General features: G+C 72.9%; 103 protein-coding genes, 6 tRNA genes and 1 pseudogene (2 of these 110 running past the window's edge). 53 read left to right on the forward strand and 57 right to left on the reverse strand.

The features are described 5' to 3' along the window. Both ABZ452_RS13855 and ABZ452_RS13860 read right to left on the reverse strand, forming a co-directional pair. Positions 1 to 1,021, reverse strand: the 5' portion of a protein-coding gene (locus tag ABZ452_RS13855; RefSeq protein WP_357942355.1) for an acyl-CoA dehydrogenase family protein. The gene continues 191 nt to the left of window position 1, outside the view; the window shows 1,021 of its 1,212 coding nt (coding positions 1-1,021); the start codon lies at positions 1,019 to 1,021; its stop codon lies off the left edge, out of view. Further along, positions 1,021 to 2,130, reverse strand: coding sequence for a phosphotransferase family protein (locus ABZ452_RS13860; protein ID WP_357942357.1), 1,110 nt, complete (start codon positions 2,128 to 2,130; stop codon positions 1,021 to 1,023). The genes ABZ452_RS13855 and ABZ452_RS13860 overlap by 1 nt, the downstream gene beginning before the upstream one ends. Before the next feature lie 150 nt (positions 2,131 to 2,280). On the opposite strand from ABZ452_RS13860, the gene ABZ452_RS13865 reads away from it, so the two are divergent. Together ABZ452_RS13865 and ABZ452_RS13870 are read left to right on the forward strand one after the other, a co-directional pair. Further along, the gene (locus ABZ452_RS13865; protein ID WP_357942360.1) at positions 2,281 to 2,985 is read left to right on the forward strand and encodes an amino acid-binding protein; all 705 of its coding nucleotides are present in this window, start codon (positions 2,281 to 2,283) and stop codon (positions 2,983 to 2,985) included. A gap of 80 nt (positions 2,986 to 3,065) precedes the next feature. After that, positions 3,066 to 4,151 carry a GNAT family N-acetyltransferase gene (locus ABZ452_RS13870; protein ID WP_357942362.1) on the forward strand — a complete coding sequence of 362 codons (1,086 nt, stop codon included), beginning with the start codon at positions 3,066 to 3,068 and terminating at the stop codon, positions 4,149 to 4,151. A gap of 183 nt (positions 4,152 to 4,334) precedes the next feature. On the opposite strand, the gene ABZ452_RS13875 is transcribed toward ABZ452_RS13870, so the two are convergent. The 3 genes from ABZ452_RS13875 to ABZ452_RS13885 form a co-directional block, all read right to left on the reverse strand. After that, the gene (locus tag ABZ452_RS13875) at positions 4,335 to 5,900 is read right to left on the reverse strand and encodes an aldehyde dehydrogenase family protein (RefSeq protein ID WP_357942364.1); all 1,566 of its coding nucleotides are present in this window, start codon (positions 5,898 to 5,900) and stop codon (positions 4,335 to 4,337) included. A gap of 267 nt (positions 5,901 to 6,167) precedes the next feature. Then, complete coding sequence (locus ABZ452_RS13880; RefSeq protein WP_357942366.1) at positions 6,168 to 6,692, reverse strand: isochorismatase family protein; 525 nt, start codon at positions 6,690 to 6,692, stop codon at positions 6,168 to 6,170. A 101-nt stretch (positions 6,693 to 6,793) separates the two neighbouring features. Beyond that, entirely contained in the window at positions 6,794 to 7,564 is a 771-nt protein-coding gene (locus tag ABZ452_RS13885) for an LPXTG cell wall anchor domain-containing protein (RefSeq protein ID WP_357942368.1), read from the reverse strand. Between the two features lie 350 nt (positions 7,565 to 7,914). On the opposite strand from ABZ452_RS13885, the gene ABZ452_RS13890 reads away from it, so the two are divergent. Next, on the forward strand, positions 7,915 to 10,842 hold the full coding sequence (locus ABZ452_RS13890; RefSeq protein WP_357942370.1) for a glycoside hydrolase family 9 protein: 2,928 nt from the start codon (positions 7,915 to 7,917) through the stop codon (positions 10,840 to 10,842). Between the two features lie 59 nt (positions 10,843 to 10,901). On the opposite strand, the gene ABZ452_RS13895 is transcribed toward ABZ452_RS13890, so the two are convergent. Further along, positions 10,902 to 11,858 carry a hypothetical protein gene (locus tag ABZ452_RS13895; RefSeq protein WP_357942372.1) on the reverse strand — a complete coding sequence of 319 codons (957 nt, stop codon included), beginning with the start codon at positions 11,856 to 11,858 and terminating at the stop codon, positions 10,902 to 10,904. 111 nt (positions 11,859 to 11,969) lie between these two features. Here ABZ452_RS13895 and ABZ452_RS13900 point away from each other — a divergent pair, with 111 nt between their 5' ends. Further along, a complete protein-coding gene (locus ABZ452_RS13900) occupies positions 11,970 to 12,491 on the forward strand; it encodes a DUF488 domain-containing protein (protein WP_357942374.1) in 522 nt (173 codons plus the stop codon). Between the two features lie 85 nt (positions 12,492 to 12,576). Here the strand turns inward: ABZ452_RS13900 and ABZ452_RS13905 are convergent, their stop codons facing one another. The 3 genes from ABZ452_RS13905 to bioB are packed head-to-tail and all read right to left on the reverse strand — an operon-like array spanning position 12,577 to position 14,374. Next, entirely contained in the window at positions 12,577 to 13,083 is a 507-nt protein-coding gene (locus ABZ452_RS13905; protein ID WP_357942376.1) for a GNAT family protein, read from the reverse strand. Between the two features lie 3 nt (positions 13,084 to 13,086). Continuing rightward, positions 13,087 to 13,371 carry a hypothetical protein gene (locus ABZ452_RS13910; protein WP_357942848.1) on the reverse strand — a complete coding sequence of 95 codons (285 nt, stop codon included), beginning with the start codon at positions 13,369 to 13,371 and terminating at the stop codon, positions 13,087 to 13,089. A gap of 7 nt (positions 13,372 to 13,378) precedes the next feature. Continuing rightward, positions 13,379 to 14,374, reverse strand: coding sequence for a biotin synthase BioB (gene bioB / locus ABZ452_RS13915; RefSeq protein WP_357942378.1), 996 nt, complete (start codon positions 14,372 to 14,374; stop codon positions 13,379 to 13,381). A 165-nt stretch (positions 14,375 to 14,539) separates the two neighbouring features. Here bioB and ABZ452_RS13920 point away from each other — a divergent pair, with 165 nt between their 5' ends. From ABZ452_RS13920 to ABZ452_RS13935, 4 genes are read left to right on the forward strand one after another with little or no spacing between them, the layout of a single operon-like run. Beyond that, positions 14,540 to 15,676 (forward strand): 8-amino-7-oxononanoate synthase, encoded by a 1,137-nt coding sequence (locus ABZ452_RS13920; protein ID WP_357942380.1) that lies wholly within the window; start codon positions 14,540 to 14,542, stop codon positions 15,674 to 15,676. Positions 15,677 to 15,731: 55 nt separating this feature from the next. Continuing rightward, positions 15,732 to 16,466: a dethiobiotin synthase gene (gene bioD, locus ABZ452_RS13925; protein WP_357942383.1), complete on the forward strand. Its 735-nt coding sequence runs from the start codon at positions 15,732 to 15,734 to the stop codon at positions 16,464 to 16,466. A 53-nt stretch (positions 16,467 to 16,519) separates the two neighbouring features. After that, complete coding sequence (locus ABZ452_RS13930) at positions 16,520 to 18,295, forward strand: histidine kinase (RefSeq protein WP_357942385.1); 1,776 nt, start codon at positions 16,520 to 16,522, stop codon at positions 18,293 to 18,295. After that, positions 18,292 to 18,969 (forward strand): response regulator transcription factor, encoded by a 678-nt coding sequence (locus ABZ452_RS13935; protein WP_357942387.1) that lies wholly within the window; start codon positions 18,292 to 18,294, stop codon positions 18,967 to 18,969. The genes ABZ452_RS13930 and ABZ452_RS13935 overlap by 4 nt, the downstream gene beginning before the upstream one ends. Positions 18,970 to 18,984: 15 nt before the next feature. On the opposite strand, the gene ABZ452_RS13940 is transcribed toward ABZ452_RS13935, so the two are convergent. The 4 genes from ABZ452_RS13940 to ABZ452_RS13955 form a co-directional block, all read right to left on the reverse strand. Next, positions 18,985 to 19,806 carry an ABC transporter permease gene (locus ABZ452_RS13940; RefSeq protein WP_357942389.1) on the reverse strand — a complete coding sequence of 274 codons (822 nt, stop codon included), beginning with the start codon at positions 19,804 to 19,806 and terminating at the stop codon, positions 18,985 to 18,987. After that, entirely contained in the window at positions 19,803 to 20,735 is a 933-nt protein-coding gene (locus ABZ452_RS13945; protein ID WP_357942391.1) for an ATP-binding cassette domain-containing protein, read from the reverse strand. The genes ABZ452_RS13940 and ABZ452_RS13945 overlap by 4 nt, the downstream gene beginning before the upstream one ends. 69 nt (positions 20,736 to 20,804) lie before the next feature. Continuing rightward, positions 20,805 to 21,911 (reverse strand): cytochrome P450, encoded by a 1,107-nt coding sequence (locus ABZ452_RS13950; RefSeq protein WP_357942819.1) that lies wholly within the window; start codon positions 21,909 to 21,911, stop codon positions 20,805 to 20,807. Positions 21,912 to 21,977: 66 nt separating this feature from the next. Continuing rightward, positions 21,978 to 22,646, reverse strand: coding sequence for a 50S ribosomal protein L11 methyltransferase (locus ABZ452_RS13955; RefSeq protein WP_357942393.1), 669 nt, complete (start codon positions 22,644 to 22,646; stop codon positions 21,978 to 21,980). Between the two features lie 196 nt (positions 22,647 to 22,842). On the opposite strand from ABZ452_RS13955, the gene ABZ452_RS13960 reads away from it, so the two are divergent. Together ABZ452_RS13960 and ABZ452_RS13965 are read left to right on the forward strand one after the other, a co-directional pair. Beyond that, the gene (locus ABZ452_RS13960) at positions 22,843 to 23,664 is read left to right on the forward strand and encodes a hypothetical protein (RefSeq protein WP_357942395.1); all 822 of its coding nucleotides are present in this window, start codon (positions 22,843 to 22,845) and stop codon (positions 23,662 to 23,664) included. 85 nt (positions 23,665 to 23,749) lie between these two features. Beyond that, positions 23,750 to 24,988, forward strand: coding sequence for an alkane 1-monooxygenase (locus tag ABZ452_RS13965; protein ID WP_357942397.1), 1,239 nt, complete (start codon positions 23,750 to 23,752; stop codon positions 24,986 to 24,988). Here the strand turns inward: ABZ452_RS13965 and ABZ452_RS13970 are convergent. After that, a complete protein-coding gene (locus ABZ452_RS13970; protein ID WP_357942399.1) occupies positions 24,909 to 25,511 on the reverse strand; it encodes a TetR/AcrR family transcriptional regulator in 603 nt (200 codons plus the stop codon). The genes ABZ452_RS13965 and ABZ452_RS13970 overlap by 80 nt on opposite strands. Positions 25,512 to 25,784: 273 nt before the next feature. Here ABZ452_RS13970 and ABZ452_RS13975 point away from each other — a divergent pair. From ABZ452_RS13975 to ABZ452_RS13985, 3 genes are all read left to right on the forward strand, one after another. After that, a tRNA-Gly gene (locus tag ABZ452_RS13975) sits at positions 25,785 to 25,857 on the forward strand. Between the two features lie 34 nt (positions 25,858 to 25,891). After that, positions 25,892 to 25,962: transfer RNA gene (locus tag ABZ452_RS13980), tRNA-Cys, on the forward strand. A 13-nt stretch (positions 25,963 to 25,975) separates the two neighbouring features. Next, positions 25,976 to 26,050: transfer RNA gene (locus tag ABZ452_RS13985), tRNA-Val, on the forward strand. A gap of 52 nt (positions 26,051 to 26,102) precedes the next feature. Here ABZ452_RS13985 and ABZ452_RS13990 read toward each other — a convergent pair. After that, positions 26,103 to 27,074 carry a DUF5937 family protein gene (locus ABZ452_RS13990; RefSeq protein WP_357942401.1) on the reverse strand — a complete coding sequence of 324 codons (972 nt, stop codon included), beginning with the start codon at positions 27,072 to 27,074 and terminating at the stop codon, positions 26,103 to 26,105. A gap of 70 nt (positions 27,075 to 27,144) precedes the next feature. On the opposite strand from ABZ452_RS13990, the gene ABZ452_RS13995 reads away from it, so the two are divergent. Then, positions 27,145 to 27,960 (forward strand): isocitrate lyase/phosphoenolpyruvate mutase family protein, encoded by an 816-nt coding sequence (locus tag ABZ452_RS13995; RefSeq protein ID WP_357942403.1) that lies wholly within the window; start codon positions 27,145 to 27,147, stop codon positions 27,958 to 27,960. An 87-nt stretch (positions 27,961 to 28,047) separates the two neighbouring features. Here ABZ452_RS13995 and ABZ452_RS14000 read toward each other — a convergent pair whose 3' ends face one another. Then, positions 28,048 to 28,290: a DUF6458 family protein gene (locus ABZ452_RS14000; RefSeq protein WP_357942405.1), complete on the reverse strand. Its 243-nt coding sequence runs from the start codon at positions 28,288 to 28,290 to the stop codon at positions 28,048 to 28,050. Positions 28,291 to 28,472: 182 nt separating this feature from the next. On the opposite strand from ABZ452_RS14000, the gene ABZ452_RS14005 reads away from it, so the two are divergent. The 3 genes from ABZ452_RS14005 (at position 28,473) to ABZ452_RS14015 (ending at position 30,613) form a co-directional block, all read left to right on the forward strand. Further along, positions 28,473 to 28,545: transfer RNA gene (locus ABZ452_RS14005), tRNA-Gly, on the forward strand. Between the two features lie 52 nt (positions 28,546 to 28,597). Next, positions 28,598 to 28,672, forward strand: a tRNA-Val gene (locus ABZ452_RS14010). Positions 28,673 to 28,966: 294 nt separating this feature from the next. Further along, on the forward strand, positions 28,967 to 30,613 hold the full coding sequence (locus tag ABZ452_RS14015) for a PKD domain-containing protein (RefSeq protein ID WP_357942407.1): 1,647 nt from the start codon (positions 28,967 to 28,969) through the stop codon (positions 30,611 to 30,613). A gap of 60 nt (positions 30,614 to 30,673) precedes the next feature. On the opposite strand, the gene ABZ452_RS14020 is transcribed toward ABZ452_RS14015, so the two are convergent. Beyond that, on the reverse strand, positions 30,674 to 31,222 hold the full coding sequence (locus tag ABZ452_RS14020; RefSeq protein WP_357942409.1) for a hypothetical protein: 549 nt from the start codon (positions 31,220 to 31,222) through the stop codon (positions 30,674 to 30,676). A gap of 929 nt (positions 31,223 to 32,151) precedes the next feature. Here ABZ452_RS14020 and ABZ452_RS14025 point away from each other — a divergent pair. Continuing rightward, complete coding sequence (locus ABZ452_RS14025) at positions 32,152 to 33,153, forward strand: NAD-dependent epimerase/dehydratase family protein (RefSeq protein ID WP_357942411.1); 1,002 nt, start codon at positions 32,152 to 32,154, stop codon at positions 33,151 to 33,153. Between the two features lie 68 nt (positions 33,154 to 33,221). On the opposite strand, the gene ABZ452_RS14030 is transcribed toward ABZ452_RS14025, so the two are convergent. Then, on the reverse strand, positions 33,222 to 34,193 hold the full coding sequence (locus tag ABZ452_RS14030; protein WP_357942413.1) for a nitroreductase: 972 nt from the start codon (positions 34,191 to 34,193) through the stop codon (positions 33,222 to 33,224). Between the two features lie 183 nt (positions 34,194 to 34,376). On the opposite strand from ABZ452_RS14030, the gene ABZ452_RS14035 reads away from it, so the two are divergent. Beyond that, the gene (locus ABZ452_RS14035; RefSeq protein WP_357942415.1) at positions 34,377 to 35,015 is read left to right on the forward strand and encodes a response regulator transcription factor; all 639 of its coding nucleotides are present in this window, start codon (positions 34,377 to 34,379) and stop codon (positions 35,013 to 35,015) included. Between the two features lie 19 nt (positions 35,016 to 35,034). Here ABZ452_RS14035 and ABZ452_RS14040 read toward each other — a convergent pair whose 3' ends face one another. Then, a complete protein-coding gene (locus ABZ452_RS14040; RefSeq protein WP_357942821.1) occupies positions 35,035 to 36,708 on the reverse strand; it encodes a GAF domain-containing sensor histidine kinase in 1,674 nt (557 codons plus the stop codon). Between the two features lie 92 nt (positions 36,709 to 36,800). After that, positions 36,801 to 37,883 carry a nitroreductase gene (locus ABZ452_RS14045; RefSeq protein WP_357942417.1) on the reverse strand — a complete coding sequence of 361 codons (1,083 nt, stop codon included), beginning with the start codon at positions 37,881 to 37,883 and terminating at the stop codon, positions 36,801 to 36,803. Between the two features lie 111 nt (positions 37,884 to 37,994). Between ABZ452_RS14045 and ABZ452_RS14050 the strand changes: the two genes are divergently transcribed. After that, complete coding sequence (locus tag ABZ452_RS14050) at positions 37,995 to 40,340, forward strand: heavy metal translocating P-type ATPase (RefSeq protein ID WP_357942419.1); 2,346 nt, start codon at positions 37,995 to 37,997, stop codon at positions 40,338 to 40,340. On the opposite strand, the gene ABZ452_RS14055 is transcribed toward ABZ452_RS14050, so the two are convergent. The 5 genes from ABZ452_RS14055 to ABZ452_RS14075 form a co-directional block, all read right to left on the reverse strand. Continuing rightward, positions 40,295 to 40,957 (reverse strand): DUF402 domain-containing protein, encoded by a 663-nt coding sequence (locus tag ABZ452_RS14055; protein WP_357942421.1) that lies wholly within the window; start codon positions 40,955 to 40,957, stop codon positions 40,295 to 40,297. The two genes, ABZ452_RS14050 and ABZ452_RS14055, sit on opposite strands and share 46 nt — an antisense overlap. Positions 40,958 to 41,166: 209 nt before the next feature. Beyond that, positions 41,167 to 42,033 carry a universal stress protein gene (locus ABZ452_RS14060; protein ID WP_357942423.1) on the reverse strand — a complete coding sequence of 289 codons (867 nt, stop codon included), beginning with the start codon at positions 42,031 to 42,033 and terminating at the stop codon, positions 41,167 to 41,169. A 108-nt stretch (positions 42,034 to 42,141) separates the two neighbouring features. Continuing rightward, complete coding sequence (locus tag ABZ452_RS14065) at positions 42,142 to 44,544, reverse strand: phosphoketolase family protein (protein ID WP_357942425.1); 2,403 nt, start codon at positions 44,542 to 44,544, stop codon at positions 42,142 to 42,144. Positions 44,545 to 44,672: 128 nt separating this feature from the next. Next, positions 44,673 to 45,506: a universal stress protein gene (locus tag ABZ452_RS14070; protein ID WP_357942427.1), complete on the reverse strand. Its 834-nt coding sequence runs from the start codon at positions 45,504 to 45,506 to the stop codon at positions 44,673 to 44,675. A 95-nt stretch (positions 45,507 to 45,601) separates the two neighbouring features. Continuing rightward, entirely contained in the window at positions 45,602 to 46,402 is an 801-nt protein-coding gene (locus ABZ452_RS14075; protein ID WP_357942429.1) for a PP2C family serine/threonine-protein phosphatase, read from the reverse strand. Between the two features lie 170 nt (positions 46,403 to 46,572). Between ABZ452_RS14075 and ABZ452_RS14080 the strand changes: the two genes are divergently transcribed. The 4 genes from ABZ452_RS14080 (at position 46,573) to ABZ452_RS14095 (ending at position 50,957) form a co-directional block, all read left to right on the forward strand. Continuing rightward, on the forward strand, positions 46,573 to 47,580 hold the full coding sequence (locus tag ABZ452_RS14080) for a diacylglycerol kinase family protein (protein WP_357942431.1): 1,008 nt from the start codon (positions 46,573 to 46,575) through the stop codon (positions 47,578 to 47,580). After that, positions 47,573 to 48,574: a YihY/virulence factor BrkB family protein gene (locus tag ABZ452_RS14085; protein ID WP_357942433.1), complete on the forward strand. Its 1,002-nt coding sequence runs from the start codon at positions 47,573 to 47,575 to the stop codon at positions 48,572 to 48,574. The genes ABZ452_RS14080 and ABZ452_RS14085 overlap by 8 nt, the downstream gene beginning before the upstream one ends. Positions 48,575 to 48,652: 78 nt before the next feature. Further along, complete coding sequence (locus ABZ452_RS14090; RefSeq protein WP_357942435.1) at positions 48,653 to 50,143, forward strand: phosphatase PAP2 family protein; 1,491 nt, start codon at positions 48,653 to 48,655, stop codon at positions 50,141 to 50,143. A gap of 10 nt (positions 50,144 to 50,153) precedes the next feature. Continuing rightward, the gene (locus tag ABZ452_RS14095; RefSeq protein ID WP_357942437.1) at positions 50,154 to 50,957 is read left to right on the forward strand and encodes an endonuclease/exonuclease/phosphatase family protein; all 804 of its coding nucleotides are present in this window, start codon (positions 50,154 to 50,156) and stop codon (positions 50,955 to 50,957) included. A 154-nt stretch (positions 50,958 to 51,111) separates the two neighbouring features. Here ABZ452_RS14095 and ABZ452_RS14100 read toward each other — a convergent pair whose 3' ends face one another. Together ABZ452_RS14100 and ABZ452_RS14105 are read right to left on the reverse strand one after the other, a co-directional pair. Next, positions 51,112 to 51,957 (reverse strand): alpha/beta hydrolase, encoded by an 846-nt coding sequence (locus tag ABZ452_RS14100; protein WP_357942439.1) that lies wholly within the window; start codon positions 51,955 to 51,957, stop codon positions 51,112 to 51,114. Beyond that, complete coding sequence (locus ABZ452_RS14105; protein WP_357942441.1) at positions 51,954 to 52,916, reverse strand: TIGR03557 family F420-dependent LLM class oxidoreductase; 963 nt, start codon at positions 52,914 to 52,916, stop codon at positions 51,954 to 51,956. The genes ABZ452_RS14100 and ABZ452_RS14105 overlap by 4 nt, the downstream gene beginning before the upstream one ends. A 383-nt stretch (positions 52,917 to 53,299) precedes the next feature. On the opposite strand from ABZ452_RS14105, the gene ABZ452_RS14110 reads away from it, so the two are divergent. Both ABZ452_RS14110 and ABZ452_RS14115 read left to right on the forward strand, forming a co-directional pair. Then, positions 53,300 to 54,667 carry a cellulase family glycosylhydrolase gene (locus tag ABZ452_RS14110; RefSeq protein ID WP_357942443.1) on the forward strand — a complete coding sequence of 456 codons (1,368 nt, stop codon included), beginning with the start codon at positions 53,300 to 53,302 and terminating at the stop codon, positions 54,665 to 54,667. A gap of 611 nt (positions 54,668 to 55,278) precedes the next feature. Beyond that, positions 55,279 to 55,578 carry a MerR family transcriptional regulator gene (locus ABZ452_RS14115; RefSeq protein WP_357942445.1) on the forward strand — a complete coding sequence of 100 codons (300 nt, stop codon included), beginning with the start codon at positions 55,279 to 55,281 and terminating at the stop codon, positions 55,576 to 55,578. Positions 55,579 to 55,608: 30 nt separating this feature from the next. Here ABZ452_RS14115 and ABZ452_RS14120 read toward each other — a convergent pair whose 3' ends face one another. The 3 genes from ABZ452_RS14120 to ABZ452_RS14130 form a co-directional block, all read right to left on the reverse strand. Next, positions 55,609 to 56,958 carry a DUF6596 domain-containing protein gene (locus tag ABZ452_RS14120; RefSeq protein ID WP_357942823.1) on the reverse strand — a complete coding sequence of 450 codons (1,350 nt, stop codon included), beginning with the start codon at positions 56,956 to 56,958 and terminating at the stop codon, positions 55,609 to 55,611. Positions 56,959 to 56,961: 3 nt separating this feature from the next. Further along, a complete protein-coding gene (locus ABZ452_RS14125; RefSeq protein WP_225853704.1) occupies positions 56,962 to 57,354 on the reverse strand; it encodes a YciI family protein in 393 nt (130 codons plus the stop codon). Positions 57,355 to 57,465: 111 nt separating this feature from the next. Beyond that, complete coding sequence (locus ABZ452_RS14130) at positions 57,466 to 58,458, reverse strand: polysaccharide deacetylase family protein (protein ID WP_357942447.1); 993 nt, start codon at positions 58,456 to 58,458, stop codon at positions 57,466 to 57,468. A 349-nt stretch (positions 58,459 to 58,807) separates the two neighbouring features. Here ABZ452_RS14130 and ABZ452_RS14135 point away from each other — a divergent pair, with 349 nt between their 5' ends. Together ABZ452_RS14135 and ABZ452_RS14140 are read left to right on the forward strand one after the other, a co-directional pair. Beyond that, positions 58,808 to 59,449: an RNA polymerase sigma factor gene (locus tag ABZ452_RS14135; protein WP_357942449.1), complete on the forward strand. Its 642-nt coding sequence runs from the start codon at positions 58,808 to 58,810 to the stop codon at positions 59,447 to 59,449. Next, positions 59,446 to 60,393 carry a CU044_5270 family protein gene (locus ABZ452_RS14140; RefSeq protein ID WP_357942451.1) on the forward strand — a complete coding sequence of 316 codons (948 nt, stop codon included), beginning with the start codon at positions 59,446 to 59,448 and terminating at the stop codon, positions 60,391 to 60,393. The genes ABZ452_RS14135 and ABZ452_RS14140 overlap by 4 nt, the downstream gene beginning before the upstream one ends. Positions 60,394 to 60,448: 55 nt before the next feature. Here the strand turns inward: ABZ452_RS14140 and ABZ452_RS14145 are convergent, their stop codons facing one another. Genes ABZ452_RS14145 through ABZ452_RS14160 form a run of 4 tightly spaced genes read right to left on the reverse strand, consistent with a single transcriptional unit; the run spans position 60,449 to position 65,874 of the window. Further along, positions 60,449 to 62,662 (reverse strand): alpha-galactosidase, encoded by a 2,214-nt coding sequence (locus ABZ452_RS14145; RefSeq protein ID WP_357942453.1) that lies wholly within the window; start codon positions 62,660 to 62,662, stop codon positions 60,449 to 60,451. After that, a complete protein-coding gene (locus tag ABZ452_RS14150) occupies positions 62,659 to 63,570 on the reverse strand; it encodes a carbohydrate ABC transporter permease (protein ID WP_357942455.1) in 912 nt (303 codons plus the stop codon). Before ABZ452_RS14150 ends, ABZ452_RS14145 begins: the two co-directional genes overlap by 4 nt. Beyond that, a complete protein-coding gene (locus tag ABZ452_RS14155) occupies positions 63,567 to 64,523 on the reverse strand; it encodes a sugar ABC transporter permease (protein WP_357942457.1) in 957 nt (318 codons plus the stop codon). Before ABZ452_RS14155 ends, ABZ452_RS14150 begins: the two co-directional genes overlap by 4 nt. Positions 64,524 to 64,545: 22 nt before the next feature. Next, positions 64,546 to 65,874 carry an ABC transporter substrate-binding protein gene (locus tag ABZ452_RS14160; RefSeq protein ID WP_357942459.1) on the reverse strand — a complete coding sequence of 443 codons (1,329 nt, stop codon included), beginning with the start codon at positions 65,872 to 65,874 and terminating at the stop codon, positions 64,546 to 64,548. 279 nt (positions 65,875 to 66,153) lie between these two features. On the opposite strand from ABZ452_RS14160, the gene ABZ452_RS14165 reads away from it, so the two are divergent. The 3 genes from ABZ452_RS14165 to ABZ452_RS14175 all read left to right on the forward strand — a co-directional run bounded on the left by ABZ452_RS14165 (position 66,154) and on the right by ABZ452_RS14175 (position 70,024). Next, positions 66,154 to 68,163: a beta-galactosidase gene (locus tag ABZ452_RS14165; RefSeq protein WP_357942461.1), complete on the forward strand. Its 2,010-nt coding sequence runs from the start codon at positions 66,154 to 66,156 to the stop codon at positions 68,161 to 68,163. Positions 68,164 to 68,197: 34 nt separating this feature from the next. Continuing rightward, on the forward strand, positions 68,198 to 68,974 hold the full coding sequence (locus ABZ452_RS14170) for a DeoR/GlpR family DNA-binding transcription regulator (protein ID WP_357942463.1): 777 nt from the start codon (positions 68,198 to 68,200) through the stop codon (positions 68,972 to 68,974). Between the two features lie 102 nt (positions 68,975 to 69,076). After that, a complete protein-coding gene (locus ABZ452_RS14175) occupies positions 69,077 to 70,024 on the forward strand; it encodes a sporulation protein (protein ID WP_357942465.1) in 948 nt (315 codons plus the stop codon). 64 nt (positions 70,025 to 70,088) lie between these two features. On the opposite strand, the gene ABZ452_RS14180 is transcribed toward ABZ452_RS14175, so the two are convergent. After that, positions 70,089 to 70,466, reverse strand: a complete 378-nt coding sequence (locus tag ABZ452_RS14180) for a hypothetical protein (protein WP_357942467.1) — start codon at positions 70,464 to 70,466, stop codon at positions 70,089 to 70,091. A 289-nt stretch (positions 70,467 to 70,755) separates the two neighbouring features. Here ABZ452_RS14180 and ABZ452_RS14185 point away from each other — a divergent pair, with 289 nt between their 5' ends. After that, complete coding sequence (locus tag ABZ452_RS14185) at positions 70,756 to 71,178, forward strand: hypothetical protein (protein ID WP_357942469.1); 423 nt, start codon at positions 70,756 to 70,758, stop codon at positions 71,176 to 71,178. A gap of 48 nt (positions 71,179 to 71,226) precedes the next feature. Here the strand turns inward: ABZ452_RS14185 and ABZ452_RS14190 are convergent, their stop codons facing one another. Together ABZ452_RS14190 and ABZ452_RS14195 are read right to left on the reverse strand one after the other, a co-directional pair. After that, positions 71,227 to 73,446, reverse strand: coding sequence for an AAA family ATPase (locus tag ABZ452_RS14190; RefSeq protein WP_357942826.1), 2,220 nt, complete (start codon positions 73,444 to 73,446; stop codon positions 71,227 to 71,229). A 283-nt stretch (positions 73,447 to 73,729) separates the two neighbouring features. Next, complete coding sequence (locus ABZ452_RS14195; RefSeq protein ID WP_357942472.1) at positions 73,730 to 74,851, reverse strand: sigma-E factor regulatory protein RseB domain-containing protein; 1,122 nt, start codon at positions 74,849 to 74,851, stop codon at positions 73,730 to 73,732. A gap of 97 nt (positions 74,852 to 74,948) precedes the next feature. Between ABZ452_RS14195 and ABZ452_RS14200 the strand changes: the two genes are divergently transcribed. Both ABZ452_RS14200 and ABZ452_RS14205 read left to right on the forward strand, forming a co-directional pair. Beyond that, positions 74,949 to 75,605, forward strand: a complete 657-nt coding sequence (locus ABZ452_RS14200; protein WP_357942474.1) for a response regulator transcription factor — start codon at positions 74,949 to 74,951, stop codon at positions 75,603 to 75,605. Continuing rightward, positions 75,602 to 77,053, forward strand: coding sequence for a HAMP domain-containing sensor histidine kinase (locus tag ABZ452_RS14205; RefSeq protein WP_357942476.1), 1,452 nt, complete (start codon positions 75,602 to 75,604; stop codon positions 77,051 to 77,053). Before ABZ452_RS14200 ends, ABZ452_RS14205 begins: the two co-directional genes overlap by 4 nt. A gap of 7 nt (positions 77,054 to 77,060) precedes the next feature. Here the strand turns inward: ABZ452_RS14205 and ABZ452_RS14210 are convergent, their stop codons facing one another. The 3 genes from ABZ452_RS14210 to ABZ452_RS14220 form a co-directional block, all read right to left on the reverse strand. Continuing rightward, the gene (locus ABZ452_RS14210; RefSeq protein WP_357942478.1) at positions 77,061 to 79,235 is read right to left on the reverse strand and encodes a hypothetical protein; all 2,175 of its coding nucleotides are present in this window, start codon (positions 79,233 to 79,235) and stop codon (positions 77,061 to 77,063) included. 114 nt (positions 79,236 to 79,349) lie between these two features. Further along, on the reverse strand, positions 79,350 to 80,951 hold the full coding sequence (locus ABZ452_RS14215) for a tetratricopeptide repeat protein (RefSeq protein WP_357942480.1): 1,602 nt from the start codon (positions 80,949 to 80,951) through the stop codon (positions 79,350 to 79,352). 48 nt (positions 80,952 to 80,999) lie between these two features. Beyond that, on the reverse strand, positions 81,000 to 81,470 hold the full coding sequence (locus tag ABZ452_RS14220; protein ID WP_151462027.1) for a MarR family transcriptional regulator: 471 nt from the start codon (positions 81,468 to 81,470) through the stop codon (positions 81,000 to 81,002). 50 nt (positions 81,471 to 81,520) lie between these two features. Between ABZ452_RS14220 and ABZ452_RS14225 the strand changes: the two genes are divergently transcribed. Continuing rightward, positions 81,521 to 82,042 (forward strand): VOC family protein, encoded by a 522-nt coding sequence (locus ABZ452_RS14225; protein WP_357942482.1) that lies wholly within the window; start codon positions 81,521 to 81,523, stop codon positions 82,040 to 82,042. Between the two features lie 24 nt (positions 82,043 to 82,066). Next, positions 82,067 to 82,975: a hypothetical protein gene (locus ABZ452_RS14230; RefSeq protein ID WP_357942484.1), complete on the forward strand. Its 909-nt coding sequence runs from the start codon at positions 82,067 to 82,069 to the stop codon at positions 82,973 to 82,975. Here ABZ452_RS14230 and ABZ452_RS14235 read toward each other — a convergent pair. Both ABZ452_RS14235 and ABZ452_RS14240 read right to left on the reverse strand, forming a co-directional pair. Next, entirely contained in the window at positions 82,935 to 83,459 is a 525-nt protein-coding gene (locus ABZ452_RS14235; RefSeq protein WP_357942486.1) for a potassium channel family protein, read from the reverse strand. The genes ABZ452_RS14230 and ABZ452_RS14235 overlap by 41 nt on opposite strands. Positions 83,460 to 83,568: 109 nt before the next feature. Then, positions 83,569 to 83,748, reverse strand: coding sequence for a DUF4236 domain-containing protein (locus ABZ452_RS14240; protein WP_091311295.1), 180 nt, complete (start codon positions 83,746 to 83,748; stop codon positions 83,569 to 83,571). A 241-nt stretch (positions 83,749 to 83,989) separates the two neighbouring features. Between ABZ452_RS14240 and ABZ452_RS14245 the strand changes: the two genes are divergently transcribed. From ABZ452_RS14245 to ABZ452_RS14275, 7 genes are all read left to right on the forward strand, one after another. Further along, positions 83,990 to 84,067, forward strand: coding sequence for a putative leader peptide (locus ABZ452_RS14245; protein WP_349881247.1), 78 nt, complete (start codon positions 83,990 to 83,992; stop codon positions 84,065 to 84,067). Between the two features lie 141 nt (positions 84,068 to 84,208). After that, positions 84,209 to 85,243, forward strand: coding sequence for an ABC transporter substrate-binding protein (locus ABZ452_RS14250; RefSeq protein WP_357942488.1), 1,035 nt, complete (start codon positions 84,209 to 84,211; stop codon positions 85,241 to 85,243). Beyond that, positions 85,240 to 86,058, forward strand: coding sequence for an ABC transporter ATP-binding protein (locus ABZ452_RS14255; RefSeq protein WP_357942490.1), 819 nt, complete (start codon positions 85,240 to 85,242; stop codon positions 86,056 to 86,058). Before ABZ452_RS14250 ends, ABZ452_RS14255 begins: the two co-directional genes overlap by 4 nt. Beyond that, complete coding sequence (locus ABZ452_RS14260; RefSeq protein ID WP_357942492.1) at positions 86,051 to 86,914, forward strand: ABC transporter permease; 864 nt, start codon at positions 86,051 to 86,053, stop codon at positions 86,912 to 86,914. Before ABZ452_RS14255 ends, ABZ452_RS14260 begins: the two co-directional genes overlap by 8 nt. A gap of 11 nt (positions 86,915 to 86,925) precedes the next feature. Next, a complete protein-coding gene (locus ABZ452_RS14265) occupies positions 86,926 to 88,260 on the forward strand; it encodes an LLM class flavin-dependent oxidoreductase (protein ID WP_357942495.1) in 1,335 nt (444 codons plus the stop codon). Continuing rightward, on the forward strand, positions 88,257 to 88,820 hold the full coding sequence (locus ABZ452_RS14270; protein ID WP_357942497.1) for a flavin reductase family protein: 564 nt from the start codon (positions 88,257 to 88,259) through the stop codon (positions 88,818 to 88,820). Before ABZ452_RS14265 ends, ABZ452_RS14270 begins: the two co-directional genes overlap by 4 nt. Further along, positions 88,817 to 89,428 carry a malonic semialdehyde reductase gene (locus ABZ452_RS14275; RefSeq protein ID WP_357942499.1) on the forward strand — a complete coding sequence of 204 codons (612 nt, stop codon included), beginning with the start codon at positions 88,817 to 88,819 and terminating at the stop codon, positions 89,426 to 89,428. The genes ABZ452_RS14270 and ABZ452_RS14275 overlap by 4 nt, the downstream gene beginning before the upstream one ends. 4 nt (positions 89,429 to 89,432) lie before the next feature. Here the strand turns inward: ABZ452_RS14275 and ABZ452_RS14280 are convergent, their stop codons facing one another. Together ABZ452_RS14280 and ABZ452_RS14285 are read right to left on the reverse strand one after the other, a co-directional pair. After that, positions 89,433 to 89,888 carry an Rrf2 family transcriptional regulator gene (locus ABZ452_RS14280; protein ID WP_357942501.1) on the reverse strand — a complete coding sequence of 152 codons (456 nt, stop codon included), beginning with the start codon at positions 89,886 to 89,888 and terminating at the stop codon, positions 89,433 to 89,435. 7 nt (positions 89,889 to 89,895) lie between these two features. Continuing rightward, positions 89,896 to 90,681 (reverse strand): AraC family transcriptional regulator, encoded by a 786-nt coding sequence (locus ABZ452_RS14285; RefSeq protein WP_357942828.1) that lies wholly within the window; start codon positions 90,679 to 90,681, stop codon positions 89,896 to 89,898. A gap of 280 nt (positions 90,682 to 90,961) precedes the next feature. Between ABZ452_RS14285 and ABZ452_RS14290 the strand changes: the two genes are divergently transcribed. Next, complete coding sequence (locus ABZ452_RS14290) at positions 90,962 to 91,738, forward strand: SDR family oxidoreductase (RefSeq protein ID WP_357942503.1); 777 nt, start codon at positions 90,962 to 90,964, stop codon at positions 91,736 to 91,738. Between the two features lie 81 nt (positions 91,739 to 91,819). Here the strand turns inward: ABZ452_RS14290 and ABZ452_RS14295 are convergent, their stop codons facing one another. Next, complete coding sequence (locus tag ABZ452_RS14295) at positions 91,820 to 92,251, reverse strand: SsgA family sporulation/cell division regulator (RefSeq protein WP_007457244.1); 432 nt, start codon at positions 92,249 to 92,251, stop codon at positions 91,820 to 91,822. A gap of 273 nt (positions 92,252 to 92,524) precedes the next feature. Here ABZ452_RS14295 and ABZ452_RS14300 point away from each other — a divergent pair, with 273 nt between their 5' ends. Further along, positions 92,525 to 93,058 (forward strand): TIGR02611 family protein, encoded by a 534-nt coding sequence (locus ABZ452_RS14300; protein WP_357942505.1) that lies wholly within the window; start codon positions 92,525 to 92,527, stop codon positions 93,056 to 93,058. Positions 93,059 to 93,107: 49 nt separating this feature from the next. Continuing rightward, positions 93,108 to 93,179 (forward strand) — tRNA-Val (locus tag ABZ452_RS14305). A gap of 77 nt (positions 93,180 to 93,256) precedes the next feature. On the opposite strand, the pseudogene ABZ452_RS14310 reads toward ABZ452_RS14305, so the two are convergent. Next, a pseudogene (locus tag ABZ452_RS14310) lies at positions 93,257 to 93,457 on the reverse strand (tyrosine-type recombinase/integrase); the annotation flags it as partial. 60 nt (positions 93,458 to 93,517) lie between these two features. Here ABZ452_RS14310 and ABZ452_RS14315 point away from each other — a divergent pair. From ABZ452_RS14315 to ABZ452_RS14325, 3 genes are all read left to right on the forward strand, one after another. Continuing rightward, a complete protein-coding gene (locus ABZ452_RS14315; RefSeq protein ID WP_357942830.1) occupies positions 93,518 to 93,883 on the forward strand; it encodes a cyclic-phosphate processing receiver domain-containing protein in 366 nt (121 codons plus the stop codon). A gap of 263 nt (positions 93,884 to 94,146) precedes the next feature. After that, complete coding sequence (locus ABZ452_RS14320; protein WP_357942507.1) at positions 94,147 to 94,953, forward strand: hypothetical protein; 807 nt, start codon at positions 94,147 to 94,149, stop codon at positions 94,951 to 94,953. 228 nt (positions 94,954 to 95,181) lie between these two features. Next, the gene (locus ABZ452_RS14325; protein WP_357942509.1) at positions 95,182 to 95,760 is read left to right on the forward strand and encodes a hypothetical protein; all 579 of its coding nucleotides are present in this window, start codon (positions 95,182 to 95,184) and stop codon (positions 95,758 to 95,760) included. Between the two features lie 658 nt (positions 95,761 to 96,418). Here the strand turns inward: ABZ452_RS14325 and ABZ452_RS14330 are convergent. Next, positions 96,419 to 99,490: an N-6 DNA methylase gene (locus ABZ452_RS14330; protein WP_357942512.1), complete on the reverse strand. Its 3,072-nt coding sequence runs from the start codon at positions 99,488 to 99,490 to the stop codon at positions 96,419 to 96,421. 749 nt (positions 99,491 to 100,239) lie between these two features. After that, on the reverse strand, positions 100,240 to 100,461 hold the full coding sequence (locus tag ABZ452_RS14335; RefSeq protein WP_357942514.1) for a hypothetical protein: 222 nt from the start codon (positions 100,459 to 100,461) through the stop codon (positions 100,240 to 100,242). 110 nt (positions 100,462 to 100,571) lie between these two features. On the opposite strand from ABZ452_RS14335, the gene ABZ452_RS14340 reads away from it, so the two are divergent. Beyond that, positions 100,572 to 101,234: a hypothetical protein gene (locus ABZ452_RS14340; protein WP_357942516.1), complete on the forward strand. Its 663-nt coding sequence runs from the start codon at positions 100,572 to 100,574 to the stop codon at positions 101,232 to 101,234. Positions 101,235 to 101,247: 13 nt separating this feature from the next. On the opposite strand, the gene ABZ452_RS14345 is transcribed toward ABZ452_RS14340, so the two are convergent. Together ABZ452_RS14345 and ABZ452_RS14350 are read right to left on the reverse strand one after the other, a co-directional pair. Then, a complete protein-coding gene (locus tag ABZ452_RS14345; protein ID WP_357942518.1) occupies positions 101,248 to 101,829 on the reverse strand; it encodes a hypothetical protein in 582 nt (193 codons plus the stop codon). A gap of 409 nt (positions 101,830 to 102,238) precedes the next feature. After that, on the reverse strand, positions 102,239 to 102,724 hold the full coding sequence (locus tag ABZ452_RS14350) for a hypothetical protein (protein WP_357942520.1): 486 nt from the start codon (positions 102,722 to 102,724) through the stop codon (positions 102,239 to 102,241). Between the two features lie 543 nt (positions 102,725 to 103,267). Between ABZ452_RS14350 and ABZ452_RS14355 the strand changes: the two genes are divergently transcribed. Then, on the forward strand, positions 103,268 to 104,431 hold the full coding sequence (locus ABZ452_RS14355) for a helix-turn-helix transcriptional regulator (RefSeq protein ID WP_357942522.1): 1,164 nt from the start codon (positions 103,268 to 103,270) through the stop codon (positions 104,429 to 104,431). Between the two features lie 579 nt (positions 104,432 to 105,010). After that, positions 105,011 to 105,184, forward strand: a complete 174-nt coding sequence (locus ABZ452_RS14360; RefSeq protein WP_313722246.1) for a hypothetical protein — start codon at positions 105,011 to 105,013, stop codon at positions 105,182 to 105,184. Positions 105,185 to 105,400: 216 nt separating this feature from the next. Here ABZ452_RS14360 and ABZ452_RS14365 read toward each other — a convergent pair whose 3' ends face one another. The 7 genes from ABZ452_RS14365 to ABZ452_RS14395 all read right to left on the reverse strand — a co-directional run bounded on the left by ABZ452_RS14365 (position 105,401) and on the right by ABZ452_RS14395 (position 111,265). Beyond that, positions 105,401 to 105,769, reverse strand: coding sequence for a tyrosine-type recombinase/integrase (locus ABZ452_RS14365; RefSeq protein ID WP_357942524.1), 369 nt, complete (start codon positions 105,767 to 105,769; stop codon positions 105,401 to 105,403). A gap of 20 nt (positions 105,770 to 105,789) precedes the next feature. After that, complete coding sequence (locus ABZ452_RS14370; protein ID WP_357942526.1) at positions 105,790 to 106,083, reverse strand: DUF1330 domain-containing protein; 294 nt, start codon at positions 106,081 to 106,083, stop codon at positions 105,790 to 105,792. A 19-nt stretch (positions 106,084 to 106,102) separates the two neighbouring features. Beyond that, positions 106,103 to 106,960 carry a carboxylating nicotinate-nucleotide diphosphorylase gene (nadC, locus tag ABZ452_RS14375; RefSeq protein ID WP_357942528.1) on the reverse strand — a complete coding sequence of 286 codons (858 nt, stop codon included), beginning with the start codon at positions 106,958 to 106,960 and terminating at the stop codon, positions 106,103 to 106,105. Between the two features lie 26 nt (positions 106,961 to 106,986). Continuing rightward, the gene (locus ABZ452_RS14380; protein ID WP_357942530.1) at positions 106,987 to 108,453 is read right to left on the reverse strand and encodes an MFS transporter; all 1,467 of its coding nucleotides are present in this window, start codon (positions 108,451 to 108,453) and stop codon (positions 106,987 to 106,989) included. A gap of 21 nt (positions 108,454 to 108,474) precedes the next feature. Continuing rightward, positions 108,475 to 108,837: a MarR family transcriptional regulator gene (locus tag ABZ452_RS14385; RefSeq protein ID WP_357942532.1), complete on the reverse strand. Its 363-nt coding sequence runs from the start codon at positions 108,835 to 108,837 to the stop codon at positions 108,475 to 108,477. Positions 108,838 to 109,010: 173 nt separating this feature from the next. Then, entirely contained in the window at positions 109,011 to 110,516 is a 1,506-nt protein-coding gene (locus ABZ452_RS14390; protein WP_357942534.1) for a hypothetical protein, read from the reverse strand. Beyond that, the gene (locus ABZ452_RS14395) at positions 110,501 to 111,265 is read right to left on the reverse strand and encodes an ABC transporter ATP-binding protein (protein WP_357942537.1); all 765 of its coding nucleotides are present in this window, start codon (positions 111,263 to 111,265) and stop codon (positions 110,501 to 110,503) included. Before ABZ452_RS14395 ends, ABZ452_RS14390 begins: the two co-directional genes overlap by 16 nt. A gap of 133 nt (positions 111,266 to 111,398) precedes the next feature. On the opposite strand from ABZ452_RS14395, the gene ABZ452_RS14400 reads away from it, so the two are divergent. Then, positions 111,399 to 112,175, forward strand: the 5' portion of a protein-coding gene (locus ABZ452_RS14400) for a sensor domain-containing protein (protein WP_357942539.1). Its footprint extends 1,125 nt past the window's final position; 777 of the gene's 1,902 nt are visible here — the first part of the coding sequence; it begins with the start codon at positions 111,399 to 111,401; its stop codon lies off the right edge, out of view.

The raw sequence follows: 112,175 nt of genomic DNA on the forward strand, positions 1-112,175 counted from the left end.
TGATGGCCTGGATCTCGGTGTGCGCGCCCCGGTTGCCCACGGTGTCCATGAGCCAGGCGGTCTTGAGCACCAGCAGCCGGGCCTGCTCGATGCGCACCCGGGACTCGGCGATCCACTCCCGGACCACGCCCTGCTCGGCGAGGGGGCGGCCGAACGCCACCCGGGTCAGGGCCCGCCGGCAGAGCAGCTCCAGGGCCCGCTCGGCCATGCCGATCAACCGCATGCAATGGTGGATCCGTCCCGGGCCGAGCCGGGCCTGGGCGATGGCGAAGCCGGCGCCCTCGGCGCCGACCAGGTTCTCGACCGGCACCCGTACGTCGGTGAAGTCGATCTCGGCGTGCCCGCCGTGCGGGGCGTCGCTGTAGCCGAAGACGGTCATGCCCCGGCGTACCGTCACGCCCGGGGTGTCGCGGGGAACCAGGATCATGCTCTGCTGGCGGTGCCGGTCGGCGTCCGGGTCGGTCTTGCCCATCACGATGAAGATCTCGCAGCGCGGGTCCATGGCCCCGGACGACCACCACTTGCGGCCGTTCACCACGTACGCGTCGCCGTCCCGCACGATCCGGGTGGCGACGTTGGTGGCGTCGGAGGAGGCCACCTCCGGCTCGGTCATGCAGAACGCCGACCGGATCTCCCCGGCCAGCAGCGGCGCGAGCCAGCGGTCCCGCTGCGCGTCGGAGCCGAACTCGGCCAGCAGTTCCATGTTGCCGGTGTCCGGTGCGGCGCAGTTCAGCGCCTCCGGGGCCAGGTGCGGGCTGCGACCGGTCAGCTCGGCGAGCGGGGCGTACTGGAGGTTGGTCAGCCCGGCGCCGTAGCGCGCGTCGGGCAGGAAGAGGTTCCACAGGCCGCGCGCCCGGGCCTCGGCCTTCAGTTCCTCCAGCACGGGCGGGCGGGCCCACGGGTCGCCGGCCGCGAGCACCTGCTCGTGGTGCACCGGCTCGGCCGGGAGGACGCACTCGGTGAGGAACGCCTCGAGCCTCTCGCGCAGCTCGACCGTCCGGGCGTCGTACGCGAAGTCCACTACTTCTCCCTCACCGCGTGCAGACCGTGCTCGACCAGCGGCGCCACCATCTCGCCGATCCGGTCGAAGCCCCCGCCGAGCGTCTGCCCGAGGGTGTGCCGGTAGTGGATGCCCTCGCAGATCACCGCGAGCTTGAAGCAGCCGAGCGCCACGTGCCAGTGCAGCGGCCCCACGTCGACGTCGCTGCGGCCGGCGTACCGGTCGATCAGCTCGGCGCCGGTGGGGAAGCCGGCCCGCGGGCCGATGCCGTCGGCCACCGGGTTGCCCTCGGCGCTGTCGCTGTCGCCCAGCACGTCCCAGTAGGTCAGCAGCAGGCCCAGGTCGGCGAGGGGATCGCCGAGGGTGGCCATCTCCCAGTCGAGCACCGCCCGCACCGCCACCGGCTCGACCGTGGCGAGCAGGTTGTCCAGCCGGTAGTCGCCGTGCACGATCCGCCCGGCGTTCGCGCCCTCGGGCACGCTGCCGGCGAGCGCGTCGCGCAGCTCGTCGATGCCGGGCAGCGGCCGGCTGCGGGACCGGTCGAGCTGCCCGGCCCAGCGGCGGACCTGCCGGCCGAGGTAGCCGTCGGGGCGGCCGAAGTCGCCCAGCCCGACCGCGCCCGGCTCGACCATGTGCAGGTCCGCGAGGGTGTCCATCATCGCCAGGGCCAGGTCGCGCCGCTGGCCGGCGGTGAGCGCGTCGGTCTGCTCCCGCCGCCGGTAGACCTCGCCGTCGACCTTCTCCATGAGGTAGAACGGCGCGCCGAGCACGTCGGGGTCGGTGCAGAGCAGCAGCGCCTCGGGGACCGGCACCGCGGTGGGGGCGAGCGCGGAGATCACCCGGTACTCGCGGGCCATGTCGTGGGCGGTGGCCAGCACGTGCCCGAGCGGCGGCCGGCGCAGCACCACCTCGCGGTCGCCGGCGCGCAGCAGGTAGGTCAGGTTCGACTTGCCCCCGGCGATGAGCCGCGCCGCAAGCGGCCCGGCGTGAGCCGCCCGGTCCGCTGCAGGCAACGGCCCGGCCAGCTCGGGCCGGTGCGTGGCCAGGTACGCGGCCAGCCGGTCGAGGTCGAGCCCGCGCGGGGCCGAACCGGTCGGGGTCTGCGGTGCGTCGACGGCCGGATCGGTCATCCGGTTAGTTGATGGCAGCTCAGCTTTGTTGTCAAGGTGGGATGTTCCCGGCGGGACATGCCGCTGCAACGGGGGCGAAATGGTCAACCGGCAGGCTGGGGCCCAGCCTGCCGGCCGCCACGGCCGGCCTGCCGAGCGGAGGGACCAGACATGCTGCTGAGAGTTCGGGTGACCCTGCCGGACCGACCGGGCACGCTCGGCCAGGTGGCCCGCACGCTCGGCGTCTCCGGCGCCGACATCGTCCAGGTGGTGGTGCTGGAGCGGCTCGGCGGCCGGGCGGTCGACGACTTCACCGTGGTCTGGCCGGGCGCGGCGCGGGTGGAGCGCCTGCTCGCCGGCCTGGCCGCCATCCCCGGCGTACGGGTGGACGGGGTGTGGCGGGCGATCGGCGCGCCGACGACCACGGGCCAGGACGCCGAACTGCTCGCACAGGTCGCGGCGAACCCGACCGACGGGGTCGCCACCCTGGTCGACGCGGCGCCCGGGCTGCTCGCCGCGGACTGGGCGGTGGCCGCGGTGGTGCCGCTGGACTGGGCCGCCCGCGGCGGCGGCGCGGGCGGGGCGACGGTCGGGCACGCGAGCTGGCGCGCCCCGGTCCCGCCCCGGCTGCCGGAGGTGACCCCGCTGCGCGCCCGGGCCATGACCACGCCGGACGGGCACCACTACGCGGTCGCGCCGTTCGGCCGGGCCGGCCTGGTGCTGGTGGTGGCGCGCGACCACAGCGACCCGCTCGCCGCGGCCGCGTTCCACTCGACCGAGGTGGACCGCCTCGCCCAGCTGGTCCGGGCCGGCGCGGTGATCCTCGGCGACCGGCTCGACCTGGTCGGCGCCCCGCCCGTGACCACCATCACCTGACCAGTCCCACCGTTTCACCCGTGGGCAACGGGGGCGCAACAGGCGGCCGGCAGGGTCGGTGGTGAGGAAGGGAGCGAACCATGGCGCTGTGGCGGATCCGTGCCACCGTGGACGACCGGCCGGGCTACCTGTCGGTGCTCACGGCGAGCCTCGCGTTGCGTGGGGTCAACATCCTCACCGTGCAGGTGCACACCACCGAGCTGGGGGCGGTCGACGACTTCCTGGTCGACGCGCCCGACCGGCTCACCGAGGCCGACCTGCGGGCGGCCGTCGAACGGGGGCGGGGCCGGAACTGCTGGGTCGCGCGCAGCGAGGCGCGCGGGCTGGCCGACCAGCCCACCCGGGTGCTCGGCCTGGCCGGCCGGCTGGTCCGGGACCCGGACGCGGCCGGCGAGACACTGCGCGTCCTGCTCGGCGCGGACGCGGTGGCCTGGCGGCCGACGCCGGCCGCCCCGCCCGGCGGGGTGGACGGGACCACGATGCTGCTGGCCGACCCGGCCGGCGGCTCGTACGAGCTGCGGCGGCGGGAGCCGAGCTTCACCCCGGCCGAGTACGCCCGCGCGCAGGCCCTGGTCGAGCTGGCCGCCACGGTGACCCGCCGGGACGCCGACCGGGTCACCCTGGTGCTGCCCGACGCGGCCGAGGTGCTGGCCCGGCCGGCCACCGCCGACGACCTGCCGGGCGTGCTGGAGCTGCACGACAGGTGCTCGCACCGGAGCCGCCAGCGGCGCTACCTGAGCGGCGCGGGGCACCCCGCACCGGCCCGGCTGCGCCGGCTGCTCGAACCGGCGCGAGGGCTGACCCTGGTTGCCACGGCCGCCTCCGGCGGGACGGCCGCACCGGTGGTGGCCATGGCCAACCTGCTCGGCGAGGGGGACGAGGCGGAGGCGGCGCTGCTGGTGCGCGACGACTGGCAGCGCCGGGGCCTCGGCTCGGCCCTGCTGCGGCGCCTGCTCGGGCACGCCGACCGGGCCGGCTACGCGGCCGTGCTGCTGCACGTGCAGGCCGAGAACACCCCGATGCTGCGCACCGTACGCGGGCTGAACCGGCCCACCTCGGTGGAGCGGGACGGCAGCGTGCTGACCGTGACGGTGCCGCTGGCGTCCCGCCCGGCCGTGCCGCCCCGCCAGGCCGGCGCGGCCGCGCGGGCGCGCCGGTCGTCCTGACTTCACGGTCGCGCGCCGCGACGCGTCCCGGGCCGCAACGGCGCGGTACGGGACGCCGGCCGGCGGGCGACCGCGCACCGGCGCCGGGTCACCGGCGCCACCGGGCCGACCTCCGATGCGGAGGACGGTGACACGGCAGGGCCCCCGGTGCGGGGGCCCTGCCCGTGTCCGGGCCCGGTCCGATCAGGTCGCCGGGTAGCTGCTGTAGTCCGGGAAGTTGCCGTAGAGCCGGCCGTCGCCGCCCACGGTGACCGCCTGCACCAGCAGGTCGCCGCCGACGAACGCGCCCTTCCAGGACGCGCCCCGGCCGCCGAACGGCTCCTCCCGGTCGCCCCGGGAGCGGGGCTTGTTGATGCCCACCTTGAACGCCTGCAGGTCGACCGCGAGCTTGCCGGCGAGTTCCTCGTCGTCGCAGGCCACGGAGGCGACCAGCGCGCCGTTGGACGCGTTCATCTGGGCCAGCAGCTCGTCGGTGGTGTCCACCACGACGATGGTGTCCACCGGACCGAACGGCTCGGCGTGCATGAGCCGCGAGCGGCCGGGCGGGGCGAGCAGCACGGCCGGCGCCACGTAGGCGGAGGTGTCCTGCCCGTCGAGGAAGGGCGCGCCGTCGAGCTTGCCCCGGTGCAGCGGCACCGCGCCGCCGCGGACCGCCTCGTCGACCTTGCGCCGCAGCTCCTCGGCCTTGGCACCGCTGATCAGCGGGCCGAAGTCCAGCTCGGGCAGCGGGTCACCGGCCGACCAGTCGTCACCCACGGCGAGCGGGTGTCCGAACCGGACGGAACGCACCACCGGCAGGTACATGTCGAGGAACTCGTCGACCAGGTCGCGCTGGACCACGAACCTCGGGTACGCGGTGCAGCGCTGCTTGCCGTACTCGAAGCCCTTCTTCAGGTGCGCGGCGAGCAGGTCCCACTGGGAGAAGTTCCAGATGCCCCAGGCGTTGAGGCCCTCCTGCTCGATGAAGTGCCGCTTGTCGGAGTCGAGCAGCGCCGCGGCCACCTTGCCGCCGTTGGAGCGGCCGCCGACGAACGCCACCGCACCGATCTCCGGGGCCCGGACCAGGACCTCGGAGAGCTCCTCGCCGCTGCCGGAGAGCAGGGTGGCGGGCAGCCCGGCGCGGCGCATCAGCGCGTGCGCCACGGTGAGGCAGACCGCCCCGCCCTGGGACGGGGTCTTGGCGATCACCGCGTTGCCGGCGAGCAGCTGCACCAGCTCGGCGTGCACGAGCACGCTCATCGGGTAGTTCCAGGAGGCGATGTTGCTGACCGGGCCGGGCAACGGCTCGCGGCCGTCGGCGAGCATCCGGTCGATCTCCTGCACGTACCAGCGGACGCCGTCGAGCGCGCGGTCGACGTCGGCGCAGGCCAGCCGCCACGGCTTGCCGATCTCCCAGACCAGCAGCAGGGCGAGCAGGTCGCGGTGGGCGGTGAGCGCGTCCAGGGCGTCGTCGACCCGGGCCTTGCGCTCGGCGAGCGGGGTCTGCGCCCACTCGCGGTGCGCGGCGGCGGCGTGCGCGACCGCGCCCCGCGCCGCCTCGGCGTCGAGCCGCGCCAGGTTGACCAGCACGGTGTTGTCGACGGGGGTGCGTACCGGGGTCGGCGCACCGACCGCGCGCCACCCGCCCTCGACCAGGTTGTGCAGGGTGGCGGTGCCGTCGGGTGCGGTGCCGAAGGCCTCCGGCGTGGCGGCCACCGCGCGGGCGAGGGTGTCGGACCAGGAGGTGCCGTCGGCGAGTCTGAGAGCCATCGCGATCTCCTCAGGGTTGTCCGGGGGAGCGGCGGCGTCGATGGCACCGCTGGTGTCGCGTACTGTCCCGCGCTGCCGAGCGGGCGGGCAACCGTACGCTCGTATGCCAGGACGCTCGGCCGGCCACCGCGACGCGTCGCGGCCCGACCGCCAGCAGCTTGACCTGGGCGTACGCGGGAAGCCTATAGAAGGCTGTCGATTATGTGATCCAGGCCCGGGCGGCGTCGACCGGGTTACCCGTCAGTACGGATCATTCCCTCGGCCGGTTCAACCGCCCAGTGCGGCGATCGCCTCCGCGGTCGTGCAGACCGTGCCGAGCCGGCGGAAGACGTAGTCGACCGCGAACTCGTGGGCGTACGCGTCCAACCCGGACATCGCGTCGTGCGGCAGCACCACCCGGTAGCCGATCTCGTCGCCGATGCGGGCCGTCTGCTCGACGCCGAAGTTGGTGGCCAGCCCGCCGATCACCAGCGTGTCCACGCCGCGCTCCCGCAGCGCCGCGTCGAGCCCGGTCTCGTGGAAGGCGCCCCAGGTGTGCTTGACGATCGCCAGGTCGCCCTCGCGGGGCGCCACCTCGGGAAGCAGTTCGCTCCCCGCCGGCTGCGGATCAGGGCCGGGCCGGTCGGCGCGGACCACCACCACGGTTGCCCCGGTGGCGCGGGCGGCCTCGGCGAGGGCAAGGCAACGCTCGACCACCTCGGGGCCGGTGTGCGGGGCGGTCGGCAGGTCCACGATGCGACGCTGGAGGTCGATCAGGACGACGGCGGTGCGGGTCGGGTCGAGAGCATCCACCCCAAGATCATATCGAGGGCGGACCGTCGGGGTGGCCCCGGAAAAGGTGGAGCCGGCCGCCGGACCGAGGTCCGACGGCCGGCTCCGAGCCGCTGTCCGGGTCAGCTCGTGAAGGTGATCCGGTCCCGGCGGCGCCGCAGCGTCATCAGGAGGACGCCGCCGCCGATGAGGGCGAGGCCGGCGAGCGAGATGCTGGTCGCGGCCACGCCGGTGAGCGGCAGCCCACCCTCGGTGCCGCTGCCGCCGCCCTGCCCGCCGCCGGCCGAGGTGCCGGGCGCCGGGGTGCCCGACGGGTTCTCCGGGCCGCCCGGCGTCGGGGTCGGCGTCTCCCCGCCCGGCGTGGCCGGGGTCGGCGTCGTCGGGTTCCCCGGTGACTCGCACGGCGCCAGCCAGAAGACCTTGTGCTTGCCGGCGGACGACCTGCCGTCGGTGAGGTCCACGTCGAGCTTGAGGTGGTAGCCCTGCTTCGGGTGCGGCGTCAGCCCGGCCAGGTCGAGGTCCTTCGAGGAGAGGCTGATGACCGCGTCGTGGTCGTTCTCCGCGCCGGAGGCCGGGTCGGTGCTGATCACGACGTTCTTCTTCGACCAGACGACCTTGTCCTTCGGGGTGGCCGACGGCGCCTGCGCCCAGAGCGTGATGTCGGCCTTCTGGTCCTTGTCGAAGTTGAAGAACTCCAGCTCGAAGTCGCAGGTGACGTGCGGCTGGTTGTCGACCTTGTCCGAGAAGGGCGTGCCGTCGATCTTGACGGTGCCGTTGTCGCCCTTGGGGTTGTGCGGGTTGCCGGTGGCCCAGGCCGGGGTGGCGAGCCCGAGCAGGGCCGTGGCGGCGGCTGCGGTGAGGGCAGCGCGCGCCACGTGCCGACGCTGTGGCATGAGGAATCCTTCGAGATCGGGAGAGGGGGACGCCACATGATCACATGTCGATGGGCTCCCGTCCAGATGGGACGAGGCCCCTGAGCTGCGCAGATGTCCTTGCCGTGGGCGAAATCCGGGCCACTTCCCAGGCGTGTCGGCGTAACGATGAACGGGCTCTCGACGCTTCGCCGTCCTCGGCGCCGGCGCCGGCTTCCCAACCGATGACGTCGCCAGTACATTGTCGACTATCCATGGGAGCGCTCCCGAGCATCCGGGTCCGTCCCACCACCACAGCCGCCGGCAGCCCCGACCGCCGACGCCGTCCCGTCCGGTCCGGGCCACCGCGGCGCCACCCACTGGAGCTCGCCATGCCCCGTCCGACCCCGCCCCCTCGCGGCCGGTCCCGGCTCCGCCGGCTGCTCGCCGCCGGCGCCGCACTCGCCGCCGGCCTGGCCGCAGCCGTCGCCTCCCCGCCGGCGCCGGCCGCCGCGGCACCCGCCGGCAACGACGGCGCGGTCTCCGCCGCGGCCGGCGCGCGGACCGGAAGCGCACTGGCCGCGCCCGCGTTCAACTATCAGGAGGCGTTGCAGAAGTCGCTGTTCTTCTACGAGGCGCAGCAGTCCGGCCGGAAGCCGGCCTGGAACCGGGTCTCCTGGCGGGGCGACTCGGCCCTCACCGACGGCGCCGACGTCGGCCTCGACCTCACCGGCGGCTGGTACGACGCCGGCGACCACGTGAAGTTCGGCTTCCCGATGGCGTTCAGCGCCACCATGCTGGCCTGGGGCGCCGTCGAGTACCGGGACGGCTACGTCGCCTCCGGCCAGCTCCCGCACCTGCTCAACAACCTGCGCTGGGTCAACGACTGGTTCGTCAAGGCGCACCCCGCACCGAACGTCCTCTACGGACAGGTCGGCAAGGGCGACGACGACCACAAGTGGTGGGGACCGGCCGAGGTGCTGCCGATGGCGCGGCCCGCGTACAAGATCGACGCGAGCTGCGGCGGCGCGGACCTGGCGGGGGAGACGGCGGCCGCGATGGCCGCCTCGTCGATCGTCTTCCGCCCGACCGACGCCGCCTACGCCGACAAGCTGCTCGGCCACGCGAAGCAGCTCTACACGTTCGCCGACACGGTACGGAAGAGCTACCACGAGTGCATCACCGACGCGACCAGCTTCTACCGGTCGTGGAGCGGCTGGCAGGACGAGCTGGTCTGGGGCGCGGCCTGGCTCTACCGCGCCACCGGCGACGCCGCCTACCTGACCAAGGCCGAGAGCGAGTACGACCGGCTCGGCACCGAACCGCAGTCCACCACCCGCTCCTACAAGTGGACCATCGCCTGGGACAACAAGCAGTTCGGCGCGTACGTGCTGCTGGCCAACCTGACCGGTAAGCAGAAGTACGTCGACGACGCCAACCGCTGGCTCGACTGGTGGACCGTCGGCGTCAACGGCTCCCGCGTCAACTACTCGCCCGGCGGCATGGCCGTCCTCGACTCCTGGGGTGCCCTGCGCTACGCGGCCAACACCGCCTTCGCGGCGCTGGTCTACAGCGACCGGACCACCGACGCCACCCGCAAGGCGCGTTACCACGACTTCGCCGTCCGGCAGATCAACTACGCCCTCGGCGAGAACCCACGCAACTCCAGCTACGTGATCGGCTTCGGGGCCAACTCGCCGAAGAACCCGCACCACCGCACCGCGCACGGCTCCTGGTGGGACAGCCAGACGGTGCCCACCGAGACCCGGCACGTGCTCTACGGCGCGCTGGTCGGCGGCCCGTCCTCGGCCAACGACGCCTACACCGACAGCCGCTCCGACTACGTCATGAACGAGGTCGCCACCGACTACAACGCCGGCTTCACCTCCGCCCTGGCCCGGCTCGCCTCCGAGTACGGCGGCAGCCCGCTCGCCGGCTTCCCGACCGCGGAGCAGCCCGACCTGGACGAGCTGACCGTGGAGACCACGGTGATGCAGGCCGAGCCGAGGGCCACCGGACTCAAGGCGATCATCTACAACAAGTCCGCCTTCCCGGCCCGGGCACTGACCACCGCGAAGTTCCGCTACTACTTCCGCCCCGACGGCACCGGCCCGGTGCAGGTCACCCCCGGCTACACGCAGGGCTGCCCGTCGCCCACCACGGCCAAGCAGTTCTCCGGCGACATCTGGTACGTCGAGGTCGACTGCACCGGATACACCATCGCGCCGGCCGGGCAGTCGCAGCACCGGATGGAGGTGCAGTTCAAGATCGGCGTGCCCGAGGGCGGCACCTGGAACCCGACCAACGACCCGTCGTACCAGACCACCGCCGGCCCCAACCGGAAGGTGCCGCTCTACTCCGGCGGGACGCGGGTCTGGGGCGAGGAGCCCGGACCGGCCACCCCGGACACCACCGCGCCGACCGTGCCCGGCGCCCCGGTCGCCTCGGCCGTCACCGCCACCGGCCTCACCCTGACCTGGCCCGTCTCCACCGACACCGGCGGCAGCGGCCTGGCCGGCTACGAGGTCACCCGGGCGCAGACCGGCAGCGACGCGCTCGTGCTGACCGACGCCCCGACCAACACCCTCGCGGTGACCGGGCTGCTGCCCGAGCGGACGTACCAGTTCACGGTGCGCGCCCGCGACGGCGCCGGGAACCGGTCGACGGCCTCGCCGGCCCTGACCGTGACCACCCCGGCCGCTCCGGCGCCGGACACCACCCCGCCCACCGCCCCGGGCACACCCACCGCGTCGGCGATCGGCCCGACCGGGCTCACCCTCGCCTGGGGCCCGGCCACCGACAACGTGGGCGTCACCGGGTACCGGGTCCACCGGTCCGGGAACGTCCTGGTCGGGTCGAGCACGGGGACCACCCTGGCGGTCACCGGGCTGACCGCCGCCACCGCGTACACCTTCACCGTGGTCGCGGTGGACGCGGCCGGCAACGTCTCGGCGGCCTCGCCCGCGCTCACCGTCACCACCGCGGACCCGCCGGCCGGCGGCGGCTGCGCGGTGACCTGGACGACCAGCAGCTGGGACACCGGGTTCACCGCGAACATCACCGTCACCAACACGGGGACCAGCGCCATCAACGGCTGGACGCTCGGCTTCACCTTCCCGAGCAGCGGGCAGAAGGTGGTCCAGGGCTGGTCGGCGAACTTCACCCAGACCGGGACGGCGGTGACCGCGACGAACGTCTCCTACAACGGCACGCTGGCGCCGGGCGCGTCGACCAGCTTCGGCTTCAACGGCACCCACACCGGCACCAACCCGAAACCCACCGCGTTCACCCTGAACGGCTCCCCCTGCACCGTCTCGTAGCGGTTGTTCGCCCGATCTTGGACAGTTGCCGTTCATCCCGAACGGCAACTGTCCAAGATTCACTTCGGTGGACGCCAGCCGGCGGCGCGGAGGGCGCGGCCGAGGGTGGCGGCGACCTCGCCGGGGCGGGCACGGACCAGCCAGGCGGGGAAGCGGAGGATCCGGTCACCGTTGGTCCAGATGTCGTTCTGCCGCCGCATGTCCTCGGCCCAGTGCCGCACGTCCATGTGGTGCGCCCCGTCAACCTCCGCGTGCAACCGCCACTCCCGCCAGTACGCGTCCAGCCAGCGGACCCGGCCGCTCTGATCCCTGCGGCGTTCCTGCAGGTCTGGGCGGGGCAGCCGGTGTCGGCGGCACAGCGCCAGGAAGTCCAGCTCCGACAGTGCCTGTGCGCCGCCCGCGATGTCCGCCACCGTCCGCCGGACGAGATCGCGGCGCCGTGGCCGGGTCAGCACCGCCAGCACGGCCTCGATCTCCTCCGGCAGCACACGTCGCTGCTGGCAGGCGGACGCCAGGACGAGCTGGGCCTCCCGGAGGCTCCGAGCCCAACTCGCGCCATCGACCACCGCCCGTGCCGTCGTGGTCCGGGGCGGCCGGGCGCGCTGGAGGTGCGCCTCGGGCAACACGGTGGTGCGGTGCGCCACGACCCCGGGCATGTCGATCGGGAGCCGGCGCGGCAGTGTCCTCACCCGCCGATCCGCCGGCACCAGCACGTGCAGCGGCTCCGGCGGCAGACCACGGACACCGGCCTCGGCCGCGGCGGTCACCCCGGCCAGCACGGCGCACGGTCCAGCGGCGAGCACGGCCACCCACAACTGCTGGTCACGGGTCAGCCGGCCGTTGCCGGTGAGCAGGATGCCGCGACACAGCGAGCGCCAGCGCCCCGAGCGGACCATGCCGCGCACGACGCCCTCGGTCAGCAGCCGGCTCGCCTGGCCGGTCGTCAGCACCCCCGCCTGCTCGAACGCCAGCCACTCCAACGTCCCCGCCTCGTCGGCGGGCAGCACCCTCACCACCCGCCCGAGTCTCCGCCCGACGATGCGGCCTCGCCGTCCCGTCCACAGATCTTGGACACTTACCGTCCGCCTCGAACGGTAAGTGTCCAAGATCTGGGGGAACCTGGGGGCGTGTTGGTGACGGTGGGGCACGGGGCCGCCGACCGGGAGCGGTTGGGGGAGTTGCTGGTCGGCGCCGGGGTGGCGCTCGTCGTGGACGTGCGGCGCTATCCGGCCAGCCGGACCAACCCGGACGTGCGGCGGGAGGAGCTCGAACGCTGGCTGCCGGAGCGGGGCGTCGACTACCGGTGGGAGCCCCGGCTCGGTGGCCGCCGGCACGTCCGCGCCCGGGACCCGGAGCCGGACACCTGGTGGACCGTCGCGGCGTTCCGCGCGTACGCCGCATACACCCGGACGCCCGAGTTCGACGCGGCGCTGGACGAGGTGCTCGCCGACGCGGAGCGCCGGACCACCGCCGTGATGTGCAGCGAGAGCGTCTGGTGGCGGTGCCACCGGCGGCTGATCGCCGACGTGGCGGTGCTCGGTCGCGGGGTGCCCGTCGCGCACCTCATGCCCGACGGCCGGCTCAGCCCCCACCGCCCCGCCGAGGGCGCCCGCCGCCTCCCCGACGGCCACCTGCTCTGGGACGGCTGACGCGCCGCCCCGGCCGCTGACACCGCCGCCGGCCGCAGGCCAGGCCGCCGACACCGCCGCCGGACTCAGCGACGCCGCCGCCGGATCAGTCGGCGAGTTCGTCGGCGAGCAGGTCCATGAGCAGGGCGTCGTGCCAGCGGCCGTCGGCGCCCCGCTCGTAGCGGCGCATGATGCCGACGGGCCGGAACCCCACCTTCGCGTACGCCCTGATCGCCGCGGTGTTCGCCGCCGCCGGGTCGATGGTGAACCGGTGGTGCCCGTACTCGTCGACGAGGTGCCGGACCAGCGTGCGGATGGCGTCCCCGCCGAGGCCGGCGCCGCGGGCCGCCGGGTCGAGGAAGATGTCGAGGCTGGCATGGCGGTAGTCGGGGTCGGTCTCCGCGTACCACTGGATGGCGCCGACCAGCCGGCCGTCGTGCTCGATCGCGTAGACGGTGAGGTCGCCGTCGTCCAGGTCGGCGCGGACCGCCTCGGCGAGGTCGTCCCCGCCCCGCCACCAGCGGCGCACCTCCGGGGTGGCCCGGATCGTCGCGAGGGCCGGCACGTCGGCGTCGGTCGCCGGCCGCAGCGTCACCGCCCGCCCCCGCAGCACGCCTCAGCCCCGGATCTCGCCGTGCTCGACGCAGACCGCCGACCAGCCGGTCGGCACGACCTGCACCTTCATCCGCCGCCGGCAGTGCGCGCACCAGCGCGGCGGCTCCAGCGCCCGGGCCGCCGTGCACGCCTCGTGCGGGCTCTCCGCCACGGACTCGCCGCAGCGGTCGCACCAGTGCGGCGTCGGGGCGGGCCGGCGCTGGTCGCCCGGTCGTCCCGCGCCGCCCGGGTGAACCGGGTCGGCAGCGGGACCGGCCGGCGGTGCGGGCTCGACAAGCTCGGTCACGTCGTCCTCACAGGGTGGCGGAGAGCGCCTTCACCGGCATCTTCAGGTCGTCCAGCAGCTGCAGGTCGGCGGTCGCTGGCCGGCCCAGCGTGGTGAGGTAGTTGCCGACGATCACCGCGTTGATGCCGCCGAGCAGGCCGTCGCGGGTGCCCAGGTCGCCGAGGGTCAGCTCCCGGCCGCCCGCGTAGCGGAGGATGGTGCGCGGCATGGCCAGCCGGAACGCGGCGATCGCGCGCAGCGCGTCCTTGCCCTCCACGACCGGGCGGTCGGCGAGCGGGGTGCCCGGGCGGGGGTTGAGGAAGTTCAGCGGCACCTCGTGCGGGTCCAGCTCGGCGAGCTGCGCGGCGAACTCGGCGCGCTGCTCCACCGTCTCGCCCAGGCCGAGGATGCCGCCGCAGCAGACCTCCATGCCGGACTCGCGGACCATCTTCAACGTCTCCCAGCGCTCCTCGAAGGAGTGTGTGGTGACCACGTTCGGGAAGTAGGAGCGGCAGGTCTCCAGGTTGTGGTTGTAGCGGTGCACACCCATCTCGACCAGCTCGTCGACCTGCTCCTGGGTGAGCATGCCGAGCGAGGCGGCGACCTGGATGTCGACCTCCGCCCGGATGGCGGCCACGCCCTCGCGCATCTGCTTCATGAGCCGCGCGTCCGGGCCGCGCACGGCGGCCACGATGCAGAACTCGGTCGCCCCGGTCGCCGCGGTCTGCTTCGCCGCCTCGACCAGCGCCGGGATGTCCAGCCAGACGGAGCGGACCGGCGAGGTGAACAGGCCGGACTGCGAGCAGAAGTGGCAGTCCTCCGGGCAGCCGCCGGTCTTCAGCGAGATGATGCCCTCGACCTCGACCTCCGGGCCGCACCAGCGCATCCGCACCTCGTGGGCGAGCTGGAGGGCGGCGGGCAGGTGCTCGTCGGGCAGGTTCAGCACGGCGAGGACACCGGCCTCGTCGAGGCCGACGCCGTTCTCCAGCACCTGGGTCCGGGCCTGGTCGAGGATCTCTGGCATGGCTCGTACCCTACAAGGCCGCTCCGAGCCCGGGAAACGGCCGCGTCGGCCCCCGCGAGCAGGCCCGGCGAGCCGGACAGCGCCACGCCGGGCCGCTCGGGCCGGGTGGTAACTTCGCCCCGCGGAAGCGCCCGGTGGGGCGACGGTAGGGGAAGGGACGTGACGGTGGCGGACTGGCTGGCGGCCCTCGACCGCCGCGCCGAGCTGCGGGCGAAGGCGGGCCTGACCCGCACGCTGCGCCCGCGCGCCGCCGGCGACGCCGTGATCGACCTGGCCGGCAACGACTACCTCGGCCTGGCCACCCACCCGGAGGTCACCGCCGCCGCCGGTCGGGCGCTGGCCGCGTACGGGCTGGGCGCCACCGGGTCGCGGCTGGTGCGCGGGTCGACGGACGCGCACCACGCCCTCGAGGACGACCTGGCCGGCTGGCTGGGCGTCGACCGGGCGCTGGTCTTCTCCTCCGGCTACCTGGCCAACCTTGCCGCCGTCCGGGGCCTGGTGCAGCCGCGTACGCTGCTCGTCTCCGACGCCCACAACCACGCCTCGCTGATCGACGGCTGCCGGATCTCCGGCGCCGAGACGGTCGTCACCCCGCACGCCGACGTCGACGCGGTGGCCGCCGCGCTGGCCGCGGCCCCGGGCCGCCCGGCGGTGGTGGTGACCGAGTCGGTGTTCTCCGTCGACGGCGATCTCGCCCCCCTCGCGGCGCTGCACGCCGTGGCCCGCCGGCACGGCGCGCTGCTGCTTGTCGACGACGCGCACGCGCTCGGCGTCACGGGCCCGGCCGGGGCCGGCGGGGTGGTCGCGGCGGGGCTGGCCGGCGAGCCCGACGTGGTGGTGACGGCCACCCTTTCCAAGGCGCTCGGCGGCGCCGGCGGGGTGGTGGCCGGGCCGGCGGAGTTCGTCCGGCACCTCGTGGAGACCGGCCGCACCTTCATCTTCGACACCGCGCCGCCGCCCGCCGTGGTGGCCGGGGTACGCGCCGCGCTGCGGCTGGCCCGGTCGGGCGACGGCCTGCGCGCCGAGCTGGCCGAGCGGGCCGCCCTCGTGGTGCGCCGGCTGGGTGGGGCGGGCCTGGAGGTGTCCGCCCCCGACGCGGCGGTGGTCTCGGTGACCGCCCCCGGTCCGGAGGCGGCGACCGCCTGGGCGGCCGACTGCCGGGACCGGGGCGTGGCGGTGGGCTGCTTCCGGCCGCCGTCCACCCCGGACACCCGCTCCCGACTCCGGCTCACGATCAGCGCGGGGGTCGACCGGGCCGACTTCGAACGGGCACTGGACGTGATCGTGGCGTGCGCACCGTGAGCGCGAGGAGTGAGCCGGGTTTGCGAGCCCCGCAGTCGCGAACGAAGGAGGGCTCATGAGCAACGGCAACGGCTGGACGGGGCCGGTGTTGGTGACCGGCACGGACACCGAGGTGGGCAAGACCGTGGTGACCGCGGCGATCGCCGCCGCCGCGCAGGCCGCCGGGCTGCGGGTCGCGGTGGTCAAGCCGGGCCAGACGGGTACGGCCACCGGTGAGCCCGGCGACGTCGACTCGGTGAACCGGCTGGCCGCCCCGCTCACCGGGCGGACCCTGGCCAGCTACCCGGACCCGCTCGCCCCGCTCGCCGCGGCCCGGGTCGCCGAGCTGGAGCCGCTGGAGCTCTACACCGCGGTCGACGCCATCCGCGAGGAGACCGACAAGCACGACCTGGTGCTCGTCGAGGGGGCCGGCGGGCTGCTCGTACCCATGGGGCTGCGGCCGTCGGGCGAGCCCTGGACGGTGGCCGACCTGGCGGTGTCGCTGGGCGCCCCGGCCGTGGTGGTGGCCCGCGCCGGGCTGGGCACGCTCAACCACACGGCGCTGACCCTGGAGGCGCTGGAACGCCGGGCCATCCCGGCCGGCGTGGTGATCGGCGCCTGGCCGGGCGAGCCGGAGCTGGTGCACTGGCTCAACCTCTCCGACCTGGTGCCGAACCTGCTGGGCGCGGTGCCGATGGGCGCCGGCGGGATGGACCCGGGCGTGTTCCGCCGGTCCGCGCCGGGCTGGCTCACCCCGGCCCTCTACGGGGTGCTCGACGACTGGCGTGCCTGGGCCGAGGAGATCAGCTGAGCCCTGACTTTCGTCAGTGCCCGGCCCGGCCGGCCGTGGGTAGCGTGGCCGGCGTGGAACCGCCCCGAACCCCGTCGCCCGCCCGGCGCCGGGCCGGTGACCTGCTGCTCTGGGCCGTGGTCGCCGCCCCGGTGGCGTACGCCGGGCTCACCCCGCCGTGGCCGCGCCACGCCGTGCCGCTGCTGGCCGGCTCGCTGGCGCTGCTCGGCCTCGCCGTGGCGTTCCGCCGCCGGTGGCCCCTCGCGGCGTTGCTGGCCGTGGTGTTCGGCTCGCTGGTCGACGGCAACTTCGTCTTCGGCATCCCGGTGTTCAGCTACCTGGCGGGCCGGCGCAGCGCCGGCGCCGGCCGGGTGGCGGCGGTCTTCGGCGCCATCGCGGTCGCCGGCACCGCGCTCAACCTCGGGCTGCTCGGCACCAACCCGGAGACCTGGTTCCTGCTCGCCTCGGTGCTGCTCTTCGCCGGGGTGTTCCCCTGGCTGCTCGGCCGGCTGCGCCGGCAGCAGCGGGCGCTCGTCGAGGCGGGGGAGCGGCACGCCGAGGCCGAGGAGCGGGAGCGGCGGGCCGCCGCGGAGCGGGTACGCCTGCGCGAGCGGGCCCGGATCGCCCAGGACATGCACGACTCGCTGGGGCATGACCTGAGCCTCATCGCGCTGCGCGCCGCCGCGCTGGAACTGGCCACCGACCTGCCGCCCGCCCACCGGAGCGCGGCCGGGGAGCTGCGGGCCAGCGTGTCCGCGGCGACCGAGCGGCTGCACGACATCATCGGCGTGCTCCGGGAGGAGCGCTCCGGGTCGCTGCGGCCGGCCGGCGAGTCGGTGGCCGAGCTGGTGGACGGCGCCCGCGACGCCGGCATGGCGGTCGAGCTGCGGGCCGACCCGGACGGCGCGGCCCTGCCGCCGCTCGTCGCGCACGCCGTGCACCGGGTGGTCCGCGAGGCGCTGACCAACGCCGCCCGCTACGCCCCCGGCGCCCCGGTGACCGTCACCGTCGACCGGGCGGGCGGGGAGGTGGCGGTGTCGGTCGTCAACGGGCGGGCGCCGGCCGGCCCGCTGCCGGGGCCGGCGTCGCACGGCTCGGGGCTGCTCGCCCTGCGCGAGCGGGTCCGCCTGAGCGGGGGCGTGCTCGACGCGGGCCCTCGCGACGGCGGTTTCGCGGTGACGGCACGCCTGCCGCTGCCGGCCGCCCCCGCCGGTGCCGAAGCCGATGGACCGGGCGGCCTCGCCGTGCCGACCTCGGCCGGCTCGGGCGCCGGTCGGTCCGGCGGCCTGCGGCTCGGTCGATCCCGCGACCTCGCCGTACCGAACTCGGCCGCCCTGGGCGCCGGCCGGTCCGGCGGCCTGCGGCTCGGTCGAACCCGCGACCTCCCCGGGCCGGCCGAGGTCGGCACGGGCGTCGGTCAGTGGGACGGCCTCGCCGGGCCGGCCGGTGGGCGCGAGGACGGCCTTCGGGAGGACGGCGGGCCGGGCCGGGCGCCGGAGGGCCGCCCCGGCGAGGCGGCGCGGCGGCTGCGGGAGGCCCGGCGGCGGGCCCGGCGCAGCCTGCTCGTGGCGTTCGGCGCCCCGGCCGGCCTCGCCCTCGTGCTCGCGCTGGTCTACTACCCGCTCGCCACGGCGGGCGCGGTCCTCGACCGGTCCGGCTACGAGCGGCTGCGCCTCGGCGAGGAGCGGGACGCCCTCGGGCTGCCCCGCCGGCAGGCCGACCCGCCGACCGGAGCCGCCCCGGCGGGCTGCGAGTTCTACACCGACGGCAACTTCCCCTTCGCGGAGCCGACCTGGCGGCTCTGCTTCGCCGACGGCCGGCTGGTCAGCAAGGAGCGGATCGCGCAGTGACCGAGGACCACGGGCGCCCCCTGCGGGTGGTGCTCGCCGACGACGAGGCGATGGTCCGCGCCGGCGTGCGGGCCATCCTGGCCGCCGACCCGGGCATCGAGGTGGTCGGCGAGGCGGGCGACGGCCACGCGGCCGTGGAGCTGGTCCGGGCGCACCGGCCCCGGGTGGCGCTGCTGGACATCCGGATGCCCCGCCAGGACGGGCTGGCCGCGGCGGCGGAGATCCGGCGGCTGGTGCCGGAGACCGCCACGGTCATGCTCACCACGTTCGGCGACGACGACCTGATCGCCCGGGCGCTCGGCCACGGGGCCAGCGGGTTCCTGCTCAAGTCCGGCGACCCCCGGGAGCTGCTGGCCGGCCTGCGGGCGGTGGCCGACGGCGGGGCGTACCTGTCGCCGCGGGTGGCGCGCCGGGTCATCGCGCTCAGCGGTGGCCGGCTGGCCCGCGGCCCGTACGCGCGGGACCGGCTGGCGGGGCTCACCGACCGGGAGCGGGAGGTGCTCGCCCTGGTCGGGGCGGGGCTGTCCAATGCCGAGATCGCCCGCCGGCTGCACCTCGTCGAGGGCACCGTGAAGAGCTACCTGACCAGCATCTTCACCCGGCTGGACGTGCGCAACCGGGTCCAGGCGGCGATCCTCGCGTACGAGGCGGGGCTGGTCCCGCCCACCGGCTGACCAGCCCCGCCCCGTTCAGGCGTCCCGGCGGCGCAGCGCCCAGCGGCCCAGCGCCAGCGCGGCGACGGCCCATCCGGCGAGCAGCAGCAGCCCGACGGCCGCCGGGTAGGGCTCGGTGTCCCCGGCGAGGAAGTGGTTGCCGGCCACCCCGGGGAACGCGTCGGCGATCCGGGTGAGCACGGTGATGCCCGGCTCCTGGAGCGACAGCGGCACGATCATCAGGAGCGCGAACAGCACGGTAAGGGTGAGCACCGCGCCGCGCAGCGCCGCCGCCAGCCCCAGCGCCAGCACGCCCAGCAGCGCGAGGTACGCGGCCGAGGCGACCACGTCGGCCAGGGTCCCGCCCAGCGGGGCCCGGCCCCACTCGCCGAGCACCGGCCGGGCGACCGCCGCGCCGACCGCGCCGATGAGCAGCCCGGTCAGGAACGTCACGGCGCCGACCACGACGGCCTTGGCCGCCAGCACCCGCCCCCGGGACGGGGTGCAGCGCAGCGTCGTCCGGATGGTGCCGGTGGCGTACTCGCTGGTGATCGCGAAGAGGCCGATCGCGAGCACCACGTACTGGGTGAGTTCCAGGGCGCCGGCGACCACCTCGCCGACCGGCAGGATGCCGGGGTTCACGGTCGGGTCGTCGTCGGTGTTGGCGTTCACCGCGTAGATGGCGAGCTGGCCGGCCGTGGCCGCCATGGTGAGCGTGGCGGCCAGCAGCGTCCACCAGGTCGAGCGGACCGACCAGAGCTTGGTCCACTCGGCGGCCACCGCGCCGGCGAACGGGCCGCTGGTCGGGGCGGGCCGGGACGCCGGCCGGGCCGGGGTGACGGTGGGCAGGGCGGTCATCGGGTCTCGCCTCCGGTCGGGCCGGCCGCGTACTCCACGCTGCCGGCGGTCAGTTCCAGGAACGCCTCCTCCAGTGAGGCGGCCACCGGGGTCAGCTCGTGCAGCCGCACCCCCAGCTCGTACGCGAGGTCACCGACCCGGCTGGCCGTGACGCCGGTGACGGCCAGCCCGCCCTCGTCCGGGCTGACGGCCGCCCCCTCGGCGGCCAGCCGCGCCCCCAGCGTGGCCAGGCCGGCCGGCTCGGGTCCGCGTACCCGGACGGAGCTGGCCGGGCGGGCGGCGATCAGGTCGGCGAGCGGCGCGTCGGCGACGAGCCGGCCCCGGCCGAGCACCACCACCCGGTCGGCGGTCTGCTGCATCTCGCTCATCAGGTGGCTGGAGATGAGCACGGTGCGTCCCTCGTCGGCGAGGCCGCGGGTGAACCGGCGGATCCACCGCACCCCGTCCGGGTCGAGCCCGTTCACCGGCTCGTCGAGCAGCAGCACCGGCGGGTCGCCGAGCAACGCCCCGGCGATGCCGAGCCGCTGGCCCATGCCCAGCGACAGCGCGCGTCCCGGCTTGGCGGCGGCCCGCGCGTCCAGCCCGACCAGGTCGAGCACCTCGTCCACCCGGCGGGCCGGGATGCCGTTGCTGCGGGCCATCGCCCGCAGGTGCGCCCGCCCGGAGCGGGCCGGGTGCACGCCGGTGGCGTCGAGCAGCGCGCCGACCTCGTGGAGCGGGTACCGCAGCTGCCGGTAGGGCCGGCCGTTCACCAGGGCCTGGCCGGCGGTGGGCCGGTCCAGCCCGAGCACCATCCGCATGGTGGTGGACTTGCCCGCGCCGTTCGGGCCGAGGAAGCCGGTCACCTGCCCCGGTCCGATGTCGACGGTGAGGTCGTCGACCGCGGTGGCCGCGCCGAACCGCTTCGTCAACGCACGAAGTGTGATCATGCGCCGACGGTAGGCAGCGGAGGGGGTGGCGCACCGCCACCGAACGGCACCCCCGCACCCTGACTTTCGTCAGGTCCGGCGGACCACGAACGCGTCGGGCATCCGGAACGTCAGGTTGTCCGGGCACCACGGCGGCCGGACCACCGTCACGCCGTCGAGCAGCGGCGCCGCCTCGGCCACCACCACGGCCGCCTCCATCCGGGCCAGCTGCGCCCCGACGCACCGGTGCGGGCCGGCGCCGAAGGCCAGGTGCCGCCGGGAGCCGCGCTGCCCCGGCCGGAACTCGCCGGGTGCGGCCACCACCGCCGGGTCCCGGCCGGCCCGGGCCAGCCAGGCGACGATGCTGGTGCCCGCCGGCACGGCGACCTCGCCCAGGGTGGTGTCCACGGCGGCCACCCGCCGCCAGGTGACGATCGGCGGTTCCAGCCGCAGCCCCTCCTCGACCACGTCGGCGACCGCGACCTCGCCCGCGCGCAGGCCGGCCCGCACCGCCGGTTCGCCGGCCAGCCGGTGCAGCAGCAGGGTGAGGAACTGCGACGTGGTCTCCTGGCCGGCGACCAGCAGGAAGAACAGCGCGCCGACCACCACGTCGGGGGAGTGCCCGGCGTCGCGCAGCCGGGCGGCCAGCCCGCCCCCGGTGGCGGCGAACGCGCGGAGCACGGTGTGGAACCGGCCCACCTCGGTGGCGAGGGCGAGCTGCCGCGCGGAGTCGAGCGGCGCCCAGAACAGCTCCAGGGCGGCCCGCGCGAAGTCCTTGACCGCGCCCACCGGGGCGTCCGGCAGCTCGACCAGCCGCGCCAGCACCAGCAGCGGCAGGTCGGCGGCGAGTTCCGCGTACAGGTCCACCGGCTCGCCCGCGGCGAGGGCGGCGGCGAGCCGGGTCACCCGCTCCCGCACCAGGGCGGTCAGCCAGGGTCGCTGGGCGGCCACCCGGTCCGGGTGCAGCGCGTCGGCGACGATCGCGCGGATCTCCGGGTGGCTGGCCGCCGCGTTGTTCGCGAGCGTCGGGGGCAGCCGGAACCGGTGCCCGGCGAGCACCCGCAGCGCGGCCACCGGGATCGGGGTCACCGCGTCGAGGGCGTTGTCCGGCCGGAACGTCGCCGGGTCGGTGAGCAGCCGCCGGACCAGCGCGTGCCGGGTCACCACGAGGTGCGGCACGCCGACGTGGTCGACCACGGTGGCCGCGTCGGGCCACGGTCCGTCGACGGACTCCCCCCAGCCCCGGAACAGCACGGCGTCACGCTAGCGGGCGGCTCCCGGCGGAGCCGGGTCCAGCTCCCACACGGTGGTGTGCTTCACCCGTACGCTCTCCAGCGCCTCCGGCACCGGCACCTCGTACGCGGCCAGCTCGTGGAAGCGCTCGCGGGGGAGGAAGGCCCGGCCGGGGTCGCCGACCAGCACCCGCGCCCCGGACCGGGCGGCCCGGAGCAGGAAGCGCAGCACCCGGCGGGCCATGGCCTCGCTGTAGAAGACGTCCCCGGCGAGCACCACCTCGGCGTCCCCGGCGTCGCCGTCCAGGATGTCGCCGAGCTCGGCGTCGACGCGTACCCCGTTGGCGTCGGCGTTGAGCGCGACGGCCGCGACGGCCCGTTCGTCCACCTCGACGGCGCGGACGGCGGCCGCGCCGCACCGGGCGGCGGCGATGGCGACCAGGCCGGAGCCGGAGGCGAGGTCGAGCACCCGGCGGCCGGCGACCAGCTCGGGGTGGTCGGTGACGTAGCGGGCGAGGGCCTGACCGCCGGCCCAGGCGAACGCCCAGAACGGCGGCGGTTGGGCGCTGTGGAACTCGCCCTCGGTCAGCTCCCAGAGGCCGATCGGCTCGTCGGCCTGGTGCAGCCGCACCTCGGGGACGAAGGCGACCGGGGTGAGCCGGGCGTGCAGCCGGACGAAGGCCGCGGACAGGTCGGACACCGGGTGATTCTGTCGTACCGCCGGAGACGCCCGGCGGGGGATCCCGGGCGTGTCGCGGCGCGGGCGTGACCGGTTCACCACGTTCGGTGAGAAGGGGCCCCGGTGTTGGCGGTCCGTGCGAACACGCCCGTCTACCGGGGGCCGGTCCGCGCTCATAGCGTTTCCGGTTGGACGCGGCCGACGGGAGGAGACGGTGGTGAGCGGGTGGCGGTACGCGCTGCGGATCGGGGTCGTGCTGACGTGCCTGGCGGGGGCCGGGCTCGGCGCGGCCGTGCCGGCCGGGGCGGCGGCCGCCTTTTCCACCGAGCTGAGCGGCCTGCCGGACGAGTTCACCGCCGGCGACCGGGTGGAGACCCTCTCCGCCGTGGTCTCCCGCACCGACGGGGGCGGCTGCGTCAAGGTGCGCTGGTCGATGCTGCTGCGGGTGCAGGGCCTGCGGTTGGACCAGGTCAAGGTGGACCGGGTGGAGGACAGCGGCTCCTTCCCGTTGGAGATCCGCACCGAGGGGGACACGGCCCGGCTGACCGACCGTGACCTGGACCCGGGCGTGCTCTGCCCGGGCCGCACCGTCACGGCCCGCTACCGGGTGGCCTTCGCCGGGGACGTGGCCCGGGGGCGGGTGAGCTTCGCCGCCGAGGCGTACGACCCGGGGTTGCGCCTGCTGGCCCGGCGGACCGCCGACCGCCGGGTGGTGGGGGAGGAGGCGACGGCGACGGCCACGCCCACCGAGGCGACGCCGGAGCCCACGGAGCGCAGCGCCGAGCCGACCGAGCCGGCCACCGACGAGCCGGTGCTGGACGAACCGTCGAGCGAGGCGGCGGTGGTCGAGCCCCCGCCGCCCGGCGCGGCGGGCCGGCCGGTGTCCACCTCGGGCGGTTTCGGCGTGGTCCAGGTCGCCTTCCTCCTCGGCGGGCTGCTGGTCTTCCTCGGCGCGGGGCTGTTGCTGCGGATGCGGCGCCTGCTGCGCCCGGCCCGCGGGGCCCCGGAGTTCGAGCGGCCTGCCCGCGGGGGCTGGTGAGCGCGCTTTACAAAAACCTGCCTCTTGTAAAACACCGTGACCGCTGCCACAGTCTGGGCAGGAGTTCACGGATCGGAGGCTGACGATGGGCACCGACACCGTCCCGTGGCGGGACACCCGCAAGCCGCTCTGGCCGCTCGCCCTGCTCGTCCCCGCGCTGCCCTTCCTCGCCTGGTCGCTCTGGCACGCGACCGGCACCGGCTGGGCCTGGTGGCTCACCCCGGCGGTCGTCTTCGGCGTCATCCCCGTGGTCGACCTGCTCATCGGTGACGACCGGCAGAACCCGCCGGAGGAGCTGGTGCCGGCGCTCCAGGCCGACGGCTACTACCGCTGGCTCACCTACCTCTACCTGCCGGCCCAGTACGCCGCCCTCGTGCTCTGCTGCGCCGTGTGGACGCACGGCGGGCTCTCCTGGCCGGCCGCCGCCGGCCTGGTCGCCACCATCGGGGTGGTCGACGGCATCGCCATCAACACGGCCCACGAGCTGGGCCACAAGCGGGAGGCGGTGGAACGCTGGCTGTCCCGGATCGCCCTCGCGCCGACCGGGTACGGGCACTTCCACGTCGAGCACAACCGGGGGCACCACACCCGGGTGGCCACCCCCGAGGACCCGGCCAGCTCCCGGCTGGGCGAGACGTTCTGGGCGTTCTGGCCGCGTACGGTCTGGGGCAGCCTCCGCTCGGCCTGGCGGCTGGAGAGCAGCCGCCTGCGCCTCCGGGGCCGCACCCCGTGGACCTGGCGCAACGAGGTGCTCACCGCCTGGGCCATGACCGTGCTGCTCTACGCCGTGCTGGCCGTCGCCTTCGGCCCTCAGGTACTGGTCTTCCTCGTGCTCCAGGCGGTGGTCGGCTTCTCCCTGCTGGAGGTGGTCAACTACCTGGAGCACTACGGGCTGGCCCGGCAGCGCACCGCCGGGGGCCGCTACGAGAAGGTCGACCCGCGGCACAGCTGGAACAGCGACCGGACGGTCACCAACGTCTTCCTCTTCCAGCTCCAGCGGCACAGTGACCACCACGCCAACCCGCTGCGCCGCTACCAGACGCTGCGCAGCTTCGACGCCTCCCCGCAGTTGCCCGCCGGCTACGCCACCATGGTGGTCGCCGCGCTGCTGCCGCCGGTCTGGCGGCGGGCGATGGACCACCGGGTGCTCGCGCACTACGGCGGTGACCTGGAGCTGGCCAACGTCCACCCGCCGGCCCGGGAGCGGCTGCGCAGGCGCGCGCGGGGCGCGGCCCCCGGCCCGCTCAGTCCAGCTGGGCCGGTTCCAGACCCAGCTCGCGGGCCGCGACGAGCCGGACCCACTCGGCGATCTGCCGGCGGGTGATGACCCGCTCGTGCACCGCGAGCTGCACGGCGAGGCCGTCCATCACGGCGCTGATCCGCCACGCCGCGCCGGCCGGGTCGGGGCAGTCGAAGGTGCCGTCGGCCACCCCGTCGGCGATCACCGCGGCCAGGTCCCGCCGCCACCGCAGGTCCAGCCGGCGGGAGAGCTTCTCCAGCTCCGGGGTGCGCAGCGACTCGGCCCACCCGTCGATCCACATGGACCAGGAGGTCGACCGGCCGGTCGGGGCGTAGAGGCGGAGCATCCGGCGCAGCTTGGCCAGCGGCGGGGCGGTGGAGCGGACCACCGTGTCGAGCCGGTTCAGATCCTGCTCGACGGCGTAGGCGAACGCCTGCGCGAGCAGCCGGTCCTTGGTCGCGAAGTGGTAGAAGACCAGGGCCTGACTGACCCCGGCGGCCTCGGCCACGTCGGCCGTGCGGGTGTTGGCGAGTCCCCGTTCCGCGATCACCTCACAGGCCGTGCGCAGCAGCGCGTCCAGGCGGATCTCGGCGGCACGTCTCGTCACGCCGTTACCGTAGCCCATCCGAGTGACCACGAGGAGTTACCGAAGCGGCCGGTCGGGCGCACGACAGTCGGATCCCGGACAGTGCGGTTCGGGGCGACAATCCGCAGGTCCTCGCCCTGTCCAGCCCTTGATCGCCTCCCACCCAGGCTCCTAGGAAGCTTCAGGCGCCGGGAACCCCGTCACCCGGACGCGCCCGGAAACGGGAGCCGATTTGGCAACCGTTCCCGGGCTCGGCTAAAGTTCTCATCCGTCACCGGATAACACCGGGGACACGCGGACGTAGCGCAGCTGGTAGCGCATCACCTTGCCAAGGTGAGGGTCGCGGGTTCGAATCCCGTCGTCCGCTCGGAGCTGCCGCCACGCATGTCGGGGGCAACCTCGGTGGAGTGGCCGAGAGGCGAGGCAACGGCCTGCAAAGCCGTGTACACGGGTTCAAATCCCGTCTCCACCTCGGCAGTTGACGAGGGCGATTGGCGCAGTGGGAGCGCGCTTCCTTGACACGGAAGAGGTCACTGGTTCAAACCCAGTATCGCCCACCAGCACAGAGGCCGTGTCGATCATTCGACACGGCCTCTCGCTATGCCCGCCCGCTCACGCTGACGCGCCCAGCAGCGCCTCGGCCACGACCGTCCGGCTGCTCAACAGCGACCGCCCCTGCCGGTGCGTCACCACCAGGCCGGCCGCCCGCAGCGCGGTGAGGTGCTGCGACACCCCGGCGGGGGACAGTCCGGTGCGCCGGGCCAGCTCAGTGGTCGACCGCGGCGCGTCCAGCGCGGCGAGCAGCCGCGCCCGGCCCCGGCCGAGCACCGCGCCCAGCGCGTCCGGGGCGTCGGCCGGGCACTCCCACAGCCCGCCGATCCCCCGGGCCGGATAGGCCAGCTGCGGGACGTCGCCGGCCGCGATGCTGAGCACCGACGGCCAGACGAACACCGAGGGCACCAGCACGAGCCCGCGACCGTCGGGCACGTCCGGGGCGGCGCAGTGGCGCTGGCTGATCAGCAGGGCGTCGCCCTCCCAGCGGACCCGCTCGTGCAGGTCGTTGAGGAGCCCCGCCGCACCGTCCTCGGCCAGCCGGCGGGCCCGGTGGAACACCTCGGCGTCCAGCACCGCCCGGATCCGGGGCCAGTCGCGGGCCACCGCCACCCGCCAGTACGCCGCGATCTCGTCGGCGAGCCGCCGCAGCCCGGCCTCCGGGTCGGCGTACAGCGCGGCCACCGCCGCCGGCCGCGGTCCGGGACAGAGGTCGAGCTGGGCGCGGACCGTGTCGGGCGGGGTGGCGCGGAGCACGGCCAGCTCCTGGTCCAGATCCGGCGTCAGCCCGGCCGGCGGCGGGGTGAGGAAGTCGGGCAGGTAGCCCGGCGCGGGCGGCACCAGGTGCCCGAGCAGGCCGTCGAGCAACCCCGCCTCGGCCAGCCGCGGCCGGACCCGGTTGGCCCAGGGCAGGTGGAGCGCGTGCCGGCCCGGATCGCGGAGCACCCGGACGCCGGCCATCACCTCCCAGAGGCAGGAGAGCGCGAACCGGACCCGCGCCACGCCGCCCGCCGACAGCCCGATCGCGACCACGCCGCCCCCCGTCGTTTCAGCCAGGACTGAAACATTACGGCGGCCGACGCGGCCACCGGAGACTGGGCGGGTGAATGAACAGCACACCCGAGCCCTGCACCTCCGATCCCTGCACGTCCCCGGCGAGCCGCTGGTCCTGGTCAACGCCTGGGACGCGGCGAGCGCCCGGATCGTCGCCGCGACCGGCGCCCGCGCCGTGGCCACCACGAGCGCGGGCGTCGCGTGGAGCCGCGGCGTACCGGACGGCGACGCGCTCGGCCGCGAGACCGCCGTCGACGTCGTCCGCCGCGTCGCCGCCGCGGTGCCGCTGCCGGTCACCGCCGACATCGAGTCCGGGTACGGCGACACGGCCGACGAGGTCGCCGAGACCGTGGCCGCCGTGCTGGCCGCCGGTGCCGTCGGGGTGAACGTCGAGGACGCCCGACACGACGGCGGAGCGCCGCTGCGCCCGGTGGAGGAGCAGTCCGCCCGGCTGGCCGCCGTCCGGTCCGCCGCCGACCGGGCCGGAATCCCGCTGTACGTCAACGCGCGCGTCGACACCTTTCTGCGCGGCGCCGGCGGGATCGAGGAGACCGTGGCGCGGGCCGGGGCGTACCTGGCCGCCGGAGCCGACGGGATCTTCGTGCCCGGGGTGGTCGACCCGGAGACCGTGGCCGCCCTGGTCGCCGCGATCCCGGCGCCGCTGAACGTGCTGGCCGGGCCGGGCGCCCCACCGGTCGCGGCGCTGGCGAAGCTCGGGGTGGCCCGGGTCAGCCTCGGCTCCGCGGTCGCCGAGGCCGCGTACGCGGTGGCCCGGCGCGCCGCCGAGGAGGCGCTCACGGCCGGGACGTACGGCGCGCTGGCCGACGCGCTCGACTACGGGACGCTGAACGAGCTGATGCGCTGACCGGGTACGCGAACGGGGGCGCACCGCGGCGCCCCCGTCACACCCGGTCGGGGACCGATCAGCTCCGTCGGCCCCGGCGAGCTCACGTCACAGCGGCGGGGCGACGTCCCGGCGCTCCTCGACCCGGCGGTACTCGACCGGCTCGGCGGTGGTGACGACCTCGCGACGGCGGCGGCCCCAGACCAGGGTCGTCATGATCAGACCGAGGACGCCGGCCGCCATCAGGATCCAGCCGACGACGTCCAGGTCGACCCCGCCGACGCTGGCGTTCAACGCGAAGGTGAGGATCGCGCCGACCGCGATCAGGAAGATGCTCGTTCCGATACCCACGACAGCCTCCTTCGGGGGTTGTTGTGCTGTCGCAGCAGTCAGTACCCCCACGACGAGCAGCGCAATCACCCGGCTGTGACGGCGGTCACCCGACCGTCGCCGGGGCGCGCCGGGGCCCTGCCACGCGGCGATCTTGCCATCGGGTACAGTTGCAGCCGTCGCCGACGCGAGCCGGCGACAACGCGGACGTAGCGCAGCTGGTAGCGCATCACCTTGCCAAGGTGAGGGTCGCGGGTTCGAATCCCGTCGTCCGCTCGCGATCCGCCCCCTCGCGGGCCGACCGCCGCCGCCGATCCGGCGGATGCCCGGGCGATTGGCGCAGTGGGAGCGCGCTTCCTTGACACGGAAGAGGTCACTGGTTCAAACCCAGTATCGCCCACCAGCTCTCTGAACGGCACGAAGGCTCGTCACCACGCGGTGGCGGGCCTTTTCCCTTGCGTACCCGGATGTGACGCGGACGGGTGGGCGAGGCAGACGGATCGGACGGGCCGATCGCCGCCTCGCCGCGCCGGGCCGCCGGGTCGCCCGGCGCGGGCGGACCGCCGGGTCGCCGGCCACTGGCCACATCGGTCGCCCGGTCGCACGGAGGACCTGGTACGGATCCGCCCAACGGATTATGGAGCCGCTGGCCCGCAGCGTGACAGGGTGATGGCCCGTGGAGCTGGGAGGCGATCGTATGCGGTCAGTCAGGCAGGGACGGTGGCGGCGCACAGCCGCCCGGCTGGGCGTGGCCGCCCTGTTCGTGGCCACGGGGGTGGCGCTGGGCGCCGCGCCCGCGCAGGCGACCGCCACCCGGACCGTCGCGTTCTGGAGCATGGACGAGCCGGCCGGGTCGACCGTGCTCAAGGACAGCAGCGGCAACGGCCGCAACGGCGCCATCGGCGCGGAGGTCGTCACCAGCGCCCTCTACGCCGGCGCGACCGGGCACCGGTTCGCCACCCACCTGCCCACCGACCAGGAGTACGTCCCGGGCCACGTGAACCTGGTGCCGCACAGCACCGACTTCAACCCGGACGCCGGGGACTTCTCGTTCACCATCCGCTACCGGACCACGTACTCCTTCGGGAACATCCTCCAGAAGGGACAGGGCGCGACCGCCGGCGGCTACTGGAAGTTCGAGGCGCCGGGCGGCAAGCCGAAGTGCCTGTTCCGCGGCGGCGACGGTGCCTCCCGCACCGGCTACACCGACGTGCCCATCAACGACGGCCAGTGGCACACCGTCACCTGCAACCGCACCTCCGCCTACGTCGAGATGTACGTCGACGGGGTGCGGATGAGCCGGCTGACCGGGCCGACCGGCACCATCGCGAACAACTGGCAGCTCTCCATCGGCGGCAAGAGCCAGTGCGACGGTGTGAAGGTCACCTGCGACTACTTCGCCGGTGACATCGACTACGTGAAGATCCTGAAGGGCTCGGGCGGTACGGCCAACCAGCCGCCGGTGGCGCAGCTCGTGCCGTCCTGCTCCGGGCTGGTCTGCACCTTCTCCGGCGCCGGCTCCACCGACGCGGACGGCGCGATCCAGAACCACCGCTGGGCCTTCGGCGACGGGTCCACGAGCGACACCGTCTCCGTGCCGACCACCTCGCACACGTACGCGACGGCCGGCACCTACCCGGTCACCCTCACGGTCACCGACGACCGGGGCGCCACCGGCACGGCGACCGTCGACGTCACCGTCGCACCGGTGCCCGAGCGGATCTCCTTCGTCGGCCAGGCCACCGCGAACGCCAACTGGACCAGCCACACGGTGACCGTGCCGCCGACCGTGCAGCCGGGCGACACCCTGCTGCTCCTGCTGAGCCAGAACACCCACACCGGCGCCGGCGAGCCCACCGGGGTCACCGGCTGGACCCGCCTCGACCGGCTCGACGGCGGCTTCGCCACCACCACCGCCTGGTGGAAGGTCGCGGGCGCCGGTGACGCCGGAACGGCGGTACGCGTCGCCCTCGACAGCCAGGCCAAGGGCAACCTGGTGATGGCCGCGTACCGGGGCGTGGCGCCCAGCGCGCCGGTCTTCGCCCGGGCCACCGACCCGGCAAGCACCGCCACCCGGATCACCCCGTACGCCCCGGTGATCGCCGACCAGAGCTGGGCCGTCTCGTACTGGCTGCACGGTGACGGGGCGTCCACGGCGCTCACCCCGCCGGCCGGCGTCCAGGTGCGCAGCAACAGCTCCCAGACCGGCGGCGGACGGGTGACCGCCCTCCTCGCCGACTCCGGCAGCAGCGTGCCGGCCGGCACCTACGGCGGCCTGGCCGCGGTCGGCGCGGCGGCCAGCACGACCACCACGACCTGGACCTTCATCCTGCCTCCGGCCTGATCCGGATACGCCGCTGGCCGGCACCCCGCTCGGGGGTGCCGGCCAGCGTTCGTTCGGCTGTCAGCTGTTCCAGTTGTGCGCGACGATGTCGGTGGCCTGCTGCTCCCACTGGGCGTACGCGTCCGGGTAGGCCGAGACCTGCACGGTCTGCGCGGCGTCGGTCAGCGGCATCTTGTCCCAGCCGTCGACCTGCTTGAGGCCCTTGAGGAAGGACAGGGTGGAGTACCCGGGGTCGGTGATCTGCTCCGGCGTGCCCCAACCACTGGACGGGCGCTGCTGGAACAGGCCCAGCGAGTCGTGATCGTTGGCGTCACCGAGGTGGCCCAGGTTCTCCAGCTTCGACTCCTGCAGGCTCGTGGCGATCGAGATGACCGCGGCCCGCTCCGGCAGGCCGGCCTTCTTCGTGGCGGCGATGATCGCCTTGGCGTTGGCCGTCTGCTCACCGTTGAGGTCAATCTTGGACTGGGTGCCCTGCACGCTCACCGCTGCCGGCGTGGTGCCCTGCACGGGGGCGGCGTCGGCGTGGGCGGCGACCGGACCGGCGAAGATCCCACCGGTGAAGGCCAGACCAGCAATACCCAGCACGCTCTTACGGAAGATCGTGTTCATGGGGGTAGCTCCATTCGGGGGTTGGCGCACACCCGGGCCGACGGGGGTCGGCAAGGGGTGGTGTGCGCAAGCACCGTCAGGCGCTCAAGGGGAAAGTCTTAGGGGATCATCCAGCGGACGGGGCGAAGCCTCTTCGTCGCGCCGGGACCATGTACAACGACCGCCGGGCCACCGTCATTCCCGGCCGGGCAGTCCCGCCTCGGCGGGCTGTCACGCGGGCCGGTCACCCCGTCGGGCGGGGCGTGGTCCTCGGTCGTTCACCCGGATACAACGACCCCCACCCGCCCGCCATTCCGCCGCCGGGATGCCGCCGGTCACCCCGCGAAACGGACACCCCACCCAGACGCGGACGGTCGGTGGAACGTCATGGAGGTATCCCGGCACCGGAGACATGCATGAGGTTCCACTCAGCGGCCGAGGCCCGCCTCGGGTGGTGCCAAACGGGCCGAAGATCCGGTCGACGGCCGACCCAAGTGGGGCAGGAACCAGACATTTCGTGACAGCCAGTCGCGATCTTGGCGTGTTTCCGTTCGCGGCGAACGGTAAGTCGCCGCCCGCGTCGGGGACGCTCGGTGGAACGTCATGGAGGTATCCCGGCCCGGTACACACCCATAGCGCTCCACCCGACGCGCCAGGGCGCGGCAGGAATCGGACATCTCCGCGGTGACCAGCTGCGATCTTGGCGAGTTTCCGTTCGCTGCGAACGGTAAGTCGCCAAGATCCGCGCGGGTTGCGCGGGAGGCTGCCCGAGCGCGGCGAGGCGATCGGACGTGACGACACCAGGTGCCCGGGATGGTGGTGACCACGCATGCGGGACACTGCTGCCTCGGCGAGGTGGAGTGGATCAAGGCGAGGGCTTCTGCCGTTGGCAGATCCGCTCACCGTGAACATCGTTCACGGGAGCGGCGGCGGCGGGCAGGGTGGGACGCATGAGAGTGCTGATGCTGGGCGGTACGGGATTCGTCGGCGGGGCCGTCGTCACCGAGGCGGTGCGTCGCGGCTGGTCGGTGACGGTGTTCAACCGGGGGTTGCATGGCAGCGCGCCCGAGGGCGTACACCGGTTGCGGGGTGACCGCAGCGCGCCGGACGGGCTGGCGGCGCTCGCCGGCGGCGAGTGGGACGTGGTGGTGGACACGTGGGACGGCGCGCCCCGGGCGGTCCGGGACGCGGCGCGCGCCCTGACCGGCGCCGTGCCGCACTACGTCTACGTCTCCAGCGGCTCGGTCTACGCGCCGCCCGTCGGGCTGGGCACTGACGAGGACGCGCCGGTCGTCGCGGCCGGGGCCGACGCGGGCGACGGGGACTACCCGGACAACAAGGCGGGCGGTGAGCGGGCCGCGGTGGAGGTGTTCGGTGACCGGGCGCTGCTCGTGCGGGCCGGGCTGATCCTCGGGCCGGGCGAGGACATCGGGCGGCTGCCGTGGTGGCTGCACCGCGTCGCCCGGGGTGGGGAGGTGTTGGCGCCCGGCCCACGCGACCTGCCCGTGCAGTACGTCGACGCGCGGGACCTGGCCATCTGGTTGCTGGACCGGGGGAGCGAGGGCGTCGGCGGGGCGTACAACGTGGTCAGTCGGACCGGGCACACGACGATGGGCGAGCTGCTCGACGCGGCCGTGGCGGTGACCGGCGCGGACGCGACGTTGCGCTGGACGGAGCCGGACGCGCTCCTGGCGGCGGGCGTCGAGCCCTGGAACGACCTGCCGATTTGGGTTCCGCTCGGGCACGAGTACCGGTGGTTGCAGGAGCGGGACGTCGAGCGGGCGCACGCGGCGGGCCTGGCCTGCCGGCCGGCGGCCGAGACGATCGCGGACACCTGGCGCTGGCTACGCGAGGTCGGGCAGGTGCCGGCGCGGGCGGGACGCCCGGCACGGGCGCCGGTCGGCCTGGCCCCGGAGCGCGAGGCGGCCCTCCTGGCCGCCTTACCAGCCTGACCACGGCCCGGCCACCGGCGCGACGACCGGCCCGACGACCGGCGTGACCACCGGCCCGACGTCGGCCGTCAGTGCACGACCGGCAGGTCGAGCACTTCGTCGACCGGGCGGCGCGGGGTGGTGCGGCCGGGCTGGCCGAACCCGATCCGCATCACCATCTGTGGGGTGCCGAACCGGCCCAGGGACAGCCGCAGGGCCTCCCGCGCCCCGGGCACCTCGATCGGCTGGGAGAGCATCGACACGGCCAGCCCGGCGTCGGTGGCGGTGAGCAGCACCCGTTGCAGGGCCTGCCCGGCGACGATCTGGTCGGTGGCCGTGTTGCCGGTCGAGCCGAGCACGGCGACCAGCGGTTCCGGTTCGAAGTCGCGGCCGGGGGCGCGGTCGCGGCCGCCGAAGCCGCGCTGCGGCAGCAGGTCCTGCGGTTCGCTCTGCGGCCCGCCGGCGCCGGTCGGCACCCCGTCGGGGGACGGCTCGGAGCGGATCCACCGGGTGCGTTCGGTGACGTACGCGGGGTCGCGCTCCAGCACCCGGTGTGCGCTGCGGGCGATCTCGGCGAAGGCGTTGACCGCGGTGGTGCCGATGACCAGTTCCAGCCAGCACTGCTCGGCGCGGGCGGCCTCGCCGAGGCGCCAGCGCGCGTCCGCGGGGACCGGGTCGGGCCAGAAGGGCGCCCGGTTGCTGAACCGGCGGGAGATGGCGCCGTGCAGGCTCTGCTCGGCCGGGGTGGGGCGGCGCGGCACGTCGGGGACGAGCCGCGCCACCACGTCCGGGTCACCCGGGTACGGGCGGAGCCGGACCGTGGCCGGGGTGCCCGCCACGGCGAGCGCCAGCCGCAGGTTGAACAGGGCCGCCCCGCAGGCGATCCGGGCGCCCCACCCGCTCGGGTCGGTGGCCGGCAGCCGGCGCAGCGGGTCGACGGCGAGTTCGATTCCGCCGTCGACGAGGCGGAACCGCCACGGCTGGGTGTTGTGCAGCGACGGCGCGCGCACCGCCTCCGCGGCTGCGGTCCGCAGCTGTTCGGCCGTGTAGCCCGTGGTCATGGCGTTGCTCCCTCCGTGCGGGCCGCCCTGCCGGCCGCTCCATCCCCACGGTCCGTCAGCGGGCGGGGCCGCGAGCAGGGCCGGAGGTCCCCACCTGGGCGGGTCCGTCTGCCCGCCGCGACGCGTGACGGTCGGGACCTTCGGCCCGGTGCGGGACCGCCGGGTGGAGGGTAGAAAGGACGGATGATCCGGGTGTTCCTGCTCGACGACCACGAGGTCGTCCGTCGTGGCCTGGCCGACCTGCTCCAGAGCAGCGGCGACATCGAGGTGGTCGGCGAGTCCGGCTCCGCCCAGGAGGCGGCCCGTCGCATCCCGGCGCTCCGCCCCGACGTGGCGATCCTGGACGCCCGGCTGCCCGACGGCAACGGCATCGACGTCTGCCGGGACATCCGCGCCGTGGACTCGTCGATCAAGGGGCTGATCCTCACCTCGTACGAGGACGACGAGGCGCTCTTCGCGGCGATCATGGCGGGTGCCGCCGGCTACGTGCTCAAGCAGATCCGCGGCACCGACCTGGTGGACGCGGTCCGGCGGGTGGCGGCCGGGCAGTCCCTGCTCGACCCGGCGATCACCACCCGGGTGCTGGAGCGGATCCGCAGCGGCGTGGAGCAGCCGCGCGAGCTGAAGTCCCTCACCGAGCAGGAGCGGCGGATCCTGGAATACGTGGCCGAGGGGCTCACCAACCGGGAGATCGCCGGCAAGATGTTCCTCGCCGAGAAGACGGTGAAGAACTACGTCTCCAGCGTGCTGGCCAAGCTCGGCCTGGAGCGGCGTACGCAGGCCGCCGTGCTGGCCACCCGGCTGCTCGGCAAGGGCCACTGAGCCCGGGCGTCCCGCCCGGTCAGTCGCGCAGCGGCACGCTCCAGCGCAGCTCGGTGCCGTGCGGCGCCACCCGGCTGAGCTGGAAGTCCCCGCCCAGCCGCTCGGCCCGCTCGCGCAGGTTCACCAGGCCGCTGCGGGCCGCCTCCGGGTCGCAGCCCACCCCGTCGTCGGTGACCGTGACGCTCACCCAGCCGGCGTCGACCCGCACCCGCACGGACACCCGGTCGGCGTGCGCGTGGCGTACCGCGTTGGAGAGCGCCTCGCGGAGCACGGCGGTGAGTTCGGGGCGGAGCTGGTCCGGCACGGCGCTGTCGATGGGGCCGACCAGGTCCAGCTCCGGTCGGTAGCCCAGCGACTCGGCGGCCGCCTCGATCGCCTCGCGGATCTCGGTGCGCAGCGCCGCGCTCATCGGGGTGCGCAGCTCGAAGATGGTGCGGCGGATGTCGCGGATGGTGGCGTCCAGGTCGTCGACCGCCTGGTTGATCCGCTTGGCGGCCTCGGGGCGGGCGTTCATGGCTCCGCTCTGCAACTGCAGGCCGGTGGCGAACAGCCGCTGGATCACCACGTCGTGCAGGTCGCGGGCGATCCGCTCGCGGTCCTCCAGGACCACCAGCAGCTCCCGTTCCTCCTGGCCCCGGGCCCGCTCCATGGCCAGCGCGGCCTGGCCGGCGAAGCTGCCGAGCAGGGCCACGTCGTCCTCGGCGGCGGGGCTGCGGTCGGGCCGGTGCGCGACGACCAGCACGCCGTGCAGGGTGTCCGCCGCGGCGAGGGGCGAGACCACCGCCGGCCCGGCGACGACCGGGTGCGACCAGGGGGCCGCCTCGGCGAGGTTCTCCAGCAGCTCGTGGCGGCGTTCGGTGACCGAGCCGACGAACGTGGTCTCGTCGGCCGGAAGCACGGCGCCGACCAGCTTCCGCGCGGCCTCGTCGTCGGCGCCGTCGACCACCTCGACGGTGAACTGGCGCTCGTCCTCGTCGTAGAGCAGCACGAGGGCCAGCTCGGCCCCGGCGACCTCGCGGGCGCGCCGGGCGACGAGGGTCAGCGCGTCGGTGCGGCGCACCTCGCCGAGCAGCACCGAGGTGATCTCGGCGGTCGCGGCCAGCCAGCGTTCCCGCCGGTGCGCCAGGGCGTAGAGGCGGGCGTTCTCGATCGCCACGCCGGCCGCTGCGGCGAGCGCGACCACGATCTCCTCGTCGTCCTCGGTGAACTCGGCGGCGCCCTGCTTCTCGGACAGGTAGAGGTTGCCGAAGACGTGGTCGCGGATCCGCACCGGGACGCCGAGGAAGCTGTGCATCGGCGGGTGGTTCGGCGGGAAGCCGTAGGACTGCGGGTGCTGGGTGATGTCCGGCATGCGCAGCGGGCGGGGGTCGTCGATGAGCAGGCCGAGCACGCCCCGCCCGTGCGGCAGCTCACCGATCTTGGCGTGCAGCTCGTCGCTGATCCCGTGGACGATGAAGTCGTGCAGCAGCCGGTCGGCGCCGATCACGCCGAGCGCGCCGTAGCGGGCGCCGACCAGCTCGCAGGCCGACTCCACGATCCGCTGGAGGGTGCTGCGCAGGTCGAGGTCGGAGCCGATGCCGACGACCGCGTCGAGCAGGGCGCGGAGCCGCTCCCGGTTGGTGACCACCTCGCCGACCCGGTCCAGCATCTCCTGGAGCAGCTCGTCGAGCCGCACCCGGGACAGCGGGGTCAGCCCCAGCGAGGGGGTGACGTTCTCGTTGCGTGGATTCGGTGCGCTGGCCACCGGGCGATGCTATCGCCCGGTGGCCGCGCGAACGAGATCCGTCAGGAGAGCTGGTCGCGTACCGCGGAGGTGTCGACGGTCTGCGCGGTCTCCAGCCGCGGGGTGTGCGGGGGGCCGGCGTGCGTCGGGTCGGCCAGGCCGAGGCGCATCGAGATGTACGGGAAGCCCAGGCCGGACAGCATCTGCCGGAGGGTCTGCCGGGTGCTCTCGACCTCCACCACGCCGGAGAGCGGCACCAGGGACACCCCGTGCCGGGTGGCGGTGAGCCAGGCGGCGGAGAGCGCCTCGCCGGCGCGTACCCAGCTGTCCGGCTCGTCGTCGACGCCCCAGAGGATCCCGTAGACGGCGGCCCGGTCGTGCCCCTCACCCACGGGCAGGGTGCCGGGGCCGAAGTCGCGGGCCGGAACGGTGGTCTGGGGGGCCTGCTCCGGCAGCACCTCCGGCGGCAGCCCGGTGCCGGCGCGGGCCCGGGTGGTCCAGTACGCCAGCTCCTCCTGCAGGTCCGGGCTGCCCTTCTCGACGGCGGCCGCCTGCTGGGCGGCGGCGGCCAGCTCGATCTTCTGGTCGTCGTCCAGCACCTGCAGGTTGGCGCCCTCCCGGGTGGCGGCCTGGTCGATCTCGCCCAGCACGGCGGTCGGGATCGGCTCGTCGCTGACCGGCCGGCGGTCGGTGTGGCGGACCTGCATGCACTGGACGGTGCGCATGGCGTCCGGGTCGGCGCCGGTGGGCTTGAACCCGGTCAGCCGGGCGACCAGATCGGGCTGGCCGGGGTCGGGCATGCGCTCCACCACCGGCGTCCAGCCCTCGGCGGCCAGCGCCACCCGCGCGTGGTGCAGCGCGACGCCGCAGCTCACCACCAGCAGCCGGCCCTCCGGGTCGAGGACGCTGAGGTGCCGCTCCCGCACCACGCGCAGCTCCAGCGTGTCGGGCAACACCGTCCACTGCCACGGCTGCGTGTTGTGCACCGAGGGAGCGTGACCGGCCATTCCGGCGGCCTCCGCGAGCGCGGTGGTCAGCGGGCGGTCCGGCGTCTCGTGGCTCATCGTCACGACCTTCCTGTTTCTCCCCATCGTGCCCCACGCCCGGGGCGCCCGGGTGGGGTTGCCCGCTCCATCCTCGGCCATGTCCGCGGTGACCGCACGCGTCCCCCCGGTCCCGCGGCGCGGGCCCTTCGACCCGTCGGATTACCCGCGTTTGCCCTACCCGCGCCGCCGCGGCGCTGAGACGATCCGCACGTGGGGGCGGAACCGCGCGAGTGCGTACCGGAGCGGCCGGTGCGGCGCCGCCGGCTGGACCGGCGCGAGTGGGCTCCGCTGATCCTGCTCACCCTGGCCGTGCTGGCCGGCGCCGGGCTGTGGTTCGCCGGGCGGCGCGGCGCGGCAAACCTGGTCTGGGCGGCGGTGACCCTGCTGGCGCTGGGGCCGGCCGTCTGGACCACGCTGCGGCAACTCTGGCGGCGGCAGTTCGGGGTGGACGTGATCGCGGTGCTGGCCCTGGCCGGCGCGCTGCTGGTGGGCGAGTACCTGGCCGGCGCGGTGATCGCCGTGATGGTCGCCACCGGCCGGTCCCTCGAGGAGTACGCCCAGCGCCGGGCCAGCCGGGACCTGCGGGCGCTGCTGGAACGGGCACCCCGGCAGGCCCGCCGGCGCACCCCGGACGGCCGGATCGAGGTGGTGCCGCTGGACCGGGTCGCGGTGGGCGACCGGCTGGTGGTCGGCCCCGGTGACGTCGTGCCGGTCGACGGCACCGTCGAGGAGCCCGCCACGCTGGACGAGTCGGTGGTCACCGGCGAGTCGCAGCTGGTCACCCGCGCCGCCGGTGAACAGGTCGCCAGCGGCGTGGTCAACGCCGGCGCGGGCTTCGGGCTGCGGGCCGGGAAGAGCGCCGCCGAGAGCACCTACGCGGGGATCGTCCGGCTGGCCGAGGAGGCGACCGCGCGCAAGGCCCCGATGGTCCGGCTCGCCGACCGGTACGCGGCCGCGTTCGTGCCGTTCACCCTGCTGCTGGCCGGGCTGGCCTGGCTCCTCTCCGGCGAGTTCACGCGGGCGGTCGCGGTGCTCGTGGTGGCCACCCCCTGCCCGCTGCTGCTGGCCACCCCGATCGCCATCGTGTCCGGGCTGTCCCGGGTGGCCCGCCGGGGCGTGCTGGTCCGCGACGGCGGGTCGCTGGAACTGCTCGGCCGCGCGCGTACCCTCCTGCTGGACAAGACCGGCACGCTCACGGCGGGCCGCCCCCGCGCGGCCGAGACGGTGGTCGCCCCCGGCGGCGACCGGGACGGACTGCTGCGCCTGGCCGCCTCCGTCGAGCAGCTCTCCCCGCACGTGCTGGCCGCCGCCCTGGTCCGGCAGGCCCGCGACCAGGGGCTCCCGCTGGCCGAGCCGACCGAGGTCACCGAGGAGCCGGGCCGCGGCGTGACCGGCCGCGTGGACGGCCGGCTGGTCCGGGTCGGCCAGCTCACCGGCGAGCCGCCCGAGTGGGCGCACCGGATCCGCGAACGGGCCGAGCTGGCCGGGCGCTCCACCGTCTGGGTCAGCGACGAGCACGGCCCGCTCGGCGCGGTCCTCCTGGAGGACCCGGTCCGGCCGGACGCCCGGCGTACCGTCCGGCGGCTGCGCGAGGCCGGGCTCGACCGGCTCGTCATGGTGACCGGCGACCGGCCGCGCACCGCGCAGCAGGTCGCCCAGACCGTCGGCGTGGACGATGTGATCGCGCAGTGCTCGCCGGCGGAGAAGGTCGCCCGGGTGCAGGCGGAGTCCGGCCGGGCGGTGACCGTGATGGTCGGCGACGGGGTGAACGACGCCCCGGCGCTGGCCGCCGCGCACGTCGGGGTCGCCATGGGCGCCACCGGGGCGACCGCGTCCGCCGACGTGGCCGACGCGGTGCTCACCGTGGACCGGCTGGACCGGCTCGCCGACGCGGTCGAGATTGCCCGGTACGCCCGCCGCATCGCGGTGCAGAGCGCCACCGTCGGCATGGCACTGGCCGTGGTGGCCATGGTGGTGGCCGCCGCCGGCAAGCTGCCCCCGGTCGCCGGCGCCTTCCTCCAGGAGGGCATCGACGTCCTGGTCATCCTCAACGCGCTGCGCGCCCTCAGTGGCGGCCTGCGCCACCGGGACGTGCCCCCGCACACCCGCGAACTCCTCGACCGGTACGCCGGCGAGCACGGCGGGGTCCGCGACGTCCTGGCCCGGCTGCGGGACACCGCCGACCTGGTGGCCACCCGCCCCGACGCGGCGGAGTGCGTGCCGGCGCTGCGGGAGGTGCACCGCCGGCTCGTCGACGAGGTGCTGCCGCACGAGTCGGCCGAGGAGCGGCAGCTCTACCCGGCCCTGGCCGGCCCGCTGGGCAGCGAGGAGGCCACCTCCACGATGAGCCGGGCGCACGTGGAGATCAGCCGGCTGGTGGACCGGATCGGCGGTCACCTGGCGGCCCAGCCGGACGGCCGGCTGCGCCCCGACGAGGTGCCCGACCTGCTCGCCGCGCTCTACGGACTGGACGCCGTGCTCCGGCTGCACCTGGCGCAGGAAGAGGAGGACTACTTCTCGCTCAGCCCCGCCGAGGACCACCCCGACACCCGCTGACCCACCGGCACCAGCGCGTCCGCCGGGAGCCGCAGCGCCGGCCAGTCCCGCTCCGGGCGAAAGTCCGTGTGGGTGCCGTCGAACGGGAACGCCGCAGCCTCGATCAGCGTGACCACCCGGTCGGCCTCCGCGCGTACGGCGGTGGCGGTCGGCGCGTCGAGGTAGAGCGGGTGGCCGATCCGGGCCTCGAACTCGTCGTTGTCCTTCCACTCCCAGCGGCGCTGTGGTGTGACGACGATGTCGAGGAGTTGGTCGTTCGTGTCCACCCCTTCGGCGCGCCGGACGTACGGCGTCTCCAGGTTCACGTACCACCCGGCGAAGTCGCCGTCGCGGAAGAACCACCACACGGAGTGCGCGGCGCCGGGCGGCATGAGCACCAGGATGTCGTAGCCCGTCCAGGTCAGCACCGTGAGTCGCGGCTCGCGCATCCGGTCGATGGTGAGCTCGTGCTGGGTGTTGCCGTCGGCGTCGACGATGCGGGCGAAGTCGCTGCCCGCCGGGTGCCAGAGCAGCAGGCCCTGGTCGTCGTCGGCGAGCACTCGCATCGGCTGCACCCACGTGCACCAGTCCCCGCGCACGTACCTACGGGTGATGACCTGCCCCGGCGTGAACGTCACCGCCGCAGCCTAGAGCGATCCGGCGCGTCGCGGGTGCCGGCGACAGCCCGCTGAGTGGAACGCTATGGAGGTGTCCCGACCGGTTTGACCTCCATGGCGTTCCACCGACGGAGCGGAGTCCCTCAGATGGCGCTGCTCGGGTGCCGTGCGCTGCGGCCGCCCCCGGCACGTGCCGCCGGCCGGGTGACACGCGCCCACTCGGCGCGGGGTCAGCGTTCGCGGACCACGGCGACCGGGCACTGGGCGTGGTGGATGAGCTGCTGGCTGACCGAGCCGAGCAGCATCCCGCGCAGCCCGCCCCGGCCCCGGCTGCCGACCACCACGAGCTGGGCCGTCCGGCTCTCCTCGATCAGCAGCGCGGCGGGCCTGCCCGGGTTCGCCACCACCTCGACCGGCACGTCCGGGAAGGACTCCCGCCAGGGCGCCAGGTCCGCCTCGGCGGCCGCCCGCTCGGTGGCGTTCGCCTCCTCCGCGTCGAACCCCGGCGGCACCCGCCCCTCGCTGGGCGGCTCCCAGACCCGCAGCGCCCGCACCGGCACGTCGCGCTGCGCGGCCCGCTCGACCGCGAAGCCGAGCGCCTCCACCGAGGACGGGGAGCCGTCCGCGCCGACCACGACGGGCCCGGACGTGACGGGCCGGCCGTCCCGGACCACGATCACCGGGCAGTGCGCGTGGGCGGCCACGGAGATGGCCGTGGAGCCGGCGAGCAGGCCGGCGAAGCCGCCGTGACCCCGGCTGCCGAGCACCAGCATCGCCGCCTCGGTGGACCGCTCCTGCAGGACCAGCGCGGGCGGCCCGTCGAAGACCTCGCCGTGCACGGTGAGCCCCGGCCGGTCGGCGGCGGCGTCCGCCGCCGCCTTGCGGACCAGGTCCTCGACCTGCCGGCGGGCGGTCTCGTCGGGCCACACGCCGGGGGCCACCCCGGGACCGATCCAGCCGGCCACCGTCAGCCATTCGAAGACGTACGCGAGCCGGACCGGCCGACCCGAGCGGCCCGCCTCGTCCAGCGCCCAGTTCAGGGCCACCGACGCGTCGGCGGAGCCGTCGTAGCCGACCAGGATCTCCTCACCGTTCACCGTGCCAGCCTTTCGTTCGCGACTGCGGGGCTCGCAAGCTCACTCCTCGCGCTCACTGTGCCGGCCTTTCGTTCGCGACTGTGGGGCTCGCAGGCTCACTCCTCGCGCTCACTGTCCGCTCCGCACGGCTGGGTCGGTCTCCCGGATCCACCGCCACTCGGCGACCCGGGGGTCGTCCTCGCCGTGCTCGCGGGTGTAGTCGCGGCAGGCCTGTCGGAGGTCCACCATCTCCTGCCGCAGGTGGGCGGCGCGCGAGCGCAGCCCGGGCAGCCGGTCGATGACGTCGATGACCAGGTGGAAGCGGTCCAGGTCGTTGAGCATCACCATGTCGAACGGCGTGGTGGTGGTGCCCTCCTCCTTGTAGCCGCGGACGTGCAGGTTGTCATGGTTGGTCCGGCGGTAGGTGAGCCGGTGGATCAGCCACGGGTAGCCGTGGTACGCGAAGATGACCGGCTTGTCGCGGGTGAAGATGGTGTCGAACTCGCTGTCCGGCAGGCCGTGCGGGTGTTCCGAGGGCGGCTGCAGGCGCATCAGGTCGACCACGTTGACCACCCGGACCTTCAGGTCGGGCAGGTGCTGCCGGAGCAGGCCGGCCGCGGCCAGCGTCTCCAGGGTGGGCACGTCTCCGGCGCAGGCGAGCACCACGTCGGGCTCGCTGCCGTCGTCGGTGCTGGCCCAGTCCCAGATGCCCAGCCCGCGGCGGGTGTGCTGGATGGCCTCGTCCATGGTCAGCCAGTTGGGCGCGGGCTGCTTCCCGGCCACCACCACGTTGATGTACTGCCGGCTGCGCAGGCAGTGGTCCATGGTGGAGAGCAGGGTGTTGCCGTCCGGCGGCAGGTAGACCCGCACCACTTCGGCCTTCTTGTTCATCACGTGGTCGATGAAGCCCGGGTCCTGGTGCGAGAAGCCGTTGTGGTCCTGCCGCCAGACGTGGCTGGAGAGCAGATAGTTCAGCGAGGCGACCGAGGCCCGCCACGGGATCTGCCGGGTCACCTTGAGCCACTTGGCGTGCTGGTTGACCATCGAGTCGACGATGTGGATGAACGCCTCGTAGCTGGTGAAGATACCGTGCCGCCCGGTCAGCAGGTAGCCCTCCAGCCAGCCCTGGCACAGGTGCTCGGAGAGCACCTCCATGACCCGGCCGTCGGGGGAGAGGTGGTCGTCGCCGGGGAGCCGGCTGCTGACGAACGCGCGGTCGGTGACCTCGAAGGCGGCGCCCAGCCGGTTCGAGGCGACCTCGTCGGGGCCGAACAGGCGGAAGGTCTGCGGGTTGCGGGTGATCACGTCCCGGATCCACGGGCCCAGCGTGCCGGTGGCGCCGGCCATCGGGGAGCCCGGCTCCTTGACGTCGACCGCGTAGTCGCGGAAGTCCGGCAGCTCCAGGTCGCGCAGCAGGAGCCCGCCGTTGGCCACCGGGTTGGCGCTCATCCGCCGGTCGCCCCGCGGCGGCAGGTCGACCAGCTCGGCGACCGGCGCGCCGGTGGCGTCGAACAGCTCCTCCGGCCGGTAGCTGCGCAGCCACCGCTCCAGCTCGGCCAGGTGCGCCGGATTGTCGCGAACTCCGTCGATCGGCACCTGGTGGGCGCGGAACGTGCCCTCGACCTGCTTGCCGTCGACGTCCGCCGGTCCGGTCCAGCCCTTCGGCGTACGGAGGATGATCATCGGCCAGCGGGGGCGTTCGATCTCGCCGCCGGAGCGGTCCCGGCGCTGGATCTCGGCGATCTCGTCGACCGCCCGGTCCAGCGTGGCGGCGAGGGTCTGATGCACCCGGGCGGGGTCGTCGCCCTCGACGACGTACGGCTGGTAGCCGAAGCCGCGCATCTGGTCGAGCAGGTCCTCGGCGGGGATCCGGTCGAGCACCGTCGGGTTGGCGATCTTGTAACCGTTGAGGTGCAGGATCGGCAGCACGGCCCCGTCCCGCGCCGGATTCAGGAAGACGTTGGACAGCCAGCTTCCGGCCAGCGGCCCGGTCTCCGCCTCACCGTCGCCGATCACGCAGGCGACCAGCAGGTCCGGGTTGTCGAACGCGGCACCGTACGCGTGGCTCAGCGCGTACCCCAGCTCGCCGCCCTCGTGGATCGAACCCGGCACCTCCGGTGCCACGTGGCTGGGGATGCCGCCGGGGAAGGAGAACTGGCGGAACAGCCGCTGCATGCCGGTCTCGTCGCGGGCGATGTGGTGGTAGAGCTCGCTGTAGGTGCCCTCCAGCCAGGTGTTGGCCACCAGAGCGGGGCCGCCGTGGCCCGGGCCGGTGATGTAGATGGCGGACAGGTCCCGGTCGACGATGACCCGGTTGAGGTGCGCGTAGAGGAGGTTGAGGCCGGGGCTGGTGCCCCAGTGCCCCAGCAGGCGCGGCTTGATGTGCTCGGGCTTCAGCGGCTCACGCAGCAGCGGGTTGTCGAGCAGATAGATCTGCCCGACCGTGAGGTAGTTCGCCGCCCGCCAGTAGGCGTCGAGCCGGCGCAGCTCGTCCTCGGTCAGTGGGCTGTGCAGGTCCAGAGCGGTGTCCATGCTGCGTTAGCCTCTCGCGGCTCGGGGTCTTCTGCCACCCGGGAGCGGATCCGCCGCCCCCGGCGGGTCCAGCCTCGTCCTCGGACCGGCGGTCCGATCAGGGCCGTTGGTCCCGGGCCGGGCGGGCGTCATGACCCGTCCTCGTCGTCCGGGTCGAGTCCACGCACGACGATCACCGGGGCCGGCGAGTGGTAGAGCAACGTCTGGCTGACCGCGCCCAGCATGCCCCGCAGCGGCTCGTCCCCGCGCGCCCCGACGAGCGCCACCTGTGCCGAGCGGGACTGTTCCACCAGGACGGCGCCGGGGTCGCCGCTGATCGTGTGGCACTCGACGGCCACCCGGGGATACCGGGCGCCGCACCGGGCCACGGCCTCGTCGAGCAGTCCTTCGTCGCCGTCGGTGTGGTGGTTGGGCTCCGTCACCCGGATGGCGAGCAACCGCGTGGCGCGGCCTTCGGCGCAGTCGAAGGCGTACGCCAGGGTGGCGCGGGAACTCGCCGAACCGTCGAAGCCGACAAGCAGGGGCCCCTGCGGGGGCGGCCCGATCCGGGCGACCAGCACCGGGCAGCCGGCCCGGGCGGCGACCTGCACGGACGGCGCGTCGGCCGGTGCGCAGCCCGGGCGGCCGGACATGCCGCTGTCGCCGACCGCCAGCAGGAACGCCGAGTCGGAGGCCCGGATCAGCGCCTCGACCGGGTCGCCCTCGACGATCTCGTCGGTGACCGGCATCCCCGGCGCGACCTCGGTGGCCACCCGTCCGGCCTGCTCCAGCAGCTCCTCGGCGGCGTCGCGCGGGCCGCTCACGGAGAACGACTCCAGGGCCGCCGCCCAGTTGAAGGCGTGCAGCAGGTGCAGCGGCCGGTCGTGCGCGGCGGCCTCCCCGGCGGCGGTCCGGACCAGCTGGAGGTCCTCCGCCGAGCTGCCCACGCCGACCACCACCGCGCCGTGGGTGGGTGCGGGCATCCCGGCTCACCTCCCGACCGCGATCTCCTCACCCACGGTAGTCGTGCGGGTGCCCGCCCGGACCGGGTCGGCGGAACTGGCGCGGGCGGGAGGGATCAGCGGGGGTTGGGCAGGGCGGGGTGGACGCGGACGACCACGGCGGTCGCGTTGTCCTCGCCGCCCTCGGTCAGGCTGGCGGCGAGCAGGGCCTGCGCGGTCCGGGCCGGGTCGCGGCGCGCGGCCAGCAGGTCGCGCAGCCGGTGGTAGCCGAGCTGGTCGCTCACCCCGTCGGTGCAGAGCAGCCAGGTGTCCCCGCTGCGCAGCGGCACGGCGAGCAGGTCCGGCTCGGGCTTGTCCGGGTGCCCGACGTAGCGCAGCAGCTGGTAGCGGGCCCGGGCCGCCTCCGGCGAGTCGGGTGGCCACCACCCGTGCAGCAGGCCGAGCCAGGCCATGGTGTGGTCGACGGTCACCAGTTCCAGCAGCCCGTCGCGCAGCCGGTAGGCCCGCGAGTCGCCGAGCTGGACCAGCCAGCCCTGCCCGCCGTCGGGCTCGGCGACCAGGGCGGTGAGCGTGCAGCCGGTCAGCCCGGCCAGCCCCGCGCCGACCCGGCGTACCCGGAGTTGGGTCTCGGCCGTCGCGGCGCGCAGCCGGGCGGCGTCGAGGGCCGGCCAGCCGGCGCGGACCTGCGCCACGAAGGTGGTCATCGCGGTGGCGCCCGCGGCCCGGCTGCCCTCGCCGTCGCCCATCCCGTCGGCGACCGCGGCCAGCGGCAGCTCGGGGTCGACGTGCAGGACGTCGAAGTTCTCCGCGTAGCGGTGCCCGACCACGCTGCCCCCGGCGATCTCCAGGGTGAGCCGGCCGACGGTCAGCCGGCGGGTGGCCTGGACCGGCTGGTCCAGCGGGCGGCGGCGGAACACCAGCGGACCGTAGCACCGGTCCGGGTCGCGGATCGGCAGGTCGCGGCGACGTGTCGGCCTGTCGACCGGGGCCGCCGCGGAGGCCGGCCGGATTCAAACCTGATTGCGGTTCTCGCAACGTCCGCCCGCGTCGGGTCGCTCAGCCGCCCCGGGTGCTGCACACTTGCGCCGTGGACGGTGGAGACGAGAAGAGCCCGTTGACCGCGGACAATCCCGCACCGCGCTCGGCCGTGGTGGTCAACCCGACAAAGGTGACCGATCTCGACGGGTTCCGCCGCACGGTGGATGGCGCCCTCACGGCCGCCGGCTGGCCCGCGCCAACGTGGTACGAGACCACGGTGGAGGACCCGGGTCGGGGCCAGGCCGAGGCGGCCGTCGAGGCCGGCGCCGAGGTGGTCTTCGCCTGCGGCGGTGACGGCACCGTGATGGCGTGCGTGACGGCGCTGGCCGGCACCGACGTGGCGCTGGCCGTGCTGCCCCAGGGCACCGGCAACCTGCTCGCCGCCAACCTCGGCCTCTCCGGCGACCTCGCCGCCGGGCTGGAGGTCGCCGTCGAGCGGGGCGTGCGCCGGCTCGACGTGGGCGCGGTCGGTGACCGGTGCTTCGCCGTGATGGCCGGGATGGGCTTCGACGCGCAGATGCTCGACTCCACCTCCGAGACGACCAAGAAGCGGATCGGCTGGCCGGCCTACGTGGTGGGGGCGGCCAAGCACCTGCGGGACCGCCCCATGCGGGTGTCCATCCGGATCGACGGCGGGCCGCCGCTGCGCCGCCGGGCCCGTTCGGTCCTGGTCGGCAACGTCGGCCGGCTCCAGGGCGGGGTACGCCTGCTCACCGACGCCGAGCCGGACGACGGCTGGCTCGACGTGGCCGTGCTGACCCCGCGGACGCTCGGCCACTGGCTCGCCCTCGGCTGGGCGGTGCTGCGGCGGCGCGGCAGCGTGCCCCGCATGGAGGTGTTCCGGGCCCGCACGGTCGAGATCGCCAGCAACCGCGCCCAGCCCCGGCAGCTCGACGGCGACCTCATCGAGCCGGGCCGGTCACTGAAGATCGAGATCCGGCCCGGGTCGCTCTGGCTCTGCGTGCCGCGGCCGGCGCGCCACCCCGACCTGTCGGTCGACGCCGACGCCGCCGCCGAGCGCGGCGAACGGCTGGTCGAGGAGGCCCGCCGTGAGTAGCACCAAGCTGGTCCCCGAGACCCGGCTGATGGCGAGGGAGGAGCTGTCCGCCGACGACGCCTGGCGCACGCTGCGCCGCCACGGCGGCTGGTGCCTGCTCCGGGACGCCTTCATCCGGTTCCGCTACGGCGACGGCTTCAGCCACTCCCGGGCCTTCGCGTTGCAGCTCTGCCTGGCCGTGGTGCCGTTCCTCATCGCGCTCACCGGCCTCATCTCCGACCTCGGCGCCGACGAGGGCGGCAAGGTGGTCGCCGACACGGTGCTGGCGATCACCCCCGGGCAGAGCGAGTCCGTGGTCCAGCAGTTGCTGGCCGACACCGACCGCACCGAACGGGCCGGCGAGCTGGCGCTCACCCTCGGCCTGCTGACCGGTCTGATCGCCCTCGCCACCACCATGGCGCAGATCGAGCGGGGCGCCAACCGGATCTACGGCGTCGAGCGGGACCGCCCGGCCCTGTTCAAGTACCTGCGCGCCGCGGTCCTCGCGCTGGTCGCCGGCGTGCCCGCGCTGGCCGGGTTCCTCATCCTCGTCGGCGGCCGGGCGATGGGCGATTCGGTACGCCGGCACTACGAGTGGGGCGACTTCGCCCACGCGGCGTGGGACGTGGTCCGCTGGCCGCTCAGCCTCGGCCTGACCGTGCTCGCCGTGGCGGTGCTGTTCCGGCACGCCCCCCGGCGCAACCAGCCCGGCCTGTCCTGGCTCTTCTTCGGCGCCGGCATCGCCACCGCGCTCTGGTGGCTGGCCAGCCTGCTGCTCGCCGCCTACGTGAAGTACAGCGGCGGATTCGGGCAGACGTACGGCGCGCTGACCGGCATGATGGCCCTGCTGCTCTGGGCCAACCTGACCGGGATGGCGCTCTTCGGCGGGCTGGCCTTCGCCGCCCAGTTGGAGGCGATGCGGATCGGGGTGGAGGAGCCCGCCCAGCCCGACCTCTGGGAGCCGGAGGCCGAGCGCGAGGAGGTCCTCGACACCGGCGAGATGACCGCGCTCTGACGTCGTGCCGCCGTCCGGCGTGTACGCGGAGCGCGAATCGGGTACTGCGCGCCTCGCAGCAGACGAGGGAGGTGCGGGGTGACCGCGGTCAAGGAGGCGACTCGCCGCCCGCTCGGCCATTTCGCCGAGCGGAGCCTGGCGGGGCTGCTCGTCGTGGCCGGCGCGGGCGTCGGGTTCGGCGTGCTGCTCATGCTCGTGCGGTTCCACTGGGGCCCGCTCTACCACGCCGACCACGAGGCGGCCGAGTGGTTCAACGGGCTCGTGGCGCCGCACCACCCGCTGGTCACCGTTCTCCAGGCGGTCACCGACCTGGGCGGGCGGCCGGTGCTCGTCTGGCTGGTCACCATCGCGGTGGTCGGCCTGCTGATCCGCCGCCAGTCCCGGCTGGCCGTCTACCTGATCATCACCGGGGTGGGCGGGCTGATCCTCGACCCGTCGCTCAAGGCGCTGGTCGGCCGGCTGCGCCCGGTGGTGGACGTGCCGGTGGCCCATGCCCCCGGCAACAGCTTCCCGAGCGGGCACGCGCTCGGCTCGTTCGTCGCGTACGGGGCGTTGCTGCTGGTGTTCCTGCCGGCCGTGGCCCCGCGCTGGCGCAAGCCGGCCATCGCCGTCGCCGGCCTGCTGGTCGTCCTCATCGGGCTGACCCGGATCGCGCTGGGCGTGCACTTCGTCTCGGACGTCCTGGGCGGCTGGCTGCTCGGCGCGGCCTGGCTGGGCGTCACCGCGTACGCCTTCCGGCTGTGGCGGCGCGAGCGCGGCCGGCCGGTGCCGCCGCTGACGGAGGGCCTGGAGCCCGAGGCGGGGGAGGAGATCACGCCCGCCCCGGCCGAGGAGCACCTGCTGGAGCATCCCCGCTCGTCGGTGGCCGAGCTGCTGGTCGGCTGGGTGCTCGTCTTCGGCGCCCTCTACGCCTTCGGCATGTACGTCAGCTACCACGCCAAGGGCACCGTCTTCGACACCCTGGACACCGAGGTGCCGCACTGGTTCGCCGACCGGCGCACCGACGCGCTCACCGACCTGAGCTGGTGGTGGAGCAAGTTCGGCGACACGCACGCCATCCTGCTGGTCTCGCTGGTGTTCTGCCCGATCGTGCTGGCGATCTGGAAGCGGTGGCGACCGGTGCTGTTCGTGGTGCTGGCGATGTTCGGTGAGCTGAGCCTCTTCCTGGCCACGGCCCGGGTGGTGGAGCGGCCGCGCCCGCCGGTGGAGAACCTGGACGGGCAGATGCCCACCTCGTCCTTCCCGTCCGGGCACATCGCGGCGACCATCTGCCTGTGGGCCGCCATGGCGATCATCGTGCTGCCGCGCACCGACCGCTGGTGGCGCTGGCTGTTCGTGGCGATGGCCGTGATCATGCCGGTCGGGGTGGCCACCTCCCGGATGTACCGGGGCATGCACCACCCGACCGACTTCATGGGCGCGATCCTGCTCGGCGCGCTCTGGCTCTCGCTGCTCTGGTGGGTGGTGCGCCCCAACGCGGATGTGCGCGAGGGCAACCGGCCGGCCATCGAGTCGGAGCAGGTGCACGAGCTGGACGACGAGTTGGCCCGGGCCGGCCGCGAGGAGTGATCGGGCGCCGATGCTGCGGGCGATGACCTGGAACATCCGGACCGGCGGGCGGGACCGCGACGGCACCGACCGCCGGGACCGGATCGTCGCCGTGGTCGCGGACCAGCGTCCCGACCTGCTGGCCCTGCAGGAACTGCGCGGTCTGGACTCCGACGGCGGGCTCGCCGAGCTGGCGCAGCGGACGGGCCTGGTGCCCCACCTGGCCCGGTCCTGCTTCGGACAGGCGGTGGCGGTGCTGGTTCGCCCGCCGCTGCGGGTGCTCCGCGCGGGCCGGGTACGCCGCCCGTTCCACCACGCCGCCGCCCGGGTCGAGGTGGCCACCGGGTCCGGCCCGCTGACCGTGTTCAGCACCCACCTGAATCCCTTCTCCGGCGGGCGGCGACGGATGGAGGCCGACTGGCTGGCGGCGGCGGTGCGGCGGACCGGGGGCGCCCTGGCCCTGCTCGCCGGTGACCTGAACACCCTGGAGCCGGCCGTCGACCACACCGCCCGGCTGGCCGGGCTCGCCCCCCTCTACCGGCGGCGTCACCTGCGCCGCGACGGCCGTACCGTCGACACCCGCGCGGTGGCCCGGCTGCTCGACGCGGGACTGGTCGACCTGTGGCCGCACACCGGCGGTGGCGAGCCGGCCGGGCTGACCGTGCCGACCCGGCACGGCGGGGCGGAGTTCGCCGGGATGCGGCTGGACTACCTGCTCGCCACGCCGGCGCTGGCCGCGACGGCGCGCGCGGTCCGGGTGGTCCGCGGCGGCGACGCGGACAGCGCCTCCGACCACTATCCGGTGGTCGCCGACCTGGCGCTGGCGCCCGGCTGACGGGACTGCCGTCCGGGCTCCGGAGTCGGTTCAGACGAGCAGGTTCAGCAGCACGGTCAGCACGATCGAGGCGACGATCGAGAAGAGGATCATCAGCAGGCAGCCGAGACCGCCGCCGAGGGGCCGGATCTCCGTGTTTCCGATGCGCATGGACTCACCTTCGCAGGACGGGCGCGAGCAGGTCGCGGATCGCGTCGGCGACCTGTCCGGGCGCGGTGGTGGCGACGTTGTGCGCGGCACCCGGCACGGCGGCCGTCCGGGCGCCCGGTACCAGGCGGGCGGCCTCCGCGCGCCAGCCGGCCGGTACGACCGGGTCCCGGTTGCCGGTCAGCACCAGCGTCGGCGCGGTGACCCGCACCAGGTCCGCCTCGACCGGGTTGCGCACCGAGTGGGACAGGGTGGCGAACACCCGCCACGGGCGGGCGTCGAGGACGTCGCGCAGCAGGATCGGCGCCTGCCACTTCGCCTCCCGCAGGGTGTCCAGCAGCCACCGCCCGACCTGGCCGCGCCGGGAACGGGCGGCCGGGTCGCTGGTCGGGGCGGCCAGCACCAGCGCGCTAACCAGGTCGGGGCGGCGGGCGGCGAGCGCCGCGGCCACCTCCGCGCCGAACGAGTGGCCGAGCAGGCAGACCGGCCCCAACCGGTACGCGGCCAGCCAGTCCGTCAGGAACGCGGCGTGCCGGGTCACGTCGTACGCCGAGCCGGGGCGCTCGGTCAGCCCGAAGCCGGGCAGGTCCGGCACGTACACGGGGTGGGTGGCCGACAGGGCCACCGCCAGCGGGGTGAGGTAGCGGTGTGAGACGGCCAGGCCGTGCACCAGCACCACGGGCGGCCCGTCGCCGCCCGGGTCGGCGGACCGGCGGGTGTGCGTACGCAGGCCGTCGACCAGCCGGAACTCGCTGGTCAGGCCGGCGGCCGGCCGGGGCGCGGCCAGGGCCAGCCGCAGCTCCGCCGGCCCGAAGCGCCCCGGTGGCGAGAGCCGGACGTCCCGGCCCGTCACAGCTCGCGGAGCCGGGGCAGCAGCTCCTCCTGCGCCCAGTCCAGGAACATCGGCTGACTGTCCCCGCCGACCTGGACCAGCGCCACGTGGGTGAATCCCGCGTCGACGAACTTCTTGAACGCCTCGACGTGCCGGTCCACGTCCGGCCCGCAGGAGATGCCCTCGGCCACGTCCTCCTCGCGGACGAACTGGGTGGCCGCGGCGAAGGCGTCCGGGCCGGGCAGGTCGGCGTTGACCTTCCACCCCAGACCGAACCACCGGAACTGGTCGTGCACGATCTTGCGGCACTCGGCCTCGTCCGGGCCGTAGCAGATGGCCACCTGCCCGTAGCGGGGGCGGCCCGCGCCGCCGGCCTCCTCGTACATCTCGACGAGGTGCGGCAGCGGGTCGGTGGCGATCATGGCGTCGGCGTAGTCCGCCGCGAGGGTGGCGGACTGCCGGCCCGAGGCGGCCACGGCCATCGGCACGGGGCGCCCGGGCCGGTCCCAGACGTAGGCGTCGGGCACCTCGAAGTGGTTGCCGGAGAAGGTCAGCGTCTCGCCGTTGAGCAGCGGCCGGATGATCTGGAGGGCCTCCTCGAACATCTCGTGCCGCTGCTGCACGTGCGGCCACCCGCCCACCACGTGCTCGTTGAGGTTCTCCCCGGCGCCGAGGCCGAGGGTGAACCGCCCGTCCGAGAGCACACCGATCGTGCTGGCCTTCTGCGCCACCACCGCCGGGTGGTAGCGCCGGATCGGGCAGGTCACGAAGGAGAGCAGCTCGGCCCGGCTGGTGGCGTGGGCGACCGCGCCGAGCACCGACCAGGCGTACGGGGAGTGGCCCTGCGAGTCGAGCCAGGGGGAGTAGTGGTCGGACATGACGAGGTGGTCGAAGCCGGCGGCCTCGGCGCGGACGGCGTGGTCGACCAGCTGCTTGGGTCCGGCCTGTTCGCACATGAGGGTGTAGCCGACGTTGACCATGGCACCTCTCCTTCCGGGCGGATCGTCACCGGTTACCCCGCGCAGCGACGGTCAACCCTGGTGTCCGCTTCGGCGGCCCAGCGTCTTGACGCCGGTGGGGATGCTGCCTACAGTCCCGCTTAACCGGTTCAGACTCCGGTGGCGCACCATCCTGTGGTGGGGATGACCGCCCCTGCGGCGGCCCGTGGCGACATGGGCCGCCGCAGGCCGCCACCCCGGATAGCCGATCTGCTTAACCGGTTGCCTTCCCCGATCCATAGCCCTACGCTGATGCGTGCGTCCGCCGGGAGTCGGGCGGCGGCTGCCGGGCTTCAGCCGCCACGCCCTCGTCACCATCACCGCACCCCCACCTGGGCACGGGGGAGACCTCCCTGAGGACAGCCATGAAGAAGTTGCTCTCCGTCGCGGGCGTCGCCCTGCTGACGGTCCTCGCCGCCGTCTTCGCCTTCGGGCAGCCGGCCCACGCCGCCGCCGGGTTTTCCGTCGCGAACGGCCGGCTCTACGACGCCAACGGCACCGAATTCGTCATGCGCGGGGTCAACCACGCGCACACCTGGTACGCGCAGCAGACCAGCTCGTTCGCCAACATCAAGGCGCTCGGCGCGAACACCGTGCGGGTGGTGCTGGCCAGCGGCGACCGCTGGCCGAAGAACAGCACGGCCGACGTCGCCAACGTCATCTCGCTCTGCAAGGCCAACCGGCTCATCTGCGTCCTGGAGGTGCACGACACCACCGGGTACGGCGAGCAGAGCGGCGCGATCACGCTGGACCGGGCGGTCGACTACTGGCTCAGCATCGCCAGTGCCCTCCAGGGTCAGGAGAAGTACGTCATCGTCAACATCGGCAACGAGCCGTACGGCAACCAGGGCTACGGCACCTGGGCCACCGACACGGCCAACGCGGTCAAGCGGCTGCGCGCGGGCGGCCTGACCCACACGATCATGGTGGACGCCCCGAACTGGGGCCAGGACTGGTCGTTCACCATGCGCGACAACGCCGCCTCGGTCTTCGCGGCCGACCCGCAGAAGAACACCGTCTTCTCGATCCACATGTACGGCGTCTTCGACACCGCCGCCGAGATCACCGACTACCTGGGCCGGTTCCGCACCGCCGGCCTGCCCATCGTGGTCGGCGAGTTCGGCTTCAACCACTCCGACGGCAACCCGGACGAGGACACCATCCTGGCCTACAGCCAGGCCAACGGGATCGGCTACCTCGGCTGGTCGTGGAGCGGCAACGGCGGCGGCGTCGAGTACCTCGACATGGTCACCAACTTCGACCCGAACCAGCTCACCACCTGGGGTCAGCGGATCTTCAACGGTGCCAACGGCATCAAGGCCACCGCCCGGGAGGCGTCGGTCTACGCCGGCACCTCGCCGAGCCCGACCACGAGCCCGACCACCAGCCCGAGCCCGACGACCAGCCCGACCGGTGGCCCCACCCGACCGCCGGCCGGCTGCACCGCCGTCTACACGATCGTCAACTCCTGGCAGGGCGGCTTCCAGGGCGAGGTCAGGGTGACGGCGGGCGCGGCCGCGATCAGCGGCTGGACGACGAAGTGGACGTTCGCCAACGGCCAGACCGTCAGCCAGTCCTGGAACGCCACGGTCAGCGGCAGCGGCGCGGCGTACACCGCGCGCAACGTGGACTGGAACGGCCGGCTCGGCGCCGGGGCCAGCACCTCGTTCGGCTTCATCGGCAGCTGGAACGGCAGCAACACGATCCCCGCGGTGACCTGCACCGCGAGCTGAGCGCCACCGGTGGCCGGGTCCGCACGGACCCGGCCACCACCCTTCCCGGGTGCGCCCCGGCGTGATCGCTGAAGCAGGGGGCGTGCGTCTAGAAAATCTAGGTCCGAACCGCTAGACATTCTCGTCGCTCCTGGCTAATGTTCCTGTCGTTGACAGCAGAGATCAGCGAACACGCAGACGAAGCAGTACAAGACCCTGACGTAGTTCCAGGTCAGGGCAGCCAGGTGGGCCGATGCAGGTTCAGGGCTCGCCTGGCAGGAGACAGTCCTGCCGCACGTGGATGGGGCCATGAAGTCGCGTGGGGCTCCGGCACCGGCGGGCAGCACGACAAGCACCACAGAAATTGGAAGCAGAGGAAAGGGAGGGCCCGAACACCGTTGGATCGCCCGTCTCCAGGACGCGGTTCAGCTCTGGAGCCGGACACCGCAGTTTCCATCGAACGAGAGGTGGTCTCCGGTCACGCTTATGCGATCCTCGCACCCCAAGCCGCCGACGGCGGCAGGTGCGGATACGACAACCCGACGAACTTGCCGGTAGATGGTGTTTTGACCCGTAACCCCGGGCCCCGGCGCTGAAAAGCGCCGGGGCCCTCGTCATGGAGAGGTACGTGTATGGCCCAACCCGACGACATGTTCGGTGACGACGACTACCCCGCCTACACGATGGGCCGCGCCGCGGAGATCACCGGCGCCTCGCCGGACTTTCTCCGTCGCCTCGACGAAGCGAAGCTGATCACCCCGTTCCGGTCGGCCGGCGGCCATCGCCGATACTCCCGTTACCAGCTCCGCCTCGCCGCCCGGGCCCGGGAGATGGTCGATCAGGGCACCGCCCTGGAAGCCGCCTGCCGGATCATCATCCTCGAAGACCAGCTCGAAGAAGCCCTTCGGCACAACCAGGACAACCAGCGCTGACAGCAAGCGGACGCGCCTGATCTCATCGCCTCACGGTCCTTCTCCAGCAGAGGGACCGTTTGTCGTACCCGCTTCCCTCCGGTGTGCTGCTGAGCCCGGGAGTGGGCCTGCCTGCTCGCCGCCGTATGGATGGCTGGTGGCCAGGCGGGCCGCACGCATCAGCAGATACTCGTGCTCCGGGCGGCTGGCCGTACGGGCCGCGGCGGCCCGGTAGTGCGCCACCGCCGCGTCCCGGTCGCCGGCCATCTCGTGCAGGTGGGCCCGGGCCGCGTCGAGCCGGTGGTGCCCGGTGAGCCGGGGGTCGGCGGCCAGCGCCTCCAGGGCGGCCAGCCCGGCGGCCGGGCCGTGCACCATGGCGGTCGCCACCGCCCGGTTGAGCGACACCACCGGGCTCTCCGCCAGCCGTTCCAGCACCCCGTAGAGCGCGAGGATCTGCGGCCAGTCGGTCCGTTCGGCGGCCGGCGCCTCGTCGTGCAGGGCGGCGATGGCGGCCTGGACCTGGTAGGGCCCGACCGGCCCCCGGGCCATGGCCCGGGTGACCAGCGCGGTCCCCTCGGCGATCGCGGCGGCGTCCCACCGGGAGCGGTCCTGCTCGGCCAGGGAGATCAGCTCCCCGGACGGCCCGGTGCGGGCGGCGGCCCGGGCATCGGTGAGCAGCATCAGGGCAAGCAGCCCGGCGACCTCGCTGTCGCCGGGCAGCAGCGCGTGCATGGCTCGGGTCAGCCGGATCGCCTCCTCGGAAAGGTCGACCCGGCGCAGGTCGTCGCCGAGGCTCGCGGTGTGCCCCTCGGTGAAGATCAGGTAGAGCACGTGCAGCACGGCCGCGAGCCGGGGCTGCCGGTCCTCCTCCGCCGGCATCCGGAACGGCACGCCGGAGGACTTGATGCGCTGCTTGGCCCGGCTGATCCGCTGCGCCATCGTGGCCTCGGGGACGAGGAAGGCGCGCGCGATCTCGCCGGTGCTGAGCCCGCCGACCGCGCGCAGGGTCAGCGCGATGGCCGACGCCGTGGACAGCGTCGGGTGACAGCAGAGGAAGAGCAGCACGAGGGTGTCGTCCCGGTCCGCGGTCAGCGGCTCGTCGGCGGCCGGCGCGGTCCGCCGGTCGTCGCCGCCGCGCCGGGCGGCCCGGTCCTCCCGGTCCCGGCGGGCCGCCTCGCCCCGGACCAGCTCGATCATCCGGCGGTACGCGACCTGGACCAGCCAGCCGCGCGGATGCTCCGGCAGCCCCTCGACCGGCCACTGGGTGGCCGCGGCCAGCAACGCCTCCTGCACGGCGTCCTCGGCCGTGGCGAAGTCACCGAACCGGCGGGCGAGCACGCCGAGGACCTGCGGCGCCAGCTCGCGCAGCAGGTCCTCGACGGTGTGGTCCGGTACGCCCAGGGGTCACAGCTCCTGCGGCGGCGCCGACATGACGGGGTGCACCTCGATCGGCATGTTCAGCGGACGCCCGCCCGGCCCGGGCGCCGTGGAGATGTGTGCCGCGATCTCGACGGCCCGCTGCGGCGTCTCGCAGTCCACGATCCACCAGCCGGCCAGGAACTCCTTGGTCTCCGCGAACGGCCCCTCGGTGACCACCGGCGCGCCGTTCTCGCCGGCCCGGACGATCCGCGCCTGCTGCGGCCCGCCCAGGCCCTCGCCCTGCACGAACTCCCCGTCGGCGACGAGCTTCGCGTTGACCTCCCCCATGAACCCGATGTGCGCCCGGATCTCCTCCGGCGTCCAGGTGTCGATCGAGGGGAAGTCGGTCCCGGCGGCGCTGAACTGCATCAGCAGCATGTACTTCACGGTTGGCTCCTCACGCCCGAGCACCGATTGTCGGTGCTTCCACCCTCCGGTAGAAGCTGCCACCCCGCTTCTCGACATCCGTCGGGAAGAAATTTTCCGGCGTCAGCCGGCCGCGCAGGAGACGGTCGGCCAGGTCCGGTTGCCGTTGTGCTGGATGGTGACGCCGAAGGTGTTGCCGCTGCCGTTCGGTGTGGCGACCATCGTCTGGGCGTTGGGCCAGGTGGCGTTGACATTCCAGACGTTGATGATCTTCGCGGGGGACGGCACGTTCATGGTGACCGTCCAGGTGTTGGAGCCGGCCACCGAGACGTTCAGGTTGTAGCGGTCGCTCCACTGCTGCCCGGCCGAGAGCGTCGCGGTGCAACTGCTTCCACCGCCACCGCCACCGCCGCCACCGTCGGGCGCCACGGCGCGGCCGGTCTGCGGGGAGATCATGCCGGCGCACAGGCCGCGGCCGGCCAGCCCCTGCGCGATCCGGGGGATCGCGGCCAGCGTGTTGGCGGGCCAGTCGTGCATGAGGATGACCTGGCCGTTGGTGAGCCGCGCGTTGGCCTGCACGATCGCGTCGACGCTCGCCCCATTCCAGTCCTGCGAGTCGACGTCCCAGATGATCTGGGTCAGGCCGTACCTCGCCAGGACCGACTGCAGGGTGGAGTTGGTCTCGCCGTACGGCGGGCGGAACAGTTTGGGCGTGCCGCCGCCGGCGTTGGCGATGGCCTGCTGGGTGCGGGAGATCTCGGATTCGATCTGCGACTGGCTCTGCTGGACCAGGTGCGGATGCGTGTAGCTGTGGTTGGCGACCCACATCCCGGCGCTGACCTGCGCCCGCACCTGGGCCGGGTTGGCCGCCGCGTACTGGCCCTGGTTGAACATCGTGGCCCGCAGCCCGTTCTGCCGGAGCGCGGTGAGCAGGGCCGGGGTGTTGTTGGACGGGCCGTCGTCGAACGTGAGCCCGACGTACCCGTTACAGGCGGCGGCCCGGGCCGGGGCGGCCGGGGCGGCGAGCGTGACGGCCAGGCTGCCTGCCGCGACCAGCGCGGCCGCGGTGAGATCCGCGGCCAGGGATCGCGGCGACGGAAGTGTTCTGCTCCACATGCGGATGAGCCCTCCTTATGGTGGTGGGTTGGCCGGACCTTGACATCGATGGACATCGAGGTCTGTCGGCGGCGCAAGTATTTGCCCGCCGCCGACGTGGAGTCAAGAATTTCCGGAAGTGCTGCCCGCCGCTCAACCGTGACAGCGCACGCCACGGACGCGAGTGTGCCCACTGCGGACGGCCCGGCACCCGGAATTTCCGAGCCGCTTCCGATACCACGCGGTAGGCAGATGTGGTGGCTCTCGGTTGCTGCGCCCGGTCAGTCCTCGTCGCTGGGCCGGGACGGTTCTTGATGAAGAATCTCGTCGGGAACCGCGGCGGCCGAGCGGACAGGTGTGACATGTGGAGATGAGTGTGCGCGCCCGGATCCGCTCCGGCGACCCCGACGTGTTCCGGGAGCTGTTCGACGACCACGCCCGGTCGGTCTACAACCACGGATTCCGGTTGACCGGTGCCTGGTCGGTGGCCGAGGACGTGGTGTCGTTGACCTTCCTGGAGGCCTGGCGGCTGCGGGAGCGGGTGGACGTCGACGGCGAGGCCGGTTCGCTGCGGCCCTGGCTGCTCGGCATCGCCACCAACGTCGCGCGCAACGTGCGCCGCGCCGCCCGCCGACACGCCGGGGCGCTGGCCCGGCTGCCTCCGCCGGAGGTGGTGCCGGACTTCGCCGAGGAGGTGGTCGGCCGTCTCCGGGACCGGGAACGGCTCGTCCAGGTCCGTACCGCTCTGGCCGCCCTGCGCCAGCCGGAGCGCGAGGTGCTCGCGCTCTGCGTCTGGTCCGGGCTCGACTACGCCGAGGCGGCGGCCGCGCTCGGCGTGCCGGTCGGGACGGTGCGGTCCCGGCTGTCCCGGGCCCGCGGCAAGCTGCGGAAGCTCGTCACCGCCGGGAAGCTCCAGTCGTCCGGGGAGATCCGGGAACCCGCCGTGAGCCGTGGACAGATACCGGTCGACCGCACGATCGCGGTCCGGTTCGCTCAGGAGGAGGCCCGATGAATGCCGACGCGAGAGACGTACGTAGCGATCTGGCCGGCCTGCTGCCGGCCCCGGCGGAGCGGGACCTGCCGGGCGACCGCCATCGGTTGATCCAGGAGTTCGTGATGACCCAGATCCACCCTCACCGACCCCCGGCCGAGCGGGTTCCACGGCGCCGACCGCGGCGCCGGCTGATCCTGGCCTCGGCGTTGACCGCGGCCGCCGCGGCGACCGCCGCCGTGGTGGTGATCGGTGCCGCCGGCCCCGAAGCTGCCGCCCCGATCGCGGGGGGCCGTTCCGCCCCGGTCGGGACGGGCCCGGCCGGCCACCAGATCCTGCTCGCCGCCGCAACCACCGCGGGAAGGACCCCGGCCGGTTCCGGTGCCTACTGGTACCTGCGGACCGAGGCCCCCGACTGGCGGTCGGAGAGCTGGACCCGGCGTGACGGCCGGACCTGGGTACGCGGCGGCAAGACCGGCGGCAAGGTTCTCGAACTGGCCGGACCCGTACCGTTCCGCCTGGGTGGCCCCCAGGTCAGCTTCGACGAACTTCAGCGGCTACCGACCGAGCCGGCGGCGCTGAAGGAGCGGATCGGCGAGCTCGTGCGCGACAGCGACATCCGGACGAGCGCCGGCCGGCCGGACGCGGCGATGCGGGAGCAGATGGTCTTCGACGGACTGCTGTCCCTGATCGCGCAGTTGCCCGCGCCTCCCAAGGTCCGCGCCGCCGCCTTCCAGGCCGTCGGCGGGTACCCCGAGGTGACCAGCACCGGGGCGACCGAGGGCGGGGAGGGCCTGCTGATCCGCCTGGACGCGGACTGGGCGGCCCGGCTGGTCGTCGACCCGGCCACCGCCCGCATCCGCAGGACCAACTTCTTCGTCACGGCCGACGGGGCCCGGATCACGGCGCCGGAGGGCAGGATGTTCACCCTCACCACCGAGTGGACCGATCGCCCGCCCGCCTGACGATGGGCTCCGGGTGCGGGTGTCGTCCCCCGGCGGCGACGCCCGCACCCGATCCTCACTCGACCGAGCCGACCTCCAGCAGCAGCGCCTGCTCCGGATGCAGGGCGGGCAGCTGAAGTCCCACCGAACCCAGCACCGACCCGCTCAGCGTCACCCCGCCGCCCGTGGCCAGCCAGGCCGGCGGCGCCAGTTCCAGCAGTGCCGGCTCCGGCACCCCGGCCGGCGGCCGCACCCGGTAGCGCCGCGCCGGGTCCAGTCCCGGCAGCCGCACCACGCCCGGCACCTGCGCCACCGACGTGGTCAGCCGGGACACCGCGTACACCGCGTGGGAGCCGTCGTGGGCGACCACGCCGTGGGCCTGGACGGCCGGGTCCGGGTGGTCGACCCGGACCACCCGGCCGCCGTGCAGCAGCGGGCGGAGCCGCTTGTGCAGCGCCACCCAGGCGGCGAGCTCGGCCCGCTCGGCCGCTCCGATCCCGCTGATGTCCCACTCGATGCCGTGGTGACCGAAGAGCGCCGTGACCGCCCGGAAGCCCAGGTCGTGCACCCGGTGGGTGGTGTGCGAGCGCTCCGGTCCGATGTGGGTGCCGATCAGCTCGGGCGGCAGCAGCAGGCCGGTCCAGCGCTGGATCGACAGCCGCTCCAGGGCGTCGTTGCAGTCGCTGGCCCAGACCCGGTCGGTGCGGCGCAGGATCTCCAGGTCGACCCGGGCGCCACCGGAGGAGCAGCTCTCGATCTCCACGCCGGGGTGCCGGGCGCGCAGGTCGTCGAGGAGCCGGTAGACGGCGACCGTCTGCGCGTGCACGCCCGGCCGGCCGCCGTGCCCGGCCTCGGTGAGGTCCCGGTTGTGGTCCCACTTCAGGTACGCGATGCCGTCGTGCTCGCTCAGCACGGCGTCCAGCCGGCCGAGCAGGTGCGCGTACGCGTCCGGGTGCGCCAGGTCGAGCACCTGCTGGTGCCGCCACTCGGGCGGCAGCCGGCCGGGTGCCTGGAGCGCCCAGTCCGGGTGGGCCCGGAACAGGTCCGAGTCCGGGTTGACCATCTCCGGTTCGACCCACAGCCCGAACTGCATGCCGTGCTTGCGGACGTGGTCGATGAGCGGTTGCAGCCCGCCCGGCCAGACCTCGTCGTCGACCCACCAGTCGCCGAGCCCGGCCCGGTCGTGCCGCCGGCCGCGGAACCAGCCGTCGTCCAGCACGAAGCGTTCCACGCCCACCTCGGCGGCCCGGTCGGCCAGACCCTTCAGCCGGTCCAGGTCGTGGTCGAAGTAGACCGCCTCCCACACGTTCAACGTCACCGGCCGCGGGCCGCGCGGGTGCTCCGGGCGGGCCCGCAGGTGGGTGTGCAGCACGTCGCTGAGCCCGTCCAGCCCCTCGGCGGAGTGCACCGCGTAGAGCAGGGGAGTGGCGTACTCCTCGCCCGGCCCGAGCACGATCTCGCCGGGGGCGAGCAGCTCACCGCCGCCCAGGGTGGCCTCGCCGGTAGGCCGGCGCTCGGCCACCGTGACGTGGTCACCGCTCCACGCCGTGTGCACGGCCCACACCTCGCCGTGCCCGAAGCCGAACCCGGCGGTGCCGGCGACCAGCAGCAGGGTGGCGTCGTGCCCGGTCCGGCCGTGCCGCCCCTCGCGCACCCAGGCGCCCATCGGCCACGGGTGCCGCTGCGGCGTGCGCTCCCGACACCAGCGACCGGTCAGGTCGAGCAGTTCGGTGGCGACCGCCGGCACCGGCAGCACCGGCGTCAGCTCGCGTACCTCGTAGGGCCGGTCGCCGTCGTTGCGCAGCCGGTGCCGCACGGTGAGCAGCCCCGCGGCGGTCAGGGTGATCTCGACGGTCAGCGACAGCCCGGCGCCCGGGTCCGCGGCCCGCACGGTCACCCGCGCGGCCCCGGCCCCGCCGCGGTCCCGCTCCTCCCCGGATACGCGGACAGCCTCCCCACCCCCGGTCACGCGGCCCGGTTCCGGGACGTCGTCGGCGACGTCCACCCCGGCCAGGCGGAAGGCGGTCGACCAGTCCCGGCCGTCCCGGTGCCCGGCCAGGCCCGGGCGGCCGCTCCAGCCGGCGCTCGCCTCGGGCAGCAGCGACAGCACGGTCGGCGCGTCGAAGCTGCTCGGCACCACCGGCGGGACGGTGGCGTCGACCAGCGCGGGCAGGTCGTCGGCGGGCAGCGGGCCCAGGTCGGCGCCCCAGTGCACGACCCGGGGCAGGCCGGGACCGCGCGCGTCGAGCACCAGGCTGGCCCGCGCGCGGCGCAGGTGGACGATGGTCATCCCTTGCTGGCTCCCAAGGTGAGGCCCCGGACGAACTGCTTCTGCAACAGGAAGAAGATCACCAGGGTGGGGATGGCGACCAGCACCGAGCCGGCCGAGACGAGGTTGTTGTCGGTGAAGAACTCGCCGCGCAGGTTGTTCAGCGAGCTGGTCACCGGGAACTTGTCGCCGGTGCGCATCAGCACGGTGGCCCAGAAGAACTCGTTGTAGATCCAGGTCACCTCCAGCGTCGCCAGCGCGGCCAGAGCCGGCCGGCACAGCGGCATGGTCACCTGCCAGTACTGCCGCCAGACGCTGGCCCCGTCCACCATGGCCGCCTCGTACAGCTCATGCGGCAGGGCCTTCATGTAGTTGCTCAGCACGAAGACGCAGAAGCCGCACTGGAAGGCGACGTTGACCAGGATCAGCCCCCAGTAGCTGTCGTAGAGCAGCTCCGAGTCGCTCAGGAAGGCCGGCAGCGGAATCTCGGTGAACATCCGGAACAGCGGGATGAGCAGGGCCTGCTGCGGCAGGAGGTTCGCCGCCGTGAAGAGGCCGAGCAGCACGATGTTGAACTTCCAGCTGAACCGGGCGATCACGAACGCCACGCACGAGGCGAGGAAGAGGGTCAGCAGCACCGCCGGCACGGTGATGTAGACCGAGTTGAGGAAGTGCTTGCCGAACTCGGCGGTCCGCCACGCGGTGACGTAGTTGTCGAGGGTCCAGCCGCCGAGCGAGACGTAGCCGTGGGTGGCCGTGTACTCGTACGAGCGCAGCGAGGTCAGCACCGCCCAGAGGATCGGGAAGAGCCAGCCGACCGCCACGGCGGCGAGGAAGACGTGCAGGACCACCCGGGCCGGCCGCAGCGGCCGGCGGCGGGCGGGCGGCGCCGCGGTGTCGTTGGCGCGGGTCAGGGTCGCGCTGCTCATCGCCGGTCCTCCCGCATCACGGTGAACAGGTAGAGGGTGATGAAGACCAGGGAGACGACCAGCATGATGGTCGCCAGCGCCGAGCCGAAGCCGATCCGGCTGGCCTCGCCCACCACGTTCTGGGTGACCAGGGCGGAGATCAGCTCCAGGCCGTTGCGGCCCTTGTTGATGACCCAGACCAGGTCGAAGGCGCGCAGTGACTCGATCACCGTCACCACCAGCACGATGATGTTGATGGGTCGCATCACCGGGAAGACCACCCGGAAGAACGTGCTGGCCTCGGAGGAGCCGTCCACGGCCGCGGCCTCGCGCAGCGACGGGTCGACGCCCTTCAGGCCGGCCAGGTAGAGCAGCATGATGTAGCCGACGTGCCGCCAGCCGGCGGCGAACAGCACCGCCCAGATGTTGACGTTCGGGTCTCCGTACCAGTCGGTCTGGGTGCCGAGCAGCGCGTTGAGCAGGCCCTGGTCGCGGCTGTAGATGAGCTGCCAGACGAAGCCGATCAGCGCCAGCGAGAGCACCACCGGCAGGTAGAGCGCGGTCTGGTAGAACCGGCTGCCGCGCAGCTCCTTGTCCAGCAGCACGGCGAGGAACATCCCGAACGGGGTGGCCACCACGAACAGCGCGGCCAGCCAGAGCAGGTTGTTCTGCACGGCCGGCACGAACGGCGGGTAGATGTTGACCACGTCGTCGTAGTTCTTCAGACCGACCCAGTCGATCTCGCCCAGCGGGCCGATGCCGTCCCAGTTGGTGCCGGAGAGCAGCACGGTCGCTCCCGCCGGCAGCCAGACCAGGCCGACGACGAGCAGCAGGGGCACCAGCACCATCAGCGTGATCACCACGCGGTCGGTGCCGGACAGGAGCCGTAGCCGGCGGCCGCGACCACGCCTGGTGGTGGTCGCGGCCGGCGGCGGCACGGCGCGATCCGCTTGGATCAGGGGCAGGTCGGACATGGCTGTCCTCCCCCTTCCGCCGTCAGCTGGTGAAGATCGATTTCTTCTGGTTCTCGATGCTGGTGAGCAGCCCGCCGATGTCCTTCGGGTCCTTGATGAACTGCTGCAACGCCGGGATCATGACGGTCGAGGCGAAGTCCGGCCGGGTGTCCCGGTCGAGGAACTGGGCGATCTCGGTGGCCGAGCCGACCAGTTCGGCGGCCTTCTTCTTCAGCGCGGTGTAGCCGCTGGTGTCCCCGCCCGTGTTGGCCACCAGGGTGCCGGGGTCGCCCTTCACCATGATGTTCGCGGCGTCGACGCCGCCGATGTACTCCAGCAGCTTCTTGGCGTTGGCCTCGGACTTCGGCTTGCGGGCCATCATGTAGCCGTCGATCGGCGCGTCCAGGGCCTTGGCCCCGATGGTGGAGTCGATCTCGGGGAAGGTGAAGAAGTCGATGTCGTCCTGCTCGTTCTCGTTGAACTGCTGGGCGACGAAGAGGCCGAGCAGGTACATGCCGCTCTTCTTCTGCTGCAGCGACTGGGCCGCCTCCTGCCAGGTCCGGCCCAGGGCGTCCGGCTGGTGCAGCGGCAGCAGGCCCGCCCAGGTGTCGAAGACCTTCTTCACCTTGTCGGAGGTCCACGCCTCCTTGCCGGCCATCAGGTCGACGTGGAACTGGTAGCCGTTGATCCGCAGGTTGAGGATGTCGAAGGTGCCCATCGCCGGCCAGCCGTCCTTGTCGGCGAAGGCGATCGGGTTGAGGCCGTCCTTCTTCATCTGCGCGCCGAGCGTGTTGAACTCGTCGAGCGTCTTCGGCACCTGGTAGCCGCGCTGCTGCCACACCGACTTGCGGTAGAAGACGGCCCACGGGTAGTAGGACGCCGGCACGAAGTACTGCTTGCCGTCGTCGCCGGTGGACGCCTTCTTGAACGCGTCGGAGAACCCGGAGAGCTTGCCCCAGACGTCGCTGACGTCGCCGGCCAGGCCCTTGGCGGCGAAGAACCGCATCCGGTAGCCGGCGAACCAGGTGAACACGTCGTCCGGCTTGCCCTGCAGGTAGTTGTTGATGTTCTCCTGGAACGTGTTGTGGTCGACCGTGTTGATGCTGGCGGTGACCCCGGACTTGGTCTGGAAGCCGGCCGCCAGCTTGGCGAGGACGTCCTTCGGCGTGGGGTCCGAGGCGTTCGAGCCGATCGACACGGTCTTCGAGCCGGCGCCGGAGTCGGAGTCGGAGCCGCAGCCGGCGAGCAGTCCCGTGCCGAGCAGCGTGCCCGCGCCGGCCGCGCCGGCGAGCAGCGAGCGGCGGTTCAGGCCGGCGACGGACGGGGGTACGAGTCGGGCGAGGTACTCGGCTTCGGTACGGGGACGGGACATTGTGCCTCCTGCGTGGAAGAGGTGCGCTGCGCCCAAGGGCCGTGATCGGTGGCGGGGATAGGTGTTCATGCCGGCCGGCGTAGATCCACCGTGAATCCACACGTCCGAACACAAACAGCCGGTGGCGGTTGAAGCTACCCCTTGCTTCGGCGCTGTCAAGAGGTCGGAAGGACAGCGATAACCCAGTTGTGACAACGGCGGGACAAGGTAAACGTTGGAATTTCTGTCGATGTTGGAAAGTGTTGACTTGGGTGGCGTTCGGCGGCACTCTCTGCTGTCATGCGGAACTGGCACGGCGAGCAGATCTGGTACGGCGCCGACTACAACCCGGAGCAGTGGCCCGAGGAGGTCTGGGTCGAGGACGTCGAGCTGATGCGCCGGGCCGGGGTCAACCTCGTCTCGGTCGGGATCTTCTCCTGGGCCCTGCTGGAACCCGCTCCCGGCCGCTTCGAGTTCGGCTGGCTGGACCGGGCGCTCGACCTGCTGCACGCCGGCGGGATCAGCGTCGACCTGGCCACCGCCACGGCCAGCCCACCGCCCTGGCTGGCCCACCACCACCCGGAGACGCTGCCCCGCCGCGCCGACGGCACGATCCTCTGGCCCGGCGGGCGGCAGGCGTACTGCCCCAGCTCGCCGGTGTTCCGGGAGCGCTCGCTCGCCCTGGTCGAGGCCGTCGCCGGCCGGTACGCCGACCACCCGGCCGTCGTCATGTGGCACGTCTCCAACGAGTTGGGCTGCCACAACGTGCACTGCTACTGCGACGTCAGCGCCGAGGCGTTCCGCGGCTGGCTGCGCGAGCGCTACGGCGACCTGGACGCCCTGAACGCCGCCTGGGGCACCGCGTTCTGGAGCCAGCGCTACCACGACTGGGCCGAGGTCAACCCACCGCGGAGCGCCCCGACGTTCGCCAACCCCACCCAGCAGCTGGACTACCTGCGCTTCTCCTCCGACGAGCAGCGCGCCCAGCTGCGCGCCGAACGGGAGGTGCTGACCAGGCTCACCACCCAGCCGGTCACCACGAACTTCATGATCGGCACCGGCATCAAGCACCTCGACTACCACTCGTGGGCCGCCGACGTGGACCTGGTCGCCAACGACCACTACCTCACCGCCGCCGACCCGCAGCCGCAGGTCGGGCTCGCGCTGGCCGCCGACCACACCCGGGGCGTCGCCGGCGGCGGTCCCTGGCTGCTCATGGAGCACTCCACCAGCGCCGTCAACTGGCAGCCGCGCAACGTCGCCAAGACCCCCGGGCAGTTGCGCCGCAACAGCCTCGCCCACGTGGCGCGCGGCGCCGACGGGGTGCTGTTCTTCCAGTGGCGGGCCTCCCGTGCCGGCGCCGAGAAGTTCCACTCCGCGCTGGTCCCGCACGCCGGCCCGGAGACCAAGGTGTTCCGTGAGGTCTGCCGGCTCGGCGCGGACCTCGCGGCCCTCGCCGAGGTGCGCGGCAGCCGGGTCGACGCCGACGTGGCCGTCCTCTTCGACTACGAGGCCTGGTGGGGCGCCGAACTCGACTCCCACCCCAGCGTCGACGTGACCTACGCCGACCGGCTCACCGCGCTGCACGGCGCGCTCTGGCGGGCGGGGGTCACCGCCGACGTGGTGCACCCGTCCACCGACCTGTCCCGCTACCGGCTGGTCCTGGTGCCCACCCTCTACCTGGTGCGCGACGCCGACGCCGACGCGCTGCGCCGCTACGTCGAGGCGGGCGGGACCGCGCTGGTCACCTACTTCAGCGGCATCGTCGACGAGCACGACCACATCCGGCTCGGCGGCTACCCGGGCGCCTTCCGCGACCTGCTCGGCGTACGCACCGAGGAGTTCTTCCCGCTCCGGGAGGGCGAGTCGGTCCACCTCGACGACGGCACGACCGCCGACGTGTGGACCGAGTGGCTGCACGCCGAGGGCGCCGAGGTGCTCGCCGCGTACGCCGACGGGCCGCTGCCCGGCGTGCCGGCGCTGACCCGGCACGCGGTCGGCGCGGGCGCGGCCTGGTACCTCGGCACCCGGCTCGACCAGGCGGCCACCGACCGGCTGGTCGCCCGGCTGCTCGCCGAGGCCGGCGCCGGCCCGGCCGTGCGGGCGCCGGAGGGGGTGGAGGTGGTCCGCCGCCGGTCCGGCGACCGGAGCTGGCTGTTCGTCGTCAACCACACCGGGGCCGAGGCCCGGCTGGCGGCCACCGGGGCCGAACTCCTCGGCGGCGGCCGGTGCGACGGCGAGCTGGTGGTTCCGGCGGGGGAGGTGGCGGTGGTCCGCGAGGAACCCTCGGCCCGTCCCGAGGCCGCCTGATCCCGCGTACCGTGCCGCGCCTGAAGGAGGTCCGATGCTCGCCCAGCAACGGCAGAGCGCCATCCTGGAGCTGATCCGCCAGCGCGGCGGCGTCCGGGTCAGCCACCTGGTCAGCCGCTTCGGGGTGTCGGACATGACCATCCGGCGGGACCTGGAGGTGCTCGCCGAGCGGGGCCTGGTCGACAAGGTCCACGGGGGAGCGACGCTGGCCGGCCCCGGCTCGGCCGAGGAGCCGGGCTTCGCCGCCAAGTCGATCCGGCAGCAGGCCGAGAAGCGGGCCATCGTCGAGCGGGCCGCCGGCCTGGTCGAGCCCGGCATGGCCATCGCGCTCTCCGCCGGCACCACCACGGCCGCCCTGGCCGCCCGGCTCGCCGACGTGCGGGGGCTGACCGTGGTCACCAACTCGATCCCGGTGGCCGACGCCCTCTACCAGAACCCGCGCGCCGACCAGACCGTCGTGCTCACCGGCGGCATCCGTACCCCCTCGGACGCGCTGACCGGGCCGGTGGCCGAGGCGGCCATCGCCGCCCTCAACGTCGACCTGCTCTTCCTCGGCGTCCACGGCATGAGCCCCCGCACCGGGTTCACCACCCCCAACCTGTTGGAGGCGGCCGTCAACCGGCGGCTGATCGGCGCGGCCCGGCGGCTCGTGGTGCTCGCCGACCACACGAAGTGGGAGACCATCGGCATCGCCACCATCGCCCCGCTGGAGGACGCCGACCTGCTCGTCACCGACGCCGGACTGCCGCCGGAGGGGCGCCGGCAGATCGGCGAGCAGGTCGGTGAGCTGGTCGTCGTCGACGTCGACTGACGGCCCTGACTTTCAGGCACTTCACAGGCGCCCAGGTTAGGGTCCCCTTCGTGGCCCTTGCGTTCCAGGGTGGAGCGCGCCGACGGTGGAAGCGGAGTGGCGATGGTCTTCAAGAAGATGTTGAGCGCGTTCGGCGTGGGCGGCCCGAGCGTCGACACCGTGCTGACCAACCCCAACACCCGGCCGGGCCTGACCCTGGACGGGCACGTCAACCTGGTCGGTGGCGACGCGCCGGCCAGCATCGAGCAGATCACCGTCGGCCTGGTCACCCGGGTCGAGATCGAGAGCGGCGACACCGAGTACGCGGGCGTCATGGAGTTCCACCGGATGTCGGTGAGCGGCCCGCTGCAACTGGCGCCGAAGCAGCAGCTGTCCATCCCGTTCCAGCTCCCGGTGCCGTGGGAGACCCCGGTCACCGACGTGTACGGCCAGCGGCTGCACGGCATGACCATGGGCCTGCGCACCGAGCTGGCGGTGGCCCGGGCCGTGGACAAGTCCGACCTGGACCAGGTCGCCGTGCACCCGCTGCCCATCCACGAGCGCATCCTCGACGCCTTCCAGGCCCTCGGCTTCCGCTTCAAGCACGCCGACCTGGAGCGCGGCCACATCCGCGGGGTGCAGCAGACGCTGCCCTTCTACCAGGAGATCGAGTTCTACGCCGCACCCCAGTACGCGCAGGTGACCAACGAGGTCGAGCTGACCTTCGTCACCAGCCAGCAGGGCGTCGAGGTGATCCTGGAGTGCGACAAGCGCGGCGGCTTCCTGACCCCCGGGCACGACGCCTTCGGGCGCTACGCCGTACCGCACAGCGACGCGGGCCGCACCGACTGGGTCCAGGTCGTGGACGGCTGGCTGCGGGAGACGACCTCGCGCTACGGCAACCTGCGCGCGCACGGCTTCGGTGCCCCGCGCGGGCACCACGGCCACCGCGGCTCCGGCATGGGGGGCATGGTGGCGGGCGCCGCGCTCGGCGTGGCGGGCGGCCTGGTCGCCGGTGAGCTGATCGAGGACGCCTTCGAGGGCGACTTCGGGGACTTCGGCGGGGAGTGACCACACGCGACGATGCCCCCGGGGTGAATCCCCGGGGGCATCGTCGTCTCAGGAGTGGCTCCGGTCAGTGCCGGGCCTTGCGCTCCTCACCGCTGCGGAAGTTGCTTCCGGCCTTGGCCAGACCGCGGCTACCGAGGTAACCGATGGTCAGCAGCGTGATGAAGAACCAGGCTTGCGGTGCGCGGAAGATGTCCACCCCGACCGAGTTCTTGCCGACCAGGTAGGACGCCACCAGCACGGCTGCCACGGACGCGACGTAGACCCAGAATTCGGTCGTCGCGAACGACGGCTTGGTCTCCGTGCCGGGCGACTGGATCGCCTGCCGGTGACCGTCCTGCATCATCGGCATCGGGCGGGTCGGCGTCTCCTGCATCCCGGCCCGGTTGGACATGTCCTGTGCCGGCCGGTTCATCGGCCTCGCGGATGCAGCCTGCGTGCTCATCTGGTCCTCCTCAGGATTTGATGAGTCGTTCTCTGCACACCACCCGCCCCGCTGCCGCAGGTCGGCCACGGCACGGTTCGCGCACTGTGGCGGGGGCACCCTCCGTCTACCCCTGGCCCCGGCGAGGTAACGCCGCCCCGCGGCCGAATAGGAGCACTCGCCGGGCTCACCGGAACCCGACATCCGGGCAGGTAACCGGCGCCGCTGCCGGTCGGGCGGGCCGGCCGGTTTCAGCCGCCGGCCGTCGGGCACGCAACGAGGATCCCGAGAAACCTGCGAGGTGGTTCACGTGCGTGAGGACGACATGCGGCAGCAGGCCGCCCGGCGGGCCGAGGAGCGGGTCGCCGGCGGTGTCTACGGCGAGGGCGCGCTGGACGAGGTCACCGTGCCGCAGACCGACGTGCTCCGGGTCATCCAGGAGGAGGATCCCGACGACCCGGCGCACGCCCCGGTCGACCCGAACGTGTTGCGCGACGGCGGTCCCACCCGGGGCCAGGGCGCGGTCACCACGACCGGCGGCACCGCCGGTCCGGCCAGCGTCCGCCGGCTGGCCCGGCAACCGGAGCAGCACCGGGGCAGGGTGGCGCCGACCACCACGGGCGACGCCACCACCGGCGGCCTGAGCACCCCGGCCGGCGGCTCCACCAGCGACGCCTCGTCGTCCGGCAGCCAGGTCGGCAACTTCACCAACGACCAGGCCAACCCGGGCTGACACCGGGCAGGCGAACGGAGGGGGCGGCTTGGGCCGCCCCCTCCGTCGTCACGAGGTGCGGAGGATGCCGAGTCGCTGGGTCGCGCGGGTGAGGGCGACGTAGAGGTCGCTGTGGCCGCGCGGGGACTCGGCGACGATCCGGTCCGGGTCCACCACCAGCACCGAGTCGAACTCCAGGCCCTTGGCCTGCTCGGTGGTGAGCACCACCACCCGGTTCGCCAGCTCCGGCTGCTCGCCGACGGTCGCCTCCGGCAGCGCGGCCACGACCGCCGCCCCCAGCTCGGCCACCCGGCCGGCCGGCACGATGACCCCGAGCCGGCCGTCGGCCAGCCCGGCCGCCTCCCGCGCGGTCGCCTCCACCAGCTCCGCGGTGAGCCGGTCCGCCGGGACCGCACGGTCCCACGGCGGCACGCCGGTGGCGCGTACGGAGCGGGGTGGGCGCAGCGCCGGGTCGATCTCGGCCAGCACCTCGGCGGCGACCGCCATGATCTCGGCCGGGGTGCGGTAGCTGACGGTCAGCTCCTCCAGCCGCCAGCGGTCCGCCACGTACGGCGCCAGCGCCTCCTGCCACGACGGCGTGCCGGCGAGCGCGCCGGTCTGCGCCACGTCCCCCACGATGGTCATCGACCGGCTCGGGCACCGGCGCATCAGCAGCCGCCAGGCCATCGGCGACAGCTCCTGCGCCTCGTCGACGATCACGTGCCCGAAGGCCCACGTGCGGTCGGCGGCGGCACGCTGCGCGGTGGTGAGCCGGTCGGCCTCCTCCTGCCGCTCGGAGAGCCGGCCCGCGTCGATGAGGTCGGTGACGCCGAGGATCTCGCCGCCGTCCGCCTCGTCCTCGACGTCGATCGAACGGGAACCCCGCCAGATCTCCAGCACGCCCTCGGCGTACTCGCGTTCCAGGGCGCGGATCCGCTCCCGGCGGGCCGCGGCGGCGCGTTCGTCCTCGCCGAGCAGCTCGGCCGCCTCGTCCAGCAGCGGCACGTCGGCCGGCGTCCAGCCGCCCGGCTCCCGGTGCAGCGCGGCCCGCTCCTCGCCGGTCAGCATCGGCGCGGCGGCGGCGATCCGCTCCGGCGAGGCGAAGAGGTCGGCGAGCAGCCGCTGCGGGGTGAGCACCGGCCACAGCTCGTCCAGCGCCGCCCGGATCTCCGGCTCGTCGCGCAGCTCACGGCGGATCTCCGCCCGGTCGGCCTCGGAGAGCAGGTTCTCCCCGCCGAGCGGGTCGGCGCCGATCCGCTCGGCCACCTGGTCGGCGAGCGCGTGCACGATCTCGATGTCGAACAGCGCCCGGGCCAGGTTGTGCGGGCGGCCGGTGCGGCGGACCCGCTCCCGCGCCTGGCGGACGGTCTCCGGGTCGAGCGTGAGGACCTCCCGCTGGGGCAGTTCAATCTCCAGCGGCTCGTCCGGCACCCACTGCCGGTCCCGCACGGCGTTGGCCAGCACCTCGGCCAGCACGGCACGGCCCTTCAGCGCCGCGGTCGCCGCCGGCTCGGTGCGCCGGGCGTGCACGCCGGGGAAGAGGTCGGCCTGGGTACGCAGCAGCACGCCCGTCTCGGCCAGCGCCGGCAGGACCTGGGAGATGTAGCGCAGGAAGGTGGGGTTGGGCCCGACCAGCAGCACGCCCCGGGTGGAGAGCTGCTGCCGGTGGGTGTAGAGCAGGTACGCGGCCCGGTGCAGCGCCACCGCGGTCTTGCCGGTGCCCGGCCCGCCCTGCACCACCATGACGCCGGGCAGGTCGGCCCGGATGATCCGGTCCTGCTCGACCTGGATGGTCTCCACGATGTCGCGCATCCGCCCGGTACGCCCGGCGTTCAGCGCGGCGAGCAGCGACGCCTCGCCCGTCACCTCCTCGTGGGCGGTGGGGGAGGCGGCGGCGATGTCCAGCACCTCGTCGTTGAGCCCGGTGACCTTCCGCTCCCGCGTACGCAGGTGCCGGCGCCGGCGCACGCCCTGCGGACTGGCGGCGGTGGCCAGGTAGAAGGCGCGGGCGGCCGGGGCGCGCCAGTCGATCAGCAGCGGGTCGTAGTCGCCGGAGGCGTCGAAGATGCCGATCCGGCCGATGTAGCGGCACGAGTCGTCGTCGCCGTCGAGGCGGCCGAAGCAGAGGCCGGCCTCCACCGCGGAGAACTGCTCGACCTGCTCGGCGTACATCCGCACGGTGTGGTCGCGCTGCGACCGGGCCTGCTGAGTGCCGCCGGTGGTGCGCAGCTCCTCGGTGAGCCGCCGGGCGGCCTGGTCCCGCATGCCGTCCAGCCGGTCGTAGAGCATCGAGACGTACTTCTGCTCGCTACCGATCTCGTCGTCCTGGTGCAGCTCACCCGACACGTCGGAGTGCGTTGACAAGCCGGCTCCTCATCGCCTAGAATTGCGGCAGGAATGGCTTTCGGAGCCATTCCTTTTTGTGTTTGAACTGAGAAAGATACCGCGCGGCAGCCTGTCGGACCAAGCCCCGCCGGCCGTCCGCGACCACGTCACACCACAGGCTGGCACACGAGAGCGGGGCCCGGCCGGCACACGCCGACCGGACCCCGACAGGCCCGCTTGCGGGATCTCAGCCCTTCGCCGCCTGGTACAGCCGCTCCGGCCGCACGAGGCCGGCCACCACCCGGCCGTCGTCGGTGAGCAGCACGCTGAACAGCTTGCCGGAGAGCAGCCGGCCGCTGCCCCAGTCGCCGCTGACCCGCTGCAACCCGCCGAGCACCTTCGCCACCATGTCGGCGTCCGGCCCCGGCTTCGCGCCGGGCTCAGCGCCGGGCTTCGCGCCGGACGCGCCGGCCACGTCGAGCTTCGCCACCAGCACGGTGGTCCAGCCGGTCCCGACGGTACGCACGTCCGGCCCGTCCTCGCCCCGCTCCGGGCGCTGCCGGCCGGCCGGCCCGCGCTCGTCGCCCGCCGGCGCCTCCTTGACCGTCACGCCGGGCGGCGGGTTGAACCGGAACTGGTCGGCGTCCGGGGTACGGAAGTCGACCTGGGTGAACGCCACCTCGAACGCCGGCTCGTCCACCCCGTCGGCGAGCACCTCGAAGCGCAGCGGCACGTGCTCCTTCGCGTCCAGCGCGATCCGCACCTGGTGCACCAGCGAGTCCCGGTCGCGCGGGGTCAGCACCAGCTCGTACACGCTGCGCCCGGCGACGGTGGCGGAGCGGCCGACGGTGACCGCGGTGCTCGGGTCGATCGCCTCGAGCGCCCGGTCGGCGGCGTCGGCCGGCGTGGCCGGGGCGGATTCGAGGTCCTTCGCGTCCGCCGGCAGCTTCCGGTGCGACGCGCTGTTGGCCCGGCTGTCCCAGGTCCAGACGTCGCGCCCGTCGCGCAGCACGTCCCGCTCACCCAGCGTGTCGACCAGGGCGAGCCGCTGCCGCTCCGGGCCGGCGTACCAGACGCGCAGCGTGTGGGTGCCGCTGACCAGGCTGGCCAGCTCGTTCCCGGCGGCCTGCCCGATCAGCCCGGCGATCGGCGGCAGCCCCAGGTCGGCCCGCTGCACGACGGTGCCGGAGAGCCCGTCGAGGCGGGACGTCCGCAGGTCCTCCAGGAGCTGGGCGGCGGTACGCGGCGGCAGCGCCGGGTCGGCCCCGGCGGCGAACGTGCCGACGGCGGCGCCGCCCCCGATCACGGCGACCCCCGCGGTCACCGGGACCAGCCAGCGGAGCACGGCGCGGTTCTTCAGTACGGACATGGTGTGCACCTCCTGACGGTAGATGCTGCACCAGGGTCGCTGTGAGAGCGCTGAGGAGATTCCCTAGGGGGTGTCACCGGATGGCACCCTTGACCCCGTGCGTGTGCTGGTGGTGGAGGACGAGACGCGGCTCGCCGCGTCGCTGCGGCGGGGTCTGCAGGCCGAGGGCTTCGTGGTGGACGTCGAGTCCACCGGCCCCGGCGGGCTGGACGCCGCCCGGCACGGCGACTACGACGCGATGATCCTCGACGTGATGCTTCCCGGCCTCTCCGGCTACGAGGTGGTGCGCCGGCTGCGCGCCGAGGAGCGCTGGCTGCCGGTGCTGATGCTCTCGGCCAAGGACGGCGAGTACGACCAGGCCGACGGTCTGGACTGCGGGGCCGACGACTACCTCACCAAGCCCTTCTCGTACGTGGTGCTGCTGGCCCGGCTGCGGGCGCTGCTGCGCCGCGGCGCGCCGGAGCGCCCGGCCGTGCTCGCGGTCGGCGACCTGCGGTTGGACCCGGCGCGGCGGCGGGTGACCCGGTCCGACGCCGAGGTGGCCCTGACCGCCCGCGAGTACGCCCTGCTCGCCTATCTGATGCGCCGCCCCGGCGAGGTGGTCTCCAAGACCGAGCTGCTGGACCACGTCTGGGACGCCGCGGTGGAAACGGCCCCGAACGCGGTCGAGGTCTACGTCGGCTACCTGCGCCGCAAGATCGGCCGGGACCGGCTGGAGACGGTCCGCGGAGCCGGCTACCGGCTGGCCACATGAGGCGCCGGCTCAGCGCGTTCCTGCCGGACCTCGGGCTGCGGTCCCGGCTGCTCGCGCTCGGGGTGCTCGGGCTGGTCCTCGGGTTCGCGCTCGGTGGGGCGCTGCTGCTCGGCGCGCTCGGCTGGACGTTGCAGCGGTCCGTCGACGCCGAGGCGCTGCGCACCGCGGACGCCGTCGCGCTGCTGGCCGCCGAGGACGCGCTGCCCGATCCGCTGCCGGTGGCCGGCGGCCAGCTCCGCGTCCAGGTGGTCGACGGTCAGGGCCGGATCCGGGCCGCCTCCATCGACGCCGATCGGCTGGTGCCGATGCTCGGCGCCGACCAGCTGCGTGCCGGGGAGCGCCAGCGGCTGGTGGTGGACGGGCGGCGGGTCGGCCTGACCGGCCCGGTCCGGGTGGTGACCGTGCCGGCGGGCACCCCGGACGAGCCGCTCACCGTGCTGGTGGCCAAGTCGATGTCCGACGTCCGGCACAGCCTGCACGTGGTCCGGAACCTGCTGCTGGTCGGCTTCCCGCTGCTGGTGGCCGGGCTGGCCGTGGTGGCCTGGCGGGTGGTGGGGGCGACCCTGCGCCCGGTGGAGGCGCTGCGCAGCGGGGCCGCCGAGATCACCGGCCGCGCCGGGGCGGAGCGGCTGCCCGTGCCGGCCGGGCGGGACGAGATCCAGCGGCTGGCGGTGACCCTCAACGACATGCTGGACCGGCTGGCCGCGTCCCGGGACCGGCAGCGGGCGTTCGTCGCCGACGCCGCGCACGAGCTGCGCAGCCCGGTGACGAACATGCGCACCGAGCTGGAGGTGGCCCGGCGGCTGGGCGACGGGACCGACTGGCCGGGGGTGGCGGAGAACCTGCTCGCCGACACCGAGCGCCTCAGCCGGCTCGTCGACGACCTGCTGCTGCTGGCCCGCCTCGACGAGCAGGCCGCCCGGCCGGACCGTCCCGCGCCGCGAACGGTCGGCCCGGTGGAGCTGGGCGAGCTGCTGCGCGGGGTGGCCGAGCGCTATCCGTCCCCGCCGCTGCGCCACACGCCGCCGCCCGGCCCGCTCTGGACCGAGGGGGACCCGGGGGAGCTGCGCCGGGTGCTGGTCAACCTGGTGGAGAACGCGCTGCGGCACGCGCACGGCGAGGTGCGGCTCGCGGTCACCGGCCCGCACGCCGACCCGCTGGTGCCCCGGCAGCGGGGCGGCTCGGCGTACCACCTGGTCACGGTGACCGACGACGGGCCGGGCATCCCGGCGGCGGACCGGGAGCGGGTCTTCGCCCGCTTCACCCGGCTGGACGACGCCCGGGCGCGCGACGCCGGCGGCGCCGGCCTGGGCCTGGCCATCGTGCGGGAGCTGGTCCGCCGGGCCGGCGGCGCCGTCGAGCTGGCCGACGCCGCGCCGGAGACGGGTGCGCCGGGGCTGCGGGTGACGGTGCGGCTGCCGGCGCTGGCCGACCCCGAGGTGGACTGAACCGGCGTCAGCCGATCCGGTCGGCGAGCGCGCGCACGGCGGTCTGGTACGCCGTCCGGGTGTGGTACGGCCAGTGCCGTTCCAGCGGCGGTGGCACGGTGTCCGCCGGGTCGATCGCCAGGTTGACCGGGTCGCGGAGCCGGATGTCGACGGATCCGGACTCGCCGCCGCCACACGCCGCCGGCCCGTCTTTCGGCTGGGCGAAGACGGGCCCACCGACGGGATCCGTGTCCCGCCACAGGTTCCGCCACCGCCAGTCGAGCCGGTCGCCCAGGTCGCACAGCGTCCCCGGGCCGAGGTAGGCGGGGTAGAGGCGGGTGTAGAGCCGGCTCAGGGGGCACCCGTGGGTCAGCAGCGCCACGTGGCGCAGGGCGTCCGGCGGCAGTTGCAGGATCGTGGCCGCGGCCAGGACCGAGCCGTGGCTGTGGCCCGAGATGACCACCTTGCCGCGGGCGGCGAGCGCGGACACCCGCCGGGCGAGTTCGGGCACGGCCCGGGCCGCGTAGCAGGGCGGCGCGAAGGGGTGGACGGTGCGGGGCCAGAAGTCGCCCAGGTCCCACAGCGCGGCCACCGTGCGGCGCGTCTGCGCCGACCGGTAGGAACGGAAGGCGAGGATCATGAGGCCGATGACGAGCAGGCTGATGAGCCAGACGCCGCCGTCGGTGACGTACGCGGTCAGCAGGGTGGTCTCCGCCGGGTCCCGGGTGAGCCGGGCGACCAGCTGGGTGGGCCCGACCCCGATCAGGTCGAACGCGATGGTGGCCAGCCCCAGCGAGGACATCACGAAGAACGTGACGAGGATCGGGCCCAGCTCGTCGGTCACGTGGGAGCGGGCGATGGCCTCCCGGACGACGTCGCGCCGGGACACCGCACCGGGCGCGGCGTCCGGGTAGTCCCGCTCGACGATCCGGGCGGCGCGCCGCCGCCTCCGCCGCCGGCTGATCACCAGCGTGAGCCAGGCGGCGCCGGTGGTGATCAGCAGGGCGGCCAGGCCGGCCAGCGCGGCCCACCAGTAGGCGACCGGCGGGTCCAGGGGAGCGACGCCCGGCGGGTCCGGCCAGATCGGGCCGGGCAGGGAGCCACGGTCGAGGAAGTCGGCGACCCGGAAGACCAGGGTGGCGGCGAAGGCGCCGGCGATCGTCACCGAGGCCGCCGCCACGACGGGCATGCCGAGCCCGCCGAGGACGGTCCGGCTCCCGGTCGCCCGGGGCGTCATCGTGACGAGGGCCAGCACCACCAGCAGGACGCCCTGCGCCCCGAGCAGGGCGCCGACGGCGCCCTCGTAGCCGGGCAGTTGCCCGGGTGGCGACCGGACGTCGCGCGACAGGGCGGCGTAGCCGAGGCTCAGCGCGCTCAGCCCGAGGGTGGCCGTCGACAGCGGGCGCAGCACACGGCGGACCCCTCGCCGGGTGGCCGGGACGGGCAGGCAGAGCAGCACCGTCGCGCACCCGATCAGGCCGGCGGCGGCGACGAACAGCACCAGCCCGGCGACACCGTCCGGTGCGGAGATCCCGGCGAGCAGGCTGGCGTCCAGCGTGCCGGCGCCGATCGCCACGTGGATCTGGCGCAGCCAGGCGGGCGTCCGCTCGTCGTCCCAGAATCCCGGTACGTCGAGGCGGTCGGGCGCGCGGGCGGCCTCCAGATGCGGCTGGGGCGGGCGGAATCCCTCGAGTGCTCGCGTCGACCGTGCGCCGATGCCCCAGACGACGCGCAACGCGACCAGCGGGACGACGGCCAGCAGGGCCAGCCGGGGGCCGGTCGGCAGGTGGCCCAGCCAGGACAGGTAGGGGCGGTTCGCACGGCACCCGTCGTAGGGCACGCACTGCCAGCCGACCAGGTCCAGCGTCACGCCGACGACGGAGAGCACGAAGGCAGCGGTCAGCGTCCCGGCGAGCAGGCGGCACAGCACCCGGAACAGGCGGGACCGGCCGGTGGCGGCCGGGCGCAGCCGGACCGCCAGGTTGCTCAGCATGAACGGCAGCAGCAACAGCATGGACGCGGTCCGCACCGCGGCCCCGGCCGTCAGCGCACCCCACCGGTACGCCTCGACGGCGATCCCGGGGGTGGCCCCGCCCGCCGCCCCGGCCCCCGGCCGGGGCCGGTAGAAGCCCGCGTGGCCGTCCCCGGCGACCCGGTCCACGATCGGATGGTCGAGGATCTTCTCCGCGGTCCCGCCGGACACGCCGTGCACTCTCAACTCGACGGCTTCGCCCTCCGGTGCTGTGCCCACGCCGCCAGGGTCACAGACCGGGGGCGGGCCCACCGCCGATACGGCGCAAACGGCGGCAGCCGGCGGTCAGCGGCGTCGTTTCGTGCAGACCGGGCCGGTCCGGGCGACCGTGTCGGTGGACCAGGCTACCGCGACCGTGAAGCAGTAGTCGGTGGTGCGGTCGAGGCCGTAGGCGATGTAGTCGACCGAGCCGGCCGGCAGGGTCAGGAAGGTCCGCTGCGGCTGCCCGGAACGGCCACCGGCGACCACGACCGGGCCCTCCGCCCCGGCCGGGTAGGTCCAGCTCAGCACGATGCTGTCCCGCCGGTCGGTCAGGGTGAGCCGCCCGGGCGGGGTGCCGGGGGAGGCGGCCGGGGCGGCGCTCGACGGGCCGGCGGTGGGACCGGCCGAGGAGGCGCTCCCGGTCGGCGCGGGGCCCGGCGTGTCCCGCCGGTCGTCCACTCGGGACACCCCGGCGATGACGGCGATGACGCCGAGCAGCAGCGCGACCACCACCCCGGCCACCACGAGCGGCAGCCACGGCGTGGTCCGGCGCTCGGCGGCCGGTGGCCGGGGCACGTGCACCGGCAGGTAGCGCGACGGCGCCTCGGCTCCGGCGCCCGGCACCGCGCGTACGCCCGCCGGGTCGGAGTCGGTCAGCCCCACCACGGTCGGCGGCAGGGCGCTCTCCCCGGGCCGCCAGGGCTCCTCGGCCGACTCGTCGGGCGGCCACGGGTAGTCCGCGAACGCCTCGTCGTCGGCCTCGAGCGGGGTGCGGGGTGTCGGCACGTGCGCGGCCTCGGCCCGGTCGGGCGGGCGGTAGAGCGGCGTCTCGACCGGGTCGTCGAGCGTCGGCGGCTGGTAGGGCGGCAGGTCGGGTGGCCCCTCGGTGGGCGGCGGGACGGCGCCCTGGTGCCGGCCGGCACCGTCCGGGTCGGCCGGCCGCCGGGCGGCCGGCACCACCGGGGTCTCGCGGGCCGGGGGCTCGGCCACGGCGCAGACGTGGTCCGGGTCGGCGGCGGCCCGGACCAGCCCGGCGACCTGGGCGGCCAGCGGGTCGTCGGCGGCCAGGTGCTCCCGGCACAGCTCCTCGGCGAGCGTGAGGTGCTCGTGGGACTCGGCGTAGTCGCCGCAGTCGCGTTCCATGGCGCCGAGCTTGGCCAGCATCTTGATGCCGCTGGGGTGGCCGTCGCCGTAGACCTCGCGGTGCAGCTCCCAGGCGTCCTGCAGCCGGTCGCGGGCCACGTCGCACTGGCCGCGGGCGTATTCCACGGTGGCCAGGTCGGCGTGCGCGGCCAGCACCCGCTGCGATTCGGGCCCGTCGCGGGCGGTCAGCTCGATGATGACGTCGGAGTAGAGCCGGGCGGCTCGGGCGTCGCTGCCGACCCGGTGCAGCACGGCGGCCAGGGTCGCGGCGGCGGTGACCGTGCGCTCGTCGGAGCGCCCGAACAGCCGGGTGGCCGCCGCGTACGCGAACGCGGCCCAGCCGCGCGCGGAGTGCGGCTCGCCGAGGGCCACGAGCACCCGGGCCTGGAGGCCGGCGGCCTCGGCCAGCTCGGCGGAGGCGTTGGCGGGACGGGGGTCGGCGTCGCTCAGCGCGTCGGCGAGCAGTTGCTGGGCACCGGTGAGATCGCCTTCGGACACCAGGTGGTGCGCCTGGACAGTCAGGTCAGCGAAGCCGGAGGACACGCCCCATCGTGCTCATCCGACGACGGTAAGTACAACCCCCGCTGTGGATCAGTTTGGTCGCGATCCGGTCAGGTGGTCGGCGAGGGTCTCGCTGATCCGCCGGAGCTGGTCCACCTGGGCCGGGCTGAGCGCGTCGAACAGGTGCCGGCGTACTCCGGCGACGTGGCCGGGCGCGGCGGCGGCCAGGGTGGCGAAGCCGGCGTCGGTGAGGACGGCGAGCTGGCCGCGCCGGTCGGTGGCGCACTCCTCCCGGCGGATCCACCCGGCGGCCTCCAGCCGGGCGGCGGCGTGCGAGAGGCGGCTGCGGGAGGAGCCGGTGGCGTCGGCCAGGTCGCTCATCCGCAGCCGCCGGTCGGGGGCCTCGGAGAGCCGGACCAGGATCTCGTAGTACGCGTGCGGCATCCCGGCGTCGCGTTGCAGCTCGCGGTCGAGGGTGTCCATCAGCGCGCGGGAGGCGGTGAGGAACGCGCGCCAGGTCCGCTGCTCGTCGGGGTCCAGCCACCGGGTCATGACGGCCATCATAGCGCCGATTGTTGAACGCTCAACAAAAGCGCGCTACCGTCGGTGTCATGGGAATCCACCGCCTCAACCACGCCGTCCTCTACGTCCGTGACCTCGACCGCAGCGTCGCCTTCTACCGCGACGTGCTCGGCTTCCGCCCGGTGCCGATGACGCCGGACGGCTTCCGCGGCGCCGCGTTCCTGCAGGCGCCCGACTCCACCAACGACCACGACCTCGGCCTGTTCGAGATCGGCGCGGCCGCCGGGGCCTCCCCGGCCGGCCGGTCCACCGTCGGCCTCTACCACCTCGCCTGGGAGCTGGACACCCTGGACGAGCTGGCCGCCACCGCCGAGCGGCTGGCCGCCGCCGACGCCCTGGTGGGCGCCTCGGACCACGGGACCACCAAGAGCCTCTACGGCCGCGACCCCGACGGGCTGGAATTCGAGATCGTCTGGATCGTCCCCGCCGCACTGCTCGACGACGCGGCCCTCGCCGCCCGCAAGCGGATCGGCCGGCTCGACCTCGACCGCGAGCGGCAGCGCTACGGCGGCCAGACCCGCGGCGGCGTGGGCATCTCCGTTCCCGTCTGACCGCGCATGCGGTAGAACGGCAGCATGTCGACCGACGCCGTCCTGCGCGAGCTGCTCGTCCGGCAACTCGACCACTGGTTGCCCGCCGCGCTGCACCGTTCGCGCCGGGCCACCCTGGCCCTCGCGTACGCCGGAAGCGACGTCGGTGGCGCCGAGGCCGCGCTGCGGGTGGTGGCCGAGTTCGCCGACCGGCTGCGTGGCCGGCGGCTGACCGTGCTCGTGCTCGCCGACGGCGGCGCGGACCTGCCGGCCCGGCTGGGCGCGGCCGAGGCCTCCCTGCCGGCGGACGTCGCCGTGCACGTGGTGCCGGGCCGGCCGGACCGCCTCCCGGTGGCGCTCAAGGCGGCCGGCGCGGCGGGCGCCCCGCTGTTCACCGTGGTCGACGGCGGCGAGCCCGAGCCGGCCCTGCTGGCCGCCGCCGCGTCCGGCCGCCCGGCCGAGGTGCTGCTGGTCACCGCGCCCGGCCGGTCGCTGCGCCCGGCGCTGACCGGGGCCGGCTTCCCGCTGGTCACCGAGGTCGAGCTGGTGCCGGTCGACGGCGGACCGGCCCGGCTGTTCGGCTACGCGACCGGCTCCGACCGCGGCCTGGAGGCGGTCAAGGACGCCCTCTGGGCGGTCGACGAGTACGCGGGGGTGCGCTACCGCGACCCGGCCGACCCGGCGGGGCGGCTGCTCGACATCAGCCTCGACCCCGAACCCGGCCCGCTGCGCCGTGAACTGCTTGCCGAACTCGCCCGCTCCGGCCCGCGTACGGTGACCGAGCTGCGCCGCTTCGCCGCCACCTCGACGGTCTACCGGGCCGCCGACGCCAACCGGGCGCTCGCCTCGCTGCTCGCCGCCGGTGCGGTGACCCGCGACCCCGAGCACGGCCGGCTCGGCGGGGACGTGCTGATCAGCGCCGGGTCGGGCGGGGCCGCTGGGTCATCTGCTTGACCACGATGGACGCGCCGGTGGCGATCACCCCGATGCTGAACACCATCTGCGCGCAGACCACCACCCGGGCGATCTGCCCCTCGGCGTTGACGTCGCCGTAGCCGACGGTGGTGAGCGTGGCGAGCGCGAAGTAGAGCGCGTCGATCCGGGTGCGCAGGCCGGCGAACTCGCCCGGTCGGCTGTTCGCCACGACGTAGTCGGCCAGGGCGAAGACCAGCAGCCCGGCGATCAGCGCGACGGCGAGCCGGATCAGCGCCCGGGTCTCCGCGTCGCCGGTCGGCTGGGTGGCGGCGAGCTGGCGGCGTACCTGGCCGGTGACCAGGAACGCGACCACGAGCACCAGGATCAGGGTGCCGGCCGAGCGCAGGGCCAGCCGCGGGCCGTTCGGGTCCGGCTCGACGGGGACCACGAAATAGGCGAGCAGCAGCAGCGCGACGGCCGCCGCGGCCCGCCGCCGCTCCCGCCGGAAGGACTGGTCCGCCACTCCGTGATTCTCCGCCGTGGCGGGGTTCCCGTCGGTCGAACGGGGAAGCCCGCCCGAACGCCGAGCGGGGTGCCGGTGAACCACCGGCACCCCGCTCGACGTCGGGACGTCACGCCCGGGACTTGTCCTGCTTCCAGGAGAGCGGCCCCGGCAGGTCCACGCGGTGGGCGCGGGTGTTGGAGTTCCACGACCACCGACCGATCTTGATGCTCCAGGACGAGAAGCCGTTCTCGGTGAAGTGGAGGATCACCGGACCGTACTTCTTGCGCTTGCGGAACTGGATGCCCATGGGGTCCTCCTTCGTCTCCCTGCGTCTGCGGGATCGAACATGCCCGAAACGACGGTTCGCGAAACCCGGTCGGATCCGGTCTGGACGGTGCCCGTCCCACAGGTCACAATCTCTATCCAACGGGTAGGTGTTAAGGGGCGGTAAATGCTGGTGGTGACGGGTCGTAACAATGCCAGCGATACAAGTCTCACTCTATGGAAGGCCATTGACCGGCGCGGAGATCGGTCGGCAGCATGAGGTCATGTCGCAGCGGGACGAGCTTCTCCTCACCGCTCGCGTGCACGTCGACCTGGTCCGGCACGCGAGCGCGCTCTGTTGAGCTGACCGCTCTCGGTCGTCGCATCTCCTCCGCTCGTCCGCTCCCGTCGCCGGCGCATCGTGGCCCGGCCGGCAGCGGCGTGCTCACGCGCCCCTCGCGGGCCCTCGCCACCGCATCGTGGACAGATCAGGAGACCTCTCCATGCCCTCGACCCGTCAGTCGCCGCGGCGTGCCCTCGCCGCCGCCGTCACCCTGCTCGCCCTCACCGCCGCCGCGGGCTGCGGCGCCGACGCCGCCGCCGGCGGCCGGCAGACCAAGGAACTGCGCTACCAGGGCTCGGTCGGCCAGGTGACCCTCCCCGAACTCGCCGCCGACCTCGGCTACCTCGGCGACGTCAAGCTCAACTGGATCGGCAACGTCACCGGCGGCCCCGCCGACATCCAGGCCACCGCCACCGGCCAGACCGATTTCGGCGGCGCCTTCAACGGCGCCATCGTCAAGCTCCGGGCCGCCAACGCCCCGATCACCGCCGTCGTCGCCTACTACGGCTCCGACGCGCAGACCTTCCAGGGCTACTACGTCCTCGAGGACAGCCCGATCCGCGGCCCCCGGGACCTCATCGGGAAGAAGGTCGGCATGAACACCCTCGGCGCCCACGCCGAGGCGGTGCTCAAGACCTGGCTGGTCAAGGGCGGCCTCACCCCGGCCGAGATCGCCAAGGTCGAGCTGGTCGCGCTGCCCCCGGTCAACATCGAACAGTCGCTGCGGCAGCGGCAGATCGACGTCGCGGTGCTCGGCGGCGTGATCCGGGACAAGGCCGTCGCCGCCGGCGGCATCCGCACCGTCTTCACCGACTACGAGCTGCTCGGCGCGTTCAGCGGAGGCAGCTACGTCTTCCGGGACGACTTCATCAAGCGCAACCCGGAGACCGTCCGGGCGTTCGTCACCGGTGTGGGCAAGGCCATCGAGTGGGCCCGCACCCAGCCCCGGGAGACCGTCATCGCCCGGCTGGAGTCCATCATCGCCAAGCGGGGCCGCAACGAGGACCCGTCGCTCGTGCGGTACTGGAAGTCCAGCGGGGTGGCCGGCAAGGGCGGCCTCATCAGCGACCGGGAGTTCACCACCTGGATCGACTGGCTGGCCGGCTCCGGTGAGCTCAAGGGCGACCGGCCGAAGCCCGCCGACCTCTACACCAACAGGTTCAACGACGTCGCCACCACCGGCGGTGGCGCGTGAGCACCGACAAGATCCTCTTCGACCGGGTGACGAAGGTCTTCCCGGGCCGGCGGGGCAGCGGCGGCGCGGTCACCGCGCTCGACGAGCTGACCCTCGGGGTACGCCCCGGCGAGTTCCTGGTCGTCGTCGGTCCCAGCGGTTGCGGCAAGTCCACCCTGCTCGACCTGCTCGGCGGGCTCTCCACGCCGACCGGCGGGCAGGTGCTGGTGGACGGCCGCCCGGTCACCGGGCCCGGCCTCGACCGGGGCATCGTCTTCCAGCAGTACGCGCTGCTGCCGTGGCGCACCGCCGCCGGCAACGTCGCGTTCGGACTGGAGGCCAAGGGCGTGCCGCGCGCGGAGCGCGCCGACCTCATCGCGCACCACCTCGACCTGGTCGGGCTCACCGGGTTCGCCGACCGCTACCCGCACGAGCTGTCCGGCGGCATGAAGCAGCGGGTGGCCATCGCCCGCAGCCTCGCGTACGACCCCGACGTGCTGCTCATGGACGAGCCGTTCGCCGCGCTGGACGCGCAGACCCGCGACTCGCTCCAGGACGAGCTGGTCCGGATCTGGCAGGCCACCGGCAAGACCATCGTGTTCATCACCCACGGCATCGACGAGGCCGTCCACCTGGGCCAGCGGGTCGCCGTGATGACCTCCCGCCCGGGGCGGATCAAGGAGGTCATCGAGATCGAGTTGGGCGACCGGGAGGCCGAGGAGGACGTCCGCTCCTCCGACGCCTTCCGGCACCACCGGCACCAGATCTGGACGCTGCTGCGCGACGAGGTGCGGGCCGCCCAGTCCGCCGTACGAGAGGAGGCCCGCGTTGGTTGACATCGCCGAACGCCCCGCCCGCCCGGCGGCCCGGCCCGCCGTGTCCCCGTCGGCGGCTCCCGCCGCCGCGTCCGCCCTGCCGGGACGGCTGCTCGGCCTCGGCGGCCGGGCCCTGCACCGCAGCGTCGCCCTGCTGGTGCTGGCCGCGATCTGGGAGACCACACCCCGCGCCGGTCTGGTCGACCGGGTCTTCCTGCCGCCGCTGTCCGAGGTGCTCACCGCCTGGTGGACGCTGCTGCGCAACGGGCAGCTCGCCGACCACGTCGGCGCCAGCCTGACCCGCTCGCTCACCGGGCTGGCCCTGGCCGTGGCGGCCGCCATCCCGCTCGGCCTGCTGATCGGCTGGTACCGGCCCCTCGCCGACCTGCTCAGCCCGCTGCTGGAGGTGTTCCGCAACACCGCCGCGCTGGCGCTGCTGCCGGTCTTCGTGCTCATCCTCGGCCTGGGCGAGACCTCCAAGATCGCCCTGGTGGTCTACGCCTGCTCCTGGCCGATCCTGCTGAACACCATCGCCGGGGTGAAGGGGGTGGACCCGCTGCTGGTCCGCTCGGCCCGCTCGATGGGGCTCAACCACCTGCGGCTGTTCCAGAAGGTGATCCTGCCGGCGGCCGTGCCGACCATCTTCACCGGCGTCCGCCTCGCCGGGGCGTACTCGATCCTCGTGCTGGTCGCCGCCGAGATGGTGGGCGCCAAGGCGGGGCTCGGCTACCTCATCAACTACGCCCAGTACAACTTCGCGATCCCCGACATGTACGCCGGCATCATCACGATCTCCGCCATCGGCCTGGTGGTCAACCAGCTCCTCGTCGCCGGGGAACGCCGTTTCTCCACCTGGCGCGTCGACGTCACCGCCTGAGAGGAAACCCCATGTCCCGAACCCTGCACCTCAACGCGTTCCTGATGGGTGTCGGCCACCATGAGGCGGCCTGGCGGCACCCGCGTACCGACCCGCGCCGGGTCGCCGACGTGACGCACTTCCAGGAGCTGGCCCGGATCGCCGAGCGGGGCACGCTCGACTCGGTGTTCCTGGCCGACGGGCTCGCCGTCGGTCCGGCCGTCCGGCACAACATCCAGGCCGTCTTCGAGCCGCTCACCCTGCTCGCCGCGCTGGCCACGGCCACCGAGCACATCGGCCTCATCGCGACCGCCTCCACCACGTACAACGAGCCGTTCAACCTGGCCCGGAAGTTCGCCTCGCTGGACCATCTGAGCGGCGGCCGGGCCGGCTGGAACATCGTCACCTCCGCACAGGCCCGGGAGGCCCGCAACTTCAACCTGGACGACCACCCGGCGCACGCCGAGCGGTACCGGCGGGCCGCCGAGTTCGTCGACGTGGCGATCAAGCTCTGGGACAGCTGGGAGGACGACGCGCTGGTCCTCGACACCGCGGCCGGCGTCTTCGCCGACACCGACCGGGTGCACGAGATCGCGCACGAGGGCGAGCGGTTCCGGGTGCACGGGCCGCTGAACACCCCGCGCCCGCCGCAGGGCCGGCCGCTGCTCGTGCAGGCCGGCTCGTCCGCCGACGGCATCGCGTTCGCCGCCCGCTACGCCGAGGCCGTCTTCACCGCCCAGCAGACCCTCGCCGACGGCCAGGCGTTCTACGCCGAGCTCCGCCGCGCGACCACCGCCGCCGGCCGGGACCCCGACGGCGTCAAGGTGCTGCCCGGCATCGCGCCCGTGATCGGGGGTACGGAGTCCGAGGCCCGTGCCCTCGCCGACGAACTGGAGGCGCTCATCGTGCCCGAGCACGCCCTCGCCCAGCTCTCCGGCATGACCGGTCTCGATCTCACCGGGCTGCCGCTGGACGGGCCGCTGCCCGACCTGCCCGACGTCAGCGCCGTGCAGTCCCACCAGAGCCGCTACCAGCTCGTGGTGGACCTGGCCCGCCGGGAGAAGCTCACCATCCGGCAGCTCATCGGCCGGCTCGGCGGCGGTCGCGGGCACCGGGTCGTCGCCGGCACCCCGGAGCAGATCGCCGACCAGATCGAGCTCTGGTTCACCCACGGCGCCGCCGACGGCTTCAACGTCATGCCACCCTTGCTGCCCCACGGACTGGAGGCCTTCGTGGACCACGTCGTTCCGCTGCTGCGCCGGCGCGGCCTGTTCCGGCACGAGTACACCGGCCGCACCCTGCGCGAGCACTACGGGCTGCCCCGCCCGGCGAGCACCTACGCCGGCCGAGAGCTGGTGACGGCGTGACCACCGTGGACCGGCCCGGGGCCGGCACCGTCGAGCTGCGGCCGGTCGACTCCGACACGTTCCGCGGCCTGCTGCGCCGGCAGGCGTCCACGGTCACCGTGGTCACCACCCCCGGCCTGCACACCGGCCGCCGCCTGCCGCCGCTGCCACCGGCCGGCTTCACGGCCACCTCGTTCACCTCCGTGTCGCTGGACCCGCCGCTGGTCTCGTTCTGCCTCGGCCGCGAGTCGTCGAGCTGGCCGACCGTGGCCCACGCCGAGCACGTGGCCGTGCACCTGCTCGCCTCCGGCCAGCAGGAGGTCGCGAAGATCTTCGCCACCAGCGGGATCGACCGGTTCGCCGCCCACCCCGGCTGGGCGGCCGGCCCGTTCGGGGTGCCGCTCATCGGCGACGCCCTGGCCGTGCTGCTCTGCCGGGTGGTCCGCCGGATCGAGGCCGGTGACCACACCCTCGTGCTCGCCGAGCCCCTCGCGCTCGGCGCGGGCGAGGACGGCGACCCGCTCGTGCACCACCGCGGCGGCTACACCACCACCCTCGGCGCCTGGCCGGAGACGTGGTGAGCGCACCGGCCACCGACCTGCTCGCGCTCGACCGGGCCGCCCAGGACCTGCTGTTCCGCGCGGCCCGCACGGCCAACGCGTTCACCGACGAACCGGTCGACGAGGAGCAGGTGCGGGCCGTCCACGACCTGGTCCGCAACGGCCCGACGGCGATGAACGCCCAGCCGCTGCGGGTGGTGCTGCTGCGCTCGGCGGCGGCCCGGGCCCGGCTGCTGCCGCACCTCAGCTCCGGCAACCGCGACAAGACCGCGGGCGCGCCGCTGACCGCGGTGCTCGCCGCCGACGTCGACTGGCACGACCGGCTGCCCGAGCTGTTCCCGCACCGGCCCGGCGCGCGGGACTGGTTCACCGGCGACCCGGCCGGCCGGGAGGCGCAGGCCCGGTTCAACGCCGCGCTCCAGATCGGCTACCTGCTCATCGGGGTACGGGCCGCCGGGCTGGCCGCCGGCCCGATGGCCGGGTTCGACGCCTTCGGGGTCGAGCGGGAGTTCTTCCCGGACGGCCGGCACCGGGTGCTGCTGCTCATGAACATCGGCCGGCCGGCGCCGGAGGCCTGGCGGGAGCGGCTGCCGCGGCTCGACTACGCCGAGGTGGTCAGCACGCTCTGAGGCTTCAGCGGGGCTCCCAGGCGTCGGGGCGGGCAATCAGCTTGCGGACGTGGCCGGGGAGCTTCCCGCTGGCCATCTCGGCCAGGCTCACCTCGTCGACCACCTGCCGGACGGCGGCCCGGACGGCCACCCAGAGCCGGGGCAGGTTCTCCGCCGCGCCCTCGTACCGGGTCTCCTCGGGGCGCAGCCCGCGTACCCCGGCGAGGGGGCCGTCGACGGCGCGCAGGATCTGCCCGATGGTGACGTCACGCGGTGGCCGGGCCAGGGTGTAGCCGCCCTCGGCGCCGCGCTGGGCCCGGACGATGCCGGCCCGGCGCAGGTCGGCCAGGACCGCCTCGAGGAACTTGCGGGGCATGTCCTGCTCGGCCGCGATGGCCTGGGTGGACACCAGGGTGGGGTACGCGGTGGCCAGGCTCAGAGCGGCCCGGACCGCGTAGTCGCCGCGCGCGGAGATCTGCACAGTGCCATCATGCCCGGCCGGCCGGGGCGGGGGAGTCGGCGGGCGGGCGAGGGCGCACCATGCGGACGGGCAGAGGTTGCTCGCGGGCGGCCCGGAAGGCGCCCGGGCTCACCCCCACCTCCCGGGTGAAGAACCGACCGAAGTTGGTCGGCTCGGGGAAGCCGAGCCGCCGGCCGATCCGGGCGATCGGCTCGTCCGTGGCGGCGAGCAGCCGGCTGGCCTGCAACGCCACCCGCTCGTCGATGACCTGCTTGGCGCTGCGGCCGGTCACCGCCAGGCAGGCCCGGGTCAGGGTACGCACCGAGCAGCCGAGCTGGGCGGCGTAGTCCTCCACCCGGCGGGTGTGCCGGTAGCCCCGCTCGACCTCCCGGCACAGCCGCCGGAAGGTCTCCGTCTCGGCCCGCGGCGTCGCCCGCTCCCCGGCGGCGGGCAGCAGGCTCAACCGCAGCAGCAGCACGGCGAGCTGGTGACGCAGCAGCGCCACGGCGGCCGGGACGCCGGCGTGCCGGTCGGCGTCCACCGCCAGCTGGGTCACCTCGCTGATCACCGCGTCCTCGTCCTCGCCGGCGAGCTGCCGGTACGCCGGCACGGCGTCCGGGTCGACGTCCAGGCCGCGCAGCGTGTCCGGACCCCACCGCACCACCGTCGCGTCGAGTTGTGGACCGAGGCAGCGCAGCACCTGACCGGGTCGGGCCCGCAACAGCGTGCCCGGGCGGCAGGGCAGCGCGCGGAAGTCCAGCTCGGCGCTGCCGTGACCGTGGGTGACCAGGATCAGCAGGTCGGCGTCGAGCATGACCGGCCGGGACCAGCCGGACGCGGGCGCCAGGTCGGCGAGCGCACCGGTGCCGATCTCGTCGGCGTCGACGCGGGGCGTCGACAGGTCGGTGCGGGTGGCCGGGGAGGGCTGACCGGTAGTGACCATCGTCCCGACGGTAACCGCCCGGTGCGCACGTTGCATCTCGACGGTTTCGGCCGGCCTTGTCGGCACCGACGGGGGACGGTTAGGTTACCGATCGGTAGCGCCGGGGTCGCCCGACCGGCCCGCGGCCCCGCACACCGGCGATGGGATGGGCATGACGGATCTGTTCTCGGTCGAAGGCAAGACGGTGCTGGTCACCGGCGGCTCACGGGGCATCGGCCTGATGATCGCCCGGGGCTTCGTGCGGGCCGGCGCCAAGGTCATCATCTCGTCGCGCAAGGCCGACGTCTGCGAGACCGTGGCCAAGGACCTCTCCGCGGAGGGGCACTGCGAGGCGATCGCCGCCGACCTGGGCCACGACGAGGGCGCGCTCGGGCTGGCGCAGGCCGTGCGGGACCGCACCGACCGGCTCGACGTGCTGGTCAACAACGCTGGCGCCACCTGGGGCGCGCCGCTGGAGGCGTACCCGGAGGCCGCGTTCGACAAGCTGTGGGCCGTCAACGTCAAGGCCGTCTTCCGGCTCACCACGGCGCTGCTGCCCGCGTTGCGGGCGGCGGCGAGCCCCGACGACCCGGCCCGCGTGATCAACATCGGCTCCATCGACGGCATCCGGGTGCCCTGGATGGACGTGTACGCCTACTCGGCGACCAAGGCGGCCGTGCACATGCTCACCCGCAGCCTCGCCCACCAGCTCGCCGGCGAGCAGATCACGGTCAACGCGATCGCGCCGGGGCCGTTCGAGAGCAAGATGATGGCCTTCGCGCTGGACGACCCGGCCTCCCGGTCGGCCATCGAGCAGCAGGTGCCGCTGGGCCGGATCGGCCGCCCCGAGGACATGGCGGGCACGGCGATCTACCTGTCGTCGCGCGCCGGCGCGTACCTGACCGGCGCGGTCATCCCGGTCGACGGTGGGATCACCACGCACGGCTGAGCTGCTCCCGGCGTACCCCGGCACCGACGGCCCGGGGCCGCGCGGACTCGGCAGATCCGCGCGGCCCCGGGGTGTGCCGTGTCAGCGGCCGGCGAGCAGCCGGTTCACCGCGGTGTCGACGTCCAGGTGCTCGGCCTCGCGGCCGCGCGGGACGACGACGTAGGTCCGGCGCAGGAAGCGCACGAGCACGCTGCGCGGGACCTCGAAGAGGGCGTTGCCGTCCGGCGACGACAGCGCGAGCGCGACGAAGTCGCCGCGCGGGGTGGCCCACGGCCAGACCCGGACATCGCCGATGCCGGCCGGCTCGTCGAGCCCGGTGACCAGCAGTTCGCGCGCGAACGACCAGCTCACCGCCTCGCCGCCGGCGGATTCGGCGTGGAACAGGACATGGACCGCATACGGGTCAGCAGGGTCGTAACGCAGACTGGCACGCACCGGCAAGGCGGTGGCGTCAGGCGCGACGAGCCTTAGCGACGTCTCGACCTCTACGGTCGTCGGTCGAATGACACTCATGGACGTTCTCCCCCCGGCACCGCTGCGGAACGCGCGTGTCCCGCTTTTCCCATACTCAGGTGCTGCTCCTGGCTACGCTCCGCCATACGCTGACTTCACCCAGTGGTGGGAAGGGGGTCGGAAAGCCTCCGAGAACATGAAAATTCTTGTAGGATTTCCGCTTCCGCCCGATCCGTCATCCCGCCCGGCAACGGGTGCTTCAGTCGTCGACTTACTCCGGTAACGTCCAGTCCTCAGCAGGGGTGACGGTCCCGGGCGACACTGGGGGTGGAAATGGTCACGAGGGGTTCCTCGGTGGAAACGAGGACCACGGCCGGCCCACCGAAAGGTGCGGCCCGAGCAGCCAAAAGTCGGGGGTACGAGGTGCCTGTCGAAGGGCGTTCCGGTACCGCTCTCGCCGAGCGGCGCCGCGGTGGATGGCGGGGGCGCCTGCACACCACCCTCGAACTCATCCGGGCCAACCCCACCGGCCGGATCGCCCTCAAGATCTTCATCGGCGTGCTCGGCGCCATCGTCGTCACCATCGGCGTCGCCCTGATCCCGCTGCCCGGCCCCGGCTGGCTGCTGGTGATCGCCGGCCTCGGCGTCTGGGCCGTCGAGTTCCACTGGGCGCGCCGGCTGCTCGCCTTCACCCGCCGGCACGTCAACGCCTGGACGCGGTGGGCGACCAGCCGGTCGCTGCCGGTGCGCTGCGCCCTGGGCGCCGCCGGGCTGGTGTTCGTGTCGGTCGTGGTGTGGCTGTCGCTCAAGTACAGCCTGGGGATCGACCTCGTGGCACGGGCGCTGCACTACCTCGCGACGCACTGAGACCCGGTTTTGGTCCGGGGTCTCGATCAGGTAGAGTCATCGGCGCTGAGGGCGATTAGCTCAGCGGGAGAGCGCTTCGTTCACACCGAAGAGGTCACTGGTTCGATCCCAGTATCGCCCACGCAGGTCAAAGGCCACTTCCCGGTTTCGGGAGGTGGCCTTTCTGCTGTCGTACAGCAGTTAAGTACAGCAGCGGCGTCAGTGGCCGAGTGAATCACCAAGGCGTTTAAGGGCGTCTCTGGTCGCCTTGGTCGATACCTGGGTGTAGATCTCCATCGTCACGGAGAAGCGGGCGTGCCTCAGCACCTGCATGGCGACTCTGGGGTGGACGTCGAGGTCGGCGAGCAGCGTGGCGCAGGTGCGCCTGGCGTCGTGGACGGTGATCGGCTTGACTCCCGCCAGGAGTAGGCCCCAATAGCGCTGGCGATAGCGGGGCGCTGGTCCAAGGATGGTGGCGTGATTAACGAGAAGCTGCCGGGAACCGTGCTGGTTGACGACCTGCGCTCGTTCGTGGATGGCCGGGTGGCACACGTTGCGCGCAGCAGCAGGGCCGGCATCGAGGCGCTGGAGCGACACCGCGGAGAACGGGTGGACGAGCTGTGGCTGGATCACGACCTCGGCGAGAACGACACGATCTGGCCGGTCGTCGAGGTGTTGGAGCGGGCCGCGTTCGAGGGGCGCCCGTTCGATGTCGGTCTGGTGTACGTCCACTCGGCGAACCCGGCCGGCGCTGAGAAGATCATTCAGGCGTTGCGGCGCTGGGGGTACGACGTCCGCTCGGCGGCTGGATCACCGCAGGTCGGCTACCTGTCAGAGGCCGATTAGCGGCCGGCCAGCCGGACACCGCAGCGTCGACGGCCGATGAAGCCGATTACCGCCTGCCAGCCTGTGATCCGCCAGCAGATGTGCGTCACATCTCCGCCAGCTGATGCGCGACAAGGTCTAGAAGTTTGCCGACGCCCGCGACGGACGGTTTACGCGCGCATCTGCCAAGAGTTGAGCCCGCACACCGCCGGTTCGCCGCGCACAGTCGCTACCGTGCGGATGGGGGCTGGCGACAGGCCATCACACGCGAAAGGAGCTGACTGATGACCGACTGGCGCTCTCTGTGGGATGCGGTTGTCGCCAGCGATGTGAGCGCCCGAGACGGCCTTGGCTGGGAGTTCACCAGCCGGACCGGTAAACCGGCCTGGGCAGTCTTCCGCGAGGACAGTGGCCCGTTCCCGGTTTTCTCCGCAGCGCGCGGGCACATCATGCCTTCGGCGGACGACCTAGCCGCCATGACGCACGAGGCTGTGGCGGACCTCTTGGCTGCCGCTGGACTGGCTGACCGACACGGCTGGATCACTGAGAACATCTCGGCCGCACTTCTGCTGGCCTCCATGAGTGTCGAGTCGTGGGAGGGGGTGGAATGGGCCCTTGAGTCTGGTCCTAACGATGTCGCGATTGCGTGGGCTGAACCCGACGCCGCGCGAACGCCCTACGCCTGGCTACGCGCCGTTGGCGCCGACGCATCGGCAGAGGTCAGCGTCTACCAGGATGACGCGCTCTTCGGCCTCTGTTTCATTCCGACCGTCGAACTCCGACTGCCGGAGTCCGACTCCGGCTCACTGCGGTCCCGCCGAGGGATTCCACTCGTATGCGGCCCAATCAACCAGGTGGAAGTCGTCTACGACAACGTTGTTGAGGGCCGTCACGATGCTGGGCTCGTGAGCGAGGTCTTGCTGCACGGCGACCACGCGTCGACGTTGCTCATCGCCGCCGAAGCGTATTCCCGGCACGAGTGGCACCTCTTTGACGAATCCGTAGTCGCTCTGACGGACCCGACCACTGCCGACGCCCTCGCCTGGATCCCCGAGCGACACCGCTGGCGGCGGACCGAAGGTGACCCCTGACACTCATTCATGCCGCGATCCGCGCCATCGACTGTCGCCGACCACTTGGCGGATGCGTGCCGCACCTCAGTCGACGGAGGACGCAATGGCTGCCAGCCGTGTCGGGTCTCAGGACCTGCATGACAGATCAGTCTCGGGACGTAAGTGACACGTCCGGCTAGAAGATCTCGAACCCGGCCGCTTCTTGCGCGGAGACAGGACCGCCGAACCTTGCTGGAGAATCACGGCATGGATGTCCCCGACCTTCTTCGCCAGGCCGCCTCTCGCGTCCCCGCGTCAGCGACGAGCAGCACTGGCTGGACGGTGACCGATGCGAGTGAGTACGTCGGACACCATGACTGGGAAGCTGCACTGGACATTCTCATGGAGCTTGGCGATGTCTACCCCGCCGAGACCTCGTTCTGGGACCTCTGCGCCCAGGCCGCCCATTGGATGCAGCTCGACAGAGCCGAGCGATGGTGTCACTGGCGTCGGTTTGAAGTGCTCCACGGCGTTATCCGCGCGGACCTTCAGCTCGTCGAGTCCACTGCTCCGGGTGGCCGGCACATGCCCATACCAGGCGATGGGCGCCTTCGACCGCTGTGGGACATCGGGGACGTGACAGCCGCGGGCAACCCGGATCTGTACGTCGCCCGGATCTGGGTCGAGCACGAGCCGGACCTTAAGCCCGGCGAGCGCGGTGCTGTTCGTCTAGCACCGTTGAGCCCGGAACGCTGGCGACGTCTGACAACCGGCGATGTGATCACGATGCACGAGCAGATGCCCGAGGCCGGTGCAGCGACCATCACCGCGGCCACGTTCCCCTAACGGCTTCGGGCGACCGCCTGACCGTTGCCTCGTCTGGCTGTCACGCAGGTCCTGATAACGATGTGTCGCGCAGGTCCCGAGACCGGACAAATGGCTGCCAGCCGATGTGGGAGAACTTTCTGTACATCTATCAAGGCGGCCCTTGACGGGCCGCACGCGCCGCCGCCTGGGCGCGCGCCGGCCGCTGCCGCTGTCGCTCTGCGGCCGTCACGCCTGATGCCCGGCGGCTGGCGCGGAGAGCGGGGAGCCCGGTGGGCCGCCGCAGAACGACAGGCCGTTGACCGGGGGTGTGGTGGGCCGGCAGCCGGCCGGGCCGCGCGGCCACGAGCCGGCGCGGCGTAGGGGAGCGGACGCCGGCCGCGTCGGCGAGCTTGCGGCGGTCGCGGGGTTGCGGTTAGGGCGCCTCCGGCGGGGGCGCTCCGGCTCCAGGATGGCCGGGGCTGCGTCGGCGGGTCACGGTCCGTGGGTGGTTGCGGTGGGAAGCCATCCCGCCTGCCATCGACCCGGGCGAGCCGAGCAGACCACCGCCCGACCCGCCAGCGTCCGAACCTGCGTCAAGGCCCGCTTGACGTGGCGGGCCGAACGCTGGCCTGCTCCCCAGGAGGGCGGGTCGATGGCATACGGGATGGCATCCAAGGGGCCTCGAAGAAGTCCTGAGCTATACCTCTGGAATGGCTACGGGGGGTACAACTGTCGCCACGGCGGTTTCAATGAGGTCGGTAATGCCACTACTGGCCAAGGCGTTACGAACCAACTTGCGTGCCTGCTTGAAGTCCCTCGTTCCTGTGACATCCACCCCGGCAGCAACCTCCTCAGCGTCAGCCGCCAGCGACACCAACTTCATATGCTCACTGTTGCCGGCGTCAAAAACCGGAATGGGTGCATCGAAGACGTGCTTATCGAAATGCCGAGGACCGAACAGGCCTAGCGTTTGCAACGGCCGAATGCGCTCCAGCACAACGCCTGAGTTCAGGATTGCGGTCAGGAAGCGCGCCTCTTCGATGCTGCTTGCGGCGGCCCAATACAGAACGTGTTCGATACTAATGTCCGCCCGATCGATCCGTGCCGCCGCCAACGTATTGCCTGAAGCAGTATAGATAACCCGATGGCGGGCGGCCGGGAGTTGAGCGCTAAGCTGGTTGTGATAGTTGATGCGGTCAAGAAGTGACCCTGAGTCGCTTTCCGGCTTGTTCGCCGACCATTGTTGCTCCGCCTTCTCCCACCACGAGTTCAGATCAGGGTGGTTGTCGATCTGGGATGGCGTCATGATGGAGCGGTCCGTAATGGGGAGAACTGCGCGAAGGGGAGTTGTAGGCCGGAACGGTAGGAGCGTCTCACCAAGGTGAACCGACCTAACAAAGGCTTGCTCAACCACTCCGGTGAGTGATGGCAATTCCTTCCACGGCGGCTTCTCAATAGTTGTGCGGCGAGAGCGAACAGGAAGTCTGCCCGCTCCAGCTCCTAGAGGCCCGGCCGGAGCCTCTTCCACAAATAGCAAAACACGAGGGGCAAGAACTGCGCCTTGGCGGAAACGAGACTTGTATGGAGAAGCAGCCGGCAAGTTGGTCGAGCTGAGGGGCTGAACCCGCCCCGGTTCGATCTGGAAGCGTGCCTTTGCCTGGTCCCAGCTAACGTTTGGAGAGCGTAGCCGAGCGGACCAGACGGTGACATCCGCCGGCATCGTCTTGGGCTTGCCTGCCGTCACGTGCCCATGCACAACGCACGACACCATCGGGAAACCTGTGGGGGCATGCTGGAGATCCCATGATTCGGTGAAAGCGACATTGACATCGGCCCCCCAACGGCCAGAGCGGAACCCATCAGCAGGTTTCCGAGTAAGAACGCCGTGAGGCATAACGAACGAAAACCTGCCCGAGTCTTTCAAGTACAGCTGCACTGCACGAGCGACAAAGAGTGTTGAAAGGTCGCGGCCGGAAGCGCCGAGTGGGCCGCTCAACAACCCGCGGTCCCTTGCCAGAGCCTTGTATCGGTCCTGCATGCTATCCGTCATGGACGAATAACGAAGCCATGGAGGGTTACCGACCAGTACATCGACGCGGTGGGCGGGCTCCGCGAGCCAGAGAGGTCTGATGAGGTTACGAACGTAGTAACCCCAAATGTGGTCCCGCCCGCTGTCGTGCAATCGCCGCATCGTGTCGAAGGTCTGTACAAGGGTTGAAATGTCGGCCTCGTGTACGCCGAACTGACGAAGAGTAGGAAGTATGAGTTCCTTGCTCTGCTTAGCGGATGGAGTCACGGCGCGGTTAGCCATAGCATCTACCAAGCGGTCGAAATCCCCTGCGTCGTGCGACACGCTGCGTGGGAAGACCAGGTCATCGCCGAAAAGCATTCCACCCCCGGCGACGAGATCGTCGCCGGACGTGGCAATCCTAATCTCGTCACGACCGCCGAACAGGTCTCGGCGCTGCTCCCACTGTAGTGAGTCTCCGAGATATACGGGGATAGAGATGGGGCCCCTGTCAGGGGCCTGAAGGCGGTCATTCCCGATTGCGAGAAGGTACGTCACTCGCGCGAGTGTCACCGAGACCGGATGGATGTCCATCCCGAAAACATGCTCGGTAAGCGCTGTTACTGCCTTGCCGGAAGGAATTCCGGCATCGTCGGCTGCTGAAAGGTATGCCCTGATCGCGTGGAATAGGAAAGTGCCCGAGCCGCATGATGGATCCAGGACGCGCTGGGACAGTGGATCACGGATCGTGTTCGCGACGATTCGCTCGGCGAGCCAATCGGGCGTGTAATACTCACCCAAGCTTCGTCGCTCGTCCTGGCTGATGACGGACTCGTACAGAACCTTCAAGACGTCGTGTTCGACCTGGCTCCAATCGAACCGACCGATTCGGTGCGCGAGGTCGGTGATGAAGTCTGGCCCCTCTGGGATGTGCAGGACCCAGTCAAAGAAGTCAGCCTCTACCGCTCCATGGACCTTCGCGCTCGCGAAGCTGGTGCCCTGAGCCAAGGCGCTGGGGTTCAGATTGCCAGTGCGTGAGACGTCAAATCCCACTACTGCATGAGCGATTATCTCCGCGGTTAGGACAAGCAAGGTGTGATTTACAAAGAGAGTCGCATCGTCCGTAAAAGACTTGCCGAACGCAGTCCGAAGAAGCTTGCTCCAAAGCTGACGCTTTAGTTGCACCTCAGGAACTTCGGCGGCCTGTGCGTACAACGAGGTAAGCGTTGCGTGATCCAACAGGTGCGATGGAGATGAGGCCCCAATCCTGCGTCGGATCTCCTCGGGTGTCGGCAGCACGCGGTCCTGGGTCGCGAGAATCGCCTCTAGCCAGACAAGCAGCCTTTCAACGTCTGGATTCGACGTGTTGAGCTCTAGCTCGGCGACACACTCCAACGTCCCGTTGACTAGGTGGTACAAGCGCCACTGCGTACCGTCGGTGAGGATGCCTACGTAGCGCGTGCCGAGTCGAGCCGACTGCGTAGACACATATCCGGCAAGCTGCAGCTCGGCGTCCCGAAGGACACCGCCGACGCGGAGGTCTCGCTTGACCTCAATCACAGCATGTCCGATTTCTACGTCCAGTCGGCGGCGTGTCCCGTCGCCGGTCTGAACCTCCAGCCGCGCGACCTGGTGGTCGGCGAGGGAGAGACCGCCACTGGTCAAGACCACGTAGATGTCGGCTTGGAGGTCGGCCTCAGTGCGGGTGGCGTCACGAGATGCTAGGCGTGCGATGGCCTGGGCTGCGGCGGTGGGCGGCATCGGCGTTCCTCCAAGACGGGCCGGTGCAGGCAGAGTACCTAGGTTGACCTGGCGCTACCGACATGACCTCGTCTCATGCCGTGGGACGGCTCTGCGGAGCACGCGCTACTTCTCGCCACGACGGAGCCGGCGGTGCGCTACTGAAGCAGCAGGTGACGGTGGGTTCCTGCCGCAGGCGCGAGGGCCGGCAGGCGACGCGGCTCTCGGCGGTTGGGAGATATTTCCGTGCTGTGTAACGGACTTGCCGCACTAGCGGACTGAAGCCACTACAGTTCGGCGAGCGACAGTTGGGGGCCATCAAGAGTGGCGGCCCCGGGAGTGCGATCCCGAGGCCGCCGCAGGTTCCCGGCTGTCGATACATCGCCTGTAACGAGTCGTAACGAGGGTGGGGAACGTGCAAAGGGTAGCTAGACGAACGAGGCGGGGCCAGCGGAACCCTCAAATTGAGGCTGAACTGGCGGCGCTGTGGGCCGTGATGCTGGTGACGCTGGTGGCGATCGGCTCAACCCTGGGCATTGTCATGCTCGCCAGGCATGTCGTTGCGGAGGTGGCTCCGGCTGCGATCGGCGCCATCAGCGCCAACACATTGGGCGCGGTTGCTGCTGTGGGAGTTGTACTCCGACGCCGGTCCCGCAGTAGCTAACAACCCCGTCACCAGCCCGGGGCCGGGGTGCACGAACGCGCCCCGTCCCGGGTCTGGCGTTGCTGGTTGCGGTCGATTGCAGCTGGCGAGACCCGGCAGGGCTGGCTCATGCCTCTCGCTGCACCCGCGTGACGTGCTTCGCCGCGTACCAGACGCACTCGCCCGTGCTCTCGAAGTAGACGAGATGCCCCGACATGCCCAAGTCAGGCTTGCCGATGTGGCGGGAATCGATGACGGTTCCGATCTCGTCTCGCCCTGGCACGCGGACAGGGAAGGTCTTGGAGCTCCAGGGGTCTTCAGGTTGAGATCTCTGCACGGTGAGGTCCATCGTGGAATCATAGGCCGATCGCGGCCGGCTACTGACGGCGCACACTCGTGATCGGTCTCAGATCGGCGAGTCGCCGATCCATCCTTCGCCTTGCACGAGAAGGTGAGGGCGTGCAGGCCACCTCTCCCACGATCACCACTTCGCTGGTTGCCGGAAGTTTCACCTTGGCGGCCGCCATGGTGGGCTTCCTGAGCGCTCGTCACTTGCAGAACCGGACCAGCAAGGCCAACGCACGTGATCAACTACGTATAGCTCTGAACGAGCTGATAGCCGCTGTGTTCGATCTTCAGATCGCGCTCGCGGCCTACGACACGCGATGGAACTCATGGCGAGTCAGGGGCCAAGGCGTCGGGATGGCCTTCCTGGAGTTCATCGCCGGTAAGGCCGAGGGGAACTGGGGGCATGGGACGCTCCGAGCAAGCCAGACAGTCGTCGACTGGGATCACAAGTCGGCGGATGCTGCGATGGCTGTTATTAGTGGGCCGTTGAGCCGAGTTGGGGCGGCGCTAGGCCGAGTGCTGCTGCTCCCCGAGCCGGCTGTGGCCGTCGCCGGCAAAGATCTCAGCGACGCGCTCTTTGCCGTCGTGCTCGCTCACGGATCCCCGAACATCTACCGCCCAGCCGTGCGGACCCGAGAGCTGAAGCGGGCCGCTGAGCGGCTAGAGGAAGCTCTGGCGAACCTGACCGCCGTCGCCCACAAGCGGCTAGACCCGCCTCCGAGGTGGCGTCGCGCTCTCGAATGGTCTACTGGCGTGGTGCGGCGGGTCCGTTGACTAGTGCGGGCGGTCAGGCTACCCCCGGGTTGGTTGGGAGCGGCGCTGACGACGTTTCGCCGGGACGATCAGCATTGGGCTCGGTCCGTTGGGAAGTCACGGACACCGTCCACCGGACGCCTAGCGTCTCGTAGAGGGCCTTCTCGACGTAGTGCAGCTCCGGGCGAAGCAACTTCTCCAGTACGGAGCTTGGTACGTAAAGATTGACCTGTGTGTCGTCTACGTGGACGACCCAGGCAGCCCTGACGATGGCTGCAACACGCTTGCTCTTTTTGGCCGTTGCCTTGGTGACCTCATCCCACGCGCGGCGCACCTCAGCGAGACCGAGTTGCGGTGTCTCGTCGGATGGGCTGATCTTGCGCTGCGTAGCGGCATCGATGGCCGCCGCGCGGGCGGCTTCGCGAATCGCAGCGGCAAACAGCTCTGGCCCACGCTCGTCCAGCCACTCCCTGACCGCCTCCTTGGTCGCCGCCTGGATTAGCTCGGGCAGCGACACCTCCCGTTGGCTGAGCCAGAAGTCCCAGGCGTCGGTCACCGCTGCCTTGATCACGTCGTCTGGCGCGGTCGTCTGGTCGCCGTTCTTCAGTGCGCTCACGCCGGTGACTATGCCACCGAACCGCAATCATGGGCAGCCTCCGCTGAGCGGGGATGGGCCCCTTGAGAATCACGAGCTGCACAGAGCCCGTCAGCGAGGCGTCAGGCAGAAGGCAGCAAGAAGGCAGCGCGAGCCCTGATGCGGGTCGGCCCGGAATGCCACCTAATGATGTCCGGCTCCTGCTCGTCGAGGCGTGTAACCACCGGTTGGCAGCAGCCGACAGCTTGATACCGCATCCCCCCGACGGGGGTCGCCGCTGATGCCGGAACCTGAACGGCGAGCGATGGACTGGCGAGATCGTCGGGCACGACTGACGCCGACAATCGTTGTAGCGCAAACGAGAGAGCTCGCCCCAAGTCAGGACGCCGATCCGCCGGATCTGAGATGATTGGCAGGCCGTCGGAGGGGTTCAGGGTTGCTCCCCCGCCGACCATCCGATCAAATCCTTGATCCTGCGAGTGCCCTGCTCCACGTCGACGCCTGGTGGCTTTGGACCACGATTGTTCACCCAGTCCTCGCACTGCTCGTATGCCGTATAGCTATCGGCATCCGCGCCGGCGGCTTCCACCTGCTCGGTACATTCCAGCTTCCGATAGGTGTCGTTGGGTATCACGCCCTGGGACAGAAGGACGATCACCTGGAACAGCACAACCAGGGCCGCCAACGCCCAGGGCCACCACCGTTTACGGAGCGGAATGCTCGGAAGACCTATCGGCATCACGCCACTCGGGGCCTTTAGCGCGACAGGTCGCCGAGGCGCAACAGGCTTCCATTGGGCGCCCTGGGTGTTCTTGCTGCTGGCCTCTTGATTGTCCGTGCACGGATGCTTCGGCCAGGGGTGGCCTACCGCGTCGAAGTAGACTTTGCTCCCGAATTCGTTGGCGTAGTAGTACACGGCGGCGCCGCATACTGGGCATTTCGCATTCGGCTTCGCCAGGCGTGCCCAAGACGTCCGTGTCGAGTAAGTGGGCTGTGGGGGCGACGACCATCCCCAGCTTGAGGGCTTGCGGCCACGATTCACTGTGTGAGGCGAGACCCAGTGGCGCCCACCAGCCGTTCCCGTACGCCAGTGGCCACGTCGACGATATTGCGGCACGCGCCCTCCGCCGACGAGCCAGCTGGGTTGATCATATGGTCGCGCGATCGTAGCGCATCCCCGAGACCGGAGCCCTCCGGCGGGTGTCCGCCTGGGTCGCCGACGGAACGACGGTCGACAGCAGCGCTGACAGCAACGCCGTCGGGCGGCGGCACACTTGCGAGCGCTGGCACGGACGAATCTCCGAGCGTGCAGCCGTGGCCGGACCTGTGCGGACGCGACGCACAGAGCTTACAAGCGAGGGGTCATCGGTGCGCTGACTATCGGGGGTACCGTCGACATCGGTGGCTTGCCGTATTGCGGCCGGGTGAGTCCGCCTGACCCTTCAGCTTGGAGCGGCGTATGGCTTCATTCGTCGACCCGCGCTTCGGCGTAGCTCTGCGTGGGTTTCGGGAGCGACGGGGTCTGTCGCTTCGGTCGCTCGGGCAGCTCGCCCATCGGAGTAAGAGCCACCTGCACGAGCTGGAAACGGGGGTCAAGGCTCCGACCGCCGATACCGCGCGCCACCTGGATCGGGTTCTCAATGCCGGAGGCGTGCTCGCTGGCATGGTCGATGCGCCGATCGACCATGCTGCTGAGGCCGGCGAGCTGCGCGCGAGGGTCATGGCCAGCGACGTCGGCAAGGATGTGCTCGACCGTATCGAGCAGGGCGTCGATGATCTGGCCAGCGCCTATCCGACGACGGCCCCGGCTGATCTCCTGCCGCTGGTACGGCGGCATCTTGCATATGTGGGCCGGCTGCTGGACGGGCGCGTCACGCTTACGCAGCAACGCCGGCTGCTGGTCGCCGGCGGGTGGCTCGCGGTGCTGCGGGCCACCGTGCACATCGACCTGAGACAGCGGGCCGCGGCTGCTGCCCATCTGCGGGCTGCTCATGACCTCTCCGAGCACGCGGAGCATGCGGAGATCCGGGGATGGTGCCTGGAGACCCGTGCCTGGGACGTGCTGACCCAGGGCGACTACCGGGCAGCGCTCGACCTTTCTCGACAAGCCCAACGGATCGCCCCGCAAGGCAGCTCCGCCTACATCCAGGCCACTGCCCAGGAGGCGCGCGCCTGGGCGCGGATGGGTGACGTCGGTGAGACCAGACGAGCGTTGGACCGCGTGGAGCGGCTGACGGCCAACCTGCCGGTTCCGGGGCGTGCCGAGCACCACTATCGCTACGACCCAGCCAAGGCTGCCGCGTATACGGCCACGACCCTGTCATGGGCGGGCGACCCGGGCGCCGAGCAGGTGGCGAGGGCGGTGCTGGCCGACTTGGACCCCGACGGCGACGGAGGTGCACGGCCACGCCGTTCTGCGTCGGCGCGTCTCGACCTCGGTCTTGCCCTGGTTGCCTCCGGGCAGCCGGACGAGGCGGTCGCTCTCGGGACGGAGGCTGTCGTGTCCGGGCGGGTGGTGCCGTCGAACTGGTGGCGGGCGACGGAACTGCTGGCGAAGGTGGAGCAGGCCGGGGTGCCGGAGGCGGCGGCCTTACGTGAACTGTGCGCCGAGTACGCCCCTTGACGTGGGCCATCAGCGGACAGCACAACCGGTTAGCGGACGATCACTGTCTGGATCGACGACGTTTGCGGCGCGACTCTGGTCCTCACTGCACCGGGGCGCGGACACGGCACATCGGCCGGTGATCTGCGCTCCCTCACAGGGAGGAGCCGGACGTGACGGTGACTGTCGGACTTCTGAGACGGATCGCGGGTCGGTGCCTCCCGTCGACGCCAGCGGTGCCGGGCGTCGGACAGCGCATCCAGGCCGGGGAGCAGGAAGCGGCCCGGCGGCGGCTTCTGGATCAGGTGCGAGGCGCGGAGCACCACTCGACGGCGGACGGTGGGCCGTTTGACCATTATCCGGATCGGCTCGCGGGACGTGACGAGTGACCGCCCACGGGCCGGTGCTGCCGATCTGGAGTTGCGGTGGCTGTGGCGCACCATGGCCGTGCGTCACTCGGCGGCGGGAACTGCGAGCAGAGTTCGAGGACGCCCCGGTGTCCCTCTCCCTCTACATGGGGGCGCAGCTTGTCCGCGCCACCGCCGACCTGACCTGGGCACCCGCCGGCACGCTGCATCGGCGCTTCCTCGGCTGGACGAGATGAGCATCCTGCGACCCGGCGACGAGAAGTTCCACTACAGCGACAGCTCCCACAGGTGGATCCCGCCGGACCCCGACTACGACCAGGAGGTCTGGGACGAGCAAGTGCGCCAGCACAAGCAAGGCCACCTCAAGAACGAGCGCCCGAAGGTCCGCATTCAGCGCCTCGTGTGATGCCAGCAGTACAGCAGCGGAGTACAGCAACCGTGCCAGCCGAACCGAGCCCAGAAGCGCGTCAACACGCCTTCTGACCTCGCATCAAGCCCGATCCGACCCGCTTGCCGAGAGTTCACACCGAAGAGGTCACTGGTTCGATCCCAGTATCGCCCACCATGGATAAGGCAAGCCCAAGGCCCCTCGATCGAGGGGCCCTTGACTCGTATTTGAGGGTCAGTCGTTGCCCGGAGGCGGCGAGAAAGCAGCAAAGGACTTCGACACCCGGCGGTCACGCTCAGCCGGCGAGTGGGTGTAGCGGTTCGATGTCGTCGACGTCTGCTCGTGCCCCATCACCTTCGCCACGTCATTGATCGGTACGCCGTCGGAGACCAGCCAGGTCGCATAGGAGTGCCGCAGGTCGTGGAAGAGTAGAGCCACCGGCAGGCCGGCACGTTGCGGCGACGGTTTCCAGACTCGACTCCGGAAGGTGCCTCGACGGATCGGCTCGCCGGTGCTCGTGGTGAAGACGAGCGCCTGGCCGTCGGTCCGGTTGGCGCTCTCGTGCTCGACGAGAAAGCCGCTCGCAGGTGGCGACGATGACAAGTCGCCGACTAAGCCCTCGCTCAGTCGATACCTTCGATGATGCGGAAGTCGCGCTCGACGCCGTCGGAGAGGGCGAGGAGCGCCTCCTGGTAGGCCTCGCTCTCGTGTGCTGCGACGGCCAGTTCGAAGCTGTCGAACTCGATCAGGACGGTGCGCTCGGCGATTCCGGCGTCGTGTGCGACGACCCGACCGCCGCGGGCGAGGACTCGCCCGCCCCCGGCCCGGACGGCTGGGCCGGCCAGTTTGTTGTAGGCAGCCAGCTTTTCGGGGTCTGAAATGGTGCGGTAGACACTGACCCAGTAGCCCTTGGCCACGGAACCTCCAGTTTTCTTGTCAAGATCGGCTGATGCTCAGAAGCATGCTCAGATCCATGGCCGGTGCGCTGTGGGTCAGCGCGCCGACGGAGATGGCGTCGACACCGGTTTCCGCGACGGCGCGCAGGTTGTCCAGGGTGATCGTGCCCGAGGCCTCCAGTCTGATGTCGGAGTCGGGGGCCAGTTCGCGGCGAAGTCGGACGGCTTCGGCCAACTGGGGCACGGTCATGTTGTCGAGCATGATCCATGACGGCTCGGCCCGTAGCGCCTCACGGGCTTGAGCGATCGTGGTCACCTCTACTTCGACGGCCCTGGTCCTGCCCTCCGACGCCATGTTCTTACGGACGTTGTCGATGGCGGCGGTGATGCCGCCTGCGGCCGCGATGTGGTTCTCCTTGAGGAGCACCATGGCGCCGAGGTCCAGCCGATGGTTGTGGCCGCCGCCCGCGGCGACCGCGTACTTGTCCAGCAACCGGAGTCCGGGGGCGGTCTTGCGGGTGTCCAGGACGCGGACAGGCAGATCGCGTACAGCGGCCACGTACCGGTCGGTGAGTGTGGCGATGCCGCACAGGCGCTGGAGGAAATTCAGCACCGTCCGTTCGCCGGTGATGATCTGGTGTGCGGGGCCGGAGATCCTCGCCAGGACGTCGCCGGCCTCCAGTCGGGTGCCGTCGGGCACTGATTCGTCGATCTGTGTTTCACCGCCGATACGGGCGTAGACCTCGGCGACCAGAGGTACGCCGGCGGCCAGGCCCGGTTGGCGGGTGCTGATGACTGCCGTCGCCCGTTGTCGCGGCGCGACGCTCCATCGAGTGGTGACGTCGTCGGCGGCTGCGTCTTCGGACAGCGCGAGGGTGACGGCCTTGCGGGCTGCCATGTGAGGGAACTGCATGCGGGCGGTCCTCAGCTTCCGGTTCGATCGGATGGGGCGTGCCGGTGGCCCTTGCTGGGCACGCCGGCCGGGGCCGCGGTCGGGTTGGGCTGCGGTGAGCGTTGGCGGGCGAGAGCGAGGCTGGTCAACGTGGTGATCGCCATCGCGGCGATGCCGACCAGCGCCGCCGTGGTGTAGGCGCCATCGTTCGGGAAGAGACGGCCGGGGTTGGTGCCGGCGGCCAGGACCAGGCCGCCTGTGGCGCTGCCGAGGGAGTACCCGACGCTACGGACGACATAGTTGAAGCTCATGGCGCTGGAGGTCTCGCTCTTGGGGGTGACGGCCAGGATGACGCCGGGCATGGCGGCCGAGAAGCTGCCGACACCGAAGCCCAGCACGCCCATCGCTACCAGGAGTTCGGCCAGGTTCGACCGGGCCGCCGCGAAGAGGACGAACCCGCCACCGACGACGACGGCGCTGCCGGCCAGGACCAACGGGGCGTCGATCCGCTCGCGAACCCGAGGCGTGAGTTTGCCGGCGACGAACCCCAGTGCGGAGAACGGGACGAGGACCAGCCCGGCGACGAAGGTGGTCAGCCCGAAGCCGTAGCCGGCGCTGTGCGGCGTCTGCGCGTACCTGGTGATGAGCGTGAGGAGGAGATACATGCCGATCCCGGCGACGAACATGGCGATGTTCGCCCCGGCGACCGTCGGATGCCGCATCGCCCGGACATCGACCAGCGGCGTCTTGCTGCGCAGCTCGGTGGCGGTCCAGACGCAGAGCAGGAGCACAGCGACGATGGCGAGAGCCACCGCCACGGCGAGGTGACGGTTCCAGAGACTCGTCTGGCTTGCGAGGAACAGGACGAGGAACAGTCCACCGGCCAGGACGAGCGCGCCCACTACGTCCAGGTGAGCGGAGCGGCCTGCGGGAGCTGCGGGTATGGAGCGCCACGCGGTCAGGAGAGCGACAGCGGTGACGAACAGGCCGAGGCCGTAGGCGGTCCGGACCCCGCCGATCTCGGTGAGCAGCGCGGCGAGCGGGTACCCGACCCCGGCCCCGATGATCGAGACCACCGAGATCAGGGCGATCGTGGCCGCGCTACGCCCCTCGGGAAGATGGTCACGGGCCACGCCCATCATCAGCGCCGTCAGACCGAGCCCGACGCCTTGGGCCGCCCTACCGACGAGCAGCCACGCGAACGGCAGCGGTAGCACGGTGAGCGCACTGCCGGCGACGACGACCGCCAGCGTGGCGAGGATCGTGGCTCGTCGGTGTGGGCCGGCTCCGAGCCGGCCGAGGACGGGCGTAGCGACGGCGCCGCTGAGCAGCGCGATGGTCAGCGTCCACTGCGCGCTGTCGAGCGCGACGTGGAACGTGGTCGCCACGCTGGTGATCAGCGGCGTCCCGAGGCTGGCGACCGCCGCCACGACCAGGGCGATGAACATCAGGGCAGGGACCAGCAGCCGCGCCTCGGAGCGCTCCGGGTTAGTGCTCATCGGCTGGTCCCGGTCGTGATGTCATTGCTTCGAGTCTTCTCGATCTTGGCTGTCGAGCTCTGCCAGGTGCTGCAGCGCCGGAAGGGCGGCCACCAACGCCTCGACCTCGTCGTCGGTGAGTTTGTCGATCAACCCTACGTACGCTTGGACGCCCGCCTGGCGCCGCGCCCGGACGTAGGACGCGCCGGCCTCGGTCAGGCACGCCAGCGTCACCCGCTTGTCGGACGGGTCGCCTCTCCGCTCGACCAGCCCCGATTCCTCCATCACCCGGACCAGGACAGTCATCGCGGGTTGGGTGACGCCCGCAATCACGGCGAGATCGGTGATCCGTCGTGGGCCGGTCCTGTCCAGGGTGGCCAGGGTGGCGGCGGAGGTAAGGCTCATGTCACGGGGAAGGCGCCTCACGGCCCTGGTGGCCAGCCCGTAGAGCGCTGACCCGATTGCAGTGGAAGCGCCACGAGTGACGTCTCGGCGACTCACGCTCGAAGCATAGCAGATTTATATGAAGCCTTTATGTATCGGCCCCCGCACGTACGAGCCCGCCGCGTCGGTCTCGGCTAGGCCTTGCCGACCTTGGCCAGCAGTTCCGGGCCGTGCGTGCCCAGCCGCCGGTACGCGAGCCGGCCGAGGCCCCAGGCGAGCAGCCCGCCGATCGCGAAGCCGGCTGCGACGCCCACCCACGGGAGCCCGGTGGCGACAAGCACGATGACCGGGGCGGCGGCGACCGCCAGGACCGGAAGCACCAGCCAGACGAGCCCGGCGAGCGAGCCACCGTCCTGGCCCGGGTTGCTGCCCCGGCGGTGCGGGTCGGTCATCCGGATCGGCACGTACACCGAGATCAGCAGCATCACTCCGACACCCGCGCCCAGTGTCACGGGCAGCAGCGCCATCGCCCAGCGCACCATCGTCATCTCACCGTGTGCGATCGCGCCGAGCGCGGTCAGGACCACGGCGGGCGGTCCGACCACCACCAGCCACGCGAGCTGACGACCACGGACGTCGGCCCGCTCGTTGCCCGGCGCCAGGAGCGTGTGCCACAGTGCCGTGCCGTCCGAGCTGTGGAGGTGGGCGCTGCAGCCCGCCGCGAGAGCCAGCCCGAAGACGCCGGTCATCGGCAGGTAGTCGGTGGAGCCGATCGCGAGCGGCAGGAGCGCGTACGTGACCGCGTACACGAGCGCGAACGTGAGGAAGTGGATCCGGACCAGGTCGCGGCTCCACGTCCGCAGCTCCTTGCCAAGCACCGCGCGGATGGCGGTCGGCGGCGCCCAGGCCTGCGAGGTTCCCGGCGTGATGACCGGCGCCGGCTGCGGCCGGCGGAGCAGGCGGGCCCAGACCAGCACCGCCAACGCGAGGATCGCCGCCATGCCGGCGAGCGCGGCCAGCGCCGTGCCCCACTGCCCACGGCCGGCCGCCTCGACGGCCGCGACCGGCCAGCCCGACGGCGCGACCCGCAGACCGCGGGCGAACTCGGCCGGCAGCGGCCCGCCGGCGGCGCCGCCGAACGCGGCGATGAGGGTCCACCCCTGCGCGGTCAGGCAGATCAGCACGCCCCACGGGACGGCCATCAACGCGGCCGCCCGTCGCGTGTTCAGCAGCGAGCCGACGCCCACCACGACCGCGTTGGACACCGCGACCACGAGCAGGACCAGCAGGAGTACGGCCGGCACGGCCACCGCCGCAGCGCCCGCGCCGAGGCGGGTCGCGTACCCGAGCAGGGACGTGGCGGCGACCAGCATGACGGCCGGTCCGACGCCGACCAGGGCGGCGGCGAAGAGCGCGACAGCCTTGCGCCGGTGGGTGATCGGCAGGCGGTCCAGGTGCTCCTTGCGGATGCCCGGGTCGCCGCTGCCCATCATCGGAGCCAACACCCAGCCCACGACCCAGGACGCGAGCGTCAGCGCGAGCAGGTCGCCGGCTCCGGCGCCGGCCCGCACGACGAACCAGATGGTGGCGCCGGCGGCGAGGAGCCCGGCGATCAGGCCGTAGACCGTCGTCGCGGCCTTGGCTCCGCTGAACGAGTGGCGCAGGACCAGGTACTTCGTGTGCATCAGGACCCCAACCACGACAACTGCTCCTCTCCGGCGGTGCGGGCGCCGACGAGCGCGACGAACGCGTCGTCGAGGGAACGGCCGTTGCGGACCTCGTCGAGCGGACCGGCGGCGACCACGCGACTCTGGCTCATCACGGCGACCGTGTCGCAGAGCTGCTCGACCAGCGGCATCACGTGGCTGGACAGCACGACCGAGCCGCCGCCGGCGACGAAACGCCGCAGGATCGACCGGATCGTGGCCGCCGACACCGGGTCGACCGCCTCGAACGGCTCGTCCAGGACCAGCAGCTTCGGGGCGGCCAGCAGGGCGGTCGCGAGGCCGATCTTCTTGCGCATGCCGGCCGAGTAGCCGAGCACCAGAGTGCGGTGGGCCCGTTCCAGGTCGAGCACGGCGAGCAGCTCGTCGATCCGCTCGTCCAGCACGTCACGCGGGATGCTGTGCAGCCGGCCGAGGTAGGTCAGCATCTCGCGGCCGGTGAGCCGCTCCGTCATCGCGAGGCCGTCGGGCAGCACGCCGACGAGCCGCTTGGCGGCGACCGGGTCGGTCCATACGTCGGTGCCGAAGATGTGCGCCGTGCCGGCGTCCGGGCGCAGCAGCCCGACCGCCATCGACAACGCGGTGGTCTTGCCGGCGCCGTTCGGGCCGACCAGGCCGAAGAACGAGCCGGCGGGGACGGTGAGGTCGACCGCGTCGACCGCGGTCGTGTCCCCGAACCTTTTCGTGAGGCCCGAGAGCTTCAGCGCGGGAGTCGTTGGTGTCATGCCTGGAACGCTAGAAATCGAACGTGCGCGCGGTAATGACGCCAGATCCCCGAGGGGGTGTGGCTGGCCCCACCCCTCGAAACGGGCCCTGGACCCAGTGCGGCCAGCGAGCCGCGCAGGCCAGACTGTGCGCATGACGTGGATGACGCGGGGGATGGCCGCGACGGGGAGCGCCCTCGTACGCGGCGGGCTGGCGATCGCGTCGGCCATGCTCCTGGTCGTCCACCTCGCGCTGCTCGTTCCGGGCTTCGGTCTCGGGCTGTTCTTCCTCGTGCCGTGGCCGTTCGTCCAGATGCGCCCGGTGACGGCGCTCGCCCGCCGGGTCGCGGGCGGCGTGCCCGCCCCGTACACCCCGAAGCCGCCTCCACCCGAGTCCGAGCCGGACGGCCGCTACCTGCACGGCCGCCAGCTCTACCAGCACCCGCACTGGCCGCGCGCGATCCGCTACGTCGAGTGGGTCACCGGCGACCCGGCAACCTGGCGCGACCTCGGCTGGATGTTCGCCAACCCGATGGTCGGCACGGTGCTCGGCTTCGGTCCGGTGGCGTTCATCGCCGGCGGCGGCGCGCTCGCCGCCGTCCGGCCCGGAGCGCTCGGCTGGTGGGCGATCCCGGTAGGCGCTGTCGCAGCCGTGGTCGGGTTCGCCGCCGCGCCGGGCGCCGTGCGGGCGCACGACCGCTGGACGGGCCAGGTGCTCGGCCCGAAGCCGGCCTGCGTGGGCGCGATCAGAGGCTGGTACGGCAGGTGCCTCTACGACCTCCTCCGGCTGGCCACTCTGGCCGGGTTCACCATCGGGTCGGCGATCTACGCCGCCCTGGCCCTGCTGGTCCTCGCGCTCTTCGCGGTGGGCCTGGTCATCTTCCTGTCGCCGTTCGCCGAGCACACCCGGTGGCTCACCAACCTGCGCCGA

This window comes from Micromonospora sp. NPDC005707 (assembly GCF_040631005.1).
Classification (GTDB): domain Bacteria; phylum Actinomycetota; class Actinomycetes; order Mycobacteriales; family Micromonosporaceae; genus Micromonospora.

Bases quoted from the DNA above. Each gene is read 5' to 3' on its own strand.
- ABZ452_RS14130 (WP_357942447.1), bottom strand. From the start codon at position 58,458: ATGTGGAGCAGAACACTTCCGTCGCCGCGATCCCTGGCCGCGGATCTC.
- ABZ452_RS14330 (WP_357942512.1), bottom strand. From the start codon at position 99,490: ATGCCGCCCACCGCCGCAGCCCAGGCCATCGCACGCCTAGCATCTCGT.
- ABZ452_RS14020 (WP_357942409.1), bottom strand. From the start codon at position 31,222: ATGAACACGATCTTCCGTAAGAGCGTGCTGGGTATTGCTGGTCTGGCC.
- ABZ452_RS13965 (WP_357942397.1), top strand. From the start codon at position 23,750: ATGGGCACCGACACCGTCCCGTGGCGGGACACCCGCAAGCCGCTCTGG.
- ABZ452_RS14285 (WP_357942828.1), bottom strand. From the start codon at position 90,681: ATGCTCGACGCCGACCTGCTGATCCTGGTCACCCACGGTCACGGCAGC.
- ABZ452_RS14165 (WP_357942461.1), top strand. From the start codon at position 66,154: ATGCGGAACTGGCACGGCGAGCAGATCTGGTACGGCGCCGACTACAAC.
- ABZ452_RS14160 (WP_357942459.1), bottom strand. From the start codon at position 65,874: ATGTCCCGTCCCCGTACCGAAGCCGAGTACCTCGCCCGACTCGTACCC.
- ABZ452_RS14325 (WP_357942509.1), top strand. From the start codon at position 95,182: ATGGATGTCCCCGACCTTCTTCGCCAGGCCGCCTCTCGCGTCCCCGCG.
- ABZ452_RS14290 (WP_357942503.1), top strand. From the start codon at position 90,962: ATGACGGATCTGTTCTCGGTCGAAGGCAAGACGGTGCTGGTCACCGGC.
- ABZ452_RS14150 (WP_357942455.1), bottom strand. From the start codon at position 63,570: ATGAGCAGCGCGACCCTGACCCGCGCCAACGACACCGCGGCGCCGCCC.
- ABZ452_RS14025 (WP_357942411.1), top strand. From the start codon at position 32,152: ATGAGAGTGCTGATGCTGGGCGGTACGGGATTCGTCGGCGGGGCCGTC.
- ABZ452_RS14360 (WP_313722246.1), top strand. From the start codon at position 105,011: ATGAGCATCCTGCGACCCGGCGACGAGAAGTTCCACTACAGCGACAGC.
- ABZ452_RS14180 (WP_357942467.1), bottom strand. From the start codon at position 70,466: ATGAGCACGCAGGCTGCATCCGCGAGGCCGATGAACCGGCCGGCACAG.
- ABZ452_RS14320 (WP_357942507.1), top strand. From the start codon at position 94,147: ATGACCGACTGGCGCTCTCTGTGGGATGCGGTTGTCGCCAGCGATGTG.
- ABZ452_RS13890 (WP_357942370.1), top strand. From the start codon at position 7,915: ATGCCCCGTCCGACCCCGCCCCCTCGCGGCCGGTCCCGGCTCCGCCGG.
- ABZ452_RS14170 (WP_357942463.1), top strand. From the start codon at position 68,198: ATGCTCGCCCAGCAACGGCAGAGCGCCATCCTGGAGCTGATCCGCCAG.
- ABZ452_RS14045 (WP_357942417.1), bottom strand. From the start codon at position 37,883: ATGGCCGAGGATGGAGCGGGCAACCCCACCCGGGCGCCCCGGGCGTGG.
- ABZ452_RS14030 (WP_357942413.1), bottom strand. From the start codon at position 34,193: ATGACCACGGGCTACACGGCCGAACAGCTGCGGACCGCAGCCGCGGAG.
- ABZ452_RS14175 (WP_357942465.1), top strand. From the start codon at position 69,077: ATGGTCTTCAAGAAGATGTTGAGCGCGTTCGGCGTGGGCGGCCCGAGC.
- ABZ452_RS13870 (WP_357942362.1), top strand. From the start codon at position 3,066: ATGGCGCTGTGGCGGATCCGTGCCACCGTGGACGACCGGCCGGGCTAC.
- ABZ452_RS14380 (WP_357942530.1), bottom strand. From the start codon at position 108,453: ATGAGCACTAACCCGGAGCGCTCCGAGGCGCGGCTGCTGGTCCCTGCC.
- ABZ452_RS14140 (WP_357942451.1), top strand. From the start codon at position 59,446: ATGAATGCCGACGCGAGAGACGTACGTAGCGATCTGGCCGGCCTGCTG.
- ABZ452_RS13865 (WP_357942360.1), top strand. From the start codon at position 2,281: ATGCTGCTGAGAGTTCGGGTGACCCTGCCGGACCGACCGGGCACGCTC.
- ABZ452_RS14295 (WP_007457244.1), bottom strand. From the start codon at position 92,251: ATGAGTGTCATTCGACCGACGACCGTAGAGGTCGAGACGTCGCTAAGG.
- ABZ452_RS14195 (WP_357942472.1), bottom strand. From the start codon at position 74,851: ATGTCCGTACTGAAGAACCGCGCCGTGCTCCGCTGGCTGGTCCCGGTG.
- ABZ452_RS14145 (WP_357942453.1), bottom strand. From the start codon at position 62,662: ATGACCATCGTCCACCTGCGCCGCGCGCGGGCCAGCCTGGTGCTCGAC.
- nadC (WP_357942528.1), bottom strand. From the start codon at position 106,960: ATGGCAGCCCGCAAGGCCGTCACCCTCGCGCTGTCCGAAGACGCAGCC.
- ABZ452_RS13885 (WP_357942368.1), bottom strand. From the start codon at position 7,564: ATGCCACAGCGTCGGCACGTGGCGCGCGCTGCCCTCACCGCAGCCGCC.
- ABZ452_RS14265 (WP_357942495.1), top strand. From the start codon at position 86,926: ATGTCCCGAACCCTGCACCTCAACGCGTTCCTGATGGGTGTCGGCCAC.
- ABZ452_RS14220 (WP_151462027.1), bottom strand. From the start codon at position 81,470: ATGGCCGTCATGACCCGGTGGCTGGACCCCGACGAGCAGCGGACCTGG.
- ABZ452_RS14065 (WP_357942425.1), bottom strand. From the start codon at position 44,544: ATGGACACCGCTCTGGACCTGCACAGCCCACTGACCGAGGACGAGCTG.
- ABZ452_RS14205 (WP_357942476.1), top strand. From the start codon at position 75,602: ATGAGGCGCCGGCTCAGCGCGTTCCTGCCGGACCTCGGGCTGCGGTCC.
- ABZ452_RS14155 (WP_357942457.1), bottom strand. From the start codon at position 64,523: ATGTCCGACCTGCCCCTGATCCAAGCGGATCGCGCCGTGCCGCCGCCG.
- ABZ452_RS14300 (WP_357942505.1), top strand. From the start codon at position 92,525: ATGGTCACGAGGGGTTCCTCGGTGGAAACGAGGACCACGGCCGGCCCA.
- ABZ452_RS14125 (WP_225853704.1), bottom strand. From the start codon at position 57,354: ATGCTGCTGATGCAGTTCAGCGCCGCCGGGACCGACTTCCCCTCGATC.
- ABZ452_RS14015 (WP_357942407.1), top strand. From the start codon at position 28,967: ATGCGGTCAGTCAGGCAGGGACGGTGGCGGCGCACAGCCGCCCGGCTG.
- ABZ452_RS14240 (WP_091311295.1), bottom strand. From the start codon at position 83,748: ATGGGCATCCAGTTCCGCAAGCGCAAGAAGTACGGTCCGGTGATCCTC.
- bioB (WP_357942378.1), bottom strand. From the start codon at position 14,374: ATGCCAGAGATCCTCGACCAGGCCCGGACCCAGGTGCTGGAGAACGGC.
- ABZ452_RS14105 (WP_357942441.1), bottom strand. From the start codon at position 52,916: ATGGTCAACGTCGGCTACACCCTCATGTGCGAACAGGCCGGACCCAAG.
- ABZ452_RS14095 (WP_357942437.1), top strand. From the start codon at position 50,154: ATGCTGCGGGCGATGACCTGGAACATCCGGACCGGCGGGCGGGACCGC.
- ABZ452_RS14250 (WP_357942488.1), top strand. From the start codon at position 84,209: ATGCCCTCGACCCGTCAGTCGCCGCGGCGTGCCCTCGCCGCCGCCGTC.
- ABZ452_RS13860 (WP_357942357.1), bottom strand. From the start codon at position 2,130: ATGACCGATCCGGCCGTCGACGCACCGCAGACCCCGACCGGTTCGGCC.
- ABZ452_RS13940 (WP_357942389.1), bottom strand. From the start codon at position 19,806: ATGACCGCCCTGCCCACCGTCACCCCGGCCCGGCCGGCGTCCCGGCCC.
- ABZ452_RS14035 (WP_357942415.1), top strand. From the start codon at position 34,377: ATGATCCGGGTGTTCCTGCTCGACGACCACGAGGTCGTCCGTCGTGGC.
- ABZ452_RS13945 (WP_357942391.1), bottom strand. From the start codon at position 20,735: ATGATCACACTTCGTGCGTTGACGAAGCGGTTCGGCGCGGCCACCGCG.
- ABZ452_RS14245 (WP_349881247.1), top strand. From the start codon at position 83,990: ATGTCGCAGCGGGACGAGCTTCTCCTCACCGCTCGCGTGCACGTCGAC.
- bioD (WP_357942383.1), top strand. From the start codon at position 15,732: ATGAGCAACGGCAACGGCTGGACGGGGCCGGTGTTGGTGACCGGCACG.
- ABZ452_RS14395 (WP_357942537.1), bottom strand. From the start codon at position 111,265: ATGACACCAACGACTCCCGCGCTGAAGCTCTCGGGCCTCACGAAAAGG.
- ABZ452_RS14115 (WP_357942445.1), top strand. From the start codon at position 55,279: ATGGCCCAACCCGACGACATGTTCGGTGACGACGACTACCCCGCCTAC.
- ABZ452_RS14110 (WP_357942443.1), top strand. From the start codon at position 53,300: ATGAAGAAGTTGCTCTCCGTCGCGGGCGTCGCCCTGCTGACGGTCCTC.
- ABZ452_RS14135 (WP_357942449.1), top strand. From the start codon at position 58,808: ATGAGTGTGCGCGCCCGGATCCGCTCCGGCGACCCCGACGTGTTCCGG.
- ABZ452_RS14070 (WP_357942427.1), bottom strand. From the start codon at position 45,506: ATGCCCGCACCCACCCACGGCGCGGTGGTGGTCGGCGTGGGCAGCTCG.
- ABZ452_RS14230 (WP_357942484.1), top strand. From the start codon at position 82,067: ATGTCGACCGACGCCGTCCTGCGCGAGCTGCTCGTCCGGCAACTCGAC.
- ABZ452_RS14225 (WP_357942482.1), top strand. From the start codon at position 81,521: ATGGGAATCCACCGCCTCAACCACGCCGTCCTCTACGTCCGTGACCTC.
- ABZ452_RS14190 (WP_357942826.1), bottom strand. From the start codon at position 73,446: ATGCTCTACGACCGGCTGGACGGCATGCGGGACCAGGCCGCCCGGCGG.
- ABZ452_RS14355 (WP_357942522.1), top strand. From the start codon at position 103,268: ATGGCTTCATTCGTCGACCCGCGCTTCGGCGTAGCTCTGCGTGGGTTT.
- ABZ452_RS14385 (WP_357942532.1), bottom strand. From the start codon at position 108,837: ATGAGCCTTACCTCCGCCGCCACCCTGGCCACCCTGGACAGGACCGGC.
- ABZ452_RS13875 (WP_357942364.1), bottom strand. From the start codon at position 5,900: ATGGCTCTCAGACTCGCCGACGGCACCTCCTGGTCCGACACCCTCGCC.
- ABZ452_RS14335 (WP_357942514.1), bottom strand. From the start codon at position 100,461: ATGGACCTCACCGTGCAGAGATCTCAACCTGAAGACCCCTGGAGCTCC.